Source organism: Pseudovibrio sp. W74, assembly GCF_001623085.1.
GTDB lineage: Bacteria > Pseudomonadota > Alphaproteobacteria > Rhizobiales > Stappiaceae > Pseudovibrio.
The window spans coordinates 155,346-270,688 of record NZ_LMCJ01000060.1 but is presented as its reverse complement, the minus strand read 5'-3'; the positions used below and the strand labels follow the sequence as shown (position 1 = coordinate 270,688).

The 115,343-nt window shown below is 51.6% G+C and carries 103 protein-coding genes (1 of these 103 only partly in view); 51 read left to right on the top strand and 52 right to left on the bottom strand.

Features of this window, described 5'->3' with window-relative positions; all coding sequences use genetic code 11:
- Positions 1–289: 289 nt before the first annotated feature.
- Positions 290–1,558, top strand: a complete 1,269-nt coding sequence (locus tag PsW74_RS26360; RefSeq protein ID WP_063289639.1) for an OmpP1/FadL family transporter — start codon at positions 290–292, stop codon at positions 1,556–1,558.
- 63 nt (positions 1,559–1,621) lie between these two features.
- Here PsW74_RS26360 and PsW74_RS26355 read toward each other — a convergent pair whose 3' ends face one another.
- Positions 1,622–2,401, bottom strand: a complete 780-nt coding sequence (locus tag PsW74_RS26355; protein WP_063289638.1) for an SDR family oxidoreductase — start codon at positions 2,399–2,401, stop codon at positions 1,622–1,624.
- 302 nt (positions 2,402–2,703) lie between these two features.
- Here PsW74_RS26355 and PsW74_RS26350 point away from each other — a divergent pair, with 302 nt between their 5' ends.
- From PsW74_RS26350 to PsW74_RS26340, 3 genes are all read left to right on the top strand, one after another.
- Positions 2,704–3,474: a UDP-2,3-diacylglucosamine diphosphatase gene (locus PsW74_RS26350; RefSeq protein ID WP_208988179.1), complete on the top strand. Its 771-nt coding sequence runs from the start codon at positions 2,704–2,706 to the stop codon at positions 3,472–3,474.
- A complete protein-coding gene (locus PsW74_RS26345; protein WP_063289636.1) occupies positions 3,471–4,550 on the top strand; it encodes a glycosyltransferase family 1 protein in 1,080 nt (359 codons plus the stop codon). The genes PsW74_RS26350 and PsW74_RS26345 overlap by 4 nt, the downstream gene beginning before the upstream one ends.
- Before the next feature lie 91 nt (positions 4,551–4,641).
- A complete protein-coding gene (locus PsW74_RS26340; RefSeq protein WP_063289635.1) occupies positions 4,642–5,661 on the top strand; it encodes a threonine/serine dehydratase in 1,020 nt (339 codons plus the stop codon).
- A 64-nt stretch (positions 5,662–5,725) separates the two neighbouring features.
- Here the strand turns inward: PsW74_RS26340 and PsW74_RS26335 are convergent, their stop codons facing one another.
- Positions 5,726–6,835 carry a protein phosphatase CheZ gene (locus PsW74_RS26335; RefSeq protein WP_208986853.1) on the bottom strand — a complete coding sequence of 370 codons (1,110 nt, stop codon included), beginning with the start codon at positions 6,833–6,835 and terminating at the stop codon, positions 5,726–5,728.
- A 172-nt stretch (positions 6,836–7,007) separates the two neighbouring features.
- Here PsW74_RS26335 and PsW74_RS26325 point away from each other — a divergent pair, with 172 nt between their 5' ends.
- Entirely contained in the window at positions 7,008–8,186 is a 1,179-nt protein-coding gene (locus PsW74_RS26325; RefSeq protein ID WP_342585862.1) for an MFS transporter, read from the top strand.
- A gap of 47 nt (positions 8,187–8,233) precedes the next feature.
- Here PsW74_RS26325 and dgcA read toward each other — a convergent pair whose 3' ends face one another.
- Together dgcA and dgcN are read right to left on the bottom strand one after the other, a co-directional pair.
- Positions 8,234–9,217 carry an N-acetyl-D-Glu racemase DgcA gene (gene dgcA / locus PsW74_RS26320; protein ID WP_063289631.1) on the bottom strand — a complete coding sequence of 328 codons (984 nt, stop codon included), beginning with the start codon at positions 9,215–9,217 and terminating at the stop codon, positions 8,234–8,236.
- The gene (gene dgcN / locus PsW74_RS26315; RefSeq protein ID WP_063289630.1) at positions 9,214–10,227 is read right to left on the bottom strand and encodes an N-acetyltransferase DgcN; all 1,014 of its coding nucleotides are present in this window, start codon (positions 10,225–10,227) and stop codon (positions 9,214–9,216) included. Before dgcN ends, dgcA begins: the two co-directional genes overlap by 4 nt.
- A 108-nt stretch (positions 10,228–10,335) precedes the next feature.
- On the opposite strand from dgcN, the gene PsW74_RS26310 reads away from it, so the two are divergent.
- Genes PsW74_RS26310 through PsW74_RS26295 form a run of 4 tightly spaced genes read left to right on the top strand, consistent with a single transcriptional unit; the run spans position 10,336 to position 15,054 of the window.
- Positions 10,336–11,484, top strand: coding sequence for an ABC transporter permease (locus tag PsW74_RS26310; protein ID WP_057462652.1), 1,149 nt, complete (start codon positions 10,336–10,338; stop codon positions 11,482–11,484).
- A 5-nt stretch (positions 11,485–11,489) separates the two neighbouring features.
- The gene (locus PsW74_RS26305; RefSeq protein ID WP_063289629.1) at positions 11,490–12,305 is read left to right on the top strand and encodes an ABC transporter ATP-binding protein; all 816 of its coding nucleotides are present in this window, start codon (positions 11,490–11,492) and stop codon (positions 12,303–12,305) included.
- A gap of 9 nt (positions 12,306–12,314) precedes the next feature.
- Positions 12,315–14,252, top strand: coding sequence for an MlaD family protein (locus PsW74_RS26300; protein WP_057462650.1), 1,938 nt, complete (start codon positions 12,315–12,317; stop codon positions 14,250–14,252).
- A 10-nt stretch (positions 14,253–14,262) separates the two neighbouring features.
- Complete coding sequence (locus PsW74_RS26295; RefSeq protein ID WP_208981987.1) at positions 14,263–15,054, top strand: ABC-type transport auxiliary lipoprotein family protein; 792 nt, start codon at positions 14,263–14,265, stop codon at positions 15,052–15,054.
- Positions 15,055–15,073: 19 nt separating this feature from the next.
- Here PsW74_RS26295 and PsW74_RS26290 read toward each other — a convergent pair whose 3' ends face one another.
- The 3 genes from PsW74_RS26290 to PsW74_RS26280 all read right to left on the bottom strand — a co-directional run bounded on the left by PsW74_RS26290 (position 15,074) and on the right by PsW74_RS26280 (position 17,492).
- On the bottom strand, positions 15,074–15,382 hold the full coding sequence (locus PsW74_RS26290) for a cupin domain-containing protein (RefSeq protein ID WP_063289627.1): 309 nt from the start codon (positions 15,380–15,382) through the stop codon (positions 15,074–15,076).
- 92 nt (positions 15,383–15,474) lie between these two features.
- Positions 15,475–16,416, bottom strand: a complete 942-nt coding sequence (locus PsW74_RS26285) for a 3-hydroxyacyl-CoA dehydrogenase NAD-binding domain-containing protein (RefSeq protein WP_063289626.1) — start codon at positions 16,414–16,416, stop codon at positions 15,475–15,477.
- 191 nt (positions 16,417–16,607) lie between these two features.
- Positions 16,608–17,492, bottom strand: coding sequence for a LysR family transcriptional regulator ArgP (locus PsW74_RS26280; protein ID WP_063289625.1), 885 nt, complete (start codon positions 17,490–17,492; stop codon positions 16,608–16,610).
- Positions 17,493–17,594: 102 nt separating this feature from the next.
- Between PsW74_RS26280 and PsW74_RS26275 the strand changes: the two genes are divergently transcribed.
- Positions 17,595–18,200 carry a LysE/ArgO family amino acid transporter gene (locus PsW74_RS26275; RefSeq protein ID WP_063289624.1) on the top strand — a complete coding sequence of 202 codons (606 nt, stop codon included), beginning with the start codon at positions 17,595–17,597 and terminating at the stop codon, positions 18,198–18,200.
- Positions 18,201–18,241: 41 nt separating this feature from the next.
- Here PsW74_RS26275 and PsW74_RS26270 read toward each other — a convergent pair whose 3' ends face one another.
- Positions 18,242–19,546 carry a cyclopropane-fatty-acyl-phospholipid synthase family protein gene (locus tag PsW74_RS26270; RefSeq protein ID WP_063289623.1) on the bottom strand — a complete coding sequence of 435 codons (1,305 nt, stop codon included), beginning with the start codon at positions 19,544–19,546 and terminating at the stop codon, positions 18,242–18,244.
- Between the two features lie 240 nt (positions 19,547–19,786).
- The gene (locus PsW74_RS26265; RefSeq protein WP_063289622.1) at positions 19,787–27,055 is read right to left on the bottom strand and encodes a hypothetical protein; all 7,269 of its coding nucleotides are present in this window, start codon (positions 27,053–27,055) and stop codon (positions 19,787–19,789) included.
- A 386-nt stretch (positions 27,056–27,441) separates the two neighbouring features.
- On the opposite strand from PsW74_RS26265, the gene PsW74_RS29505 reads away from it, so the two are divergent.
- The 3 genes from PsW74_RS29505 (at position 27,442) to PsW74_RS26250 (ending at position 28,798) form a co-directional block, all read left to right on the top strand.
- The gene (locus PsW74_RS29505; RefSeq protein ID WP_063289621.1) at positions 27,442–27,738 is read left to right on the top strand and encodes a hypothetical protein; all 297 of its coding nucleotides are present in this window, start codon (positions 27,442–27,444) and stop codon (positions 27,736–27,738) included.
- 333 nt (positions 27,739–28,071) lie between these two features.
- Complete coding sequence (locus PsW74_RS26255; protein ID WP_063289620.1) at positions 28,072–28,356, top strand: Hpt domain-containing protein; 285 nt, start codon at positions 28,072–28,074, stop codon at positions 28,354–28,356.
- 121 nt (positions 28,357–28,477) lie between these two features.
- Complete coding sequence (locus tag PsW74_RS26250; RefSeq protein ID WP_063289619.1) at positions 28,478–28,798, top strand: 2Fe-2S iron-sulfur cluster-binding protein; 321 nt, start codon at positions 28,478–28,480, stop codon at positions 28,796–28,798.
- A gap of 72 nt (positions 28,799–28,870) precedes the next feature.
- Here the strand turns inward: PsW74_RS26250 and PsW74_RS26245 are convergent, their stop codons facing one another.
- Positions 28,871–30,088, bottom strand: coding sequence for an MFS transporter (locus PsW74_RS26245; RefSeq protein WP_063289618.1), 1,218 nt, complete (start codon positions 30,086–30,088; stop codon positions 28,871–28,873).
- A gap of 108 nt (positions 30,089–30,196) precedes the next feature.
- On the opposite strand from PsW74_RS26245, the gene PsW74_RS26240 reads away from it, so the two are divergent.
- Entirely contained in the window at positions 30,197–30,982 is a 786-nt protein-coding gene (locus tag PsW74_RS26240) for a helix-turn-helix transcriptional regulator (RefSeq protein ID WP_063289617.1), read from the top strand.
- Between the two features lie 6 nt (positions 30,983–30,988).
- Here PsW74_RS26240 and PsW74_RS26235 read toward each other — a convergent pair whose 3' ends face one another.
- The 8 genes from PsW74_RS26235 to PsW74_RS26200 form a co-directional block, all read right to left on the bottom strand.
- On the bottom strand, positions 30,989–32,692 hold the full coding sequence (locus PsW74_RS26235) for a DUF3011 domain-containing protein (RefSeq protein ID WP_208988173.1): 1,704 nt from the start codon (positions 32,690–32,692) through the stop codon (positions 30,989–30,991).
- 302 nt (positions 32,693–32,994) lie between these two features.
- Positions 32,995–34,170 carry a VWA domain-containing protein gene (locus PsW74_RS26230; protein ID WP_063289616.1) on the bottom strand — a complete coding sequence of 392 codons (1,176 nt, stop codon included), beginning with the start codon at positions 34,168–34,170 and terminating at the stop codon, positions 32,995–32,997.
- 71 nt (positions 34,171–34,241) lie between these two features.
- Positions 34,242–34,766, bottom strand: a complete 525-nt coding sequence (locus tag PsW74_RS26225; protein ID WP_063289704.1) for a GrpB family protein — start codon at positions 34,764–34,766, stop codon at positions 34,242–34,244.
- Positions 34,767–34,850: 84 nt separating this feature from the next.
- Complete coding sequence (locus tag PsW74_RS26220; protein WP_063289615.1) at positions 34,851–35,912, bottom strand: TIGR01620 family protein; 1,062 nt, start codon at positions 35,910–35,912, stop codon at positions 34,851–34,853.
- Positions 35,909–37,405, bottom strand: coding sequence for a YcjX family protein (locus PsW74_RS26215; protein WP_063289614.1), 1,497 nt, complete (start codon positions 37,403–37,405; stop codon positions 35,909–35,911). Before PsW74_RS26215 ends, PsW74_RS26220 begins: the two co-directional genes overlap by 4 nt.
- A 93-nt stretch (positions 37,406–37,498) precedes the next feature.
- On the bottom strand, positions 37,499–38,029 hold the full coding sequence (locus tag PsW74_RS26210) for a histidine phosphatase family protein (RefSeq protein WP_057462636.1): 531 nt from the start codon (positions 38,027–38,029) through the stop codon (positions 37,499–37,501).
- 402 nt (positions 38,030–38,431) lie between these two features.
- Complete coding sequence (locus tag PsW74_RS26205) at positions 38,432–39,049, bottom strand: hypothetical protein (RefSeq protein WP_208988172.1); 618 nt, start codon at positions 39,047–39,049, stop codon at positions 38,432–38,434.
- Between the two features lie 23 nt (positions 39,050–39,072).
- Positions 39,073–39,909: a MoxR family ATPase gene (locus tag PsW74_RS26200; RefSeq protein ID WP_063289612.1), complete on the bottom strand. Its 837-nt coding sequence runs from the start codon at positions 39,907–39,909 to the stop codon at positions 39,073–39,075.
- Between the two features lie 325 nt (positions 39,910–40,234).
- Here PsW74_RS26200 and PsW74_RS26195 point away from each other — a divergent pair, with 325 nt between their 5' ends.
- Genes PsW74_RS26195 through PsW74_RS26185 form a run of 3 tightly spaced genes read left to right on the top strand, consistent with a single transcriptional unit; the run spans position 40,235 to position 45,393 of the window.
- Positions 40,235–41,908, top strand: a complete 1,674-nt coding sequence (locus PsW74_RS26195; RefSeq protein WP_063289611.1) for a flagellar hook-basal body complex protein — start codon at positions 40,235–40,237, stop codon at positions 41,906–41,908.
- Positions 41,909–41,961: 53 nt separating this feature from the next.
- Positions 41,962–43,806, top strand: a complete 1,845-nt coding sequence (gene flgK / locus PsW74_RS26190; protein ID WP_082830716.1) for a flagellar hook-associated protein FlgK — start codon at positions 41,962–41,964, stop codon at positions 43,804–43,806.
- A 27-nt stretch (positions 43,807–43,833) separates the two neighbouring features.
- Positions 43,834–45,393: a hypothetical protein gene (locus PsW74_RS26185; RefSeq protein ID WP_208988171.1), complete on the top strand. Its 1,560-nt coding sequence runs from the start codon at positions 43,834–43,836 to the stop codon at positions 45,391–45,393.
- Positions 45,394–45,427: 34 nt separating this feature from the next.
- On the opposite strand, the gene PsW74_RS26180 is transcribed toward PsW74_RS26185, so the two are convergent.
- Positions 45,428–45,814 (bottom strand): flagellar biosynthesis regulator FlaF, encoded by a 387-nt coding sequence (locus PsW74_RS26180; RefSeq protein WP_082830715.1) that lies wholly within the window; start codon positions 45,812–45,814, stop codon positions 45,428–45,430.
- Positions 45,735–46,190, bottom strand: a complete 456-nt coding sequence (locus PsW74_RS26175; protein ID WP_063289608.1) for a flagellar biosynthesis repressor FlbT — start codon at positions 46,188–46,190, stop codon at positions 45,735–45,737. Before PsW74_RS26175 ends, PsW74_RS26180 begins: the two co-directional genes overlap by 80 nt.
- 447 nt (positions 46,191–46,637) lie before the next feature.
- Here PsW74_RS26175 and PsW74_RS26170 point away from each other — a divergent pair, with 447 nt between their 5' ends.
- On the top strand, positions 46,638–48,227 hold the full coding sequence (locus PsW74_RS26170; protein WP_063289607.1) for a hypothetical protein: 1,590 nt from the start codon (positions 46,638–46,640) through the stop codon (positions 48,225–48,227).
- 232 nt (positions 48,228–48,459) lie between these two features.
- On the opposite strand, the gene PsW74_RS26165 is transcribed toward PsW74_RS26170, so the two are convergent.
- The 4 genes from PsW74_RS26165 to PsW74_RS26150 all read right to left on the bottom strand — a co-directional run bounded on the left by PsW74_RS26165 (position 48,460) and on the right by PsW74_RS26150 (position 51,061).
- Positions 48,460–48,924: a hypothetical protein gene (locus PsW74_RS26165; protein WP_057462628.1), complete on the bottom strand. Its 465-nt coding sequence runs from the start codon at positions 48,922–48,924 to the stop codon at positions 48,460–48,462.
- A gap of 192 nt (positions 48,925–49,116) precedes the next feature.
- Complete coding sequence (locus PsW74_RS26160) at positions 49,117–49,617, bottom strand: hypothetical protein (protein ID WP_063289606.1); 501 nt, start codon at positions 49,615–49,617, stop codon at positions 49,117–49,119.
- Positions 49,614–49,943, bottom strand: a complete 330-nt coding sequence (locus PsW74_RS26155) for a rod-binding protein (RefSeq protein ID WP_057462626.1) — start codon at positions 49,941–49,943, stop codon at positions 49,614–49,616. Before PsW74_RS26155 ends, PsW74_RS26160 begins: the two co-directional genes overlap by 4 nt.
- Positions 49,943–51,061, bottom strand: coding sequence for a flagellar basal body P-ring protein FlgI (locus PsW74_RS26150; protein WP_063289702.1), 1,119 nt, complete (start codon positions 51,059–51,061; stop codon positions 49,943–49,945). Before PsW74_RS26150 ends, PsW74_RS26155 begins: the two co-directional genes overlap by 1 nt.
- A gap of 249 nt (positions 51,062–51,310) precedes the next feature.
- On the opposite strand from PsW74_RS26150, the gene PsW74_RS26145 reads away from it, so the two are divergent.
- Together PsW74_RS26145 and dksA are read left to right on the top strand one after the other, a co-directional pair.
- Positions 51,311–51,748 carry a flagellar assembly protein FliX gene (locus tag PsW74_RS26145; protein WP_063289605.1) on the top strand — a complete coding sequence of 146 codons (438 nt, stop codon included), beginning with the start codon at positions 51,311–51,313 and terminating at the stop codon, positions 51,746–51,748.
- Between the two features lie 158 nt (positions 51,749–51,906).
- Positions 51,907–52,323 carry an RNA polymerase-binding protein DksA gene (gene dksA / locus PsW74_RS26140; RefSeq protein ID WP_057462624.1) on the top strand — a complete coding sequence of 139 codons (417 nt, stop codon included), beginning with the start codon at positions 51,907–51,909 and terminating at the stop codon, positions 52,321–52,323.
- 359 nt (positions 52,324–52,682) lie between these two features.
- Here the strand turns inward: dksA and flgH are convergent, their stop codons facing one another.
- From flgH to flgF, 4 genes are read right to left on the bottom strand one after another with little or no spacing between them, the layout of a single operon-like run.
- Complete coding sequence (flgH, locus tag PsW74_RS26135) at positions 52,683–53,444, bottom strand: flagellar basal body L-ring protein FlgH (protein WP_057462623.1); 762 nt, start codon at positions 53,442–53,444, stop codon at positions 52,683–52,685.
- Positions 53,444–54,412 carry a flagellar basal body P-ring formation chaperone FlgA gene (flgA, locus tag PsW74_RS26130; RefSeq protein ID WP_063289604.1) on the bottom strand — a complete coding sequence of 323 codons (969 nt, stop codon included), beginning with the start codon at positions 54,410–54,412 and terminating at the stop codon, positions 53,444–53,446. The genes flgH and flgA overlap by 1 nt, the downstream gene beginning before the upstream one ends.
- Before the next feature lie 12 nt (positions 54,413–54,424).
- Positions 54,425–55,207, bottom strand: a complete 783-nt coding sequence (gene flgG / locus PsW74_RS26125) for a flagellar basal-body rod protein FlgG (RefSeq protein ID WP_057462621.1) — start codon at positions 55,205–55,207, stop codon at positions 54,425–54,427.
- 11 nt (positions 55,208–55,218) lie between these two features.
- Entirely contained in the window at positions 55,219–55,959 is a 741-nt protein-coding gene (gene flgF, locus PsW74_RS26120) for a flagellar basal-body rod protein FlgF (RefSeq protein WP_057462620.1), read from the bottom strand.
- A gap of 279 nt (positions 55,960–56,238) precedes the next feature.
- Here flgF and PsW74_RS26115 point away from each other — a divergent pair, with 279 nt between their 5' ends.
- The 5 genes from PsW74_RS26115 (at position 56,239) to PsW74_RS26095 (ending at position 63,343) form a co-directional block, all read left to right on the top strand.
- Entirely contained in the window at positions 56,239–56,736 is a 498-nt protein-coding gene (locus tag PsW74_RS26115) for a flagellar basal body-associated FliL family protein (protein WP_057462619.1), read from the top strand.
- 11 nt (positions 56,737–56,747) lie between these two features.
- Positions 56,748–57,971, top strand: coding sequence for a flagellar motor switch protein FliM (fliM, locus tag PsW74_RS26110; protein ID WP_063289603.1), 1,224 nt, complete (start codon positions 56,748–56,750; stop codon positions 57,969–57,971).
- Positions 57,972–58,538 carry a DUF6468 domain-containing protein gene (locus tag PsW74_RS26105; protein ID WP_063289602.1) on the top strand — a complete coding sequence of 189 codons (567 nt, stop codon included), beginning with the start codon at positions 57,972–57,974 and terminating at the stop codon, positions 58,536–58,538.
- Complete coding sequence (locus PsW74_RS26100; protein WP_063289601.1) at positions 58,535–59,233, top strand: FlaA; 699 nt, start codon at positions 58,535–58,537, stop codon at positions 59,231–59,233. The genes PsW74_RS26105 and PsW74_RS26100 overlap by 4 nt, the downstream gene beginning before the upstream one ends.
- Before the next feature lie 105 nt (positions 59,234–59,338).
- Positions 59,339–63,343: a hypothetical protein gene (locus PsW74_RS26095; RefSeq protein WP_208988170.1), complete on the top strand. Its 4,005-nt coding sequence runs from the start codon at positions 59,339–59,341 to the stop codon at positions 63,341–63,343.
- 83 nt (positions 63,344–63,426) lie between these two features.
- On the opposite strand, the gene fliP is transcribed toward PsW74_RS26095, so the two are convergent.
- Together fliP and PsW74_RS26085 are read right to left on the bottom strand one after the other, a co-directional pair.
- Positions 63,427–64,188, bottom strand: a complete 762-nt coding sequence (gene fliP / locus PsW74_RS26090; protein ID WP_082830714.1) for a flagellar type III secretion system pore protein FliP — start codon at positions 64,186–64,188, stop codon at positions 63,427–63,429.
- Between the two features lie 10 nt (positions 64,189–64,198).
- Positions 64,199–65,665 (bottom strand): flagellar biosynthetic protein FliO, encoded by a 1,467-nt coding sequence (locus tag PsW74_RS26085; protein ID WP_063289600.1) that lies wholly within the window; start codon positions 65,663–65,665, stop codon positions 64,199–64,201.
- Between the two features lie 445 nt (positions 65,666–66,110).
- On the opposite strand from PsW74_RS26085, the gene flgB reads away from it, so the two are divergent.
- The 7 genes from flgB (at position 66,111) to PsW74_RS26050 (ending at position 72,216) form a co-directional block, all read left to right on the top strand.
- Positions 66,111–66,518: a flagellar basal body rod protein FlgB gene (flgB, locus tag PsW74_RS26080; protein ID WP_082830713.1), complete on the top strand. Its 408-nt coding sequence runs from the start codon at positions 66,111–66,113 to the stop codon at positions 66,516–66,518.
- A gap of 54 nt (positions 66,519–66,572) precedes the next feature.
- Positions 66,573–66,983, top strand: a complete 411-nt coding sequence (flgC, locus tag PsW74_RS26075; RefSeq protein ID WP_108818255.1) for a flagellar basal body rod protein FlgC — start codon at positions 66,573–66,575, stop codon at positions 66,981–66,983.
- 35 nt (positions 66,984–67,018) lie between these two features.
- Entirely contained in the window at positions 67,019–67,327 is a 309-nt protein-coding gene (locus PsW74_RS26070; RefSeq protein ID WP_208860463.1) for a flagellar hook-basal body complex protein FliE, read from the top strand.
- A 57-nt stretch (positions 67,328–67,384) separates the two neighbouring features.
- Complete coding sequence (gene fliQ / locus PsW74_RS26065) at positions 67,385–67,651, top strand: flagellar biosynthesis protein FliQ (protein ID WP_057462613.1); 267 nt, start codon at positions 67,385–67,387, stop codon at positions 67,649–67,651.
- Between the two features lie 43 nt (positions 67,652–67,694).
- Complete coding sequence (fliR, locus tag PsW74_RS26060) at positions 67,695–68,468, top strand: flagellar biosynthetic protein FliR (protein WP_063289596.1); 774 nt, start codon at positions 67,695–67,697, stop codon at positions 68,466–68,468.
- An 11-nt stretch (positions 68,469–68,479) separates the two neighbouring features.
- Entirely contained in the window at positions 68,480–69,556 is a 1,077-nt protein-coding gene (flhB, locus tag PsW74_RS26055) for a flagellar biosynthesis protein FlhB (RefSeq protein WP_063289595.1), read from the top strand.
- Positions 69,557–69,651: 95 nt separating this feature from the next.
- Positions 69,652–72,216 carry an ATP-binding protein gene (locus PsW74_RS26050; protein WP_063289594.1) on the top strand — a complete coding sequence of 855 codons (2,565 nt, stop codon included), beginning with the start codon at positions 69,652–69,654 and terminating at the stop codon, positions 72,214–72,216.
- Between the two features lie 176 nt (positions 72,217–72,392).
- Here PsW74_RS26050 and PsW74_RS26045 read toward each other — a convergent pair whose 3' ends face one another.
- The 3 genes from PsW74_RS26045 to PsW74_RS26035 form a co-directional block, all read right to left on the bottom strand.
- Positions 72,393–72,863 carry a hypothetical protein gene (locus PsW74_RS26045; protein ID WP_063289699.1) on the bottom strand — a complete coding sequence of 157 codons (471 nt, stop codon included), beginning with the start codon at positions 72,861–72,863 and terminating at the stop codon, positions 72,393–72,395.
- 393 nt (positions 72,864–73,256) lie between these two features.
- Positions 73,257–74,171, bottom strand: coding sequence for a pseudouridine-5'-phosphate glycosidase (locus PsW74_RS26040; RefSeq protein WP_063289593.1), 915 nt, complete (start codon positions 74,169–74,171; stop codon positions 73,257–73,259).
- Between the two features lie 32 nt (positions 74,172–74,203).
- Entirely contained in the window at positions 74,204–75,127 is a 924-nt protein-coding gene (locus PsW74_RS26035) for a PfkB family carbohydrate kinase (RefSeq protein ID WP_063289592.1), read from the bottom strand.
- Positions 75,128–75,428: 301 nt separating this feature from the next.
- Between PsW74_RS26035 and recA the strand changes: the two genes are divergently transcribed.
- The 3 genes from recA (at position 75,429) to PsW74_RS26020 (ending at position 80,709) form a co-directional block, all read left to right on the top strand.
- Positions 75,429–76,493: a recombinase RecA gene (recA, locus tag PsW74_RS26030; protein ID WP_057462600.1), complete on the top strand. Its 1,065-nt coding sequence runs from the start codon at positions 75,429–75,431 to the stop codon at positions 76,491–76,493.
- A gap of 190 nt (positions 76,494–76,683) precedes the next feature.
- Positions 76,684–79,344, top strand: a complete 2,661-nt coding sequence (gene alaS / locus PsW74_RS26025; protein ID WP_063289591.1) for an alanine--tRNA ligase — start codon at positions 76,684–76,686, stop codon at positions 79,342–79,344.
- A 189-nt stretch (positions 79,345–79,533) separates the two neighbouring features.
- Entirely contained in the window at positions 79,534–80,709 is a 1,176-nt protein-coding gene (locus PsW74_RS26020) for a cyclic nucleotide-gated ion channel (RefSeq protein WP_063289590.1), read from the top strand.
- Here the strand turns inward: PsW74_RS26020 and PsW74_RS26015 are convergent.
- The 3 genes from PsW74_RS26015 to PsW74_RS26005 all read right to left on the bottom strand — a co-directional run bounded on the left by PsW74_RS26015 (position 80,699) and on the right by PsW74_RS26005 (position 84,416).
- Positions 80,699–81,679, bottom strand: coding sequence for a glycerophosphodiester phosphodiesterase family protein (locus PsW74_RS26015; protein ID WP_063289589.1), 981 nt, complete (start codon positions 81,677–81,679; stop codon positions 80,699–80,701). The two genes, PsW74_RS26020 and PsW74_RS26015, sit on opposite strands and share 11 nt — an antisense overlap.
- A gap of 212 nt (positions 81,680–81,891) precedes the next feature.
- Positions 81,892–83,013, bottom strand: coding sequence for a hypothetical protein (locus PsW74_RS26010; protein WP_063289588.1), 1,122 nt, complete (start codon positions 83,011–83,013; stop codon positions 81,892–81,894).
- A gap of 185 nt (positions 83,014–83,198) precedes the next feature.
- On the bottom strand, positions 83,199–84,416 hold the full coding sequence (locus PsW74_RS26005) for an NADP-dependent isocitrate dehydrogenase (RefSeq protein ID WP_063289587.1): 1,218 nt from the start codon (positions 84,414–84,416) through the stop codon (positions 83,199–83,201).
- Between the two features lie 459 nt (positions 84,417–84,875).
- On the opposite strand from PsW74_RS26005, the gene fabF reads away from it, so the two are divergent.
- Both fabF and PsW74_RS25995 read left to right on the top strand, forming a co-directional pair.
- Positions 84,876–86,138, top strand: a complete 1,263-nt coding sequence (gene fabF / locus PsW74_RS26000) for a beta-ketoacyl-ACP synthase II (RefSeq protein WP_057462594.1) — start codon at positions 84,876–84,878, stop codon at positions 86,136–86,138.
- A 226-nt stretch (positions 86,139–86,364) separates the two neighbouring features.
- Positions 86,365–86,955 carry a DUF2585 domain-containing protein gene (locus PsW74_RS25995; protein ID WP_063289586.1) on the top strand — a complete coding sequence of 197 codons (591 nt, stop codon included), beginning with the start codon at positions 86,365–86,367 and terminating at the stop codon, positions 86,953–86,955.
- Positions 86,956–87,043: 88 nt separating this feature from the next.
- On the opposite strand, the gene PsW74_RS25990 is transcribed toward PsW74_RS25995, so the two are convergent.
- The gene (locus PsW74_RS25990) at positions 87,044–87,628 is read right to left on the bottom strand and encodes an HdeD family acid-resistance protein (RefSeq protein WP_063289585.1); all 585 of its coding nucleotides are present in this window, start codon (positions 87,626–87,628) and stop codon (positions 87,044–87,046) included.
- 294 nt (positions 87,629–87,922) lie between these two features.
- On the opposite strand from PsW74_RS25990, the gene PsW74_RS25985 reads away from it, so the two are divergent.
- From PsW74_RS25985 to PsW74_RS25960, 6 genes are all read left to right on the top strand, one after another.
- On the top strand, positions 87,923–88,693 hold the full coding sequence (locus PsW74_RS25985) for an RNA methyltransferase (RefSeq protein WP_063289584.1): 771 nt from the start codon (positions 87,923–87,925) through the stop codon (positions 88,691–88,693).
- The gene (gene murI, locus PsW74_RS25980; RefSeq protein ID WP_063289583.1) at positions 88,693–89,466 is read left to right on the top strand and encodes a glutamate racemase; all 774 of its coding nucleotides are present in this window, start codon (positions 88,693–88,695) and stop codon (positions 89,464–89,466) included. The genes PsW74_RS25985 and murI overlap by 1 nt, the downstream gene beginning before the upstream one ends.
- A gap of 152 nt (positions 89,467–89,618) precedes the next feature.
- Complete coding sequence (locus PsW74_RS25975; RefSeq protein WP_193757778.1) at positions 89,619–91,064, top strand: sodium:alanine symporter family protein; 1,446 nt, start codon at positions 89,619–89,621, stop codon at positions 91,062–91,064.
- Between the two features lie 238 nt (positions 91,065–91,302).
- Positions 91,303–91,920, top strand: coding sequence for a 30S ribosomal protein S4 (gene rpsD, locus PsW74_RS25970; RefSeq protein ID WP_063289582.1), 618 nt, complete (start codon positions 91,303–91,305; stop codon positions 91,918–91,920).
- 132 nt (positions 91,921–92,052) lie between these two features.
- Positions 92,053–93,018 carry a tRNA 2-thiocytidine(32) synthetase TtcA gene (ttcA, locus tag PsW74_RS25965; protein ID WP_063289581.1) on the top strand — a complete coding sequence of 322 codons (966 nt, stop codon included), beginning with the start codon at positions 92,053–92,055 and terminating at the stop codon, positions 93,016–93,018.
- 99 nt (positions 93,019–93,117) lie between these two features.
- Positions 93,118–93,615, top strand: a complete 498-nt coding sequence (locus PsW74_RS25960; protein ID WP_063289580.1) for a hypothetical protein — start codon at positions 93,118–93,120, stop codon at positions 93,613–93,615.
- 553 nt (positions 93,616–94,168) lie between these two features.
- Here PsW74_RS25960 and PsW74_RS25955 read toward each other — a convergent pair.
- The 7 genes from PsW74_RS25955 to PsW74_RS25925 form a co-directional block, all read right to left on the bottom strand.
- Positions 94,169–94,360 carry a hypothetical protein gene (locus PsW74_RS25955; protein ID WP_057462584.1) on the bottom strand — a complete coding sequence of 64 codons (192 nt, stop codon included), beginning with the start codon at positions 94,358–94,360 and terminating at the stop codon, positions 94,169–94,171.
- Between the two features lie 93 nt (positions 94,361–94,453).
- On the bottom strand, positions 94,454–95,116 hold the full coding sequence (locus PsW74_RS25950; protein ID WP_063289579.1) for an HAD family hydrolase: 663 nt from the start codon (positions 95,114–95,116) through the stop codon (positions 94,454–94,456).
- Between the two features lie 41 nt (positions 95,117–95,157).
- Positions 95,158–96,063, bottom strand: coding sequence for an FkbM family methyltransferase (locus tag PsW74_RS25945; RefSeq protein ID WP_063289578.1), 906 nt, complete (start codon positions 96,061–96,063; stop codon positions 95,158–95,160).
- Positions 96,064–96,223: 160 nt separating this feature from the next.
- A complete protein-coding gene (gene grxD / locus PsW74_RS25940; protein WP_063289577.1) occupies positions 96,224–96,559 on the bottom strand; it encodes a Grx4 family monothiol glutaredoxin in 336 nt (111 codons plus the stop codon).
- Positions 96,560–96,689: 130 nt separating this feature from the next.
- Positions 96,690–96,923 (bottom strand): BolA family transcriptional regulator, encoded by a 234-nt coding sequence (locus PsW74_RS25935; protein WP_057462580.1) that lies wholly within the window; start codon positions 96,921–96,923, stop codon positions 96,690–96,692.
- Between the two features lie 114 nt (positions 96,924–97,037).
- Positions 97,038–99,242: a phosphoribosylformylglycinamidine synthase subunit PurL gene (purL, locus tag PsW74_RS25930; RefSeq protein ID WP_063289698.1), complete on the bottom strand. Its 2,205-nt coding sequence runs from the start codon at positions 99,240–99,242 to the stop codon at positions 97,038–97,040.
- A gap of 224 nt (positions 99,243–99,466) precedes the next feature.
- Positions 99,467–99,979, bottom strand: coding sequence for a hypothetical protein (locus PsW74_RS25925; RefSeq protein WP_063289576.1), 513 nt, complete (start codon positions 99,977–99,979; stop codon positions 99,467–99,469).
- Between the two features lie 359 nt (positions 99,980–100,338).
- Here PsW74_RS25925 and PsW74_RS25920 point away from each other — a divergent pair, with 359 nt between their 5' ends.
- Entirely contained in the window at positions 100,339–101,322 is a 984-nt protein-coding gene (locus tag PsW74_RS25920; protein ID WP_193775977.1) for an HlyD family secretion protein, read from the top strand.
- Positions 101,323–101,333: 11 nt separating this feature from the next.
- Positions 101,334–102,383 (top strand): FUSC family protein, encoded by a 1,050-nt coding sequence (locus tag PsW74_RS25915; RefSeq protein WP_063289575.1) that lies wholly within the window; start codon positions 101,334–101,336, stop codon positions 102,381–102,383.
- Between the two features lie 63 nt (positions 102,384–102,446).
- Here the strand turns inward: PsW74_RS25915 and PsW74_RS25910 are convergent, their stop codons facing one another.
- Positions 102,447–102,983 carry a peroxiredoxin-like family protein gene (locus PsW74_RS25910; protein WP_063289574.1) on the bottom strand — a complete coding sequence of 179 codons (537 nt, stop codon included), beginning with the start codon at positions 102,981–102,983 and terminating at the stop codon, positions 102,447–102,449.
- Positions 102,984–103,130: 147 nt separating this feature from the next.
- Between PsW74_RS25910 and PsW74_RS25905 the strand changes: the two genes are divergently transcribed.
- Positions 103,131–103,943, top strand: a complete 813-nt coding sequence (locus tag PsW74_RS25905; protein WP_063289573.1) for an AraC family transcriptional regulator — start codon at positions 103,131–103,133, stop codon at positions 103,941–103,943.
- A 72-nt stretch (positions 103,944–104,015) separates the two neighbouring features.
- A complete protein-coding gene (chrA, locus tag PsW74_RS25900) occupies positions 104,016–105,242 on the top strand; it encodes a chromate efflux transporter (RefSeq protein ID WP_063289572.1) in 1,227 nt (408 codons plus the stop codon).
- Positions 105,243–105,310: 68 nt separating this feature from the next.
- Here chrA and purQ read toward each other — a convergent pair whose 3' ends face one another.
- The 4 genes from purQ to purC form a co-directional block, all read right to left on the bottom strand.
- A complete protein-coding gene (gene purQ / locus PsW74_RS25895; RefSeq protein ID WP_063289571.1) occupies positions 105,311–105,982 on the bottom strand; it encodes a phosphoribosylformylglycinamidine synthase subunit PurQ in 672 nt (223 codons plus the stop codon).
- 45 nt (positions 105,983–106,027) lie between these two features.
- A complete protein-coding gene (locus tag PsW74_RS30055; RefSeq protein WP_193757775.1) occupies positions 106,028–106,135 on the bottom strand; it encodes a phosphoribosylformylglycinamidine synthase-associated small membrane protein in 108 nt (35 codons plus the stop codon).
- Positions 106,136–106,169: 34 nt separating this feature from the next.
- On the bottom strand, positions 106,170–106,409 hold the full coding sequence (purS, locus tag PsW74_RS25890) for a phosphoribosylformylglycinamidine synthase subunit PurS (RefSeq protein WP_057462573.1): 240 nt from the start codon (positions 106,407–106,409) through the stop codon (positions 106,170–106,172).
- A gap of 210 nt (positions 106,410–106,619) precedes the next feature.
- Positions 106,620–107,384: a phosphoribosylaminoimidazolesuccinocarboxamide synthase gene (purC, locus tag PsW74_RS25885; protein ID WP_008548091.1), complete on the bottom strand. Its 765-nt coding sequence runs from the start codon at positions 107,382–107,384 to the stop codon at positions 106,620–106,622.
- 356 nt (positions 107,385–107,740) lie between these two features.
- Between purC and PsW74_RS25880 the strand changes: the two genes are divergently transcribed.
- Positions 107,741–108,064: a DUF1476 domain-containing protein gene (locus tag PsW74_RS25880; RefSeq protein WP_057462572.1), complete on the top strand. Its 324-nt coding sequence runs from the start codon at positions 107,741–107,743 to the stop codon at positions 108,062–108,064.
- A gap of 167 nt (positions 108,065–108,231) precedes the next feature.
- The gene (locus PsW74_RS25875; RefSeq protein WP_063289570.1) at positions 108,232–108,999 is read left to right on the top strand and encodes an aldolase/citrate lyase family protein; all 768 of its coding nucleotides are present in this window, start codon (positions 108,232–108,234) and stop codon (positions 108,997–108,999) included.
- Positions 109,000–109,062: 63 nt separating this feature from the next.
- Here PsW74_RS25875 and rpe read toward each other — a convergent pair whose 3' ends face one another.
- The 3 genes from rpe to PsW74_RS25860 all read right to left on the bottom strand — a co-directional run bounded on the left by rpe (position 109,063) and on the right by PsW74_RS25860 (position 111,435).
- Entirely contained in the window at positions 109,063–109,731 is a 669-nt protein-coding gene (gene rpe / locus PsW74_RS25870; RefSeq protein WP_057462570.1) for a ribulose-phosphate 3-epimerase, read from the bottom strand.
- 98 nt (positions 109,732–109,829) lie between these two features.
- Positions 109,830–110,819 carry a hypothetical protein gene (locus PsW74_RS25865; RefSeq protein WP_063289569.1) on the bottom strand — a complete coding sequence of 330 codons (990 nt, stop codon included), beginning with the start codon at positions 110,817–110,819 and terminating at the stop codon, positions 109,830–109,832.
- Between the two features lie 130 nt (positions 110,820–110,949).
- Positions 110,950–111,435 (bottom strand): Lrp/AsnC family transcriptional regulator, encoded by a 486-nt coding sequence (locus PsW74_RS25860; RefSeq protein WP_063289568.1) that lies wholly within the window; start codon positions 111,433–111,435, stop codon positions 110,950–110,952.
- Positions 111,436–111,590: 155 nt separating this feature from the next.
- Between PsW74_RS25860 and PsW74_RS25855 the strand changes: the two genes are divergently transcribed.
- On the top strand, positions 111,591–115,076 hold the full coding sequence (locus PsW74_RS25855; protein ID WP_063289567.1) for an indolepyruvate ferredoxin oxidoreductase family protein: 3,486 nt from the start codon (positions 111,591–111,593) through the stop codon (positions 115,074–115,076).
- A 253-nt stretch (positions 115,077–115,329) separates the two neighbouring features.
- Positions 115,330–115,343 carry the beginning of a TetR/AcrR family transcriptional regulator gene (locus PsW74_RS25850; protein ID WP_063289566.1) on the top strand. 556 nt of this gene lie beyond the right edge of the window, so 14 of the gene's 570 nt are visible here — the first part of the coding sequence; it begins with the start codon at positions 115,330–115,332; its stop codon lies beyond the right edge, outside the window.

The window sequence follows — 115,343 nt, the reverse complement described above, 5'->3', positions numbered from 1 at the left end:
CAGATCAAATCGCGTTTGAAGGGCCCTCCATTTGGAGGGCCTTTTGTTATGCGGACGTTTTGTCACAGAAAATGTTTCAGTGTACCTGCCTGAAATGCGAATACCCAAGTGATTGTAAGTGAGCTGGGCATTGTTGTTTTATGAAGTCGACGCCTCATACCTTTAAATATGCCAGTGCAATTACTCTTTAATATTTTCAATCATGAGGAAGAGAGCCGAATCAATAAGTAACTCGTAGGTTGATCATGGCACTGCTTGAATGTTTTCTTGAGAACAGAAAGTACCGTGCATGTCCAGATATTTACCCATTACGATCGCTAGCCTTTCTTCCTTGCTGATTGCGTCTGATGCATTTGCCGGTGCTTTTGCTGTTCGTGAGCAATCTGCGTGGTATCAGGGGCTCTCCTTTGCGGGAAATGCAACTGTCTCTAAAAGCCTCTCCAGTATGTACTGGAACCCGGCGACCATGACTGGTCATGATGGGGTGCAGGTGGAAACTTCGCAGACATTTGTGTTCCCACGTGCAACGATTGATCTGGATACGGCGACGATTGATGCACTGGGCATTCCTGTAACCGGCGTGCCATATTCCTCAGGTGACATTGGCGTGGATGCCTGGGTGCCAGCAGGATATGGCACTTGGAAGATTAATGACCGCCTTACTCTTGGCGTCAGTTCCAATGCACCTTATGGCTTTGAAACCAAACCTCAAATTGAATGGGCGGGGCAGGTCTATGCGCGGTCTTCCCGTGTGCTTTCTGTCAATGTTACGCCGATGGCGGCTTATGAAGTCACCGAAAAATTCTCTGTTGGGGTTGGGTGGCAGCTTCAATATTTGCAAGTGAGGCTGAAGTCTGCGACGGGTGTTCCGCCAATTGCTGCGAATTCACCAACTGCGGAACTGCGAGGCGAAGACTACAATCTCGGATTTGGGGCAACCCTTGGAGCTCTTTTTAAGCCGTGGGAAGGCACTCAGCTTGGTATTGGGTATCGCTCGCCCATTGAGCACAACCTTAAGGGGCGGCTTGTGGTCGGTGGTGGCACGCCAACTCCAATTCGTTCCAACATCATTATGCCAGAGACTGTGACAGTTTCCTTCCAGCAGGTGTTGAATGAGCGCTGGCGCGGGATGGGTACGTTTGAATGGACGCATTGGTCACGGTTTAGCACCTTCCCGGTGTTCAATCTGCAGGATCAGGTGGTTTCCGAGTTACCGTTCCAATACAACGACGGCTACTTCATCTCGCTTGGTACGGAGTATGATTTCACTCAGAACATCACTGGTCGGTTTGGGCTGGCTTATGAGTGGTCTCCAATCGACGAAGCGAACCGGACACCACGACTGCCTGATTCAAACCGGTTCTGGCTGAGTGCCGGGGTGAGTTACTTCTACGAGGACTGGCTGGAAGTTGATTTTGGCTACTCGCATATCTTTCCAGAAAGCTCAAACATCAACATCAATCCGGACCACCCGTTCTATGAGGGCATTACCATTCAAGGGCCGGTCAATGACACCAATGTTGACATCATCAGCTTTGGTGCACGTTTGAAGTTCTAAGACGCCGCAAAAGCTAAATTGATTTGCCTCCCTGCAGGGTGACTGCGGGGAGGCTTTTCGATTTTAAAAAGCGCTTGGGTAGAGGCCGCCGTCGAGCAAGAGGTTCTGGCCTGTGATGTATCCAGCATGGGCTGAGCACATGAAGGCGCAGGCTTTGCCGAATTCTTCCGGATTGCCGAGACGCCTTGCTGGGATCTCTTCTGAAGATAGCCGTTTGGCTTCTTCGATGGAGATGCCGGTCTGCTCTGCCTGACGCTCGAAGCCACCTTTCAGGCGGTCGGTGTCGAACTTGCCGGGCAGCACATTGTTGATGGTGACATTGTGCTGGGCGTATTGGCGGCAGACGCCTGCCAGGAATGCAGTAAGACCTGCACGGGCACCACTGGACAGGTCCAGCCCTTCAATTGGCATCTTCACAGACATGGAGGTTATGTTGACGATGCGGCCAAAACGGCGCTCTGCCATGCCATCAATGACTGCCTTGATCAGTTCGATCGGGGTGATCATGTTCTGGATGACGCCATCCTGAATCGCCTGACGGTCCAGCTCTTTGAAGTCTTTGCGTGGTGGACCGCCGTTGTTGTTGACGAGGATGTCCGGGTTTGGGCACGCTTTGAGAACGGCTTGCTGGCCTTCTGGTGAGGAGATATCTGCTGCCACGGGAATGACTGAGATGCTGTGTTGTGCTGCCAGTTCGCTCGCGATTTGGTCGAGTCGTTGCTCGTTGCGTCCGTTGATTACGAGATCACACCCAGCCTCTGCCAGTGCTTTTGCTGTTCCCAAACCCAGCCCACGGCTGGATGCGCAGACAATGGCTTTGCGCCCCTCAATACCCAAGTGCATTTCAACATCCTAATGAATCGGTGAATTGTGAAGGGTAGCCTACATTCTCAGAAAGGTTTGAGCCAGTCAGGATCAAGCTTAGCAAGCAAATAGAATATTCACTTGAATTGCAGGCGCTTGCTTTGCTCCACTCTAATAAACGGGGAGTAATGTTACTTGAGATTCAAGCAAGAAACTGACAGGTTTTAGTATATGTATCCTGTCATATTTGTTTCTTGTGAATCAATTTAAAGGAAAGAAGGTTTTCTTATTCCGGAGGCTTCGTGGTGACCGGGGATTCTACTAGTAAAAAATATAGAAGCTTGTTTTTGTCTGATGTGCATCTGGGCACACGCGGATGTCAAGCTGATCTCTTACTGGACTTTTTGAAGCAAAACGACGCTGACACGGTTTATCTTGTCGGCGACATTATTGATGGCTGGCGGCTGAAGCGGTCCTGGTATTGGCCTCAGCTGCATAATGATGTGGTGCAGAAGCTCTTGCGCAAAGGTCGCAAAGGGGCACGGATCGTTTACATCCCCGGCAATCATGATGAGTTCCTGCGGGACTTCTTCGGCATTCATTTTGGGGGTGTTGAGGTTGTTGATCAGGTCATTCATGAAGGAGCCAATGGCAAGAGGTACCTTGTCATTCACGGTGACCAGTTTGATGTGGTGGTGCGCCATGCAAAGTGGCTGGCCTTCTTTGGCGACTGGGCTTATGTGAGTGCGCTCAATCTCAATACAGTGCTGAATTATTGCCGTCGTAAGCTGGGGCTGACCTACTGGAGCCTTTCTGCATGGGCGAAGCTGAAGGTAAAGAACGCCGTCAATTTCATTGGCAAGTTTGAGGAAACGCTGGTTTCAGAGGCACAGCGTCAGAAGGTGGATGGGGTGATCTGCGGTCATATCCATCATGCGGCTGATCATGAGACCAACGGCATCCATTACATCAATATTGGTGATTGGGTGGAGAGCTGCACTGCCGTTGCTGAGAACTTTGATGGAACGTTTGAGGTTATTCATTGGGGCGATGGCAAACGGGGCGAGAGTGAGACTACGAGCGAGAGTTCTGACGGACGGGTGGCGGCATGAGCTCGATCCTGATTGTCACCGATGCATGGAAGCCTCAGATCAACGGCGTTGTGCGGACGCTGGAGCGACTTTCAGTTGAACTGCGCTCTATGGGTATTCGGGTTGAGTTCCTGACGCCGCAATCGTTCCATAGCATTCCGATGCCATCTTACGGTGAGATCCGGCTGAGCCTGACACTGCCGCATATCGTGCGTGGGTTTATTGAGAAGTACGACTGTGATCATCTGCACATCGCGACCGAGGGGCCGTTAGGACTTATGGCGCGGCAGGTGGCGAAGCGGGATGGGCGTGTCTTCACCACCAGCTATCACACTCGCTTTCCTGAGTATCTACAGGCGCGTTATCCGGTGCCGCTGTCCTTCAGCTATTCCTGGCTGCGCCGTTTTCACAACAGCGGACAAGGGTGCATGGTTGCGACGAGCACTTTGGAAGCGGACTTGCGCATGCGTGGGTTTGACAATCTGCTGCGATGGTCTCGCGGGGTGGATCATCAGCGGTTCCGGCCGATACGAACCAACCTGCTGGATTACCTGCCGGGGCCGCGATTTTTATATGTGGGACGTGTGGCGGTTGAGAAGAATATCGAGGCGTTTTTGCAGCTTTCTTTGCCGGGAACCAAAGTGGTTGTTGGCGGAGGCCCGCAGCTGGAGGAGCTCAAGGTTGCTTATCCGGAGGTGTTGTTTACCGGGCCTGTCGTCGGTGATGAGCTGATTGAGTATTATGCAAACTCGGATGTATTTGTGTTTCCGAGCCAGACCGACACGTTTGGCAATGTGCTGCTGGAAGCGCTTGCTTGCGGGACGCCGGTGGCGGCCTTTCCTGTGATGGGGCCGATTGATGTGATTGGCAACAGTGGGGCAGGTGTGCTGAAGAATGATCTTCAGTCGGCAGCGCTGGAAGCACTGGAGGTTTCGCGGGATCATTGCCGGGATGTTGCCCTGCGATTTACGTGGCGGGCAAGTGCCGAGCAGTTTCTAGCCAATGCTGAACATGCCTATGATCCTGCATTCACTGCAGGATTTCGGCAGGACCTGTATGCGGGCAAAGGCTCTGTTGGAAATCACCTGAATGGTTGAGTGGATCTCCTTGAGCTGTGATCAGAATATCTGAAACCCTCGTAGATTTGCGTGCTATACAGGGCGGCATATTGCTGTTGCCGAGGTTCTTATGGTTTTAGATGTTTCCAGTCCAGTCGAACTCACTTTTTCCGAAATTGAAAAAGCAAGAACAAGGCTGCAAGGCTATGCCAGCCTGACACCGCTTCTGAACTTTCCGGTGTTGGATGAGCAGGTGAATGGCCGTGTCTTTATTAAAGCCGAAAACCTGCAGCGCACCGGGTCTTTCAAGTTTCGAGGCGCGTTCAATCGCCTTTCCCTGATCCCGCAGGAACAGCGGCCCGCTGGTGTGGTTGCGTGTTCTTCCGGAAACCATGCGCAGGGCGTTGCAGCTGCTGCGAAGATCCTTGGTTTTCCGGCATTGATTGTGATGCCTGAGGATGCGCCTCAGCTGAAGATCCAGCGGACGAAAGCGCTGGGGGCGGAGGTTGTGCTTTACGATCGTGAGAGCGAGGACCGCGAGGCGATTGCCCGTGGTCTTTGTGAGGAGCGCGGTGCGACGTTCATCCACCCTTACAATGACAGTGGTGTGATTGTGGGACAGGGTACGACCGGGCTTGAAATTGCAGAGCAATGTGAAGTTCTGGGTGTCACACCTGATGTGTTGATCAGCTGTACAGGTGGCGGTGGTCTGACCAGCGGTATTGCGCTGGCGTTGGAAACCAGCCTGCCTGAGTGTCAGATTTACACGGCAGAGCCTGCTGGTTTTGATGATTATGCGCGCTCACTGGAAGCTGGGACACGTGTTCGCAATGCTGCTCTGGGCGGTTCTGTTTGTGATGCGGTGCTGACTGAAATGCCAGGGGATAAAGGCTTCTCAGTTTTGAGCAGGCGTCAGGCAAAAGGTTTGCGTGTCACAGATGACGAGGCGATGAAAGCGGTTGCCTTTGCTTATTTTGAGCTGAAACTGGTTGTTGAACCGGGCGCGGCTGTTGCTTTGGCTTCTGTGTTGTTTGGCAAGATTGACCTTGCCGGGAAGACGGCAGTGATCACGATCTCCGGCGGCAATGTGGATCCTGCCATCTTTGAGAAGGCATTGAAGCAGTACTCTGCAGAGAAAGCGCCTGCATAAGAAAAAAGCCGTTTGCACTGAAAAGGCGGCAAACGGCTTTCGAATTTCTGGTTTTAGGTCTTAATCACGAGAAGAGTGCGAGGCGCTCTCCTGTTGAGAGGTGATGGAGCGGGTCGGAATTGCTGCCTCTTGGGGAGGTGAGCGGAGGAGACTGCCCCTCGATCTCGATTGGTGCATCGTCCTGCTCTGTCGCGGTGTCCGTTTCGACTGGCGTGTCGTCGTTGGTGACGATGAGGTCGTCGTCCTCGATCAACGCGACCTGAGGCGTTTCAACAGCGTTCAGCTCGTCTTCCACATCATCAAGCTCAAAGATTTCAGCAGGTTCCTCGGCAGGCTCTTCTGCTTTGTCCTCTTCTTGATGGGCTGCTTCTGCTCGTGTCTCAGCAGCAAACTGAACGACGTTTTCGTTCAGTGCTTCTTCGGTCGAGGCAGGTGTTGCATCAAACATGGCGTCAATGTCAGCCTGATCAACGCCTGCACCATCCATTTGCGGGCCGTTGAGCAAGTGGGCGTCCGGGCGCTTGTCTATATGACGATCATCTTCATCACGTGGCTCATCTAAATTGATTTCCGGGCGATCTTCATCAGCCAAGTTTACACCCCAGATGCGGATCATCTTGGAGATGCGGCCTTCAAGGTAATGAAGGGCCTTCACCACTTTGTTGATGCGCTGCCCTGTCAGATCCTGGAAGGAACATGCCATTAGAATTTCCATGGCCATTTCTTCAATGGCATCGCATGGGGCATCTTCTGCGCCGGACGCACGGAGCTTGTCCACCAAATCCTGAATAGCTTCGGAGGACTCCAAAATGACCTGTGTTGCGCTTTCTGTGGATGTGACGATTGCATCTAGCTCGTCAGAAGCGGCTGAAAAGCGATTATTGTCGGCATTTTCCAGCTTGATCTTTGAGATTTCGTCCTTCGTTCGCTCAATTGCCTCATACATTTCATAGGTGTGCAGGCGATATGTTTCCATCTCAGATGGCAGTTCGCGCTCAACCAATGTTTTTTCAAGTCGTCGAACAGCTTCCAGAAGGTCTGCTGTTTCGGCGGATCTGTTTAGTGTGAGGTGATCATGAAGGAAAGCACGGCCTCTATCAGTCTCAGAGAGTGCGCTTTTGATGGCATCAAATTCCTCGGGGCTCAAAAGGACCTTTCGGTTGTTGCCAGCCATAAGTGGCTCCTTCATAACTAACTAAGATAATACTACAAGTTTATATAACAGATTCTACGGCTAATAATTGGTTTACATTGATTTGGATAGTCCCTATTAGCACAAGTGATAGGAGTATCCCTTCCCATCCACTTCCTCGGGTACTCTCCACCCCCATTTGTAGTGTTTTCCAATGACTATGCCCAGAAGAACTTCCTCATTAGGGAAAGCCAGTAACCTATTCTGGATTGCAACAGGCGTGAGTGGTTTGTTTGCAGCGTTTAATTTCGCAAACGCTTTCTTTCTTGCGTACTTTCCGCTTTTTTTGGAGGATATTAGCTTTACACCCGTGCAGATCGCATTGGTGATTGCCTTGCCAAATATCGTCCGCATCTTTGCAACTCCGTTGATGACGAGCATCTCGGATCGTGCGGGGCGCAGGCGTCATTCCATGGCGCTGTTCAGTGTTATCGCGCTGATCTCCTTTTGGATTCTGATCTACTCCAGTGACTATTGGACTGTCATTGGACTGGTTGTTTTCCTCTCCATTTTCTACACGCCTATTCAGCCGCTGCAGGATGCATATGCCTATGAAACTGTGAGCACTCTTGGCCTGAATTACGGGCCGATGCGATCATGGGGATCGATTGCGTTTGTGGTCGCGACGCTGATTGGTGGTTGGTATCTGACATTTGGTGAGCCTGCTGAACTGCTTTTCCTGACTGTGGGCAGTCTGGGTTTGCTGGCGCTGCTTGCTGTGCTGTTGCCGGGTATGCCTTCAGAAAGCCGCAGCTCAAGCAAAGAAAGTGTTTGGGCCGCCGAAGAATTGCGCGATCCGCAGTTCCTGCTTGTGGTTTTGTCTGGTGGTTTGCTGCTGGGTAGCTTCTCAGCGCTTTATGCCTTCGCCAGCATCTTCTGGCTGTCTGTAGGCATCAGCGATGCGATGGTCGGTGGATTGTGGGCGATCGGTACTCTGGCAGAGATTGGAATTTTTGTTTGGGGCTCCTTCTTTATGCGTCACCTGGGAGCCTGGGGGTTGATGGTCACGGGTGGTGTTGCGAGCATCATTCGCTGGATGCTGTTCCCTTATGCAACAGAGACGTGGTCCGCTGTTTTGCTTCAGCTGTTGCACGCAGGTAGCTTTGGGATGGTGTTTTTGGGCATGGTTGCCTACACATCTAAACTGGTATCAAGCAAACGCCTTGGCACGGCTCAGGGGCTGACACAAACAGCCTTTGGTGTGGTGATGGGCGTGAGCGGAATTGCCAGCGGCTGGCTCTATGCGATTGAACAAGCCTATGCCTTCTATCTGATGGCGGGGATCTGCTGTGTCGGTGTGCTGACGCTTATGCTGGTGACCAAACGCGTTTAAAAAACAAGGCGGCCTCGATGTGAGAGCCGCCTTTTTTATGCTTGTGATTAGCCCCAAAGTTGCGGGGACGGCGGGTGCATCAGGCTGCCTTCAAACTGGATTGCGTGCTCGCGATCCTTGGCAAGCAATAGAGGGCCGTCCAAATCAACAAACTCTGCGTTTTGCGCCAGCAGCATGGCAGGGGCCATGGCGAGAGATGTGGCGAGCATGCAGCCGACCATAATGACATAGTCCATCTCTTCTGCTTTGCGCAGCAGCTTCAGCCCTTCAGTGAGACCGCCGGTTTTATCGATCTTGATGTTGATGGCTGAGTAGCGATTGCGCAGGCTTTCCAGATCTGCAGAGGTGTGGAGGCTTTCATCCGCGCAGATCGGGATGAGGTGTTCCACTTCTGCCAGAATGCCATCTTTGCCCGCTGGCAAAGGCTGTTCCACCAGCCCAACACCTGCCTGCTGACAGGCCTTGATGTTGGCTTCCAGATTATCTTCTGACCAACCTTCGTTGGCATCCACAATGAGCTTGCTGTTTGGGGCCGCCTGTCTGACGGCAGCGATGCGTTCAACATCACCATCGCCAGCCAATTTGACTTTGAGGAGAGGGCGGCTGGCCGCTTTTGCAGCGTCTGTCGCCATCTTCTCCGGTGTGCCGACGGAGATGGTGTAGGCGGTTTCCAGAATGCGCTGGGACTTGATGCCCACCAGTTCAGCTACAGTGGCACTCTGGCGTTTGGCCGTCAGGTCCCACAGGGCGCAGTCCACTGCGTTGCGGGCGGCACCTGCGGGCATTAGGCCTTGTAGTTCCTCAATGGAGACATCAGCTTCTATTGCTCCACGCACTGCTTCGATTTGAGCGGTGACGCTCTCAACGCTTTCGCCGTACCGCGGATAAGGAACGCATTCGCCACGGCCTGTGTGGCCGTCCTGTGTGAGTGTGGCGGTGAGGACGTTTACTTCCGTGCGCGAACCGCGGGCAATGGTAAAGCTTCCCGCAATTGGGAATGTTTCAGCTTCAATAGACAGGCGACAGGTCAAACCAGTTTAAACTCCGCGCAAATATGATCAATGATTGGATCGGTCCCAAAGCGGACAGGATCAGTTGCGGGCAGTTTATGCGCTTCCCCCAGCTCTTCAATCAGGTTTTTTGCATGATTTTCAGAAAGCATCATGGTGTTGATGGCTAAACCGACACAGCGGATGTCCGGATTGGTAAGGCGGCCCAGTTGTATTGTCAGGTCAATGACGTCCTGAATGGATGGAATAGGTGCTGACACACCACGCATGGTGGAGCGGGTTGGCTCATGACACACAACAAACGTATCTGGCTGAGAGCCGTGGAGCAGGCCGAGGGAGACACCGGCGAAAGACGGGTGATGCAGGGCTCCTTGACCTTCAATCACATCCCAGTGGTTGTCTTTGGTGGCCGGGCTGATGTGTTCTGCCGCACCTGAGATGAAGTCCGAGACCACAGAGTCGATGGCAACGCCGCGTTCGGCAATAAGGATACCTGTCTGGCCGGTTGCGCAAAAGTCAGAGCTGATGTTGCGGTCAGCCAGCCCTTTTTGCAGAGCAAGAGCGCTGTATTTCTTGCCAACGGAGCAGTCGGTGCCAACGGTCAGCAAGCGCTTTCCGGAGCGCTTTTCGCCTTTGCCAGTTGGGAACGTGAGGTCCGTAAAACGCAGGTCGTGAAGCTTGCGCTTGTTCTTAGCTGCAGCCTTGGCAATGGCTGGGATGCTTGCCAGCTCGATATGCAGGCCTGCTGCGATGTCGAGGCCATGGTTGAGAGCGTCGACAATGGTTGCAATCCAGTGATCTGGCAGGACGCCACCGGCATTTACGCAGCCGATGACCATGGTCTTTGCACCTGCCTCGATGGCATCAGCAAGACTCATTTCTGACAGGGTCGTGTGGGCTTTGCAGCCCGGGAGTGTAATTTGGCCAAGGCACCATTCTGGTCGCCAATCAAGTACGCCATGGGCAGTTTTTGCTGCCAGCTCGTCTTTTACGTCCCCAAGAAATAATAGATATGGCTTAGAAATAGACATAATTTTTTCCGTTGTACTTGTGGCTGAATGAGGATTACTAGACGACACACTACAGAAACCTGTATAGGATCAATAGGATTTTTGGATTATAGGGCGCAGGGTCCCGTGATGAAGCTGACTGATAAAATGGATGCGCCGGACCTGGTAACTGCTGAAGACGGGGCGTTACTTTTGCTTACGGCTTCCGGTGCCTGGGGTATCCGGCAGGGATCTACTTGCGAAAAACTCATCAATCAAGCTGCGTCCAGACTGCGCCATTCCGTAATTTGCGTGGATTTAAAGGCGGTTAGTTTTCTTGATACGGCTGGTGCCTGGTTGCTGCAGCGGTTCCAAATGGAGCAAGCCGAACAGGGGCGAGAGGTCAAGTTCATCTATGAAGATGAGCGTTTTGACATCCTGCTGAAGGAAGTTGACCGGCAAGACGTCGACAATCCCACCGAAGAACACTCTGGTAACTCTTTCGTCAATTATCTGGAAGCCGTGGGCGAGGCGACACGCCAGCTGGGCCGTGATACGCGCGATATTCTGGCCATGCTGGGTGGGTTGACCGCGACGATCACCGCCGCCGCGACGCATCCAAGCCGGTTGAGGCCTATTTCCATCGGCGTTCAGTTTCAGCGCTCGTGCATGGGTGCGGTTCCGATTGTGTGCCTGATGAGCTTTCTGATCGGCGGAATTATTGCGCAGCAGGGCGGGTTTTATCTGAAGCAGTTTGGTGCTGAGATCTTTGTGGTGGATCTCTCCGGCATTCTGGTTCTGCGCGAGATTGGCGTTATTCTGACAGCCATTATGGTGGCTGGACGATCCGGTTCTGCTTACACGGCAGAGCTTGGTTCCATGAAGATGCAGGAAGAGATTGATGCGCTTCAGGTGACCGGCTTGCGGGTGACCGAAGTGCTGATCCTGCCGCGTTTGGTGGCGCTGATGATTGCGCTTCCGATCCTCGTTTTTCTGGCGAACATCGCGGCGTTGTTCGGGGCGGGGCTGACCTGTTGGTGGTATCTGGGCATTGTACCTCATTCTTTCATTGCACAACTTCAGGCGGCTGTTACTGTTGACACATTGATGGTTGGCATTGTGAAAGCGCCGTTTATGGCCCTGATCATCGGGCTTATCGCGTGTATGGAAGGTATGAAAGTTGAGGGCTCTTCAGAGTCGCTTGGGCGTCATACGACTGTTTCTGTTGTGAAAGCTATTTTTATGGTCATCGTGGTGGATGGAGTTTTTGCTGTGTTCTTCGCGTCTATCGGGTTTTAACCAGTATGGGACAAGGACAATCAGGACCGGTGAACGGATTGGGCTCAGGTCATCGTGCGGTTGATGATCGGGAGATTTTGCTTCGGGTGCGCGATGTTACGGTCGGCTTTGGAAGCAAACTGGTTCTTGAGAACCTGAACATGGATGTTTACCGCGGTGAAGTGCTTGGCTTTGTTGGTGCGTCTGGTATGGGCAAATCCGTGCTCATGCGTGCTGTGCTGGGGCTGACGCCGCGACGGTCCGGTTCCATTGAGGTGTTCGGGCAGGATTTTGACGAAGCAACTGATGCCATGCGCCGTGAGATTGAGCAGCGCTGGGGGGTGTTGTTCCAGCAGGGAGCATTGTTCTCCTCTCTCACTGTGAAGCAGAATATTCAGGTGCCGATGCGTGAGCACCTGAAGCTGTCGCCGCGTTTGCGGGATGAACTGGCTTTGCTGAAGATTGAGATGGTCGGGCTGCCTTTGGATGCGGCTGACAAGCTGCCCTCCGAGCTTTCTGGCGGCATGATCAAAAGGGCTGCTCTGGCCCGGTCCTTGTCGCTGGACCCTGACTTATTGTTCCTGGATGAACCCACTTCTGGTCTTGATCCGATCGGGGCGGCTGATTTTGATGATCTTATTGTAAAACTGAAAGAAACTCTGGGGCTTACGGTTTACATGGTGACCCATGATCTGGATAGTCTGCATAGTATTTGTGACCGTATTGCCGTTTTGGGCGAACGCAGGGTTCTGGTTGAAGGAACCATTGAGCAAATGATGCAGGTGGAGCACCCTTGGGTTAAGTCCTATTTCCGCGGGGCACGTGCCCTCAAACGGGTGTGAGGAGGATGCATGGAAACCCGCGCAAATAATATCGCTATTGGTGCATTCGTTCTAACTGTTGTTGGCATCGCCTTCCTGTTTACGTTCTGGCTGTTGAGTGCGGGTGACCGCTCAAGCCGTCGTGATATCAAAATCATTTTCCCCGGTGCTGTGACGGGTCTGCCGATTGGCGGTCAGGTGCTGTTTAACGGCATCAAGATCGGCGATGTGAGTGCGCTGACGTACGATCCTGAAAACCCTAAGCTTGTTGTTGCGATTGTGCGCGTTGATGCCAATGCTCCGCTGCGCCGTGACACTGTTGCGTCTCTTGGGTTTACCGGACTGACAGGCGTGGCTTATGTGGATCTGTCCGGCGGATCATCTGACAGTCCGGCACTGTTCTCCAAAGCAGCTGATACTATTCCGGTCATGTATGCACGCAGGTCCCAGTTTGAGGATTTGCTGGAAGGTGCCAAAGACATCATGCGCAAGGCAGATTCCACGCTGGCGCATATTGATGAGCTGGTGATGACTGCGCGGCCTGAAGTGGAAAAGACCATAAAGAACGTAGAGGTCTTTACCCAAGCGCTGGCAAACAATGCCAAGGGCGTTGATGATTTTCTTGCTGGTGTAACTGAGACAAGTAAAGCGCTGACGGGGCTCTCGGGCCGGATTGGCAAACTGGTTGATCGCGGTGAAGACCTGCTGGCGAATGTCCCCCCGGACAAACTGGGTGAGATCGTCACCAATGTTGAGGCCATGACCAAGAAACTGTCTGCCTCTGCAGACGGTGTTGGTGACATCATTGCCAACGGTAAGCTGGCCTCTGATCAGCTGGTGAACTTTACGACAGAGCTTTCCGATGAACTTGATCAGATTGAAGCTGTGATTGGAGCCGTCAAGCCTGAAGAGGTTGAGCGCATTTTGAAAGGTGCGTCTGATCTTGGTGGTGTGCTGACTGAGCGTCGCGGTGATATCAACACCATGCTTTCCTCTGCTTCTGTTGTTGCTGAAAACGCGCGGCAGCTGACTGTTGAACTGACCAAGAATAAAGACGCCATCGACCGTATCGTGAAGAATGCTGAGACGGCCTCCAACGAGATTGTGCTGACCACGAAGAATGCAAACCGTATCCTGAGTATGGTGAAGTCCGAGCAGGTCGGTAATATCGTGACCTCGGTTGAGACGGTGACCAAAACGCTTTCTGACAAAAATCAGGTGATCGCAAAAGTTATTGATGATGCAGGTGCTGCCACAGCGAACATTCGTGAAGTGAGCAATACCATTGCCGGTCGCAATAAAGAGATCGACAGTGTGATCGTTTCGGCCCGTGAAGTTGGAACGAACCTGAGCGCTGCCTCTGATCAGCTGAGTGAGACCATGGACAATGCGAATTCTTTGATCTCCAACACCAACGGTATTGTGGAAGCCATCGACCCTGCGAAAGTCTCCAATATTGTTGCTTCGGCTGACAAGGTGGCGACCACTCTTGCTGAGAAGACGCCTGACCTTGCTAAAGCAATTGATGAAATCCAGAATGCTGCAAAATCCGTCAATGACATGACCATGGAACTGAAGAAGAAGGTGCCGGACGTCGACAAAGTGATTGACCAGGCGAAGAGCATTGCGACAAACCTGAACGCTGCCTCCGTTCGTGTGAACACGATTTTGGAGAAAGTAGACGGTATGGTTTCAGCTGATGGGCAAGGCTTTATCAAGGAAGCGACTGAGGCTGCGGCCTCCATCCGCAAGGTTGCAGATGCGTTTGCCTTGCGGGCGGAGCCAATCTCTGCTGCCCTGTTGAAACTGAGTCAGCAAGGCGGACAGGACTTTACTGCAGCAATGCAGCAGTTAAACCAGACACTTATTGAAATTCGACGTGCTGTGAACAATTTCGACCGTAACCCAAATCGTGTGATTTTCGGCGGATCGGACACACCTGTCTTTAATGGTGCGCAGCGGCGTTGAGTTTTTTGAAATGTTTGACAAAAATGTAGATAAGCGACTCGAAAACGTGCGAGTGGCTAATGGCAGTAGGCTGGAGCTCGGCGTGTTCGGTTCGACACTTAAAAAAATCGTTGTTGGTGCCGTTCTGCTGGGTGGTCTTGCAGGGTGTGGGGCAAGTGGCCCTGAAGCTTTGTATGGCTTGACTGCGCCGCGCGATGTTCCTGTTAAAGTCCGTGCCTCTGATTATCAAATGCTTGTGGCGACACCTGTTGCTCTTCAGGCATTGGATACGAGCAATATTGCTGTGACACAGGGCGGTGGCCCAATTTACTCCTACTTCCCGAAGGTGGCATGGACAGACACACTGCCGCGCGTCTTTCAGGCGAAGCTCGTTGAGACGCTGGAGAACACCGGCAAGCTGCGTGGGGTTTCGCAACCGGGGCAGGGGTTGTTGATCGACTACCAACTGCAAACCACTCTGCGGGCTTTTGAGCTGCAGGTGGACGGTGGTGACAAAGCTTATGTGGAAGTGGCTGCACGCATCGTGGATGACCGGGATGGCCGCTCCATCGGCATGCGTGTGTTTGCGGCGAGTGTGCCGACAACTGGCGATACGGTCACTGATGCAATTCCGGCACTTAATGCTGCCTCAGACAATGTGCTTGCCCAGATCACCAGCTGGTCTATCAACACTGTCGGTCGCATCCCCCGCGCAAAGGCCGCTGCCAAACGCGCTGCACTGAACAGCCAGCAGGACGCAGGCAAGCGGCAAGTGGCTGCTGCTGCACCGGCTGCGATCGAGGTCGCAGGGACGACGAAGTAGGCGGGTTCAAATCCGGTGTTTATCGACGCGCTTCAAGGAGTTCAATTTCGACGAATGCGCATTCGAAGTTGTTGGCGTTGATGACATCGTGCTCTACGCCAATCTCTTTGAAGTATGGAACTCCGTTTTGCATAGCGGCTTTCACTGTTTCCCCATTGCCTAAATTGATTTCCAGAGTGCCATCGAAGAGCGGGACTACGATGTAGTCGTAGGCATGACGATGCCAGCCCGTGTTATCTCCGCGTTGTTTGAACCGCCATTCGGCGATTTTTACGCGGTCATTCTCGATCAGAATTGTTGGTTTTGCCGAGCCCGTTGATGAGCACATGACACTCTCCTTTGTTGTGCATGTGCTCATGGTAGGGACGGGTTGGAAAAGAACATAGGACCAGCGCTTGGTAGCTTGGATGTCAGCTTCGCTTAGGCTGGGCTTCTCTCTTTCTTGGTTTGCCCCGACAAGACATATTGCAAAACGAGATCATCTCGGTGCTTTGCCAGTTCTTGCATGGATGTGTTTTCCAATGAGGCTTTCACGCCGTCTTCCAGTGTATCCACCACCTCTGGTGTGATCCTTGGAGCGCCCAGATCGTCCCACCAGCTTTGGAAAGGACCGCCGAGGTGATCACAGAACGAACGGATACCGCCTTCACCGCCGCCCAGATGCAAGAGTGTGTTTGGACCCATAGCGGCCCAACGGAGGCCGGGGCCGTAAGCAACGGCCTTGTCTATATCCTCGACGCTGGCGACACCTTCCATCGCCAGGTGAATAGTCTCGCGCCAGATTGCTGCCTGTAGCCGGTTTGCAATGTGCCCGGGAACTTCTTTGTTGAGGCGTACGCAAACTTTGCCAATGCTCTCATAGAAGTCTTTTGCTGATTGGAGTACGCCAGCATCCGTTTTCTCATTGTCCATCAGCTCGACCAATGGGATGAGGTGTGGTGGATTGAACGGGTGAGCCAGAATGAAGCGACTTGGATTGTTAAATCCTGCCTGCATCTCAGAGAGCTTCAAGCCGGAGGTTGAGCTACCAATGATGACTTCTGGTTTCAGGTGTGGTTCGATCTGCTGGTAGAGCCCGTGTTTGATCTCCAGCCTCTCCGGCACGCTTTCCTGAATGAAGTCGGCGTCTGATACTGCTGCCACAGGGTCGTTTGTAAACCGTAATTTTGATGTGTCACCGGCATGTTGCCATCCAAGTGCAGCAAGCGTTTCTGCGGCATTTTTTACCAGAGCGGTCACCCGGTCTTCTGTTTCCGGTGAGGGATCATAAACTGTGACTTGCCGACCCGTGGCTGCAAACAGCGCTGTCCAACTCATGCCAATTGTTCCGGCCCCGAGAATTGCGATGTTTGGGTAGTTCATGTCAGCATTCCTTGCGTTGCCCGATGAGAAGGAGCTGCTCAGCTCAATGCGGAGGTGTGCCCGATACACTGACGCAGGTAAGGAGAACTACTATGATGTTGATTTCTGGGTCAATTTAACAATTTGTACCAAGGCGTATGTATCGTGCTCTGGAAAACAGAGATGCTTGTTCAGGCTACTCACATCTGGCCTTAGTCTGCCAGTGCTGATCTTGCTGCCTGGCGTATGGCTGTTGTGAGGGGAGCTATTGTGTGGGCTGTTGCCCGGCTTGTATGCCAGAAAAGTTTTGTGTCGTATGGCGTGTCCGGGATCAGCTCAATCAGCTTCCCTTGCTCAATGAGTGGATCGACCAGAATGCTCGGGTTCATGCCCCAACCGATGTGATTGACTGTGGCGTCGATAAACGCCTGAGGGCTTGGGAGCCAATGGGTGTTTGGGAAAATGCTCTCTCCAAATACTGCGCGCAACCATTCTGTCTGTAGCGTATCTTTGATGTTGTAGGTGAGCGCAGGTGCGAGCTTCAGTGCATCAAGGGTGACGCCTTTCGGGAACCATTGCTTGACGAAAGCCGGACTTGCTGTCGCCCGGTAACGCAGAGCGCCCAAAGGAAAGCAATCACATCCGCGTATGGGGGTAGGTTCCGCGCTGACAGCGGCCTGAACTTCCCCGCGTCGCAACCAGTTTGCGCTGTGGTCTTGATCGTCAATCTTCAGGTCGAACAGAAAACCATCCACCTGTGCGAGTGCATCAATGAACCACGTGGCAAGGCTGTCTGCGTTGACTGCTATCTGGAGGCTGGTCAGGTTGCTGGCCTCGCTCGAAAAGCCAATTTCCTCTTTGACCTGTTTCTCCAGCAAAGCAACTTCGTTAGCGTGTCGAAGCAGCACTTCTCCCTGAGTGGTGATGACACATGGTGTACCTCGTATTATGAGGACGCAACCAAGCTTCTCTTCAAGGGTCTTCAGGCGCTGAGATACCGCCGATTGTGTGATGCCGAGGTGTTGTGCGGCTCTCTCAAATGTACCAGTGGTCAGGATTGATGCGAAAGCGGTCAGTTGTGCACGGTCAAAATCCATTAGAATCTCTAATGTAGAAGAAGGTATTTGAATTTCACTAATGGTAAAGGGCGAGGTAGTCAAGTTGGCAATGAGTTCCCAATTCCTCTCTTAGGAAACCTAGTGTCAGTCTTATCAGTTGCCTTTTCCGGCTTTTCTCTTGGCCTTAGTTTGATCTTCGCAATTGGCTCACAAAACGCTTTTGTGCTGAGGCAGGGCTTGCGAGGAGAGCATGTTTTCCTGACTTGCATCACATGCGCAGTCAGTGATGCTTTCCTGATTACGATTGGAATATCCAGTCTTGCCGCTATATCTGCAAGAATTCCGGAGTTGGAGCCATTTTTACGGTATGGCGGAGCTGGTTTTCTGACGCTTTACGGTGCTCGCAGTGCTATGTCCGCAATCAGAGGAGGGGCGGCTCTCAGTCCGGATGAGGGCAAAACGGCAGGGATTGTCGGTACACTTGTTGTGGTGTTGTCGCTTACGTTTTTAAACCCGCATGTCTATCTGGATACGGTGCTGCTTGTCGGGTCTGTTGCCAGTCGCCATGAAGGTGCTGAGTACATTTTCGGCATGGGGGCTGTCGTGGCGTCCTTCGTGTTCTTCTTCTCCCTGGGATATGGCGCTCGTTTGCTGCGACCAATATTTGCAAATCCCACCTCCTGGCGGGTTCTTGATGGTGTCATCGCTGTTGTCATGTGGGCTATCGCGTTTGCTCTGGTGAGCTGATTGCCGCAACCGCTTCTGGAGATTCGTTCTGCCTTTGATCGCTAGCAGGTCTCATTCTCTCGTTTGTACAGGGAGGCTCGTGTCAGAGGCATCCCGGAGAAGCTTTTTGTTTTTCGGGTTGCGACCGTCTGGAAGATTTGTGCGGAACCGCGTTCAAATGCCAGTGAGACGCCTGCCAGATACAGTGCCCACATTCTGAAGGTTTCTTCTCCCACCAGAGCGATTGCTTCCTCCTTGCGTGACATAAGCCGTGTTGCCCAGTGGGAGGTGGTGTAAGCGTAATGTTCCCGCCAGCCTTCCACATCGTGCACTTCAAAGCCTGTGGCCTCGAGGTTGCGGAGGCTCATGCCGATGTGGTCGAGCTCTCCACCGGGAAAGATATAGCGGATCAGTGCTTTGTATTCGGCAGGCTTTTTTCTGAACTTCTTTTCTGTGCGCTTACCCGGCCTTGTTATGGCATGGTGTAGGTAAATCCCACGTGGCTCCAGCAGACGTTTGACGGCTTGGAAGTATCCTTCGTGATTGGCAAGGCCGACATGCTCAAACATGCCGATGGACGAGATTTTTGTGAAAGTGCCAGAGAGCTTGGAGAAGTCCTGCAGTTCGATTGAGACACGGTCTTCCAAGCCTCGTTCCGCAATGGTTTTGCGGCCCAGCAGGACTTGCTGCTCAGAGAGTGTCACGCCTTTGGCGGTGACGCCGTAGTGTTCTGCTGCATGGCAAATGAGAGCGCCCCAACCACACCCGATGTCCAACAGACGGTCTCCCGGTTCCAACCGCAATTTCCGGCAGATCATATCCAGCTTGTCGCGCTGTGCCTGATCCAGTGTGTTTTCGGCCTTCGTGAAATAAGCGCAGGTGTAGAGCATTTGTTCATCTAGGAATAACGCGTAGAACTCATTTGAGACATCATAGTGGTGGGCGATGTTGCGTTTGTTTGAGGTCTCGCTGCCGTCGCGGGCACCTTCTCCTTTTATGCCTGAGCTAGCGCGCCGTTTTGAGGGGGCGAACAGAAAGGGCAGGACTGCTTTTGCGAGTAGGCGACGGTTCAGGTTTTTGGCGAGCTTGCTTGCTTTTCCGGGTGGGCGCAATTCTGCCATCTCAAAGAGATTTACCCCTTCGATATCGACCCGCTTTTGTACCCATGCATCAACGAGTGTCTCAATCCTGGGGCGTCGTAAAAGGGCCGAGATTACACCGGGATCATTGATTGCAATAATTGCTTGAGGCGGATTGGCAGGAACATGTGTGCCATCCCACAACCGGAACCCGAACTTCAGCTGCATTGTTGAGTGGATGTGTTCCAGTGCGCTTTTTAAGGAATTTCGCCGCCATGTTGCCTGCATCGCTCTTATCCGCCTTTGCTCTTGTGAAGCACACCCTATCGCTTCCTCTGAGGATCAAACATCCCCGAGTTGTAGGATGCGATTGAGAGAGTTTTAGGGTCGGAGACCATAGGATCTGAGAGGTTTGAGGGGCAGGAGACAAGGGCAGCGAGTACGGAGACCGGTGTTATTGTGTCGGCCCAACAAAAAAGGCTCCTGAAAATCTCAGGAGCCTTTTTTGAGTTTGATTGTTTGTCGCGCTTAGTCGAAGCGGCCACTTGCGTGAGCAAGCATGGTGTAGACCTTGCCGGTATCAGAGGTCAGATAGGTCTGACCAAGCTGATTGTCGCTGTCGCTTCTGGAGACCTGAGACAGGAGTTGCTCGAAGTCCTGAATGTAACGCTCAACTGCGCTGCGGAATTCAGGATCGCGACCGTACTTCTGGCGGATCTCGTCGAAGGTCTGCTGACCTTGCAGGGTGTACAGGCGACGGGTGAAGACATCACGTTCGCCGCGCTTGTAGCGCTCCCATAGATCCACAAAGGTCTCATGATCAACTGCACGAGCAATGTCCATGCTCAGGGAGTTGAGGGATTCAACCATGTGCTGCGGGGTGCGTGCGTTTGCTGTGTCACGCGGATGTCCGCCCATTGTGTCTTCATCGTCTGAAGCGCGGCGGAGCAGGTCGCTGATCCAGCCCTTGGACGTACCGTTTCCCTGTGGTGCAGCCGCTGGTGTTGGCTGAGGACGCTTTGCGCGTGGAGCAGGTGCTTCCATGCGGCGAGGGGACGGGGCCATACGGGCAGGCTTTGCGCCGGTAGCTGCAACTTGCTGCAGTGTTGGTGCTTCAGCTGCTGCATACTGGCTGGTTGCTGCCACGGCTGCAGGAGCAGCGTTGACTGCGCGGGCTGGTTCTGCTGGCGTGGACACATCGAACTGAGAGGACTGGCGGGACACGATTGTGGAGAGTTCCTCCAGTGCCTTCACCTGTTCGCTCACGATACGGCGCAGTGCAGAGGTAGATGCTTCGGCTTCATCCGGCAGAGCCAGAATACCTGCATTCAGTTCAGAGCGGGTTGCTTCCAGCTCATGGTGCACTGAACGGGCAACTTCACGCATGCGAGATGTTGCATCAGTAAAGCGCTCGGATGCTTCAGTGACGGTGGACTTCATGTCATGAAGGATATCATCGTGGGCAGCTTTAACTGCGTCACGTGCCTTCTGACCTTCCATACCAGCGGTCATGCGCATGCTTTCGAACTGCTCAGTCACAGACTTGGTCGCAGCTTCTGCAGCAGCACGGAGCATGCCAGAAACTTCGCGGGCCTTGTCGTCAGCAACTTCAAGCGTATCACCAAGGGTGTTGGTGTAGTTCGCCATGAGCACTTCAACATCAGAGGTTTTCTTGATCAGCGTGTCTGCAACCATTTCGATTGCCATGCGGCGGTCTGTGAAGCGACTGTCAACATGGGTGTTGGTTGCTTCCAGATCTGCAATGGCCTGACCGAGAAGCTGGTTCTGGTCTTCCATGCGGCCCGCGATCTTCGCAGCGTCTGCAAGCACGGTATGTGTTGTGTTGCGGAGCTGGCCGACCTGGTTTTCGATGGTAGCGTTTGCTGCTTCAGTCTCGGTAACTGCACGGTCGATCGCGGTTCTGAACTCACCTGCGCGGTTTGCGAGGTTGGTTTCAACTTCAGACAGGTTCTCGCTTGCGGATGCAAGGATCTGACGAAGGCTTCCGTTGGATGCGTTGAGGCGTGTCAGGATTTCGGAGACATCTGTTTCCAGACGCTCTTTGGTACCTGTCATCACGTTCACAGCCATCCGGGTGCGATCTTCGATGGTGTTGCCGATGCCGTCGATGGTTTGTGTCAGAGCATTGGTTGCGACGGCACCCTGACGGGTGACGGTCTCTGCAACTTCCTGACCCTTCGTGGAGACTGCGTTAAGCAAGACGTTCATGTCGGCCTGCATACGCTCGCGGCTGTCGTCCAGACGGGTTGTTGCGATGTTGCTGCGCTCATCGATTGCAGTCACGATCTTGTCGCCAGCTTCAACGAGATCGCGTGTTGCCTGCAGACCGTTCTGTGCAAAGCGGTCAGAGACTTCACGGCCCTTCACGGCCACTGCATCCAGAATTGCGTTCTGAACTTCGTTGACGCGTGTGGTGAGGTCATGAGCACGGTTTTCGATGGCAGTGATCAACTCGCTGCCGTCCTTGCCGATGATCTCGGAAAGCTCAGCAGAGCGGCTGCCGAAGGCATCGTTGAGGTTCTCGGCTTTAACCAGCAGCTCGTCTGCCACGGACTTGACGCGGGTGGACAGAGTGCCTGCTGCTTCTTCGATGGTGGTGAAGACGCGAGCACGAACTTCGTCGGTTTCGCCAGCCAGAAGCTTGCGGACGTCTTCTGCAGATTCTGCGAGGATCGTCTTGGAGCGCTCGCTTTCTGCGGAGAGGCGGCCAGTTACCAGCTCGATAGTCTGGGACAGATCACCACGGACCTTGTCGCTTTCGCCGGTGAGGGCGCCAGACATTTCAGCCAGGGTTGCGGTGTACATGGCGCGGGCGTTTTCGCTTTCCACGGCCAGAGCGTTAGCTGCCTGAGCCACAGTGCTGAGAACGCGCTGTGCGACTTCGTCGCCTTCCTTGGTGAGCGTACCGCGGACGGTTGCCATGGCATCGGAAACAGCTGCTGCTGCTTTCTCGCCTTCGCCTTCCAGAGAGTTGCGGGCTTCGCCGATGGAGTTGGAAACGATTTCCTGCAGACGCTCGCCTTCTTTGCTCAGTGTGCCGGACAGCTGCTCTACGCTGCTGACAACCTTCTCGGTTGTGAGGTCACGTTCCTGAGCAAGACGATCGGATGCCTGACCAACGACTTCGAGGATAAGGTCGCGAACACGGGTGCTTTCAGAGCCAAGGGAAGAGGTTGCCTCTGCCATTGCGCTTGTAAGCGTGGTTGCTGCCTTCTCGCTCTCGTCTCCCATGGTGGAGGAGATTGCTTCGAGGCGATCGTTGAGGATCGTTTCGAGAGCTTTGGAGCGGGTGTCGAGTGTTTCTGCAACTTCGAACACTTTGGAGCCAAGAGAAACGTTGATCTCTGCGACCTGCTCGGACAGAGCGTCGGTGAGGTTCTTGGACTGCTGAACGATGATGCTGCCAGCTTCTTCCAGACGACTGTCGAGCGCTTCGTTGATCTCGGTCTGACCGTCGTGGAATGCTTTGGCAATCTCGCGGGTGCGGCTGACCAGAGTTTCAGAGATCTGCTTGGCGCGTGCGTCCAGAGCCTGATCGATGCGCTCTGTGCCGGTGGACAGAGAGTCTGCAAGGTGTTCTGCACGGTCAGAGATGACAGTTGCAGCTGCTTCGACCTTGTCGCCGACTGCCTGATCGAAGGTGGACAGGCTTGTAGAGATTGTCTCTTCGATAGCTTCGGAACGCTGAGCGAGGATTTCGCCGATCTTCTCTGCACGATTGGAGAGAGAGACACCAACCTGTTCCACTCGCTCGGAGAGATTGACCGCAATGATGTCGGTACGATCTTCGAGGATCCTGGAGATGGATTGGGTTTTCTCTTCCAGAGTGCTTGCGATGATGCCAGTGCCCTGTTCGACCGCGTCTGCCAGCTTGGTGGTGCGGCTTTCGATGGTCTCAGTGAGGGCTGCTGCGCGTGTATCGAAGCTCTGCTCAAAGGTGTTGGTGCGTTCTTCGAGTTTCGCGTCGAGTGTCTCGATGCGGTTGTCGAAGGATTCGCCGATGTTCTGACTGCGCAAATCGAGAGACTGAACAAGATCGGAACCGCTTTCGGTAACAACCTGTTCCAGTTCTGCCAGTTTGCTGGCTAGACCATCGTTCAAAGCGCGGCCACGGATGTCGAGGGTTTCGGTAATGCGATCGCCGATTTCGGTCAGATCAGCTGTTACGCGCTCACCACGAGAGCCGATGAGGTATGCAAGCTGTGTACCGGTGTCAGCCAGTTTGTCAGCCAGTTCCTCAGTGCGCAGGCCAAGTGCGCCGGTGATGTCAGTTGTTGTGCTTTCAAGAGCGGTCTTGAAGGCGGATGTCTGTTTGCTGATGGTGTCAGCAACTTCTGCACCGCGTTCTGCCAGACGCTGATCCAGCTCAGCACCGTTGATGGTGATGCTCTCATAGATCTGAGTGCTGACGTTGCCAAGACGGTCAGCCAGCTCGCCGCCGCTAACTGTGATTGTGGTGCCGAGTGTGTTTGCCGTGTCATCCAGACGGGTTGCGATGTCACCACCACGCAGAGACAGATCCGCAATGATGCTTTCACCAGCACCGCGCAACACTTCGGAAACCTCAGTGGAGCGGTGGGACAGTGTGTCGATGAAGTCGGTGCACTGAACAGCGATTGCTTCATTGATCTCGCGACCACGGTTTGCAATGCCTTCTGCTGCCTGTTCGCCGGTTGAGCGCAGGGCAGTGTCCAGATTGGTCACACGCTCATCAACGACACCCATCATCTCTTCGGTGCGGCCTGTGATCGTATCGATCAGGCGGCCACTTGTAAGAGACAGGTTGGCGTTGATTTCTTCACCACGGGTAAGGATCTCGTCGGAAAGACGTGTGCTTGCGGAGGTGAAGTGATTGGTGATGCCAGAGATAGAAGTTTCGAGCGTTTCATGCAGCTGCGCGTTTGCACTGCCGAACTGATCGGAAACTGTTGTGACTGTCAGGTTCAGCGTATCTGTCAGCTGAGTATTGGCGGTGTTTACAGTCTCGTTCAAGCTGCCAACACCGGTTTCCATAAGCGTTGAGATTTGTGTGCTTGCGGAATTGACGGTTTCGTTGAGGCTGCCGACGCCTGTATCCAGCGTTTCGGAAATGATCGTGTTTGCAGTTTTGACCGAGTCGGTCAGGCTGCCCACACCGCTGTCCATGATCGTTGAGATCTGGGAGCTTGCTGCATTGACGGTTTCACTGAGGTTGCCGACGCCTGTGTTCAGCGTTTCGGAAATGATTGTGTCTGCAGTTTTGACCGAGTCGGTCAGGCTGCCCACACCGCTGTCCATAATCGTAGAGATCTGGGAACCTGCAGCATTGACGGTTTCGCTGAGTGTGACAACGCCGCCCTCCAAAGCCTCGGAGATATGCTCTTTTGCACCAGAAACAGTGGTGCTGAGACTGGAGACGCCATCTTCCAGAGCTTCTGTGATGTTGGCGGTCGCGCCGGATACAGATGCTGTGAAGTTGGATGCGCTGGTGTCCAGTGTTTCTGTCAGCTGTGCGGATACGCCGTAAACACTCTCGTTGAGATTAGCTACGCCGCTTTCCATTGTCTCTGCCATAACAGAGGTTGTGTTGCTAACCGTTTGAGACAGAAGCTCAACGCCGCTGTCCAGAGACTGGGAGAGTTCGCCGCTGACGCCATCCACTGTACGGGTGATGGTATCGATGCCACCCTTCAGGGTCTCAGTCAGGTTGTCGTTTGCTGTGGTGATCTTCTCAGTGACTTCGCTGGAAGCGGTGAGAAGTGTCGTTGTCAGCTCGGAACCTGCGGTCTCGACACTCTGGTTAATGGAAACAACGCCAAGGTTCATTGTTTCTGTCAGGGTGTCGTTCGCACTGTTGATCTGATCGGTCACAGTGGAGGTTGTTGTTGCCAGAGCTTGCGAGAGTTCGGAGCTTGCGCTTGTGACGCTTGTGCTCAACTCTGTAACGCCGTTTGAAAGAACAGCACTCACCTCAGAGCTTGCGCCTTCAGCAGCAGAGCTGATGGACTGAACAGAAACATTGAGCGTATCGGTCAGAGACGCATTTGCTTCGGTCAACTGCTCGGTGACGGTTGATGTGGTGATCACCAGTGTTTGTGCCAGCTCCGCGCTGGTTTGCGAAACGCTGGATGTAAACTCGGAAAGACCGTTGGTCAGTGTGGAGTTAAGTTCTGTGTTTGCTGCACTGATCTGGCCAACAACATCACCGGATGTGGTTACCAGAGTTTGTGTCAGGTCAGAGCTTGCGCCGACAAACTGTGCGGTTACAGAAGAGACGGTCTCTTCAATAGATGCAGTCAGCTCAGTACCCTGTGCCTGCAGAACGCCTTTCATGGCTTCTGTCTGGTCTGTGATGGTTGCAGACAGTTCTGCGCCAGCAGCACCGAGTGTTGCGTTCAGAGCATCGCCGCGTTCTGCCAAGAGGTCGCTGATTTCATTGCCGCGAGTGGAAAGACCCTCAACAATTTTAGTTCCGGTGGAGGACAAGGAAGCGGTGATTTCATCGCTGCGGCTCGCCAGATTGTCAACGAGTGCTTCTGAGGTTTCAGAAAGACGGGTGTTGAGGTCTGTACCGCGCTCGGTCAGGTTATCAATGAAGGAGTTTGCAGTAGAGGAGAACTCTTCATTGATAGAAGATCCGCGCTCGTGAAGTGTTTCGGAGAGCTTGGAGCCGGTATCGGAGAGTGTTTCAACCAACTCAGAGCCGGTAGAGGTGAGGCGCTCGACATAATCATCGGAGCGAACGGTCAGCGAGGAGACCATTTCGCTACCAGCTTCAGTGAAGCTGTCGGTTGCTTCTGTGACGCGATTTTCGATCTTGCTTGTCATCTGCTCAAGCGTAGCGTCGATCGAACCGGTTAGGCGTTCCCGGGCACGATCAACAGAGGAGGCGAATTCCTCTGATGTGTTCGCGAGCTGTGATGCAAGATTTTCGTGGGAGCCGGAGATGGTTTCACGAACCAGCTCTGCGTTTGCCTGAATGGCTTCACGCTGGCTGACAAGTTCTTCCACCAGACGGCGAATTTTCAGTTCATTGTCATTATAGGAGTTCTCAAGGGACGAGACCTCCTTATGAATGAGCACTTCCAGCTCGCTGGCACGTGCAATCGCGCGTTCAATGCCGTCGCCCATGGCGGCAGCTTCGCGGCGGATTGCCTGACCAACGTTCAGGATGCTTTCTTTTGCAACATCTTCAGGCTCAGCAAGACGAAGAGCAACTTCTGTCATGCCGCGTGCGACGTTGCGCATTTCCTGTGCTCGCCAGAACAGGAGAGCCATAACCCAGACAAATGCGATTGGAACAACAATAAAGACGGAAATGAGAACCAGTGTCGGGTTTTCAAATACGCCTGAGAAGGAGGATGACTTTTCAAGCTGAGCAGCGAATGAGCCCCAGGACATTGCCAAGCCAAGGCTGGCCCAGACAACGGAGACTGCAAATGCGAACCAGAACGGAGCTGCAGACGGCTTGCGCTGCAGAGCAAACATGAGTGAGCCAATGGACTGGCGGTCATCATTGCTTGCTGTGGGCGGGCGGCCACCACGGCCACGTTTGCGAACCTGTCTCGGAGCTTGATTTTCTTCTACAAGCTGAGCCAGTTTTTTATCAGAGGAAGGAGCTGTTGTTACAGACTCCGTTGCAGGGCTAGCAGACATTTGCGGGGGTTCCGCAGTGGTGCTCTCCTGTTCACTGGATAAAATAGACTCTTGTGGAGCGCCAAAATCAGCCTGAAGGGCTTCTTCTACCGCTGACAGAGCCACTTCCGATGGAGCTTTCGCCTTCGGGGTGTTCGCCATATCTCGCCTCGCGTCCGTACTCTCTACTTGCCGGTCGTCAGCACATTTTTCGCCTTTTGTGCCGGCGCCGTCACCACAAGGTGTCCGTCATACGCGAAATACATTCCTCCCAAACAAGAACGCATTTCAGACAACAATAGGTTTGGCCCCATGCAATCCAACAGCTCTGAATTGAGAGCACCGTCGAACTTCTAGGGCCAAAAACAGGGAGTTTTCAGAATCAAAGCGGACCGTTAATGTTAACGGTACCTTAAGATTTAGATTTCCCCACCTTGCAGCTACCCTTAACCTAATGGCACAATCCGGTGGACTGTACAACAGAAGTTGCCGGGATTTTTAGGTGCCCTACGATAAGTCACAGGCAGCAATTTTGGGGGGAACTCACTATGGCTAATCGCGAAAATTCTCCAGTCAGTTCTAAAGGTTCCAATCGTCCGAGTCCCACACAACTCAAATGGTTAAGGCGAGGTCTTAACGAAGCAGGTGGAAAGTTACCGCTGTTCGATGAGAGCGGTCGACAAGTGCCAGCTGCAACTGTGCGGGCGTGTATTGCAGCAGGGTGGGCGGAGCCTTGGTTTTCCAACCCGTTGAAGCCGGATTGGCTCGTTTGTAAGCTGACCGATACGGGACGTGCGATGCTGGAGCGTGATGGTAATTCGAAAAATCTTGTTAACCATCTTTAACAGCGCGTCTTGTCAATTTTAACGTGTAATGGCAGTGAGAGCCGGTGACGGGGTCACGAGTCTAGATTTGAATCTGGGTGGTAGGATCTTGTTAACCATGAAATAAAAACCTGTGTTTTCTTTTGGGGACTAGATTCCGTTGCCTATGGGAAATGAGGGGTAGAGTCACTGCAGAGTCTTGGTGGTGGCAGGGTTTGAGTCACTCAAGCGAATCAACTTTCCGAATATCGCGATAACTTTGAGTCACTTGGCTGTGTTTGGAGGCCTAACGTAAACTTGGCTATGGAACTACATAAAACTACAAGTGCTATATGTAGGGATCACTTCTCTTCTGTGACGTTTGATGACCCGGATTTGCAAGGTCAGATCCTGGAGATGTTTGCTCATCAGATAGAAGAGTTCCGTCGGGGATTGTGCGAGACAATGGGAACAGAAGCCCTTCGTGCTTTGCTACATCGCTTTAAAGGCTCTGCGCGCGGTGTTGGTGCGTTTGCGCTTGGGGAGGCGCTGGAGCAAGCTGAGCAGGAAGCTGCGAGCGGAGTTGTGCCATTGCTGGTGACTGTTGAGACTTGCCTTACGGAGGTGTCTGCGGATCTTTCAAAGCTGCGGAATTTGTAATGCGAGATTGGCTGCGCGGGTTTGACCATAAGGTCTGGTCCAGAAGTTCTTGAATAGCTGGGCGCCTGCATGTATCTGAAGACAACAGAATAAGCCAATCAGGGTCGGGACGACTTTAAATATGCCAAAGATTACTTTCATCACCTCATCAGGTGAAAGCCATGAGGTGGATGCTGCTGCCGGTTCTACCGTTATGGAGAACGCGATTAAGAACATGGTTCCTGGAATCGAAGCGGAATGTGGTGGTGCCTGCGCTTGCGCGACCTGTCACGTGTACGTGGACCCAGCCTGGAATGACAAGACTGGCGATCCAGAGCCTATGGAAGAAGATATGCTCGACTTTGCTCAGGACGTTCGTGACACGTCTCGCTTGTCCTGCCAGATCCGTGTGACGGACGAGATGGATGGTTTGGTGGTTCACATCCCAGAGAGCCAGAGCTAATCAGCTGTAGAGTTTAAATGAAAAAGGCTGGTCCGATTGGGCCAGCCTTTTTTGTTGTGTGATTGGAAGCGTTTACTCAGCGCCAACTGCTTGTGGTTGACGGGTTGGAACCCAAACGGTTTCCATGCCAGGTTCCGGATTGCGCGGGATCATGCGGCTCAGGATCAGGCTGATGGCAGCCATGGATGCGCCTGCAATGAACACCAGTGCAGGGGAGAAGAGCCAGATCGTGCCGAAGACCACCGGAATCACCACAGCTGCGATGTGGTTGATGGTGAAGTCGACAGCGGAGGTTGGTGCGATGTCTGCCGGGTCTGCAATCTTCTGGAAGTAGGTTTTCATTGCGATGGCCATGGCGAAGAAAGCATGATCGATCACGTAAAGAGTGCCAGCCACGTAGACGTTGGTGACGAATGCGTAGGAGAGGAAGACGATGATCAAACCGACATACTCGCAAGTCAATGCAGTCCGCTCACCAACCCGACCGATGAACGCACCGATCTTTGGAGCGAGGAACATGTTGATTGCGCCATTCAGCAGAAACAGCGCTGCAACTTCATGCACTTCGTAGCCAAAGCGTTCGACCATCAGGAAGCCTGCGAAGACTGTAAAGATTTGACGGCGGGCACCACTCATGAAGGTGAGCGCATAGTAGAGCCAATAGCGTTTGCGCAGGATCAGCTTTTTATGCTGTTCCACGTGTGCTTTGTACTTTGGGAAGGCAAAGGTGGCAAAGATGGTCAGGGCCATGCCTGCCATGCCTGCCCACAAGAACACTTGCTCATAGGATAGGTCAAACGTTTTCCAGCCGATCATGATCGAGCCGTAGATGCACAGTGAGACCAGTGATGAGACCGCAATAATTTGTCCGAGCAGTGCTGGGGCATCCTTCTTTGGCAACCACTGTAGGGATAGAGACTGCTTGAGCGTCTCGTAGTAGTGGAAGCCGAAAGACATGATGAGGGTGGTGGCGTAAAAGCCGATCGCGGATGGGAAATATCCGGTGATTGCAATGCCGAAGCCCATCAGGCCCAAAGAGATCAACGTGAACGTTTGTTCTTTGAAGATCAACAGCATGAAAATGACTGTGAATGCCAGCAGGCCAGGGATTTCGCGGATGGACTGCTGAATGCCGATTTCCTGCCCCGTGAAATCGAGCGTGTTAACTGCAAAGTTATTGATGAGGTTCCACCACACAGAAAATGAGAGCTGTGAGGCGACGGTGAGGACCAACAAAAATACAAAGGGTGAGCGCCAGTCGGCTCTGATGTCTTTAATGATATTCAACATGGTGCTTCGTTCTTAGAAATGAGTTTTGCAATTAAGTAAGCGAAAAGTTTGTTTACGTGATAGCACTAGTTTGCCAAAAAATATCTTGAAGTCGCCAAGAGGTGTTTGATGCCCATTCATGCTGATGTTTTTGCAGACCCACATGAGGTGGATCGTCCGCAACCCATTGTTGCTTATGCGGTAGATATGCCCATCGGCGGGCAGGGGGAGCCGCATGCGCATTCACGTGGGCAGCTGGTTCATATCATGCAAGGATCCACGACTGTGTTTACTGAGGAGGGGACATTTGTTGTACCGCCAGAGCGTGCAGTCTGGGTTCCCGGAGGTATGGTGCATCGGACTGTCTATCCGATCAAAACACAGTTTCGGAGCCTGTATCTGCGAGAGGACTGGTCTGAGCGGCTTTCCGATAAGCCTGTTGTGGTGCAAGTGACACCGCTCTTACGCGAGCTGATACAAGAGATTATGGCAGCGCCCCGGGACTATGCGCTTGATGGGGCGACAGCGCGGATTGCGCAGGTGATTGTTGATCAATTGAAGAGTTTACCAGATGCGCCGCTGCAGTTGCCGATGCCAGTCAACCACGTGCTTTTGAAAGAGCTTTGCCAGTCTATCCTGTCATGCCCTGCGCACCTGCCGAGCCTTGCGGATGCTGCGGAGCGGACGCTTATGTCCCAGCGCACGTTTGAGCGGCGATTCTTTGATGAGACGGGCTGGAGTTATCGCAAATGGTGTGGGCAGGCCAAGCTGTTTCGTGCTTTGGAGCTGCTCTCAGCAGGCCGAAGTGTGGGTGATGTGGCTTTCAAACTTGGCTATGAAGGGCCAAGTCCGTTCATTTCTCAGTTCCGCAAAGCCTTTGGCACGACGCCGGGCAAATACTTCAAGACTGCGTAGCCTAGGTTATTTGCTGGCGCTGCATGCGCTGATGAAGTTGCGAACGTGCTTAGCGCTACCTTTGAGGCTTACGTTGTAGATAGCATAGCCGCCCAGATTGATCTTCAACTCGTTGTCTCGCACCATTCGGTTCCAAAGTGAAGAGCCATTGCTCAAAGTGAGGAGTGGCAGGGAAACACCGGCTTCCTGATTCAACGAACTGCCGACGCCAACATAGCTTTCCTTGAACCGTCTTGTGCTTAGCGAAATCAGGATACTATCGCCTTCCTGCAAAGCAGGGACGGTTGACTGAAACATGATCTCGATATCACCGCTTCCAGCCAGGCAACGGGCGTAAAAGTCGGTATCGTCTGTTTCAGGTACGCCATGAACCAAAACTGCGCTCTTGTCGCCTGCACCTGTTGGGAGGCCAGACACCCAGACATAGGGACCGTCAAATCCATTCAATGGAGCTTTTTCCTGAAGGAACTTGTCAGGGTTTGGCAGAAGGTCCTGTGTTATGAGGTCTGTGTTTTGCTCATGGAAAACAAAATGTTGGGCGGCTCTTCCGTTGCTGTTGAGCGCGCAGGAAAAGTTGAAGGGCACGTACATGCCCTGACTTTGGTAGACACCGCGACCAGCGAGTTTGTCCCCTGTTCGTACCAGTACTGGTTTCTGGTTCATTTGTTGATTGGTGAAGGTGCCGAGGCCCAAATAGACAGGCGGCAACTCTGACAGGGAATTCTTGGTTGCGATGATCTTGCTGCCCAGTGTGGAGCAGGCGCGGCGGGCCTGCCAGAGTGGTTCGGCCACATTGATTGCCAGATCATCTTCCGGTGCGATCTGGCTGTTTTCCAATGGCGGCAAGTCTTGTGTCACAACTTGCGTTGGAGGCGCTGCCTGTGGAGATGTGCTATCCCGCTTCAGCTTGTAATAACATGCTTTTCTTGCGGCAGGATCTGGGTCTCCGAAGAAATCGGTCCGGCAATGAACATCACCTTTCGCAGACTTCTCGTAAAATGCGCCGGGCCTGCCGAAGCGAACGGTTGTTGCGTAGGGTAGCTCGCAAACCTGAAATTCGAGAGCGCACTTACGCCATCCGTCCTTCGTAAATTCAGGAAGCTGCGGAATGGGGGTGATCAAACCACCTGAGCTGGCTGACTTGATCTGCTTCTTTAGTGAAGACGAACTGGCACTTACCGTGTTTACGGTTTTGCGAGCGTACGGTTTGTTGCCAACATAAAAGATGCCAGAACAGCCTTTATCCGTCCAAAGATGCGATGGGACGACGCCCCAGCTTTCATTGAGTTTGCAGAGCGCTGAGGAGGTCTGGCGCAGCAACTGGACGTAATTGCGGTTGGCGTTCGAGATCGTGCACTTGGTGTAACCAGCGTTTTCAGAGGCGCAAACAACCACGTTGGTGCCATCCAGACGATCTGGTGAGTTGGCGATATGGTTTGCTGTTGAAGGCCTGTGCGTCGGATCGCTGCTATGTATGTTATCGCCCTCAGGTTGTCTGGTGAGGGTGTTGGTCAGGCAGTCGATGAATTCCGGGCTGTCTAAAGCTGCGTCGGTTTTGTCGAGGCAGCTTTCAATTATGAGCGCTGGAATAAGCGAGTTAATCGGCGGAATAGTTGTTGCGTTGGCATTGGCAGCAAGGAACGGCGCAATGAAGGCGATGGTGCCTGCCGATGTCCTCGTAAACAGTTGCCACAAAATAGATTTGCTCACAGCATAGCCTCTCTTAGCTCTTCTGGTGCACTTGTTGCCTAACGCAATCAGCTTGCGCCCAGCTGAAAGCTTGTTGCAGCTTCTTCCTTGATACAGGTGTGAAGCATGCTTTTTGCCAAGCGTGGTTGCTGTCTAGATCTCAATGCTACTTGCAGTCTAGTTGTAAAATTACAAAAAGGGGAGGTTAAATGCGCTGTGTTGTCAGAACTCGTCGCGTTCATTCGCATTCACGCATCGCGCTCTAACCTCTTTGGTGGAGCGAGTTCTTGTCGTTTGATTGAATTTAATCAAACGGAACACGTCTAGCGTACAAGTTCCTTCATGGCGGAATCCATGCCTTCCAGAGTGAGAGGGTACATGCGCTGATCAAACAACTCTTTCATCATGCCGATGGAATGAGTGTAATCCCAGTGCTTTTCCCGTACCGGATTGAGCCAGACTGCTTTTTGATAAAGGTCTGTCACGCGCTTCAGCCAGACATTGCCTGCCTCTTCGTTCCAATGTTCAACTGAACCACCGGGATAGGTGATCTCATAGGGGCTCATTGAGGCGTCGCCAATGAAGATCACTTTGTAATCGCTTGGATATTTATGGAGCACGTCCATCGTGTTGATGCGCTCTGTGTGGCGGCGATGGTTGTTTTTCCAGACGAACTCATAAAGGCAATTGTGGAAGTAGAAGTATTCCATCACCTTGAATTCGGTTTTGGCAGCAGAGAACAGTTCTTCACAGACGCGGATGTGATCATCCATCGAACCGCCGATGTCGAAGAACAAAAGCACTTTGACCGAGTTGCGCCGTTCGGGACGCATTTGAATATCTAGCAGGCCTTTGTGGGCAGTGGATTTGATGGTGTTGTCCAGGTCCAGCTCATCAGCTGCTCCGGTTCTGGCGAACTTGCGCAGGCGTTTCAAGGCAACCTTGATGTTGCGGGTGCCCAGTTCAACTGTGTCATCCAGATCTTTGAACTCGCGCTTGTCCCAGACTTTGACTGCTCGGCGATGGCGGCTTCCATCCTGTCCGATCCGAATGCCTTCAGGGTTGTAGCCATACGCGCCGAACGGGGATGTGCCACCTGTTCCGATCCACTTGTTGCCGCCCTGATGGCGTTCTTTTTGCTCTTCCAGTCGCTTTTGGAGCGTTTCCATGAGCTTTTCAAAGCCGCCCATGGATTCGATAAGCTTCTTCTCTTCTTCAGAAAGGTGCTTTTCTGTGAGCTTGCGCAGCCACTCTTCTGGAATGTCTGAGGTTGCCACTTCGCTCATCAGGTCCAATCCGTTGAACGTGTGACCAAAGACGCGATCAAACTTGTCCAGATTGGATTCGTCTTTGACCAGCGTTGCTCGGGCGAGGAAGTAAAAATCCTCCACCCGTTTGCTGGCCAGATCAGAGTCCAACGCTTCCATAAGCGTAAGATATTCGCGTACGGATACGGGTAAACCAGCGGATTTTAGCTCTTCGAAAAACTGAATAAACATGGGGTCACATTATGCGATTGGGCGGTGCAGTGTCGAGAGTGCAATTGACACCTTAGGCAAAAGCATAGGGATCAATAAGAGCCTCTGGCCCAGTCAATCGCTTTGGCGAGATGAAGTTCAACAAAATCATTCTTGCCTTCTCGATATCCCTCGACATCTCCGTTGACCTCCTGTGCTGTTTTCTTCTTTAGGTGGGCATATTTCTCACGGATCTCAGGATGAGCTTTTAAGTAATCACGAAAGGCTAGATGCCTATAAACGTGCGGATCTCCTGATTTAAACGCGTGAAGGTGATGGGTGCGGTCGTCTCCACCTTTTTCAAAGTAGCGGCGGCCTGTAATGCCGTATTCACCTTTGGCGACATAGCCAAGATTGATCAGCTTTGCAGATTGAGCATCGAGTGCTGGGATGCTGGAGACTTCCAGCAGGATGTCGATAATTGGTTTGGCGGCGAGAGCTGGTACGGAGGTGCTGCCAATGTGGTGAATGTCTTCGACAATATCTCCGAGTAGCTCACGCAAAATTTCTTGCTCCAGCTGGAACCCCTCGGCCCAGTTGTCTTGTGCATCTACCACTTTGACTTTGCGTGTGATCATAGCTGTGTCTGCCGCCTTTGTTTTATCAGCCCTTTGAACATACCAAGAGATTGGGGGAAACATAGGGCTGGCGTGAGATATTCGTTAATCCTGATCTGCAATCTCATCTGGGGCAGATTTCGTGATCTCGCTCATGAGCTCCGTTAGTGATGGGCCTTTTGTGGCGATGAATGGTGCAGGGCGGCAGGTTTGAATTGCAGCAACGCCAATGCGTGCTGTGAGGAAGCCATTGACCAATCCTTCGCCAAGACGTGCGGAAAGTTTTGCTGCTAAGCCCTGACCAATGAACTGTTCCAGCAGGCTATCTCCTGCGGCCATGCCACCTGTGACGGCCAGGTGAGCCGCTATATCTCGTGAAAGGCGCCAGAAACCGAGTGCGCCGGGGCGGGCTCCGTAAAGACGGGAGATGCGGCGAACAATGCGCAGGTTTTCGTAAAGTACGATCAGGATATCAACGAGTGCACGAGGCGATAGTGCGGTAACTACAGAAACACGTTTTGCGCTTTCCATGACGATCAGGCGCGCACGGGCGTCCATCGGTGCCATCAGCTCGCGTTCTGCCAGTTTGACGAGATCTCGCCCATCGATGATTTCCTGCATATGACCTTTTAGCTGAGCGCGGCCATGAGCTGTTTCCGGACGGTCCGCGTAGAGCGCCATTAGCTTTTGTAGAGCTGCACGGGCTTCTTTATCGCTATCGTTGTCTGCAGCAGTTTGGAGGTCATCGCGTATATGGTCGATTTGCTCCAGTCGAGAAAGTGCCCGCCATTCTTTGAAGAACAAACCGATCAGTCCGAGAAAGCCGAGAGCGGTGAGGCCAACAGCTGTCCAGCCCAACCAGTCATAGCGAGCAAAGAGGTCTCTGATTAGGCTATCGACAGCCAAGCCAACGGCAAGTGAGACGAGGCCGCCACCGCCAATGGCGATGATCTTGCTCCAACGACTCTTCGCTGGTTTTGGCTCTGGGGCAACATTGTTCTGTGGCAGGGCCAACGCGTTTTCATCTTCTTCTGACACAACGGCTTCAGAGGAAAGTGGTTCGTGGGCAAACTCCCCCTCCAGCCGGACGGAGCTGTCATCCAGTTTGAATGCTTTGGGAGCGCGGCGTGCCTGAGGCTTATGTTGCTGTGTTTTCTTGTTGGTCATGCGAGTTTATCTCCCAGCAAGAACTCCATTGCGCTGTCCAAACGGATGTGAGGGAGAGATAAGGTCAGCCCCTCTGCCGTGCGTTCCAGCTTTGGAGGGCGGAAGCGCACATATTTCAATGCGGTCTGATCTTCCGGTGTGCCGTGGCTTTGCTCTGTAGAGAAAAGGTCGCTCAGATCGTCAGGAAGATCGCCGGGGAAAATGGCGGCTTCTTCTTCGCCGTCAAACTTCATGGGGCCAATGGTTTCTTCCGGCATTGGTGTGCCGAGGAGCGCAGGGGTTTCTGCACCATCGTGATGAACGGTTGCCTGCCTGGTGGCTCTGACGGATGCAAGGGCGAGCGTTTCAACTGAAGCGCCAGAGAATTCTGCACGGTTGATTGCCCGTTCAACCAGCTGCTTGAGGAGTAACTCCAAGTGATCGTGATCCTCGCGTCGCAGATGGTCTGCCTTTGTGGCTGCAAACAGAATGCGATCGATCTTGCGAGACACTATTGAAAATAGCCAGCTTGCTTTGCCGGGTCTGAACGCGCCCATAATCTCAGTGAGGGCACCGCTCAAATCATCCAAAGCCTCAGGGCCAGCGTTGATTGCCGTGAGTGCATCCACCAGCACAATCTGTCTGTCCAATTTGGCAAAGTGGTTTTTGAAGAACGGTCTGACCACATGCTTGCGATAGGCTTCGTAGCGGCGCTCCATAATGGCGAGGAGCGTGCCTGCTTTGGGTTTGACCTGCGTATCACCCAGATTGAGCGGGGCGAAGGTGAGGGCTGGTGTGCCCTTCATATCACCGGGCATGAGGAAGCGACCAGGAGGCAACATGGAAAGTGCGTTCTCATCATCCCGGCAGCGGCTCAAATACGTGGTAAAGGTGCTTGCCAGATCCTTTGCGATGTCCTCTGAAAACTCATCGTGCAGCTTATCTTGATAGCGCGCGAGTGTTGACAAAAACTCCTCAGACAAATCTGGCCTTGCTTTAGCGCGTCTCAGGGCTTCCTCTGAGAATTGCCGGAAATCCTGTCGTAGCAAAACAAGGTCTAGGAGCCATTCACCAGGGTAATCCACGATGTCGAGATGCAGTTTGCCGCCGCCTAACTGACGGTTCAGGAATGTGGCTGACTCGTATTCGATGGTCAGGCGAAGTTCGGAGATTTGATGTGTGGACTCCGGCCAAAGGCGATCCTTTGTCAGCGATTCGACATGCTGCTCATAGTTGAACCGTGGAACATTGTCATCGGGCTGAGGCTGAAGATATGCACGCGCGAGCCGTCCTGTGCCCGCGGCATCCAGCAGAGGCAGGCGACCTCCGGCAATGAGATTGTGAACGAGAGCTGAGATAAAGACGGTCTTACCGGAACGTGCCAATCCAGTGACACCCAGACGGACAGTGGGGACTGTTAGGTCAATCGCTGATCCCGTTAGATTGTCCAATGCTGTTTGTGCATCAGTTAGGGCCAGCTTAGCGTTTTTAAATAATGAATTCAGTGGGCTCACAGATCATCCTCCAAGGAACGATGTGGTGCGTTCTTTGGAGGAATGCAATCGCAAATGCGCCAATAAATGTTGAATTGCGCAAAATTTTCCTAGTCAGGAGCCTGAAACAGCTTGCAGGTGCCGAGGCTGGAAGAATGAGACGATCCTTCCTTTCTTGCAGTCAATTTCTGACCAGCGGTGCTCTTCAAAGTCTATTACAGCGAGAGCTCCGGTTGGGTACTTGGATTGCATCTGGTGTATGTACTCAGGGTTGCCTTTGCCAGTGAGTTCAAGAGCTGTGTCCTGAATAGCTGTGTTGTGGCCGACAATGAGGATAGTGTCGAAGCCACCACCGTAGGCGCGGATTGCATCTATGTAGTCACCTTCGCTCGAATTGTAGAGATCCCTGAGCAGTTGAATGCGCGTATCACTGCGCAAGTATGGCATTACTTCCATGAGTGTTTGCCGTGTCCGAAGAGCCGTAGAACATAAGATCAGTTTTGGATGCATATGATGTTGGTGGATGTGGGCTCCAACCCTTGCTGCGGCTTTCCAACCGCTGGTGTTAAGGGAGCGATCATGATCGTGAGCCCCCTCATCACTCCAGTCGGATTTTGCATGGCGTAACAGCATCAGGCGAAGCATATGTTATCCTCCAGATATACTTTATTACTTTATGTTCCTAAGAGGTAGAAACATTCTAAGTTGTATTTTTGCTGCTATGCGATATTGCGATGCAGCATAATTGGATGGACTTGTTTGTTTATTACTTGCTTTGTCTCTGTTTGAAACCTACATGTTTTCGATTGAATTTGGAAGGTGATAGTATTCCCCTAATAGTATGGGGTTTTTATCTCATAATTACTGAAATATTTATAAGTGATGCATGCATTCGTAACTGAGTTCTTTTCAGTCGTGCCCATAAGATATTCAGTTGGCAGAATGGTTTAGGCAACTGTACTGGTCGCTTACGACGCGGTGTGTTGGAATATGAGGGTTGCACTGATGTAGGTGTGCTGGGCGATCCGCCAATTTAGCTGCGCTGCGTTAGTTACGGCGCTGCTCCTGCTCGACGCGAAGGGTGAGCTTTTTGAAAAGCGTGCGGATCTTCTCAAGCTCGCTGACAGGGAGATCATCTGAAATGGATGCCCAGACCGTATAGTCAGCGCTTGGGGCTGTGTAGGCGGTGAAACTCTCGACGCGGCCCATCCGCATTGTTGTTTCGGTTCGGAACGCAACCTCATTTTGCGGTGTCTTCAGATCCAGTGGTTTGAAGTGGCTTTGACGATATCCGCTTTTGAAGTTGTTTATGAGAGTTGTCGCCGTGTCTTTTTTGTGCCGGCGGAAGATGACTTTGATCTCGCCGTTCTCGGTTTCGTAAAAGCATCCGATACCGAGTTCCTTCAGATCGGGAACGAGAGCTGATCGGGAAAGTTTGCTGATATAGTCCGGGCAAAACATGCCGGTGAAGTGCGTTAGTGCGTCCACATCTTTGCGCCAGCCGTTGTGCAGTGTATGCGGCTGGTAGAGGAGGCTTTCCGAGATGGTACTGTTTGCTTGTGCGAGTAAGCTGCCTGTAAGAAGCAGGCAGCTTGCGAGAATTGCTTTTGATGCACTGGAAAGTATGTGCTGGCTCAAAAAACTAGTTTTATTGTTTTGCTTCATTTTCAAGCCAGGCAATGCAGATACTAGCGACGATTCATAAAGGCGAGGCGTTCGAACAGATGAACGTCCTGTTCGTTCTTGAGGAGTGCGCCGTGCAATGGCGGGATAACTTTCCGGCTTTCGGTTTCGCGGAGTGTTTCCGGGTCGATGTCTTCGTTCAGAAGCAGTTTAATCCAATCCAGAAGCTCAGAGGTTGATGGCTTTTTCTTCAAGCCCGGCAGATCTCTGAGGTTATAGAATGCGTTGAGTGCTTCCTTAAGCAAGCGGTCTTTGATTTCGCCGAAATGCACATTTACGATCTCTGTCATTGTTTCTGCATCTGGGAACTTGATGAAATGGAAGAAGCAGCGGCGTAAGAATGCGTCTGGAAGATCTTTCTCATTGTTTGAGGTGATGATCACAATTGGGCGTTGTTTTGCTTTGATCGTTTCACCAGTCTCATAAACAAAGAACTCCATACGATCCAGCTCTTGAAGCAGATCGTTCGGAAACTCAATGTCAGCCTTATCAATCTCATCAATCAGAAGAACCGGGCGTTCATTCATTTCAAAAGCAGTCCAAAGTTTGCCTTTGCGAATGTAATTGCGAATGTCTTTTACGCGCTCATCGCCAAGCTGGCTGTCGCGGAGACGGGAAACCGCGTCATATTCGTAAAGGCCTTGCTGAGCCTTTGTGGTTGATTTGACGTTCCACTCAAGGAAGGGGACGCCCAAGCTTTGGGCGATTTCCTGAGCTAGGACGGTTTTGCCGGTTCCAGGTTCGCCTTTTACAAGCAGGGGACGCTCAAGGGTAATAGCTGCGTTGACTGCGATCCGGAGATCTTCTGTGGCAACGTATTGGGAGGTCCCTTGAAATTTCATCGCTAAATCCTGCTTGAGTATCGTGATTTGGCGAAAACAGTAATCTCTCGTTAGACAATGGGCAATCCCTGCAGGGTTGCGCCATTGGGCTTATCTAGTGGTTTCGATCTTTGCTCGGTTTCTTTTTCCTCTCTGGGAATTATGTGCCGAGTAGGGCGAGCTATTTGCCGGGTTTAGGCAGGAATTCTTATGTTTAACAATAGGTTAAAATTTTAAATTATTGAAATGACTGAATAAATTGAATTTTTTAGTTTGGCACGTAAGTTGCATTCAGTGTTCAAAGATCTGCGTAAGCATGAGCGAATTTGAATTCTAGGTGGGCTCGATGAGTATTTATGGTGCTATCAACGCTGCAACGACCGGTTTGGACGCTCAGTCCAAGGCGTTGGAGAATATTTCCGGTAACGTGGCGAACTCTTCGACCACTGGCTATAAACGCCTTGATACAAGCTTCTCCGATCTTGTCTCCAGCACAGGTAGTCGGCAGGCTGAACAGGTTTCCGGTACTGTAATTGCGACTTCTCGTGCCACTAACTACTTGTCTGGCGATGTTACATCCGCTGACCGGAACACCTACATGGCGATTAACGGGCCAGGGTATTTTCTGGTTACCAATAGGGATGGCCTTACCCAGCAAGCACCAGAAAGCTATTATACGCGTGCTGGTGATTTTGAGCTGGATACAGAGCGTAATCTGGTTAACTCTGCTGGCTATTTCTTGCAAGGATACCCGATCAATCCGGCCACAGGTGCTGTTAGTGATCGCCCTGAACCGATTCAGGTTTCTGATGCGCCGATGCCTGCAAAGCCATCTACCCAGATCGACTATCAGGCAAACTTGCCATCTACGCCGACCACCGACAACTACGACACGACTGATGGTGCTCCAAACTCTCAATACGTAGATTTGAGTGTGTTCTCTAAACCGGATACCCAAAGCACACCGGCGTTGGTAGACGCTACACCGACAGCGTTGACTGAGACCAGTAAGCTTACTGATTCCACGCAGTTTGATCCAGGCGACACTCTCACGCTGACTGTGGGCGGTCATGCATCTGAAGTCTTCACTGTTGGGGCTGATACAACGGTGCAAAATTTGCTTGATAAGCTAAACGGTATGCACGGTGTCACCGCTGAAATTCTACCTTCTGGTGAAGTCAGTATTTCTTCATTCGAAGATATGACGGTTGTAGAAACCGGTGGTCCAACTCCAATTAATATGACACTAACGGCTCAACCTCTTGCTACGGGTGGTACTGTTGATCGCTCTGTTGTTACTGGTGATAAAGCTGATGATTTCATCAAATCATCAATCGCTGGTGGGCAAGAAACTGTCTACGATGAAAATGGTACGCCGGTTAATGTTGAGCTGCGTTGGGCTCTTAATGCAGAGAACAAATGGTCGCTCTATTACAATACAAATACCAAAGCGACAGGCGATGAAGTAGCTTGGAAGAAAGTAAGTGATATGTCGTTTGATGCGGCAGGTCGTTTAACTTCTCCAGCCTCTGGTATTGTTGATATTAATGATCTGGAAGTAAATGGTGTTGGCCTAGGTGATATTTCTTTCAAGTTCGGCCAAGACAATCTAACTCAGTATGAAGACACGATTGGCAATGCGACTAGTATCGATTTGTCTCAAGACGGCTTCCCTTCAGGTACACTGCAGGATGTTTCCATTGATGCAGAAGGCAATGTGATTGGGAAGTATTCCAACGATAAGTCCCAGAAACTCTTTAAAATTCCGATTGCGACTTTTGCTGCTGAGCAAGAGCTTCAGCGTGTTGACGGTGCTGCTTTTTCTGAGACCTCTACTTCTGGTGAGCCAGATTTCAGGAACGGAGGTACGATCCGAGCGAAAGCGCTAGAGAGCTCGAATGCTGACATTGCCAAGGAGTTCTCGAAGTTGATCATCACTCAACAGGCCTATTCGGCGAACTCGAAAGTTTTGTCGACAGCAAACCAAATGCTGGATTCAGTTCTTAATATCGTTCGATAAACTGGTGTTGGGGTAGGCTATTGCCTACCTCGTTGCCTTAGGGAGTATAGGGTATGGGTCTCGGAGCAGCTTTGAATGCGGCTATGTCGGGATTGTCGCTTACGAAGGCGCAGCTTGCGGTTACATCGAGGAATGTCGCCAATGCGAACGTTGACGGTTATACGCTTAAGACAATCGTGGGCACAGAAGTTCACAATACGTCGACGTCTTCTTCATCCGTTCTGACCAATCAAGTTCAACGGCAAGTTAATACCCAACTCCAGTCTGCTTATTGGGAAAGCCTGAGTGATACGGCTTATGCTACTCAATACAACGAATACATCACGCAGCTTGATCAGATGTTTGGGAAGGTTGGAGACCCAAGCTCTATTCCGAGTTTGATGAACAATTTCACAAATGCGCTGACGTCTTTAGCAACAGATCCCAGTTCTCAAAGTGCGCAGGAAGTGGCTGTAAATGCTGCTGAAGAGCTTTCCAGAAGCATCAATAACTCAGCCAAGCAAGTGCAGGAAATGCGCCGCGATGCCGATGCTGGAATTGCTGATGAAGTAACGCAGGTCAATTCCATTCTCAAAGAAATTGAGAGTCTGGAAGACACCATTGTTGTTGAGCGTTCTGCTGGCCGGGAAACGGCTCATTTGCACGATCAGATGGACCGGCAACTGGAAGCTTTGACTGAGAAGATGGATGTTGAAATCAAGCAGGACAACGATGGCTTGCTACGGATATCAACTAAATCTGGAACCACGTTATACAATGATCGCGCATCAGAGTTACAGTTTACTCCGCGCCCTACGCTTGGTGTCGGTGTTGAAGGTAATCCAATTGAAGTAAAGTCGCAGTCTGGCGCTGTTATGGAGCTTTCATCATTTGACCTGAAGAGCGGTAGCATGGGTGCGCTCGTGGAGTTGCGAGATAATACCCTTCCAGAGACGCAGGCGCGCCTGGATGAGCTTGCAAGTCAGATGGCGTTGTCTTTATCGCAGCAGACGTCTGAAGGAGTTGCTGCTGATGATGGTGGTCTACCAGCCGCAGCAACTGGGTTGAGTGTAGATACATCCCAACTGCAGTCATCTGGCGATACGATCGAGCTTGAGTTCGATGTTAATGGCGAAAGTCGCAAAGTTACATTTTTTGCTGTGACCGACCCAAGTTTACTGCCGCTTTCTTCGGATGTAACTGCAGACTCCAATGATATTGTGCATGGTATTGTAATTCCAGCGACTTCGACCTCGCTAGAAAGTCAGATTTCCAGTGCACTGGGTTCTGGGTTTGATGTTTCCGTTGATGCTGCTGGTGAGTTGAAAGTTCTGTCTCCGATCAGCCCGGGTACTATTGAGATTACTGGTCTTACAGCGAAAAATACGCGGACTGTTACCGCTGCTGATGGTGCCGAGATCCCGCTCTTTGTAGACACTAAGGGGGACGGCGGACCTTATACTGGGGCGCTGGAAGATGGTGGCCAGAAGACCGGCTTTGCGCAACGGATGACTGTCAATAAAGCTATTGTTGATGATCCAAGTCTTTTAGCAGGTGAGCCAGATAAGCAGAGCTCCGAGCGTGCAAACCTCCTGAAAAGCCGCCTGACTGAGACTGAATATACGTATGCGCCAAGCTCGGGGATCGGAGCAAAGAATGCACCATATGTCGGGACGATTTCTGATTTTGGCATTGAGACTGTGGTCAAGCAAAGTCAGATTGCTAGCGCGGCGACATCTGCTGCGAGCAACTCAAAAGCTGTTACCAGTATTGCAAAGAATGCCTATGAAAACAGTTATAAGGTCGATGTAGACGAAGAGCTGGTGAAGCTGACTGAATTACAGAATGCTTATGCTGCGAATGCTCGTGTCTTATCGGCTATCGACGAAATGTATGATACACTTTTTAGAATCGCATGATGCTGCTTTAGGAATTGAGTTATTCAAATGAATACAATCGGCTATTCTAAATCTCATAGCTATATGCTTGATCTCCTTATGCAGCAAAAGACACAGCTGGAGAACAAGTCTATTCAGCTGACTTCCGGGCTGAAGTCTCAAACCTATGGTGGCATCAGTTCAGATTCTCGCATGGCATTGGAGTTGCGCCGCGAGATCTCAAATATTGAGGTTTATGAAGACTCTAACGCGATTGCCAGCATTCAGCTTGACCTTATGGGCAAGTCTCTTGAGCATATGGAGAAAATGCGCTCTGAGAGTGTGAGTGCGATTGATGAGAACAACTATACGCTGACCACAGATGGCCAGACGACCAGTCAACAAGCGACTGAGATTATGCTGCATGAGACGATCTCGCAGCTGAACTCTGAAGTGAACGGGTATTATCTGTTCGGTGGTAAGGATGCGACTGAGCCACCCGTTGCCTCGCTTGATGCCATAATGGATGGGCAAGGTGGAAAGCTTGGGCTCAAGGAGCTCATGAAGCGTTATGAGAATGCTCATGTTGGTGCCTTTGAAAATGGTCGCATCGAATCCAGTGTGACAAATCCGCTTGGTGTTCCTACTCTGACACTTCAACAGGACAATGTTGAGGGATTTGGCTTTGAGATCACTTCCGTTTCAGCGTCCTCTGCTGATGTTGCAACAACGGTTACTCCTGAAGATCTGACAGATCCGCTTAATCCTGAAGGCAAAAAGGGAACCTTTGCTTTCAATGACACTCCGAGTGTTGGTGATACGATTGAAGTTGAGCTGGAACTTCCTGACGGGAGCAAATCAGTTGTTAAGCTTACAGCAACCGATGATCCTGATGCAGGGGAGGGAACCTTCCTGATTGGAACGGGTGCTAATCCTGCTCTGGAGAGCGCTGAGAATGCTCAGGCGGCTTTTGATAAGGCAATAGGCGATATTGCAAAAACTGAGCTTCGTGCGGTTGCTGATGTGCAGGCTGGTGAAGAGTTTTTTGGTAATCACGGGCGGACTGATCCAGCGCCGAAGGTACCAAAAGCGGACGGCTCTGGTTATGAGACTGCACCTGACCTGCTGGTTGACTGGTATACCGGTACAGAGAACTCTGATGATCCGCGCTCAGACAAGGTTGTTCAGATTGATGACAATGTGCGCGTGGAATATGGCGCGCGCGCGAATGAGTCAGCGTTTTCCGAGCAGTTGCAGAACCTTGCTGTGTTTGTGGCGGCAGACTTTACAGCAGAAACTCCAGATGATGCTGAGAGTGAAGCGGTCGCAAAATCCTACTATGCTTCGTTGGCAGATAAGAGCGATGACGCACTCTCTTTCGCGGGAGACCGGAATTCTGGCATCCAAAGCGTAGCCTCAGAGATGTCTGTGGTGAACACAACTGTGAAACGTACTGCTGAGAGGCAAAAGCAAGCGTCTCTGACCTATCACAACACGTTGACCGGTCTCGAGAACGTTGACAAGACTGAAGTTGGAACTGAGATAGCCGTGCTAAAGACGGATTTAGACGCCTCGTTTCAAGCAACGTCTATACTGTTAAATCTAACAATTACTGACTTCTTGAGATAACAAAAAGCCTCCGTAGTACGGAGGCTTTTTGTTATTATACGTTTGCCTTTTGGCCTCTTAATCCAGATGCCAGAGACTTGTTGATGTTGATCATTGTCTCTAATGCTTCTGGTTCCGCACCGCCCATCATTTCCATGGTTCTGTTGAACATAAACAGGGCCAGATTTGCGATGTTATTTTGAAGCTCCAGAGGCAGATCGCTATACTCTGCAGTGGCCTCAGTTACAAAAATTGTCCAGAGCGTGCGATTGAATATGAGCGTTTCATTCCGTTCTTCGCGTGAAACTGTATCCCACTCACGTTGCAGCACAGAAAGGCGCGCTGCAGCTTTCATCAGAGCTTCAGCTTCCAGAGCCCTCGGATCCGCTGAGGCCGAGGTGTTTGCGGACTGCTGATATGCCTGAGTTGCTTGTTGATACATGACTTATCAAAGTCCTTTCATATTCAATCAATTTTTTGGCGAGCTTCAGGGCGCGATAGAGCTCTTCTCGCAAAATTGCGGTGCTAATCTCGCTGATAAGGTCGCGTGTGCTTGGTGCGGCCTGCAGGATCTTTCCGATCACATCGAAATACTCTTTCTGAGTAACCGTGATATCCTGCTTTAAATACATGACCTGCACTGCAAGGTAGACCTGCTGTGCCATGGTGCTGGCGTCTTCCGGAAGAAGGATATCCTTCTCTCGGAGAATAGGTGCATCTCCCTGAATGAAAAATCGTGCACGTTGCTTATCGTTAGTGATAAGTGTCTCACCAACAATCAATTTTTCTCCGGGTTTTAATTCGACCTTCAGTGCCATGCAGCCTCCTTCAAAGCACTCTTAACTATGATGGCAACCAAAAGGTTAATCTAGTTAAATCTTACGAGTTATTCAGCGATTTATTTCTAATTTTGCTTAAGTTTAGAGCTCTTCCGAATTGAATATGTAGAGTCGCCAGTTAATGCATGGCAGCTTAAGCCATTGGGTGGGCTGTGAAAGTACAGATAGGCGGAAATATGCACAGACAATATTGCGCAACCGTCTAACTGCCGCTGTTGAGTAAGTTTTTGACTTAATTATGTAAAATTAGATTTATCCTTGAGCTGATGAGTGTGGTTGCTGCAATCCCTGATTTATTAAGTGCTTGTTAACACGTTCCCCCTTTACTCGCAGGACGGGTAATTGTACCCAATTAAAACTCAGTAATTATTTGCTGCGTTTGTGACCCAGGAAGGGTCATTCATTATCCTAGAAGGGACATTTAAAATGGCTGATATTACACTCACCGCTGCGGTTCGCTCAAACCTGAGCACGCTCCAGAGCACGGCTAACCTGATTAGCGATACTCAAGAGCGCCTCGCAACTGGTAAGAAAGTTAACTCTGCCCTCGACAATCCGAATTCCTTTTTCACAGCATCTTCTCTGAACTCTCGCGCATCTGACCTGAGCAACCTTCAGGACGATATCGGGCAGTCTGTTTCTACTCTGGAAGCCTCCGATAAAGGTATTCAGGGTATTGATAAACTGCTTGATGCAGCAAAGGGTAAGGCTAACCAGGCGCTGCAATCTAAAGATGCTGATACTCGTGCAAAGTATGCTGCTGAGTTCAACGAGCTGCGCACTCAGATCGAAGACATTGCGAAAGACTCTGGCTACAAGGGCAAGAATTTGCTCGGTGGTGACGGCAACGACTTGCTCGTTAAGTTCAACGAAGATGGTTCTTCCAAACTGAACATCGGCGCTGTGGACTATACAGACCTCGATTCTGAAAACTCTTCAATCACGCTCGGTAAAATTGGCACGACTGTAGGCGAAGTTGACGAGTCAGACGGTAAGCGTGCGTTCAACCTATCCATCTCTGCAGATGATATTCTTAGTGCTGCTGATGGTACGGGAACAGGTAATTCTTCACCTGCGCTGACTGATGGTACTGATGCACCTACTGGAACTGAGGAGATCAATTCTGCAACTGCATTTGCAAATGGTGGTACAATCACAGTTGGTGGTGAAGATGCAGTTACTATTGCTGCTGGTCTGACTACAGATCAAGCTGCTGCAGCGATTCAGGAAGAAGTTCGTAAGCAAGCTGGTAATGAAGCAGCTGAAGTTACCTATTCCGCTGGTGAGTTCCAATTCGCCAAGGTTGGTGCTGATGTCGAGCTGGACTATACTGCTGCGGGTGTCGAGACCGGCTTTGGAGTTGGTGGTAATACTATCGCTGGTGTAGGCAACACTGATGCGGGCGAAGTACTTCTGTCAGAAGTTCCTGGCTTTGGCGTTGATGATACTATTTCCATTAAAGAGAAAGACGGTGCAACCGTTGAGCTGCAAATCGGAACTGGCACTAAGTTGTCAGACCTTACAGCGCTAATTGATGGTGTTGATGGCTTAACCAGTTCATTTGACGCGGCATCTGGTAAGCTGACCATCGACAACACTACAAAAGGTGACAACGCGAAGGAATTTAGCGTTGATTATGCTGGTAGTGAAAATGGTGGTGATTTTGGCGACACATCCAAGCAAACGATTGAAGCGGATGTAGATGCAATTGCCGGACGTGGTTGGGGCTCTGATGAGTTGATCGAAGATTCCTTGGATCAGGTTCGTCAGGCTCAGCTTGATCTGCGTGCGCAGGCTTCTACCTTTGGTACGAACCTGTCTATCGTCACCAACCGTCAGGACTTCACTGCTGATCTGATCAGCACTCTGGAAGTTGGTGCTGGTAAGTTGACGCTGGCTGATTCCAACCTAGAAGGTGCGAACCTTGCGGCTCTGAACACTCAGAACTCTATTGCTACTTCTACTCTGTCTCTAGCAACTCAGGCTGGTCAGTCTGTGCTGCAGCTTATTCGATAAGCTTTGTTTCAGATTTAGAATTTGGAGAACGCACTCTTTGGGGCGCGTTTTTCTTTGTCTTTTTGGTTGTATCGTCGGTTGCGTTGATATGTGCGTTGCTTTGCGTTTTTGTGGTGGTGGGCGCGTTGTTATGTGGTGGTCACTGGACAGACAAAAAAAGAGCCATGCTGCGGGGGCGGCATAGCTCAAGATGGATAAGTCTGGTTTGCAGGGAGGATAAAGCCTGTGTGGCTTAGGCCTGCTTTGCTTGCGTTGGCTCGACCTGCTTTGCTTCGTAGATCGCAGGATCAATCTCTTTTGCCTCACCGCCCAGGCTGCGCTTTTCTTGTGCCTGAAGGACTTCATCCAGGAATGCACGAATGCGGCGAGCTGTCTTGGAGGGCAGTTCGTAGATGACGTCGCCTTCTGGCTCTTGCGTCATCGAATAGATGAGCTCATCTGACTCTTCATCATAATTGTAACCGCGCTCAATGCGGCTCTGGTCGTCCTTAGGTTTGCTAGGGATGACGCCGAGACGGGAGTCTGAGAGGTAGGACTTTTCGGTGGCGGTTGAGTTATCCTCTGACTCAGAGGATGCAGTGACGGCCCGAGCGCCGGAGAGTTCGGTTTTGACCTGTTCGGTCTCCGATTTTACCGGTGCTGCCTGTGTTGTCAGTGCCTGATGTAAGAGCGTTGGTCTTTGTGTGACTATTTCCATAATGTCCCCCACGTGTTCAATCTCGGACAACTTTATGGGGAATGTTCTTAAATAAGATTAATCTTAACGCTCGGAATTTACTAAATATTTAGAGAAATGCGACTGAAAACCGCCAAATACCCCTATTTCTCAGGGAGGCTCCGGGCGGTCTTCAGGCTATTTCGTTAATATGCACGCTTAATATCGTGCCGTTCAGAGGGTTTGGTTAACAGCGATGCCCTGAGCGGATCTCTGGGGTGAACTCATCATGCCGTTTGCGCCGTAACCTCTTGTCTTCATTTGAGAACCAACGGCTTTGGCAACGGTCTCGATGACGTTGTCTGTAACGGAACGTGCCGTAGAGACCACTTGCAGGTTGGTTTGAAGAATTGGCCGTAGATTACCGTGACGTTCGCGCATACGTTGAATGGACAGCGGAGCGAGGTTGCCAAGCGCGATGGCGTTTGCACTCGCCACACGGATGCCGGAGAGATATGACTCGATGGCTGCATGTTTTTTGGGGGCAACGGTTGGCAGCTCAGAAATCTGCCCTTCGCGTAGCAGCTCTGTTTCGGCCTCGATGATATCTACGAGGTTGTCCATTGCCGTTTCAAAATTTTCGCAGAAGACCTCGGCTTGCATCCGTGTCTGGATAGGTTCTTCTTCAAACGATACTGTACTTGGAACAGTTTCAGCGTCGTACTGGTTGGTCATACTGCGTTCTCTTGAAGTTGTAATAATTGCGAGTGAACTGAAGCTGCAATACCAATGCCGCCAGATTGAGACATTGTGTTGGCGTACTCGTTGATCAGCATGGATTTCCACGCTTCTGAGCCTTCGCCGTTGCCGTAGGTGCCGCCTTCATCAAGGCCGGTGAACATGTTTTGCAACATCTCATTGAGGAATACGGTTTCAAATTCCTTGGCCTTTTCCATCAGCGGATCTTTGGCAGCTGGTGGTTTGCCTGCCTGATTGGCGCCTGCGATCAGGTCTGCAGAGCTTGTCAGGGCAGGAGAGGGCAGTTGTGCTTGTTGGAGCATTAGAGGACCTCAATTTCTGCCTGAAGGGCACCTGCGGCTTTGATGGCCTGTAAGATGGAGATCAGGTCTCTTGGGCCGATGCCCAGAGCGTTTAATCCATCAACAAGCTGCTGCAGTGTGATTGTTTCGTTGACGAGTGCCAGCTGGCTATTGTCTTCAGTCACCTGCACGTCTGTACGAGGCACTGCAGCCGTTTGGCCCTGTGCGAATGGCAGCGGCTGAACCACCTCTGGTGATTCTGCGATGGTGACTGTGAGATTGCCCTGGGCGACTGCGACGGTGGAGACTTTTACCTGCTGACCCATGACGATGATGCCGGAGCTTTCGTCAATCACGATCTTGGCCGGTAAATCGGGCTCTACGATCAGCTGTTCGATATCGGTGATCAAATCGACAATGTTGCCATCGAACTGTTTTGGAAGTGTGAGGCGAACGGTGGATGGGTCGAGTGGTTCAGCTGTCGGTAGGCCAATCAGCTCGTTAATTGCAACAGCGATACGACGGGATGTGGTCAGGTCCGGATTGCGCAGGGCCAGACGAATGGTGCTGAGAGAAGAGAGTTTGAACTCAACCTCCCGCTCCACAAGAGCACCGTTTGGAATGCGGCCAGATGTTGGAACGCCGCGCACAACGGAAGCGGCGTCGCCTTGTGCTGCAAAGCCAGCGATTGCCACTGGACCTTGCGCAATGGCGTAGGCTTCTCCGTCTGCACCCATCAATGGTGTTACCAGCAGTGTTCCGCCCTGAAGATTCTTTGCGTCGCCTAGTGCGCTTACGGTGACGTCGATGCGGGTGCCTTGTGTTGAGAACGCTGGCAGGTTGGCGGTTACCATTACGGCGGCGGTGTTCTTTGTGTTCAGGTCTGCTTCGTTGGTGTTGACGCCAAGGCGTTCCAGCATTGCCTGCAAAGATTGCCGGGTGAATGGTGAGGCATTGAGAGAGTCACCAGTGCCCTGAAGGCCGACGACGAGACCGTAGCCAATGAGCTGGTTGTCCCGGATGCCTTCAAAGTCAGTGATGTCTTTGATCCTTGAGGCTGCGTTTCCCTGAAGGGTCGCGCCCATAAGGACGATCAGTGCCGCTGCGGCGATTCTAAGTAAGTTTGCGAAAGAGCGCATTGGTACCCGGCTGTTCAGTTCACACATGCCGGAAATATGCGAATCTTGTGCCAGTTTCAGTGCTGCGTTTGCTAATTTTTAACCTGCTGAATTTATTGGATATTTTTAGTAGAGGGTGGATAAAAGTTAAAGCACTGCAAATTTTAATGCGGCAATTGTTGCCTGCTTGGTAAAGTTTTACGTGATCAGCTCGGCAAATGCGTTCGGGTTTAAGCTTTTGTCCAATTCCATAGCTCTGAGGGTAAGGTCTTGCTTGTACGCAGCACTCCAGTTTCTGGTTTGAACTCCACGAGTAAAGTGGGCACGAAACGTCGCAAAGGTTCCGAAGGCGAGCAGGCGGGTGCGTTTGCCGTTGAGGAGGAGACCACCAGCGTTGTGCAGTCGCAGGCTGGTGTTCCAACACCGTCGCTGCAGGGAGTGGATTCTTTGCTGGCCCTTCAGCAGATGGAAGTTCAGGTCGATGACAAGCAGCGCGCTGTGCAGCATGGAAATAAACTTCTGGATCAACTAGATGCGCTGCGGATCGATTTGCTGCAAGGCAAAGTGCAGCCAGAGCGGCTTGAGCGGCTTGTTGGTAACCTGTCCATGCAGGTCAAAAGTGGTAACCCTGGTCTCGACAGAGTGGTCGAAGATATTGAATTGCGTGCAAGAATCGAGCTCGCAAAGCTGGGTCACTACGTAGAATAGCCTATCCATTTACGATAGTATCAAAGGTTTCCAACCGTATAAGTTGCTGAATACACTGAATAATTGTGTTCTTAGACAATTTCATCTTTTTAGTAGATTGTTGTTTCAGGTTCCTCTCGCTATATTCCAGCCGCCCATATAAATAGGCGGAGTTTCAGATGGCAGTTGATGTCGCAATTGATTATCGTCCAACACAGGATGAACCATTCATGAACGACCAACAGCGCGAGTACTTTCGTAGAAAGCTTCTTGCGTGGAAGGAAGATATTCTGAAAGAGAGCAAGGAGACCCTTGCTGCGCTTCAAGAAGAAAGCACTAATCACCCAGATCTGGCTGACCGTGCTTCTTCTGAAACCGATCGGTCGATTGAATTACGTGCGCGTGACCGGCAGAGAAAGTTGATTTCTAAAATTGACGCTGCTCTTGCTCGCATTGAAGACAAATCCTACGGCTACTGCGAAGAGACTGGCGAGCCAATCTCTGTTCGTCGTTTGGATGCACGACCTATCGCAACGCTTTCTATTGAAGCCCAAGAGGCTCATGAGCGGCGCGAGAAAATCTATCGGGATGACTGATCCTCAGGGAGACAGGATATCGCCTTTCAAGCTGTGGTCCTAAGTTTTTAGGCTCTAGTACTTGAAGTATGACTTTACGAGGGAAGCACGGCTTAGCTGTGCTTCCCTTGTTTTGTTTTGGCCGGACGTCGGTGTGCGGTGTTCTGGTGCACGAAAGAAAACGAGCCCGGCATGCTGGGGAGCATGTTGCCGAGCTCGCTTTATGTACCGCTCAAGCTGGGGAGCTTATTAAGCGGTTTTGGGTTCTTTGATTTCTTTTTGAGCACGCAGCGTTCATTTACAGTCACGCATCGCGCTCTAACATCTTTGTTGGAGCGAATTCTTGCTGTTTGATTGAAACCAATCAAACGGAACACGCTCTAAAACGGAAGCACGATGTCCAGCACCTGACTGCCGTATTTAGGTTGTTGGGCAACGGAGATCTGGCCGCGACCGCCGTAGCCGATGCGTGCCTCTGCGATCTTGGTGCTTTCAACAGTGTTGTCGGATGCGATGTCCTGCGGGCGAACGACGCCTGCTACGATCAACTCGCGAACTTCGTGGTTCACGCGCACTTCCTGACGGCCCTCGATGACGAGGTTGGAGTTGGGCAGTACCTGTGTCACGACAGCTGCAACGGTGGTCTTCAGGCTTTCTGTGCGGTCGATAGAGCCGGTGCCTTGAAAGTTGTCGGAGCTGTTGATTGATGCCAGAGCGTCAGCTGAAGCGCTGGCAGGAAGTGCCAGTGTGTTGATTGCGCCGCCGAGTGCCCCACCAGCTCCGGAATTCTTCGCATCACTGCGTGAGCTTTTCGAGGTGTTCTCAAAAGCTGCTTTGTCGGAAATGGTGACGTTTACCGTTACGATGTCGCCAACACGTTTTGCGCGCTGGTCCTGAAAGAAAGCTCTGTTGCCGGTGCGCCAAAGAGAGTTCGCGTTGTAGCGCTCTACTTCCTTAATTGGCATTGGCATTTGTACCGGGCGATAGCCTGGCTGCGTGCGTGGGTCTTGAATCGCGGTCAGAACTGGTTCTTGGCCAACTTTGGAAAGTTTGTCGGCTGTCTCGCAGCCGACGAGTGCAAACAGGCCAATCGTGAGCGCAGCATATTGCTTGATTTTGGTTGCTGAAGATATTCTCGGCATCAGCGGTTCTCCAATACAGCTGCGACCTGCGTTTTTGCGGTGGTCACGATGGCGATGTCTCTGCCGATGACTTCAGCAAGGATCGTTTTCTTTGAAATTGGGTTCACGATCTCAATCAGGTCATTTTTGCCGCCTTCAGACTTGGCTTTGCCCTGAGTTGTAATGTTCATGCCGGGGATCTTGTAGATCACAGTCACTTTAGCGCCGCGCTTGACGAGGATCGGTGCGCTTACATCCCTTGGCGTGATGGTTGAGCCAGAGCGCATGTTGCGGCGCACTTCCATTCCAACAAGATCAGCAGCTGCAAGAAACTCACGTCCGGCATAGCGAGAGGCTGGCTTGCGCTCCTCGCGAATGTCCTTGGCTGTGATGACTGTGCCGCGTTCCAGATTGCGAGCCAGAGTGGTGATGGACACCATTTGAGAGGCGTTGCCAATGACAGAGATTGGTTTGCTCTGACCTTCCTGTACCACATTGAGGATGGCTTTGAAGCGTGCGGTGCGCGGTGACCAGTTGATGTGCCCGATGGTTAGCGGAGAAATGGAGTTGGCGTCTGCCTGCATGTTCACCGGAAGTGGTGAGTGGTAGGAGATTTCAATCTCGTCCGGTTGCACGCTTGCGCGCTCCGCAAATGCATTGCGCAGGATGTCTGAGATGAGTGTTTCATCTACCGGGATGGAAAGGCGGTGCACACTCACAGTTGTCAGGCCGTTGGTGTCGGCCTGAATAAAGCCAGCGGCCTGTGCCTGTTGTGCGATGATCAATGCAGACACGTTGCCAGTGGTGCCAAGGTCCGGGCTGCGAAAGATTGGTGTTTGGGCCAGCTCTCCCGCTTCGGTGTAGAAGTCACCAATGGTGACAACTGGTCCGGTTACATTGACCGTTGGGCGCAGGGTTGAGGCCGCAAATGCGCTGCTGCCTGTCAGGGCCAGTAGTCCTGCAATGAGTGTGGTTGCCAACTTTCTCATCAACTCAACTCCTTAGCGAAGATTCGTTGTGGTGGAGTACATCTCATCGGCTGCTTTGATGATCTTGGAGTTCATCTCGTAAGCACGCTGAGCTGAAATCAGATTGGAAAGCTCGGTCACAGCATCGACGTTAGATGATTCAAGATGGCGCTGAAGGATGTTGCCAAAGCCTGCGTTGCCCGGGTTGTCGGTCTGTGGCGGGCCGCTTGCCGGTGTTTCCAGGAAGAGGTTGTCGCCGATTGCCTCTAGGCCAGCTTTGTTTGTGAAGCGGGCGATTTCGAGCTGTCCGAGGTTCAGGACCTGATCGTTGTCGTCCATGGCCTGCACGAGGCCTTGTACGTTGATTGTCAGATCGCGGGCGTTGTCCGGAATTGTGATTCCAGGCTGAACTGTATAGCCGTCTTTGGTGACAAGCTGACCGGTCTGGGAGCGGGCGAAAGAGCCGTCACGGGTGAAACCGGTTGTGCCGTCCGGACGCTGGATCTGGAAGAAGCCTTCGCCGCGAATTGTTATGTCGTACTCGTTGCCCGTTTGGGTCACAGAGCCCGGTGACATGATGCGTGTGGTTGCTGCTGTGCGTACACCGGAGCCGATTTGCACGCCGTTTGGAACGATTGTGCCTGCATCGGATGTTTCGGTGCCCATGCGGCGCTGGTTTTCGTAGAGCAGATCCTGAAAGTCTGCGCGCTGGCGCTTGTAGCCAGTGGTGCGCATGTTGGCCACGTTGTTCGAAATAACTTCGACGTTCAGTTCCTGAGCTTTCATGCCGGTTGCGGCGATGTGAAGGGCTTTCATTGGGCTGTTCCTTAAGCTTCAACCGATCCAAGTTCGCGGATGGAGCGCTGACGAAGTTCGTTGCGCTGCGACATCATCTTGGACACGCTTTTGTATTGACGGGTGATTTCAATCATGCGGGAGATTTCCTGAATGCCTTCCACGTTGGAGCCTTCAAGGGCGCCCTGGACGACAGTCGGGTTATTTGCTGGGATTGGGTTCAAGCCGGAAAACAGGTTTGTGCCAACGTGCAAAAGCTCTTGGCGGTTGTCGAAGGTATAAACATCCAATCGGCCAAGTTGAGCCTGTGGGGTGGAGATCACGCCTTCTTTGGTGATGGTGATTTCACCATCTTCTGGATTGATTTGGATTGGAGCGCCGTCAGCGAGAACTGGCAGGCCTGCATCTGTTACGAGCGTGCCCTCAGGATCAATGGCAAGGCTGCCTGCGCGGGTGTAAAGCTGCTCACCGCCTGCGCCAGTCACAGCCAGATAGCCGTCACCTTCGATCGCGACGTCCAGCGGATTACCTGTCAGTTGGATCGAGCCCTGTGTCAGAACTGTTGCTGTCCCTACATCCTGCGTAAAGGACAAAGGGCGATCCGGGCGCTGAAATTCAGTCGCCTGTGCGGTTGGCATCAAGAACTCTTCAAAGATAAGCCTTTGAGCCTTGTAGCCAGTCGTATTGATGTTAGCCAGATTGTTGGCCACCACATCCAAGTTCCGACGAAGGGCACTTTGGCGTGATAAGCCGATCAGCTGTGCGTTTTCCATTTTATGCTCCCCAGCATTGCAACAGGTCTCCCCAGACCCGCAGCGCCAAGGTTCTTGCAGGAGTTGTGCCAGTTTGAAACTTTGGCTGAATTCTGCTGTTTTGACGGAGGGAAGCGCAAATTATCTGTTAAGTATTTGATAAAATATGCCTACTTTAATTTCCTAGTGGGCAAAAATTGCTTAGTAATGACGGTATTAACCATTCGGTAATCAGTGTTAACCAACTAGGTTGCATTAATAGTTACTAAACTTTTAATTGCGATTCACCGGGACGCAAAAATGGCAGATGCGGAACTGCAAAATACTGAGGATGACGGTAAGTCCGGCAAACGCAAGATCGTTATCGGAGCGATTGCTGGCGTCTTGCTGTTAACCCTTGGTGTGGGCGGTGCATATGTAATGGACTGGATCAATCTGGGCGACACAGCCACTGTCAAGCGGGCGGATGGTACTGTTGAGCAGATCCAAACCAAGCCTGTCGTTTTTTACGATCTGCCAGAAATGACGGTGAACCTTTCTACCCAAGGCCGCACGACCTACCTGAAAGTCCGCATCGCTCTTGAAGTTGAGAGCGACAGCATGGTTTCTCAGGTGGAGCCTTATCTTCCGCGCATTCTTGATGCTTTCCAGATTTATCTGCGTGAGTTGCGCCCTGCTGATCTGGAAGGATCTGCCGGACTGTTCCGCTTGAAGGAGCAACTTCTGCGCCGCATCAACTCTGCAATCTATCCAGCCAAGGTTGAAGGGGTTCTCTTTAAAGAGATCCTGATCCAGTAGGGGAGCGGCATATGTCAGATACCGATACTCTCCCTGAAAATATGGATGATGCCTGGGACACTGCTCTTTCTGAAGCTGAGGGCGGTGACAGCGATGAGGATCTTGCCGCGGCGTGGGGCGCTGCGCTTCAGGAGCAAGGCGTAGAAGGCGGTGAAGAGGCCGCAGCTCAATGGGCTGCGATGATCGACGACAGCGAACCAGATGTAGAGAGCGCGTCTCGTGGCGCTGACCGTATTCTGAATCAGGAAGAGATCGATAACCTGCTGGGCTTTACGCTGGATGGGTCTCTGGCTGGTGATGAAGGCGGTATTCGTGCGCTGATCAATTCGGCAATGGTGTCTTACGAGCGCCTGCCGATGCTGGAGATCGTGTTTGACCGTCTCGTACGTCTCACAACGACATCTCTGCGTAATTTCACATCGGACAATGTTGAAGTCTCCTTGGACTCCATGACCAATGTGCGTTTTGGTGATTATCTCAACTCCATTCCTCTGCCCGCGATCCTTGGCGTGTTCAAGGCCAAGGAATGGGATGGCTTTGGGCTTGTTACCGTTGAGAGCTCTCTGATCTATTCCATCATTGATGTGTTGCTTGGTGGTGGCCGTGGGTCTTCACCTACACGCGTTGAAGGGCGGCCATACACCACGATTGAGAGCAATCTGGTGCGCCGGATGATTGAGATTATCCTGCTGGATGCGGAACAGGCTTTTGGACCGTTGTCCCCTGTGAGCTTCCCGCTTGAGCGTTTGGAAACGAATCCACGCTTTGCTGCGATCTCCCGTCCTGCGAATGCTGCCATTATGGTTGAGCTGCGCATCGATATGGAAGATCGTGGCGGTAAAGTTGAGATTGTGCTGCCTTACGCGACCCTTGAACCAATCCGTGAACTGCTTCTGCAGATGTTCATGGGTGAGAAGTTCGGGCGTGATCCTATTTGGGAAGAGCACCTTGCCACTGAGGTTTATTCCTCAGAAGTGCAGGTTGATGCTGTCCTTTATGAAAACACCATCCCGCTCCAGCGGGTGTTGAATCTGGAAGTTGGTCAAACCTTGCTGTTTGATACCGGCCCGCGTGATCCTGTTCAGGTGAAATGCGGGGGAGTGGCTTTGACAGAGGGCCTTATGGGCCATGTTGATGACCGAATTTCCATCGAAATTTCAAAGAAGCTGAAGCAACCGAAAATGACGCTCGCCGCTTTTGAAAAGTCCCTGCAAAGCGAACTGGAGACAAACTAGATGTCCCTAGGTCTTATTATTGAATGCATCGTTGCGGTTCTTCTTGTGATTACCATTGGGTATTGCTGGACACTTAACCGTCGCCTAAGTCGTCTCCGCTCCGACGAAGAGTCCTTGCGCGCAACCATTTCTGAGCTGATTACAGCGACTGAAATTGCAGAGCGTGCGATCATGGGTCTCAAGTCCACCTGCGGAAATGCAGACCGTACTCTTGGTGTGCGTCTGGGTGAAGCTGAGGCGGTTTCCCGCAAACTGACTAATCAGTTGGGAGCCGGTGAAGATGTGCTGGACCGCATTGGCGGTGTTGCAGATCGTGCACTTGCTGATCGTGATACCCGTGTGGCCGCGCCAGCAGCTCCAATGTCCCGCACTTATGAAACCGCAGCGGAGGGACTTGCTGCCGGGATCATTGCGGAACAGGAAACGATGCATCCGGTTGAAACACGTAGCGCTCCAGCCCCTAAAGCTGCGACCCGCTCTGTGACCCGGGACATTCGTGAAGCTGCAAATGAATCAGCTGCGCGCCTTGAGCGCTTCCGTAGACAAGCGCAGGACCGCGTAGCATGAAACTAAGGCTCCTTCCGATTGTCGTATTTGCTGGTAGCGCCCTGCTGGTTTTGAAACTGCTTGGTTTGTTTCTAGGTGATACTTATCCAATTGGTGCTGTTCGGGTTGCTGATGCGCAGCAGTCGGAAGTGGCGAAGGCTGAGGAAGAAGCACCTGCTACTCCAAACGTTCTTCCCAATCCATCTGGCGCACGGAAGATCCAGGTCGCTCAAAATACAAGTGGTGTGAAAGAAAGTGGTGTTCCAACGAACTCCGTTTCAGAACTTGCCGTTCTCAATAGTCTTGGCAATCGCCGCGATGTGCTGAACCAGCGTGAAAGTGATCTGGAGCTTCGCGAGCAGGTTCTTGCAGCTGCTGAGGCACGTTTTAATAAGCGTTTTCAGGAACTTAAGGCGCTTGAAGCGAAGATTGATTCTGAAGTTGAGCGCAAGGAAAAGCAGGCTGCGGAAGAGATTCTGGATTTGGTGAAGATCTATGAAAGCATGAAGGCCAAGAATGCAGCACGAATCTTCAACCGTCTGGACCTGGACATCATGCTGAAGGTGGTGAAGGAGATGCAGCCGCGGAAGATGGCGGATGTGCTTTCTGAGATGGATCCGGAAATGGCAGAGCAGCTGACAATTGCACTGGCAGCAGGCGAGAGCCGCAATGTGAAGACGACTTCCACAATTCTTCCGAAGATTCAGGGGAATTAACTGAGCAAATTGGCGGTTTTTCGCTCTTGGCTCAGGGGTCTGTAAGCTTGCGTTAATAGCCAATTGTTACAGATACCTAATTAATTTTAGGAGTAAGAATCGGGCATGGGCGATTTTGGGGGCGACCTTAAAGATAAGCAGAAGCGTTCCGTTCTGCGCGCCACTTTACCTTTTGTGCCGCGCCGTGCATTGCATGGAGCACGCATTGTGAGGGTAAAGGGCAAGGCTTGGCTTGTCTCCTTCATGCTCGCCACAACTGCCTTAGGGGGCAATGTTTTAAGTGCCTGGGCCGAGCCAGCTTCTGCTGTTCTTGAGGTTGAAGACACCGGCAACTTTGCCCGCATGGTAATCACGTTCCCGGATCGCTCGTTGTTGCCACCCTATGAAGCTTCCATTTCCACCAGTGTCCTGCGCATCTCCTTTCCGGATGGCATTGCAGCGGATGTTGATGATGTGCCGGAAGCATTGATGGACTACATCTCCATTGCCCGTGCTGATCCTGATGGTGCTGCACTGCGTTTTGCATTGCGGCAGCCGGTTAACATCAACAGTATGGAAGCTGGTGAGAAGCTCTTTATCGATCTGCTTCCTGCCAATTACGAGGGCCGGCCTCCGTCCTTGCCTCAGGATGTGGTTGATGAGCTTGCCCGACGGGCTGCGGAGGCGCTTGAACGTATTCGTGTGCTGGAAGAAGCGAACGCGCTTGAAGATCAGGAGATCAAGGTCAAGCTGCGGATTGGGACGCATCCAACATTCACGCGCCTGATCTTCGATTGGAATGTGAAGGTTGGCAGTGCGTTTGAGCGCAACGGAAACAATATTCGTGTCAAGTTTGATCAGGCTGCTGATCTGGATCTGTCTCAGTTTAAAGCAAGTCTACCGGGTACTGTGCTGGATGTTGGCTCGCAAACCCGTGACAATGATCTGATCTTCAACATGATTGTTGATCCGAGTGTTGATGTGCGATCTTTTCAGGAGGGGAAGCAGCTTATTGTTGATGTCACGCCTGAAGACATCGGCCAGTTGGATCCTCGGGTTTCTGAAGTTCGCGATGAGCTTTTTGGCGATGGAGATGTGCCGCAAGGCGCTTCGAATGTCATAAACACGCTTGGTAATAAAGATGTGGCACCCGCTGCAATTGCACCTGCCGTGTCTGCTGCTGTTGATCAGGCTCGGGTTGCTGCTCCGGGCAGTCTGTTTCCGACGCCTCAACCTGTTCAGACCGCTCAAACCAGCGTGAATGATGGCCTTGATTTTCCGCAGATGCCGTTGCCAGTTGCGAAGCCGGAGTTGGAACGCATTGGTGATCCGGTTGACAGGCCTGCTCCAGCTGACATCCCTCTATCAAAGCCTTCGGAAGAAGACTTGCAGGCTGAGGTTGGCAAAGAGCCAGAGCCCGTTGAAGCTGTTGTTGTAAAGGCGCAACCTGTTCGCCGTGTGAAACCTGAGCCAGCGCCTGAAACTGATGTGGCACCTGTTGCTGAGGTCATTCCGGAAACCGATCTCATTGCCGAGGTTGTGAATGCAGGTGGGCAGACCTCGATACCAGTGACGCTTGCACCTGAGCAAGGTGCGGGCGCTGATGCTGTTCCGGCTGCTGCAGCTGTTGTTGCTGATGCAGACGAGGAGTTGCCGATTGCGCGTCGTGCTTCTGCTGAAACAATTATTCAGGAAGAGAACGACGCTGCAGCGCGTGTTGTTGGCGTTGAGACGTATCGCATTGGTGATACTGTTCGTCTGGTGTTTCCGTTTGAGAACGAGGTTGGTGCTGCTGTTTTCCGCCGTGATGAAAAAGTCTGGGCGGTGTTCGACAGTGAGGAGCATCTGGATGGGCGCGGTATTCCAGCCGTTTTGAGTGATCTTGCGCGCAAGGTGGAACTTGATGAAGTTGATGGCGCGCAGGTGCTGCGGTTTGACCTGAAGCGGACCACATTGATCTCTATCGAGTATCAGGATGACGCCTGGGCGATTACTTTGGGGCCGTCGATCTCGACAAAGACCGATCCGGTTGATGTTGAACGGAATGTACAGGGTGATGGCTCGAATGTTCTGCGTTTGCCGTTTGGTGCAAGTGGGCGGTTGCATGTGCTAACTGACAAAAGCGTCGGCGACCGGATTTATGTGGTCAGTGGTCCTGCGCCTGTTCGTGGTATTTTAAAATCGCACCGGTTCCCTCAGGTACAGATTCTGCGCAGTTCTCAGGGACTTGCGGTTGTTCCGAGTGCTGATGGTATTGATGTTGAGTTGTCGGGTGAAGATCTTGTGATCTCCAGACCTGACGGATTGAAGATTTCGAATCGTGGTCTTTCCAAAGGCACGACGATTGGCGCTCATGTTAAGGACCCGACACAACCGGGCCTGATTGAATTTGCGCAGCTGGACCAGCAAAAGCCTGAGGATTACATGCAAGGCCTTCGGGCGCATGAGGATGCGATTGCGAAGGCTGATCCGGAGCAGTTGAGCGGTCCACGTCTGGATATGGCGCGGTTTTTCCTCTCCAGTGGATTTGCGCAGGAAGCTATTGGCACCTTGCGCATCATGGAAGAGGACGATCCTCTCATCGAGAAAGATGCCACCTTCAACGTGATGATGGGCGCTGCGCAGATGTTGGCGTCGCGACCAGGTGAAGCGCTTGAGTATCTTGCAGCTCCTGAACTTGCCAGCAGTCCTGATGCTGCGGTGTGGCGGACCTTTGCGCATTCCTCTTTAGGGGACTGGCAGGGCGCTCATGCAAATCTTGGGCGTGGGTTGGCTGTTATGGCCAATTATCCGGTGATGTTGCAGGTGTATTTCAACCTTGCGGCTGCAAAAACGCATCTGGCTCTTGGGAACTATGGCCGGGCGCTGGGGGCTTTGTCGCAGATTGAGCCTTCTGATGTGAATGAAGAGCAGGCCATTCAGTATGACTTGTTGCGCGGGCGGATTGCCGATGCTTCTGGTCGCTCACAGGAAGCACTGGATGTGTATGATCTGGTGGTACGCTCCAGTGATGGGCCGGAGGCTGCAGAAGCCAAGTTCCTGAGTGTGAAGCTGCGGTATCGGGATGGTTTGATTGACGCGGATGAAGCTCTTTCCGAACTGGAGGGGCTTGCTGCGTCGTGGCGTGGTGATGAAACTGAGCTGAAGACACTGCGGCTGATGGCTCAGCTGCATGCGCAGGAAGGTAATTACCGCCGGGCCTTTGAGGCGATGTCTCAGGCTGTACAATCTGATGCAGGCGCGGAAATCACTTCGAACATTCAGCAGGAAATGGGATCTGTCTTTGCAACCCTGTTCCTTGAAGGCAGGGCACAAGCTCTGGAGCCTGTGAAGGCGCTTGCGCTGTTTTATGATTTCCGGGAGTTGGTGCCAGCTGGACGTCAAGGTGATGAAATGGCGCGGATGCTGGCCAGCCGTCTGATTGATATGGACCTGTTGGATCAGGCTGCTTCTGTTTTGCGGCATCAGATCGACAAGCGTCTGAAAGGTGCTGCGCGTGCACAGATCGCTGCTGATCTGGCTGTTGTTTATCTGCTGAACCGGAAGCCGGAAGAAGCGCTGCGGGTGCTTTCGCAAACGCGTCAGGGGCAATTGCCGGCTGCTTTGCAGCGCCAGCGAAACATTGTTGAGGCGCGTGCTTTGAGTGAGAGCGGGCGTCCTGATCTTGCTCTGGAGCTGGTGCGTAACATGTCTGGCTCTGACGTGGATCGTTTGCGGGCTGATACGCTTTGGTCGGCACGATCCTGGCGGAAGGCTGGTGAGCAGCTGGAACAGATGAACGGCAGTCGCTGGTCTGATGAAGTGCCGCTTGCTGACCATGAGCGTGTTGATGTCATCCGCGCGGCGATTGCCTATACACTGGCTGAGGATAGCTTAGGTCTTGAGCGGCTGCGGCAGAAATACTCGCAGAAAATGAGCGAGTCACCGCAGGCTGAAACATTTGAGATTGTGACGCGGCCTATTGATGACCGCGGCGTTGAGTTCCTGAATGTTGCCAAGTCGATTGGTGGCGGGGATAGTCTTGTATCCTTCCTTGAGGAGTACAGACGTCAATATCTCTCAGCAACGCCGATCATTCCGACTGAGGAAGCTTTCCTCTATCCCGAAGATACCAAAGAGGGAGCTGCTTAAGCAGCCTCTTCGTGAAGCAGTTTTAACACCGCATGACCTTTCATGCGGTGTTTTGTTTGATGTCTGACTGAACGGGGAAGAGGCTAACCGCCGAAACTTCGGACCAGGCTGCCTGCGATCAGTTGCCAGCCGTCTACGAGCACAAAGAAGATGAGCTTGAATGGTAGCGAGATCACGATTGGTGGCAGCATCATCATACCCATGGACATCAGGACTGATGCAATCACGAGGTCGATGATGAGGAACGGCAGGTAGAGCAGGAAGCCGATTTCAAAGGCGCGGCGCAACTCGCTGATCATGAAGGCTGGTACGAGAACGCGCAGGCTCAGCTCTTCAGGAGTTTCCGGGGCAGGGGCCTTTGCGAGTTCCTGGAAGAGCAGGAGATCAGTTTCGCGTACTTGTTGACGCATGAACTCGTGAAAGGGTTCGGATGCCCGATTGAATGCTTCTTGCGGGTCGATGGTGCCTTCAATCATGGGCTTTGCGCCCAGATCCCATGCAGTTTCAAAGGCTGGGGCCATGACGAAGGCTGTCAGGAACATGGCAAGGGATAGCATGACCGCGTTTGGTGGTGCAGTCTGAAGCCCGATTGCAGAGCGGAGCAGTGAAAGAACCACAACGATACGTGTGAAGCTTGTCACCATAATCAGGATGCTCGGCGCCAGTGAGAGCACTGTGAGCAGCATAACCAGCTGAACAGCGCGCTCTGTAACCGAGTTGCCTTCTCCGCCTCCAAAATCAATTGAAATGCTTTGAGCAGCAGCAGGGCCGAACCAGAAAAGCAAGAGAGCGAAACCCAAAAGCCCCAATCGGCCTTTGTTTTCGCTCAGCTTTGCTTTCACCATTCCTGCTAAATTATTTTGTGTTGGCCTCAATGTCATCTAGCAGGTCTGCCATTTCCTTTGCGATGCCATCTACAGCTTCGCTGGGATCATCTTTAGGTGATGTTTTCTCTGCTTTTTTAGGAGCAGTTTCGGAAGCTACCGGCTTTTCTGCCTTCTCTTCCTGCTTTACTGGTTTCTCAGCTTCAGGTGCCTTTTCCGGCTTAGCTGGCTTCTTGGCTTTTGCTTTGCTGGCGGCTTTTTCCTTTGCCTTGGCTGGCTCAGGCTTCTGCTCTGCAGCAGGGCTTGGCGCGGCCTCTGCTTTTTCAGCTGGAATAGCTGCTGGTGCTGCGTCAGCTTTTGTCTCTTCTTGCTTCAGCACAGGCTTTTCAGCGGCAGCTTCAGCTTTTGCGACAGGCTTTTCGGCAGCAGCCTCAGGTTTTGGCGTGTCTTTCTTTTCGCCCTGCACTTTGGCCGGTGTCTCAGTTACCCGAGGGCGCATGAAAGCACTTGCTGCGTTTGCTGCCGGACCGTTCAAAGGCGGTTTCATTGCCGCTTTTGGAATAGGCTTGGATGCTGCCGGTGCTTCTGGCTGTGGCGCTTCCGGTTTAGGTGCAGGCTTTTCTGCAGTTTTCTCTGGTACTGGCGCAATCGGCTCCGCCTGCTTCACGGCTGGGCTTGGCTGAGAGGGGCTGAGTGAGCGTGGTGAGGCCGGACGCGCTGGAGACGGGCGTGCTGTTATTGGGCGTGCCGCTACTTTTTGAACGCCGCGTGCGCCGCCGATGGTTGGCGTCTGCAAAGCGGCTGGTCTACCTGCTGGCGTCGCTGCTGATGCTGGTGCTGATGCTGGGGCAGCTGGTCTTACCGGGCGCGCAGATGCTATGTGCCCTGCTGCTGCAGCTTGTGGGATTGGCGCTGCCTGAGGCATAGTAGCAACTTTTTCTTTGATTGCTGCTGGCGCCGGGGCAGGTGCTGTTGCGAGAGGTTGTGCAGGTGCCTTTACTTCAGGCTGCTGCTTTGGAGCTGGGCGACTTGCAGGTGCAGGTTTTACCTCTGCCGTTACAGGCGCGGTGTCTTCACCCCAGTTCAGGCGTGCTGTTGGTTCTTCTGAAGAGGGCGTTTGTTCTGGTGTTGCCGGTGTGGTGCCGACTTGCCCATTGCCTGTAAACATCTGTCCGCGAGGCGGGGCCGAGACCGGCATGCCACGAATGATGCCTTGCTCAACAACAACGTCGTTGGCGCCCCCAATCATGATGAGGTGCTCAACATTGTCTCGGCGGACAAGCAGTAATCTGCGCCGCGCATCGATATCGGTCGCATCCATGATTGCAAGACGAGGTTGGCGACTTCGCGACCCCTTGTAACTGGTTCTTGCTAAGCGCTTCAAAAGCGGAATGCAGACCGCGATGAGAACCGCGATAATCAACATCGCCAGTACGACAGCAAGAAGCTGTGCGCTTCCCTGCGACATACCAGTGGTTTGGGCCAGCCAGTCAGGCATGAATGTTCCTCAACTCGTATTCAGCATTCAGCGGACTGCTCTTTTGATAAAACAGCCCGGAATTGGGGTACGAATCCCCGCATTAACTCATGCGCGCATTTGTAACCTATAGTTTATGTAGAATGAACAGTTCACAGGGATGAAGTTGGTGGCGTTACCCGAGTTTTTACGCGAAAATCACGAAATTGCACTTTTGGACGGGTGAATTTTGCTGGCTCGGCAAAATATTCCACTTCTCAGGCCACAATTCTTAATAGGTGCTAAAGCCCATGATTCTTTTCAGTGCTCTGATGCGCTCGGAATTTCGGTAGTGCTCTGCTTTTTAAGGATTCTTCGGTGCGTAAATATTAATAGAACCTTAATGTTAACTTTTTGTTAACCATTGCCTAGGCACTTTCTACCTAGTTTAATTTACCAAATCTGTTCTCATAGGTTGTGCTGTCAGATGGCCTTAACTGATCTTCCGATGTTTCAGGCGTTGCGCCAAAAGATGCAATGGCACCAACAACGTCAGGGTGTACTGGCTGAAAATGTTGCCAATGCAGATACGCCTGGTTACCGCAGCAAGGACCTGAAGGATCTGAGCTTTGGTGACATGGTCAAGGCCGAGGCTGGATCCAGTGCGTTGCGTCCTGTAGCGACAAATGCCGGGCACATTACAAGTGGCGGGATCAGCGCTGGTGTCGGGACGAAAGTAAGCAAGGCTTCCAGCTTTGAAAGAACTCCAGACGGCAACAGTGTGGTTCTTGAAGAGCAGATGATGAAGATCGCCGAGAACCAGATCGACTATCAGACAGCAACAAGCCTCTATACGCGCAGCCTTGGCATGTTCAAGACCGCGCTGAGACGATGAGTGAGAGCAGTTGCCTTGGTGTGATGAGCACTGAGGTTAATGTGGGAGAAACCCATGGATTTTATTAAGTCGATGTTTATTGCGGCGTCCGGGCTGAAGGCTCAGACAGGTCGCATGCGGGTGATCGCAGAGAACATTGCCAACGCTGATTCCACCGGCCAGACACCGGGTGAGGATCCGTATCGCCGCAAGGTTCCCACATTCACAAACAGTTTTGACAGTAAGGTGGAAGCTGAGCTGGTGAAGCTTGGCAAGGTGCGTGAAGACCAGAGCGAGTTCAAGCTTCGGTATGAACCGGACCACCCGGCTGCGAATGACAAAGGCTACGTGAAGATGCCGAATGTGAGCACGCTGGTTGAGATGGCGGATATGCAGGAAGCGACCCGCTCTTATGAAGCGAACCTGAATGTAGTGAAGTCTTCACGTTCCATGATGCAGAAAACACTCGATATTCTTAGAGGTTGATGACCGGTTGGTTGACACCGGAAGGAGATACAATCATGTCTAATGCTTCTATTGCTGCAAGTGCTTATGCAAACACAGCAAAACTGAGCAATCCACTTGAAGCTGCCAGTGAGAGCGGTGACAAAAGCGGTGCTTTTGGCAATATGGTGCAGTCTGCGATCAGCGAGATCAACGAGGGCGGTCAGGTTGCTGACGTGCAGTCCCTTAACCTGTTGCAGGGCAAAGCCAATGTGGTGGATGTGGTGACAGCGGTTGCCGAGACTGAGCTTGCTCTGGAGACCGTTGTTTCGGTTCGTGACCGCGTTATTTCTGCGTATGAAGAAATTATGCGGATGCCAATCTAACAGCCTGGCTATATGTGTCAGTGCCAAGGTGATGAGTGAGAGGGTGGTTAAAGCAGGATGAGCGGAGCAGAAGTGCTGGATATTGCCAGCGAGGGCATATGGACGCTTATTCTGGTGTCGTCTCCTGTGATGCTTATCGGGCTTCTGGTTGGTGTGATTGTAGCGCTGTTTCAGGCGCTGACACAAATTCAGGAACAGACGCTGGTGTTTGTTCCTAAGATCCTGAGTATCTTTATTGCGTTGCTCGTGACACTTCCTTTCATGGGGGAGTTGATGAATTCTTTTACAAACCGCATTGCCGGGTTGATTATCTCCGGATATTGAACGACATACAGCGCAGGGCGGCGCGCATTCTGGGGGCAAATTTGTGACGGTCAATCTGGATTTTCTACCGGTGATCGTTATGGGTTTCCTGCTGATGTTTGCGCGCATCGGCACAATGTTTATGCTCGTGCCTGCCTTTGGCGAATCCTTCATTCCAGTCCGTGTCCGCCTGACCATCGCGCTTTTGATGACCTACGTGCTGGCGCCCATCAATGCTGATCTTTATCCGCCAGATGCCATGAGCAGTCTGCCGCGCCTGCTGGGTTTGCTGGGTGGGGAGCTTTTGGTTGGATTCTTCATCGGTCTGTCGATGAAGCTGATTTCCTACGCCCTTTCTACTGCTGGTACGATCATGGCCAACCAATCCGGCCTTGCCTTTGCGATGGGCGGCGATGCGACGAACTCTGGTCAACAGGGCGCGTTGATGGGCAACTTCCTGAACGTGCTTGGCATCTGCATGGTGTTTGTGACCAACCTGCATTACGTGATGATTGCGGCCATGCAGGACAGTTTCACGCTGTTTCCTCCCGGTAATCCGTTGCCGGTTGGGGACCTCTCAGCGCAGGCAATCGCGACGGTGTCGCACATGTTCTCTGTCGCACTTCGCATGGGTGCGCCGTTCATTGTTGTCGGGATCGTGTTTTACTTCAGTCTGGGCCTGCTGAATAAGCTGATGCCACAGATGCAAATCTTCTTCATCGCCATGCCGGTCAATATTCTGATCGGGTTTGGTATCTTCCTATTGCTGCTTTCAACGCTGATGGGTTTTTACCTGACGGAGTTCCGAAATGCGCTTCAGCCGTTCCTGCTGAATTAACGAGGGATGTGATGGCTGAAGATACCGACGATTCGGAGAAAACCGAGGACCCCACCCAAAAACGGCTCGATGATGCATTCGAGAAAGGGGACATACCGAAATCGCAGGAAGTGAGTGCCTGGTTCTCGTTGTTGGGGACCGCTTTGGTGATTTCTTTCCTCGCGCCTGCGATGGTTGGGGGCATTTCTACCATTTTAAAGGGCTTTTTTGCCCACGCAGACACGATTGCTGTTGATCCGGGTGCTCTTGTTTTCCTTTTAGAAATAACTGGGCCTGAAATACTTGGTGTGGTGGCACTGCCGTTGCTCACACTTCTGGTGCTCGCCGTTGTTGGCAATGTGGTTCAACACAAACCACTTTGGACAGCTGAACGGTTGAAGCCGAAGTTGAACAAGATCTCGCCGCTTTCAGGAATGAAGAGGTTGTTCTCTAAAGACAGCCTTGCGAACTTTCTGAAAGGGCTCGTGAAGATCATTGCGGTTGCTGTGGTTGTCTTTCTGGTGCTGTGGCCGGAAAGAGACCGTCTGGATACAGTGGTGTTCAGAGAAACGGGCCTTGTGCTGGAGGAGGTCCGCGAACTTGCTATTATGGTGATTGGAGCAATTCTTGCGCTTATGACTGTTGTTGCCGGAGCCGACTTGGTGTGGCAACGGAAAAAATGGTTCGAAAAGCAAAAGATGACCCAGCAGGAAGTGAAAGAGGAATACAAGCAATCTGAGGGTGATCCCAAGATTAAAGCCAAAATTCGAGAGTTGCGCCTTCAGCGTTCACGCAACAGAATGATGGCAAGTGTGCCGGATGCGACGGTTGTTATTACAAACCCGACCCACTACGCGGTTGCCCTGAGTTATGAAGAGGGCATGGGAGCACCGCAATGTGTTGCGCTTGGGATGGATGAACTGGCGCTCCGCATACGAGAGGTTGCGAAGGAATCTGATGTGCCGATCGTGGAGAACCCACCGCTGGCACGTGCGTTGTATGCAACGATAGAATTGAATGATTATGTGCCTGAGGAGCACTACGCCGCGGTTGCGAAGGTGATTGGTTATGTCATGCAGCTGCGTAAAAAGAAGAGCTGGCGGTCTTAACGGCACATGCGTGCCGGAGTGTCGGCTTTGGAGCGGACTATTCTCATGGCGCGATGGAGTCAAATCGTCTGCGGGGCAGCCGTAGAGAGGGTAAGATGACGAAGACCGAAGCGCGGCGACCTGAGCCGGTGATAGACAGGACAGACAAGGGAGGCAGCCTTGGGGCCTTGATGCTGCTTGCATTAGGCCTTGTTGCAGCGACAGCCGCCTTCGCGTTGATGCGCAAGGAACAGGCGGAGCCCTATATTTTGGGGCTCCTGGGTGTTCTGGCCGTTGTCGGGGTGTTCTCTCTCTTCGCCATGGCCATTGGCCTTTTACGGTTCATCTCCAAAACCCATCGCAATCCGCTTGCTGAATCCTTCATGAACTCGCTTGATGATGGTGTTCTGCTGGCTGATCATAATGGCCGTATCATCTACGCCAACCAGTCCTATGCTGAGTTGACGGGGGCGCGTGGACCTGCGGATGTGCGCACGGTGGAGCGGGTGTTTTCGTCAGACCCGGATGCTGCTGATGCCATATTCCGGCTGTCGCAAGCGGTGCGGAGCGGACGATATGCAACAGAAGAAGTGCGCCTGCCGAATGCGGTTGGTGAGGTTGCCAGCGGCGCGCGTTGGTATCGTATCAGCGTTCGACCGCTGGATCAGGATGCAGCGGTTGGTGTTGAAAGCGGCATTACCATCTGGCAGGTCTCTGATATCACCCGTGACCGTACCGAACAGGAAAACTCCTTCCAGGAGCTGCAGAGAGTTATCAACTTCCTTGACCATGCGCCCTGCGGGTTCTTCTCCTCTGACAGCACCGGCAAGCTGGTCTACCTGAATGCGACACTTGCTGATTGGCTTGGCTATGATCTGACCCAATTCATCTCCGGCGAACTGTCTTTGAAAGACATCGTGCGCGGAGAAGGGGCAGCTCTTGTTGAGGCGCTGCAAGGTTCTGAAGGGGAAGTCAAAACCGAGAGTTTCGATATTGATCTGGTGACCCGCAGTGGCACCGGGCTGCCTGTGCGCCTTGTACACCGTGTGCCGTTTGGAGCTGATGGGCTTGCTGGCGACAGCCGTACGCTTGTGATCAATCGCTCTGCGGGCAATGATGATGAAGAGGCGCTGCGGGCTGCAGAAGTGCGCTTCTCACGCTTCTTCAACAACACACCTGTCGCGATTGCCTCTATCGACAAGAACGGTCTTGTGGAACGCACCAATGGCCCGTTCATGCGCTTGTTCGAGCAAGGTGAAGGCCTTGGCAAGGATGTGAAACTCACCGAGTTTGTCGTTGAAACTGACCGCGTTGCTCTGCAAAGCGCGCTGGAGGAAGCTGCGCTGGGCAAGAGCGAGATTGCACCGCTTGACGTCTCACTCAAAGGCAATGGCGATCCACGCTCCGCAACCTTCTACGTTTCTGCAGTGCAGGACAGTCAGGCCGGTGAAGATGCTGCGGTGATCTATGTTCTGGAAACCACACAGCAGCGCGCTCTTGAAGCGCAGTTTGCGCAGAGCCAGAAGATGCAGGCGATCGGTCAGCTGGCGGGTGGTGTTGCTCATGATTTCAATAACGTTCTGACCGCGATTATCGGGTTCTCTGATCTGTTGCTGGCAAGTCACCGGCCTACAGATCCGGCATTCCAGGACATCATGAACATCAAGCAGAATGCGAACAGGGCAGCAGGTCTAGTGCGTCAGCTGCTCGCGTTCTCCCGCCGTCAGACCTTGCGTCCGCAAGAGCTGGCACTTGCGGATGTGCTTGCTGATGTTTCCATTTTGCTGGACCGTCTGCTTGGTGAGAAGATTGAGCTGAAGTTGGTACATGGCCGGGAGCTGTGGCCAGTGATGGCGGATGTGAACCAGCTTGAGCAGGTGATTGTCAACCTTGCTGTGAACGCCCGTGATGCGATGGAAGGTGGAGGCGAAGTCTCCATCCGCACGCTTAATGTGGAAGAGGCTGTTTCCAAAACCTATGAGAACACGCGCGGTATGCCACCAGGTGAGTATGTTCTGATCGAGGTTGCTGATAATGGCCATGGTATGTCTCAGGACGTGATGGACAAGATCTTTGAGCCGTTCTTCTCGACCAAAGATGTTGGTAAAGGAACGGGTCTTGGGCTTTCCACTGTTTATGGCATTGTGAAGCAGACTGGTGGCTATGTGTTCTGCACCAGTGAAGTTAGTGTGGGTACCACGTTCCGCATCTTCCTGCCGCGTCACATCTCCACTGAGAAGGAAGAGGTGGTTGAGGTTAAGCCGGAACAGGAAGTAACAGAGGCTGACCTGACTGGTTCTGCAACCATTCTTCTTGTTGAGGACGAAGAGGCTGTACGGGCCTTCGCCGCACGTGCATTAGGTGGCCGCGGCTATGAGGTTTATGAAGCAGGTTCCGGCACTGAAGCATTGGAAGTGATGGAAGAAACAGGCGGGGCGATTGACCTTGTGGTTTCTGACGTGGTGATGCCAGAAATGGATGGGCCAAGCCTGCTTATTGAGCTGCGCAAGACGCGTCCTGACCTGAAGATCATCTTTATCTCTGGCTATGCTGAGGATGCGTTTGAGAAGAACTTGCCTGCTGAGGAAAGTTTCACCTTCTTGCCGAAGCCGTTCACACTCAAGCAGCTTGCAACAACCGTGAAAGAAACTCTGGAAGCCAAGACGCAAGAACGCGCCTAAAGCAGTTCGCATTTAAGTTGAAACACCTGAACTGCTTTAGCCTTTGTTTTTGCGTATCTTTATCCGAAAGCCGGTTTCCACTTTTCGGAGATACGCTGTAGTTTCTTACTCTTTAATGCAAAAGGCCGGAGAGCTGTGAAGCTTTCCGGCCTTTTGATATCTGATTTTGCTGCTCGTCAGACGCAGCCGGAAGAGTTTTCCGCGTTGGATTTCAAGCGCTGCAAATTTTGCATAGAGGCAGAGTTTGCGGGAACTTGGAAAGCGCGTTCTTCTGGCGTGTAGATGTTGTTGACTAAAGCAATGTCCTGAACAACATTTGTAGAACACTGTGCGCCAGAGAAGCGAACACGAATGCGATAGGCACGTTCACCAGCATCAGATGGGCCGAACTCGTTATCGAACACAGGACTGTCACCGCGCAGGTAGCTCTCCATAACCACCATGTTTGGTTCATTCTGCTGCACGATGGTGCCGCGTGCGCTTGCGCTATCGACCAGTGTTTTGCGAACAGTTTCAGGAGACGCGTTGATCTGAATGGTTTGAGAATCTGCGTCCGCGCGAATAGTTGGCTGACCACTGCGATTGGATGGGCCGCTTTGGCAAGCCGCGAGAGCTGCAGTTAATCCGATAAAAATGAGTTTCTTCATAGCGTAAATCCTGCGGGTGACAAAAACAGAAGCAGCTGCCGCCAACCGCGCAATTCTGTTTGGCGTGATTTCAATGGAGCCACCCATTAAATGGGATCGGCCTTTCTCGCATATGCCCGCCTGATGGCGTTTTGATGAGCACTATATGACCACAAGATGCAGATGCGCCAATAGAAACACAGAGATGTAAAATTCTATAGCTTTAGAACACCTAAAATAATCGGGACCGAAAAACAACGGAATCTTTCGATCAAAGAGATGTGAAAGTCTCTGCATGATTTGAGTTGACTACACGTGTCGGGGTGCTTTTGAAAAATGGTGCTGATCGTACATAAAAAATCCGGATTGGAAGGGCCAACCCGGATTTACATTATTTCTTGGGTTAAAAGTTGCTTACGCAGTCAAACCACAAGCGATTTTAGTAGCAAGCTTTGCGTTGTTTTTAACAAGCGCAATGTTGGTTGCGAGGCTGCGGCCCTTAGTGCGCTCGAAAATGTCTTGCAGCACGAATGGGGTGACTTCCTTGCCGGTGATGTTTTGCTCTTCTGCTGCCTGAATGGAGGCATCGATGAACACCTGCATTTCGTCAGATGGGATTTCATCTTCAACAGGTACCGGGTTGGTGACGAGCATGCCGCCGTGGTCGCCAAATGTTTCGCGGAACTTGATGAGCTTGGAGATCTCTGAAGCATCGTCCAGGCTGTAAGGCGCTTTGATCTTTGAATCGCGGGACCAGAAAGCAGGCACGTTTTTACAGTTGAAACCAATGACCGGAACGCCGCGTGTTTCCAGAACTTCCAGTGTCTTTGGAATGTCGAGCAGCGCTTTTGCACCTGCGGAAACAACACAGACTGGAGTGCGGGACAACTCATCCAGGTCAGCTGAGATATCGAAGCTGGTTTCTGCGCCTTTATGGACACCGCCGATGCCGCCGGTTGCGAACACGCGGATGCCAGCTGCGTGTGCTGCCATCATGGTTGCGGCTACGGTTGTGGAGCCGTTTTTACCCAGCGCCATAGCGAAGGAAAGGTCTGCGCGGGAGCACTTCATGACGTCTTTAGCGTTTGCCAGTTCTTCCAGAGTGCTGTCTTCCAGACCCACATGCAGCTCGCCGTTCAACACAGCGATTGTCGCAGGGACTGCGCCACCGTCACGGATGATCTGTTCTACTTCGCGGGCAGTTTCAACGTTTTGCGGGTACGGCATGCCATGGGTAATGATGGTGGACTCCAGCGCAACAATAGGGGCGCCACTGCTCAGAGCATCTGCAACTTCTTTTGAATGATGGATTTTAATTGAACTTCCCATGGTTTTCCCAGTCTTTCGTATGTTGTTGGTGCTTAGGCATGTTCTAATAAACGAGCTTTAAGCGATTGGGGTGAAAGCGTTTCTGGCGCAGCGCCGGTCGCTTCCACTGTAATTGATGCAGAGGCAAGACCGCTTTTTACTGCTGAAACCGGGGCTTCATTGAGGCAACTTGCATAAAGAAAGCCTGCAATGAAGGCATCACCGGCACCGGTGACATCTACGGGAACAACAGAAAATGGAGTGTGCGAGCTTGTGCTGCCTGCACAGTGAAGAGCCAGTGGCTTGTTGGAATTGCTGACCAGAACAATTGGAATGCCCGCAGTTGCCAGCTTTCGAGCTAGTTCTTCTGCTGAGAATTCTCCTGGTTTGCACTCCAAAAAAGCTGTGGCTTCATCTGTGTTGGTAAAAAGAATGTCGATTTTTGAGAGGAGGGGACGCAGTTTTGGCGCTTTCGCAATTGAGACGGTGTCTGCTGCGAGAAGGCGATGCTCCTTGGCATTGGCAAGTGAGAGAAGCGTTGCTTCTTCCAGATTGGTTTCACAGAGCCAGATATCGCAGTCCAGCAGAGCCTGCGGGATTGGATTTGCGTCTGAGAAACTTACCTTTGCTGTGATCTCACTGTCCGAAATAGCGGAGAACAATGTGCCATCCGGATTGTGAAGCGCCAGATAGGATCCTGTTCGACCGTCTGCGACAGTGGTGATACTGGAGGTATCAATCCCGCAGTCTGTCAGACTTTTTGCGAGGAATGCTCCGTCTGCATCGTCCCCCAGACATCCATGCATTGTTGGTTGCATGCCCAGCCGGGCCATTGCGCGTGCAATGTTTGCTCCAACACCTCCAGCACGGGACATAATTTTCCCGGGTGTTGAGGTGTCCGGCTTGAATGGTCGATCTGCATGGGCAATCCTGTCCAGATGGATTGCTCCGATTACTCCGACCTTTTTAGTGGACATAACCAATTCTCCTCCCGACATCGAAAGACAGTTGATATGCAATGTGGTTGGCCAAAGCAAGCTACGAGCAAATACAGACTGTGGGTGATGTATCAAAAGTGCATTTTGCTGTTTGATTCCAGATACGTTCCCCCAAACAGGTGTCGGGAAAAGTTATCTACATGTTGAACAATAGGAGAACGCATTGAAATTAATCCATTTTTATTAGTTAGTTATCAGGTATTGCGAAGTTGGAACAAAGTGAGTACAAATAACTGACTTTGAAACTACGCGTCCATCGTGGAATAAGGGATGAGAACGTATGGCACAAACTTCACTTCGCCTTGTTGAGGGCAATCAGATGGACAAGAATAAAGCACTGGATGCAGCGCTTTCCCAAATTGAACGAGCCTTTGGTAAAGGCTCCATTATGCGCATGGGCCAGGGGCAGGCCGTAGAAATCCAGAGCGTCTCGACTGGTTCTCTCAGTCTTGATATCGGCCTTGGAATCGGCGGACTGCCAAAAGGGCGTATCGTTGAGATCTATGGACCTGAAAGCTCCGGTAAAACCACGCTGGCTTTGCACACAGTTGCCTGTGCGCAGCAAGGAGGCGGAATTTGCGCCTTTATTGATGCTGAACATGCGCTGGACCCGATTTATGCACGCAAGCTCGGTGTGAATATTGATGACCTGCTCATCTCTCAGCCGGATGCTGGTGAACAGGCACTTGAGATCGCCGATACGCTGGTTCGCTCTGGTGCGATTGATGTGCTGGTGATCGATTCTGTTGCTGCGCTGACGCCAAAAGCCGAACTTGAAGGTGAGATGGGCGATTCGCTCCCTGGCCTGCAGGCTCGTTTGATGAGCCAGGCGCTGCGCAAGCTGACCGCTTCCATTTCCAAATCCAACACCATGGTGATCTTCATTAACCAGATCCGCATGAAGATCGGTGTGATGTTTGGTTCGCCTGAGACGACAACCGGTGGTAACGCGCTCAAGTTCTATGCTTCTGTGCGTTTGGATATCCGCCGTATCGGTGCGATTAAAGATCGTGACGAAATTGTTGGTAACCAGACCCGCGTGAAAGTGGTGAAAAATAAGCTGGCGCCTCCATTCAAACAGGTTGAGTTTGACATCATCTACGGTGAAGGCATCTCCAAAATGGGAGAATTGCTGGATCTTGGTGTGAAAGGCGGCATTGTTGAGAAGTCAGGTGCGTGGTTCTCCTACAACAGCCAGCGGCTGGGGCAGGGGCGAGAGAACTCGAAAACCTTCCTGAAAGAGAATCCTGAACTGGCGGACGAGATTGAACTTGCTATCCGACAGAATGCAGGTTTGATCGCTGAAGCGATTGATGATCCGGAAAAAGCTGCGGAAAACCAATAGAGTTTAGAGGGGCTGGATTTATCCAGCCTCTTTTTTTGTAGGGTTTTATGGACAGATTTGCTGCATATGGCTAAAACGCGGCAGATACTAATTTTTTGTTGCATCGTTTTTGATGCGCATACCCTGCAATTTGGCGGCTGTGATTGTTGAAGTAGCTGCCCACTAGAAAACGAGACGGACATCAATACCTATGAGTGGCGTCAACGAAATTCGGTCGGCTTTTCTCGACTACTTTGCAAAGAACGGACACGAAGTTGTTCCTTCCAGTCCACTGGTGCCACGCAATGATCCGACATTGATGTTTACAAATGCGGGTATGGTGCCATTCAAGAACGTATTCACCGGTTTGGAAAAACGGGATTACGTGCGTGCAACATCTTCGCAAAAGTGTGTCCGCGCTGGCGGTAAGCACAACGATCTGGACAATGTTGGCTACACTGCGCGCCATCACACCTTCTTTGAAATGCTGGGCAACTTTTCCTTTGGAGATTACTTCAAGGAAAACGCTATTGAGCTGGCGTGGAATCTGATCACCAAAGAATACGGGCTGCCGGCTGACAAGCTGTTGATCACCGTTTATTCCGAGGATGAAGAAGCATTCAAGATCTGGAAAAAACTGACCGGTTTTGCTGATGAGAAAATCATCCGCATCCCAACCTCAGATAACTTCTGGGCCATGGGTGATACAGGTCCTTGTGGCCCATGCTCCGAGATCTTCTACGATCACGGCGAACATATCTGGGGTGGCCCTCCAGGATCTCCTGAGGAAGATGGTGATCGCTTTATCGAGATCTGGAACCTCGTGTTCATGCAGTACGAGCAGCTGCCAGAAAAGCGTATCGATCTGCCGCGTCCATCCATCGATACTGGCATGGGTCTTGAGCGTTTTGCTGCGATTATGCAGGGCGTGCATAACAACTATGAGATCGACCTCTTCAAGGCGTTGATTGCGAGCTCTGAGCATCTCACTGGTGTTGAAGCTGTTGGCAAAGCGCAGGCGAGCCACCGGGTGATTGCAGATCACTTGCGGTCCATGGCCTTCCTGATTGCTGATGGTGTTCTGCCGTCCAATGAAGGCCGTGGTTACGTTTTGCGCCGCATCATGCGCCGCGCGATGCGCCATGCAAACCTTTTGGGTGCACAAGAGCCGGTCATCTTCAAGATGCTGCCTACTCTGGTTCGTGAAATGGGTCAGGCGTTCCCTGAGCTTCCGCGTGCTGAAAAGCTTATTGAAGAGACTGTTCAGCTGGAAGAAAAGCGTTTCATCAAAACTCTTGAGCGCGGCCTTGGCTTGCTGGAAGATGCAACCAGTTCTCTGGGTTCTGGTGATCAGCTTGATGGTGAAACAGCGTTTAAGCTGTATGACACCTTTGGCTTCCCACTCGATCTGACACAGGATGCATTGCGTAGCCGTGAGATTGCGGTTGATACCGATGGGTTCAATACTGCTATGGAGCGCCAGCGTGCTGAAGCGCGTGCGGCGTGGTCAGGTTCCGGTGATGCTGCAACAGACGCCATCTGGTTCTCCATCAAAGAAAAAGCAGGCGCGACTGAGTTCCTCGGTTATGAGACTGAGAAGGCAGAAGGCGTTGTTCTGAACCTTGTGAAGGATGGTGAAGAAGTTACTTCTCTGAAGCAGGGTGAAGAGGGGTCTCTGATCCTTAACCAGACACCGTTCTACGGCGAATCCGGTGGTCAGGTTGGCGACTGTGGTACCATGGTTGCAGATGGTGTTTCCCTTGCTGTCACCAACACGCAGAAAAAAGCTGACGGTCTGTTCGTCCATTTTGTTCGTGTTGAGAGCGGTGAAGTTAAGGTGGACGATGCGCTTGAGTTGGTTGTTGACCATTCTCGCCGCAGTGCAATTCGGTCCAATCACTCTGCGACGCACCTGGTTCACGAAGCGCTGCGTGAAGTGCTGGGTACTCACGTTGCTCAGAAGGGTTCTTTGGTTACGCCAGAGCGTCTGCGTTTTGACTTTTCGCATCCAAAGCCTGTCAGTGCTGAAGAAACAGTACGGGTTGAGGCTCTGGCCAATGAGATTGTGCTGCAGAATGGCGCTGTTGAGACTTCTTTGATGGAAGTTGATGAAGCGATTGAAGCTGGCGCGATGGCTCTGTTCGGTGAGAAGTATGGCGATGAAGTCCGTGTGGTTTCCATGGGTACGGCAACCACTGGCGAGAAAGCCGGAAAGTCTTACTCCGTGGAACTTTGCGGCGGTACGCATGTGAAGCGCACTGGTGACATTGGTCTTGTGACCGTTGTTTCTGAAGGTGCTGTTGCTGCTGGTGTTCGCCGTATTGAAGCACTCACTGGTGATGAAGCACGCAAGTATCTGGCGGAGCAGGATGCGCTGATGCGTGAGAGTGCTGGTCTGCTTAAGGTTGCTGCGGCAGACGTTCCTGCTCGCATTGCGAGCTTGCTGGATGAGCGTAAGAAGCTTGAGCGTGAACTGACGGACGCGAAGAAGAAACTTGCGATGGGCGGTGGCAGCTCCGATGGGGATGCCGGTGTTACTGAAGCGGGTAAGTTTAAGCTTATGGCTCGTGTTCTTGAAGGCATCAATCCGAAGGATCTCAAGTCTGTTGCCGATGAAGGCAAGACTGCGATTGGTTCCGGTGTTGTTGTGCTGATCAGCAAAGCGGAAGACGGAAAAGCTGCGATCGTTGTTGGCTCGACCAAGGATGTGAGTGAGACAGCCAGTGCGGTTGAGCTTGTTCGTATTGGTTCTGCTGCTCTTGGTGGTCGTGGGGGCGGTGGCCGTCCGGACATGGCGCAGGCTGGAGGCCCGGATGCAAGCAAGGCTGATGAGGCGATTGCTGCGATCAAGGCTCACCTTGAAACGCTTTAATACCGAACCAAAGATCTAAGAGTTGCAAAGGGGGGATTTAATCTCCCCTTTATTTTTTGCCAGTTACTTTCGCCGGGTGCCTCTTTTTACGGTTTGCGTGGGCCTGTAAAATGGTGAAGGGAGGTTTATTGCTGTTGGGATTGCTTTATCTGTTTCTTCAAGTGCCCGGGAATTTTATTGGGGGCGTTGGTGGCACACTCCATCAAGTTGAAAGTTTATAATCTGCTGGAGCGCAGCAGTGCCGGTAACCGGCTTGCCAAGCAGATCGATGCGATTCTCATCATCTTTATTGTTGTGAATGTGGGACTTGCTGTCCTTGAGACGGAGCCAAGCATCGGAGAAGTGTATGTCTGGCAGATCTTTCTGCTGGATTTCATTGCTGGCTCAATCTTTGCCGTTGAATATTTATTGCGGCTTTGGGTTTCAGACCTGCATCCTCCTTTGAGGAAATATGGTCCGCTCAAAGCGCGTGCTGTTTATGCGATGCAGCCGCTCTCGCTGGTTGATTTTGTAGCTGTTTTGCCCTTCTGGCTTTCGCTGTTCTTCGCTAGTATCAGTTGGAAATCGCTTGTTATTTTGCGTCTGTTACGATTCTTGAAGATCGCGCGATACTCGCCTGCTGTTCGCTCTCTTATTTCTGCAGTGGTTGCTGAGCAGAGGGCGATTGTTGGCAGTCTGGTGCTGATTTTTGGCGTTGCTCTCGTGTCTGCGACGCTGCTTTACAGCGTTGAACATACCGCGCAGCCGGAGCATTTTGGTACTATTCCGAGTGCGTTGTGGTGGGCGTTTTCAACTCTCACTACGGTTGGTTATGGTGATGTTGTGCCTGTCACAGCAATGGGTAAAACCATTGCCAGTCTGGTGATGTTGATGGGGTACTGCCTGTTTGCGCTGCCCGTTGGAATTGTTGGCACTGCGTTTGCGCGTGAGATCCATAGCAGGGATTTTGTGATCACCTGGGGTATGGTGGCCACCATACCGCTGTTTGAGCGCCTGTCTGCGATTGAGATCGCTGCAGTGACGGAGCTTTTACATTCGCACAGTGTGCCTGCCGGACAGACCATTTGTGAGAAGGGCGAGGATGGTGACAGCCTTTACCTGATTGCATCTGGTGAAGTGGAAGAAGTGTTTGCTGACCACAGTATTTTACATGGTGAGGGTGAGCATTTTGGCGAAGCATCGTTGTTTGCTCACCGCAAGCGAACGGCCAGCGCTGTTGCGCGAACACCCGTTCAGCTCATGGTCCTCAAGATGGAAGACCTGCGCCGCTTCATGGAACGCAAACCGGCTATAGCAAAGAAGATCATTGATGAAGCCATTGATGAACGGAAGGGCCATCACACGGATGTGGAGTTTACTTCGTAGACTGGCCTTGGATGTACGGTGCAAGAACTTCGATCTTGTCGGTCCAGATGTATCCATCGAAGTTATCAGGCACCGCAGCAAGTTGGTCCTGTGTGTCTATGCCGCCACCGACACCCTGTAATGTGAATGGGCCGGATGCGATGACCTCGCTGCCATATTCTTTGAGCCTTTGTTGGAACTTATGTGGCCAGCCCCATACAGCCCATGTGTAATTTGAGGGAACGCCGATAACGGTGCCTCTACACTCTTGCGGGACGTAACCACTCCAGCCGAGAGCAATGTATGCTTTTAAGCAGGCTTTGGTTTGGCGTTTGTCGAAGCCTACGATTTTCTCCGCGTTGTCTGCAATACTCCAGGTGGGGGCGGATGCTCCATAGACGCCCCAGACTTGCGCTTTCCATTCAGGGTGCTTGTCAAGCTTCTCCTGCAGAAGTTCTGCCGAGAGCAGTTCTTTCTCTTTGAAGTTGATCAGGAATTTCTTGCCGGGAAGAGCACGGAAAACCTCTTCAAGTTCTGGCATTGCACCTATGCCGGTTCCTCTTAGAGGGTAGGTTTCTCCGCCATCTGCGGTGTAGCCATAGGCGATGTCCAGTGCTTTGAGTTTTGCAAGTGAATGAGATCCGGTGATGCCCAGTCCATTGGTGCGGCAATCCAGTGTCCAATCATGAAAGACGGCAAGTTTGTTATCTGCGGTTGGATGTACATCCAGCTCGACAATGTCTGCGCCAGCTTCAAATGCAGCTCGCATGGAGGCGATCGTGTTTTCCAAAAAGGAATGGGTAGGCGTGTTAATGCGCTCTGCTGTGCAAGTTTGGTTGGTCAACTCGTTGCGATGATAGGTCTGGTGGACGCCGCGATGAGCAATGAATCTGGGTTTGCCGGATGGAGTTTGGCCTGAAAGCCATGAAGCGTTGTAGAGATAGACCCCAGCAAAAGCGAGGAGGAGCAGCAGAACAATCTTTTTAAACATAAGAGGCGCCGGATTGGAAACAGTGACCGTCCGTTTAGGTTGAAAGCGTAATGTGTTCTCACTTAGGCGTTGTTTTGGCGTACTCAAGATTTCGGCATCAAGGTGCTGATGAACTCATGGAGAGTTTGCGGTAGTCAGGCAGATGCATGTTGAGATCTGGTCGATCTGTTCATCAGGGAGCGTCAGAGCGGCTGTTCCGCTCCCTGTGAGCCTTATTGGTCTGAAGCGCAGCTTAGGGTCACTTGCTTATCTGCGGGGGAGTAGAAGTAGTTGCAGTGTTCGAAAAACAGCTGACCGCTGTTAAATAGCATCGGACTAACATCCTGATGCCCTAAGGACCATCTGGCTGAGTGGCCGAGAGCCTGATTGCTCCCATAGCTTAGTGTCACCAGCGGTTCTTTGCTTTGCTTATTTACGTAAAGCTGCATCTCATAGTCTGACGTTTCAATCTGTCCGCTGTTAGGGCTGGTAGTGCAACACGGAGGCGTGGTCTTAGCTACTGAGACTATTCCATATGAAATACCAGTATCGGGGAGAACGCGGGCTGGTTGGGGACCGGTTGGCGGATAAACGACCTTGCCGTTGGATTTGCTTGTGATTGCAAAGGGGAGGACAGGTGCGACCAAAGCCGTTGGATTTGTTGGTGATGCCGATAATGGAAGCGTAAGCGTTTTGCCCAGATTGGGGAGCGGGTTTTGAGTGGATGTCAGATAGACATCTATGCTGCTGCTGTTTGAGTGCGTGCTTGTGAGGGCGTAATTCTGTTTCTCGAAAGGGACGCCGTTGTCGTCTACCAGATTAAGGAATGGATTTGTGGGATTGGCTTGATCTGCATCCACCTGGGAAATGCCATGGGGACTGTCAAAACCAACACCCATCATGAAAACCTTAGGGTTGTGGTTACAGGTGGGGGCAGGTGTCTTTGAGCAAGTGGGCTTGTTCTTACTGTTTGGGCAATGCTGTACGGCGGCAAAGACCGGAAAGTTTTTGAGGTGTTTTGTAGGAGCCTTACCGGGCGTTCCAAACGAGAGATCGCGATTGATTATGTATCCAGCATAGGTATTCCCTGAACTGGAGTAGGACAGGGTGGAGCAGGTGGAGCTGGCCTGCTCTTCAGCTGTGGGAATAAAAAAGCCAGCGGAGCCAACGATGCCGGTTGATCCTGTATCCATCACAAAGATCGAGTTCTTTTCTTCACCTGACGGGGTTGTAGTTTGTATTTCCAGCTGGAAGTACGGCCCAATTTTCTTGGCAGTTATGGCGTCATTATCTTGAGCTTGAGCAAAGTTCGCCAATCCCGTGCCGAGCAGTAGCAGTAAGAGTTGTGGTTTCATCGACTGGATCCTTTTTGATTACGGTAGGGCCGTATTCGTGAAGGATGCATTGTTCGGTACTCCCTTGATTTAAAGGGAATAGCAGACTTTCAATCGGTTTGCCCGACTGGCCTACGCAATTGTTTCGCACACAAAAAAAGGGTGCCCGGAGGCACCCTTTTCGTAAATCAGCGATTTGGCAGTACTTATGCAGCAGCCATAGCTTTCTGGAGGTTTTCGTCGACTTTGTCGAGGAAGCCAGTGGTGGTGAGCCACTTCTGTTCTGGACCTACGAGAAGAGCCAGATCTTTGGTCATGTGACCGCTTTCAACTGTATCGATACATACCTGCTCAAGAGTTTCAGCAAACTTCTTCAGCTCGGCGTTGTCGTCGAGTTTCGCGCGGTGCGCCAAGCCACGGGTCCATGCAAAGATAGATGCGATGGAGTTTGTGGAAGTGTCTTCACCTTTTTCATGCTGACGGTAGTGACGGGTCACTGTGCCGTGTGCAGCTTCTGCTTCAACGGTTTTGCCGTCTGGTGACATGAGAACGGAAGTCATCAGGCCAAGGGAACCGAAGCCCTGTGCAACGGTGTCGGACTGAACGTCGCCGTCGTAGTTCTTACAAGCCCAAACGTAACCACCGGACCACTTCATGGATGCAGCAACCATGTCATCGATGAGACGGTGCTCGTACCAGATTTTTTCTGCTTCGTACTTCTCTTTGAACTCAGCGTCATAGATTTCCTGGAAGATATCTTTGAAGCGACCATCGTATACTTTGAGGATGGTGTTCTTGGTGGACAGGTAACAAGGTACCTTACGGCCAAGAGCATAGTTCATGGAAGCACGGGCGAAGTCGCGGATAGAATCATCCAGGTTGTACATCGCCATTGCGATACCCGCTGAAGGAGCATCGAATACTTCGTGTTCAATCTCAGCGCCGTCGTCACCAACGAATTTGATGGACAGCTTGCCTTTGCCAGGGAATTTGAAGTCAGTCGCGCGGTACTGATCACCAAATGCGTGACGGCCAACGATGATTGGCTGTGTCCAGCCTGGAACCAGACGTGGAACGTTGGACATGATGATTGGCTCGCGGAAGATAACGCCACCCAGGATGTTACGGATGGTGCCGTTTGGAGAGCGGTACATACGCTTCAGGTCGAATTCTTCAACGCGTGCTTCATCTGGAGTGATGGTTGCACACTTAACGCCAACGCCGTGTTCTTTGATTGCGTTTGCAGCATCAACGGTGATCTGATCGTCTGTTGCGTCGCGGGACTCAATGCCGAGGTCGTAGTACTTCAGATCGATGTCCAGGTAAGGATGGATCAGCTTGTCCTTGATGAACTGCCAAATGATGCGAGTCATCTCATCGCCGTCGAGCTCGACGACTGGATTTGCTACCTTGATCTTCGCCATATTAGTAGACCTCGTGTTTTTAGGTACATGAAAATGGAGCCTGAAGCGGCTCGAATTGCCATGTGTATACACATGTGCGCAATTTAATGCCAGTGGAAATGCTAGCTCGGTTGGCTTGTAATACCAAATTCGTATGTTGCACAGAAGTGGTGTTTGCTAACAAACTGCAATTTCAACTGTATTTGCTCTCATGCATGGTGTGAGATGCTGTCTATAATCTTGCTGTACCTTTCTCCTTTCCGAGTGGATTGTCGATCATTCTGCTTAGGGCGCAAAAACTGATTACTCCGCAATCCCAAGATGTTATCCACTATGAGTTGCAATTGTGCAGTTTGTTCTTAACTCTCAAAACATATCCAATTACTCTGGCGACCTGATGGCGTCATAATTGGGACGCGAGCATTTTGTAGAGCGCGCAGGAGTCGGTTGCTGCGTTCTTTGACTTAGGAGTAAGGGAAGATGCGGATTGTTGTAACCGGTATGGGGGTTGTTTCGCCCCTAGGTGTTGGGATCAACCCGTTTTGGAAGAGACTGGTAGCTTCTGAAAGTGGTATTCGCGCTCTTACCAGATTTGATGGAAGCGAGCATGCTTGTCAGGTGGCAGGACAGGTTCCAACCATCGACGAAGATGAATTTGGCTTTGATGCCAGTGTTGCTATTCCTTTTAAAGACCAGAAGAAGATGGATTTGTTTATCCATTATGCTCTGGTTGCAGCCAAAGAAGCCGTTGAACAGGCTGGCTGGCGTCCTGAAACGGACGAAGAGAAGGAGAGCACCGCGACGATCATTGCATCCGGAGTTGGTGGCTTTCCAGCGATGACCGGAGCTACACGCACCGTTGAGACCAAAGGTCCGCGGCGTCTGTCACCGTTTATTGTGCCAAGCTTTCTGGCAAACCTTGCAGCAGGTCAGGTTTCGATTGCCAATGGGTTTAAGGGGCCGTTGGGAACGCCTGTGACCGCATGTGCTGCCAGTGTGCAGGCCATTGGTGATGCGGTGCGCATGATCAAGAGCGGTGAGGCAAGTGTCGCCCTTGCGGGTGGTGCTGAGGCCTGCATTGATGCTGTTTCGTTCGCTGGTTTTTCTGCTGCCCGTGCGCTGTCGAGTGGGTTTAATGATGAGCCTAGCAAAGCCTCTCGTCCTTTTGATAAAAACCGTGATGGATTTGTCATGGGTGAGGGGGCTGCGATGTTGGTGATTGAGACGCTTGAACATGCCCTGGCTCGTGGAGCGACACCGCTTGCTGAGATCCTGGGGTATGGTACATCAGCTGATGCCCACCACGTGACGGCCTCTCCTCCGGATGGCGCAGGTGGGCAAGCCGCGATGCGTAAGGCATTGAAGCAGGCAGGGATTAATCCTGACGATATTGATTACATCAATGCCCACAGTACATCGACACCAGTTGGGGACGCTGCAGAGATTGCAGGCATTCAGGCTGTGTTTGGAGATCGTGGGAAGGATCTGGCTGTTTCTTCAACCAAATCGGCGACGGGGCACCTTTTGGGAGCTGCCGGTGCTCTTGAGGCAATCGCTTCTATTATGGCACTGCGGGAAGGCGTGCTTCCTCCGACACTGAACCTGGAAGAGCCTGATGATGAGGCTTCCCAGTTTGATCTGGTGGCGAATGCGTCCAAAGAGAAAGACCTGAAATATGTCATGTCCAATGGCTTTGGTTTTGGCGGGGTGAATGCCTCTGTGATCTTTGGAAAGCCGAGCTGACAGTTGGCGACAACATAGTTTTGGAAAAGGCTCAGGGGTTCTCTGAGCCTTTTCTTTTTGCCACATTGTTCTTTTAGCTGCACCTTACTGACTTAATTCAACTCATGTTTCTTGTAGTTTTCGTTGATTGATTTAGGTGTTGCTTATATACGCAGGCTTGTTTGAAGGTCCTGTTCATCCTTCACGGATAAGATTTTAGTTCCTGCTCATGTTGAAAGTTTGATTGATGCTTAACCGTTTGAACAACAAGCACTATGCTTTGATCACTGTTTTGTTGCTGATCGCGACTGCCGCTATCCTTCTTGCTATGGGGCGGGAACCAATCTGCAAATGTGGGGTGATCAAACTTTGGTCGGGCAATGCCAACAGTGCTGATAGCAGCCAGCATATATCTGATTGGTACACGCCGTCACACATCATCCACGGCATGCTGTTTTATGCTTTGTTCTGGTGGATGGGCCGTCTCTTTACGGGTGGAGCAGGCTGGCCAATGGGCTTCCGGCTGGTTCTGTCGGTTATTGTTGAGGCGACATGGGAGCTTGTCGAGAACTCCAGCTACATTATCAATCGTTACCGCGAAGCGACTATCGCCCTCGATTACTTTGGCGACAGTGTTCTGAATTCCGTTTTTGATATTATCTGGATGATGTTCGGGTTCTGGCTTGCTGCACGGTTGCCGGTTTGGCTGACTGTTGTGCTTATTCTTGCTATGGAACTGATCGTTGGGGCGATCATCAGGGACAACCTCACGCTTAATGTGATCATGCTGGTTTATCCGTTGGATGCCATCAAAGAATGGCAGATGCAGGCCTATTAATTACAAAATTGTGCCGCGCTCATTTTAGATTGCGCGGCACGCTGTTTTTTGAATTCACTCTTCCGATCAAGTTCTCATTTGAAGCGCATTATGCTTTTTTATGCGCGGCCAGTGCTATGGCCACATAACTCCAACCGTTGAACATGATGGAAATGCCGGCCACAAGGCCCAGAGCCCAACCGGTTGAAGCAGGGAAGTCGAGCAGGATCATCAAGCCAGCTGCGATTGCTATGACGCCCGAGGCCAGAATCCAGCCCCAACTGGTGTGAGGTCGCAAACGGAATGAGAACAGCGCCTGTGCAATGCCTTGCGCTATGAAGACAGCGGAGAGCACGAGTGTCAGCGCTTCTGTGCCGGCGACAGGGTTGTAATAGATTGCTACCCCACCAACCAGTGCGATGATGCCGACTAGTGATTGCCCGAGGAAGCCTCCCCATTCTTTTACCTGCATGGCGTGCCAGAGTTGAAGAGCCCCGACGACTATCAGAACCAATCCAATTACCAGTGCTACTGCGATGGAGGACGCGTATGGTATGACCAACACAATCGTACCACCAATCACCATCAGTACTCCGAGCACCAGAAACTTCAACCAGTTGTCACGCACTAACTGCGTGAGGTCCGGGACATTTGGAGGCGGGGTGCCACCTGCGTTGGGTTCTTGTCCAGACATTGTCGTCGGGGTCTCCTTCGTAGAGGGTCATGCCATTCAGAGGCTGCATTGAAATGGCTAACACTCTAGGTAACAGCAAAACACAGCTTTACTCTTGATTGAATTCGCCGAATTTTACCCTCTTTACGTGATTGGTCAGAGTTCCTACGCCATATCATGTGACTGAGGTGCAGGTGGTGACTTGTCGCCGAGGGAAAACAGCAGGCTTATTTTGATAGGAATATGCGTTTGCTGAGACGGCTGGGAGGCAAAACGGCTCTGGTAATTTCCGGTGTGATCGGCTAGAGGATCCGCATGTCTGAAAGCACTCCTGAAACAAACAATGCCATTCCTCCTGTTGTCGTTCTTTGTGAACCTCAACTTGGCGAAAACATCGGTATGGTTGCTCGTGCTATGGCCAATTTTGGTCTGCACGACCTGCGCCTGATCAACCCACGCGACGGTTGGCCGAGTGAAAAAGCACGCTCAGCTTCCAGCCGGGCACATCATGTTATTGATGCAGCACGGGTTTTCGACAGTGTTCAAGAAGCTGTTGCCGATCTGAAACTCGTTCTTGCAACGACTGCACGTAGCCGTGACATTCCAAAATCTGTTGTTGGACCTGATGAGGCCGCGACTGAGAGTGTTGCCCAGGGCGTACGCGGGATTCCGTCCGGTTATATGTTTGGCCGCGAACGCTGGGGCCTGAACAATGACGAGGTGGCGCTTGCAAATAAGATTGTGACCCTTCCGGTTGATCCAACCTACGCGTCCTTGAATATTGCCCAAGCTGTTCTGGTATGTGCCTATGAATGGCGCCGTGTGGCGACTGCTGGTGCACTGCCTTTCTCCTTGGACGATTATGATGGAGAGCTTGCAACACAAGAGTCCATTCAACGGATGTTTGAGCATCTGGAAGCAGGGCTGGATTCTCGCGGGTTCTTCCGTCCTATTGAAAAGAAGCCAGTAACAATTCGTAGGCTGCGCAACATCTTTCAGAAAGCAGATCTCACCGAAAATGAAGTGCGTATCATGCGTGGTGTGATTTCCTGCTTTGAGAAGTATGGCGTGAAGGACAAAGATTGATGCTGACCGGCTCCCCAGTCGTTCCATTTCAGCAAATGCATATGCGGGCGGATACGTCTGGTCGTGTGTTGGTGTTGGATAGTGGTGTCGGGGGGCTGTCGGTGCAGCGTGAGATCAAGCGAATGCTTCCTGATGCTGCATTGTTGTATCTGGCGGATCGTGCTGCTTTCCCTTATGGCGACTGGGATGCGGCGGCACTGCGTGAGCACATCTGCGCATTGGTGCAGACTGTCAGTGAGGCGTGGCAACCGAGCGCGGTTGTGGTGGCTTGCAATACGGCCTCGACGCTTGTGCTCAAGAGCTTACGAGAGATGTTGAGCGTTCCTGTGGTTGGGACTGTTCCTGCTATTAAGCCTGCTGCAAAACAAACACAAAGCGGCGTTTTTGCAGTGCTTGCCACACCTGGGACTGTGAAGCGCGACTACACGCAGGACCTGATCATCGAGTTCGCGCCTGAGCACCATATTGCACTTGTTGGGGCGACTGGTCTTGCTGCACTTGCAGAAGACAAGCTGGCAGGCCGCGCAGTTGACCTTGATCGCTTGCGGCAAGAAATTGCACCTTGCTTTGTCGAGAAAGACGGTCAGCGCACCGACTGCGTTGTGCTTGGATGCACGCACTATCCTTTTTTGCAGGAAGAGATGGAGCTGGTGGCTCCCTGGCCGGTAACGTGGATTGACCCTGCACCTGCGATCGCCAGACGGCTGGTTCAGGTCGTAGAGCCGAGATCTGTGGCGACTGGGTGCGAGGATCTGTTTTTCCTGACCAACTGAGGTTCTCTCTTGTAAGCGTATAGGTTGCTGGAGTGTTGCTTGCCTTGGCTCAAATCCTCTCTTATTTAATTGGTTGTTCTAGGCGGATCTTGAATTTGTTTTGATACCCAGTCGGCACCTGCGGATTTGCTGGAGTCGAAGCCTTGGATATCATCAATACTGTTGTCGATTACACCAATACCATCCTCTGGAATTATGTTCTGCTTTATGGCTTGCTTGCCGTTGGTGTGTTTTTCACGTTTCGATTAGGCTTTATCCAGTTTCGTTATTTTGGGCAGTGTTTCAGCGTTCTTCTCAAATCGAGGCATGAAGATCGCAACGGGATCAGCCCGTTTCAGGCTTTGTGTACCAGTCTGGCGTCCCGTGTTGGCACCGGCAACATCGCAGGGGTTGCAGTTGCGCTGACGCTGGGCGGGCCGGGGGCGATCTTCTGGATGTGGATGGTTGCTTTGGTTGGTATGGCGACAGCTTATGCAGAAAGCGCGTTGGCTCAGCTGTATAAGGTTGAAGATGACGACGGCCAGTTTCGCGGTGGTCCGGCGGTTTACATGGCAGCTGGTCTTAAAAGCAAGTTGCTGGGTCATATCTTTGCAATCGCTTTGATTTTTGCTTTTGGCATCGTGTTTTCCGCCGTGCAGTCCAACTCCATTGCAGATGCTATGAATAGTGCATTTGATATGCCGGAAATCGTCACTGGTGTTGTGCTCGTTTTAGCCGCTGGGCTGGTCATCTTTGGTGGCCTGCGCAAGATCGCGCACTTTGCTGAGGTCGTCGTTCCGTTTATGGCGATTGCTTATGTGGTGATCGCGTTTGGTATTCTGGCTGCGAATTACGAAGAAGTGCCAGGCGTTCTGTGGAGTATTGTCGCGCATGCCTTTGGCCTTGAAGAAGCGGTTGGCGGGATATCTGGTGGTGTGATGGCAGCGTTGCTGAACGGTGTCCGCCGTGGTCTATACTCCAACGAAGCTGGCATGGGGTCTGCGCCAAACATTGCTGCGTCAGCTGTTCCTGATCCGCATCATCCTGCCTCTCAGGGCTTTGTGCAGGCGCTGGGTGTTTTCATTGATACGATCGTGATCTGTACTGCGACCGCATTGATTATCCTGCTCTCCGGTATCTACGATCCAACAACTGGTGTGACGGGTATATCGCTGACACAATCTGCGGCGGAGGCGCATGTGGGTGACTTTGGTGTCTACTTCATCGCTGTTGCGATCCTGTTCTTTGCATTCACCTCGATTGTGGCGAATTATTCTTATGCGGAAAATGCCATGATTTATCTGGAGCATGGCTGGAAGCCGGGGCTCACAATCCTTCGTGTTCTTTCGCTGGCAATGGTGTTTTGGGGTACTTTGCAGACAGTCGATACTGTATTCAACGCAGCGGATGCCGCTATGGCTGTGATGGCGACAATCAACCTGATTGCGATTGTGCTTCTGGCGCCAAAGGTGTCCTTGATTACCAAGGATTACATTAAGCAGCTTAAGGAAGGGAAGGAGCCTATGTTTGATATTGCCGAACATCCTGAACTTGCAGATGGTGTTGATGCTACGATCTGGAGCAAAGAGCGCGGTGAAGAAGCGCAAAGGCGCTATTGATAGTGCTCTTATTTCTCAGGTGCTTGCTGTCATATTCCGTTGACTCTTGCGTGTAATTTCAATAGGAATGCGCTGTTCATGGCGGTTCCTATGGAGCCGCTTTGATTTTACGCACCCGTGTGGTTCGGCATGCGCTATTTGCCAGGACCGCTGTCAATCTTTATGAGCCTTTGGGTTTGTGAAGGAAAAGGAGGGCGCGTTTCCTTTAAAATTACAGATAAACGCTAAGGAAACTGCGATGTCTAAGCGCCAGAGCGCCAAGTATAAACTAGACCGTCGGATGGGTGAAAACATCTGGGGTCGTCCTAAAAGCCCTGCGAACCGTCGTGAATATGGCCCAGGCCAGCACGGTCAGCGTCGTAAGGGTAAGCTTTCTGACTTTGGTGTGCAGCTGCGCGCTAAGCAGAAGCTGAAAGGCTACTACGGCAACATCTCTGAGAAACAGTTCCGTAAGACTTATGATGAAGCTTCCCGTCAGCGCGGTGATACTTCTGAAAACCTTATCGGTCTTCTCGAGTGCCGTCTTGACGCAGTTGTTTACCGCGCAAAATTCGTTCTCACTGTGTTTGCTGCTCGTCAGTTCATCAACCACGGTCATGTGAACGTAAACGGTCGCCGCGTAAACATCGGTTCTTACATGTGTAAGCCTGGTGACGTTATTGAAGTTCGTGAAAAGTCCAAGCAGCTGGCAATCGTACTGGAAGCAGTACAGTCCGCTGAGCGCGACGTTCCTGACTACCTTGACGTTGACTCCAACAAGCTGACCGCGACATTTGCTCGTGTTCCAGCTTTTGGCGACGTGCCTTACCCAGTTCAGATGGAACCAAACCTGGTTGTGGAATTCTATTCCCGCTAATAGGTTTGATCCTGAAGAATTTGATTTGGGCTGCCCTTTGGGTGGCCCTTTTCTTTTGGTGGTGTTATTCCTCCCGCAGCATATTGCATTCGCCATTGTATGATTGAGAACGAGTGAAGATAAGATAACGCCATGAGCCAGTTAAGCGCAGAACACGCCACTGATACAGCCGCTGAGGACAAGAGTTTCGATTCAGAGTGTCATCCACTTTTCCGTGAGGTGCCAAGTTCGGTTGAGTTCAAAAAACTGCGTAAACGGTTGCTGCGTGAAACTCGTCAGGCAATTTCTGACTATAAGATGGTTCCGGATGGGGCGAGCCCGGAGAAAACCAAATGGCTCATCTGCCTTTCTGGCGGTAAAGACAGCTACACTTTGCTTGCTGTGTTGATGGATCTGAAGTGGCGCGGTCTTCTTCCTGTTGACCTGATCGCCTGCAATCTTGACCAGTCCCAGCCGGATTTTCCTCAACACATCCTGCCCGAGTTCTTTGAGCGCTACCAGATCCCGAACAAGATTGTGCGCGAGAACACCTACGGTATTGTGACCGACAAGCTGCCTGAAACGTCTACTTATTGCTCCCTGTGCTCTCGCCTGCGCCGCGGTATTTTATATCGCACTGCGCGTGAGTTGGGTTGTGAGGCAATTGTGCTGGGGCATCACCGGGACGATGCTTTGGAAACCTTTATGATGAACATGTTCTTTGGTGGCCGCATGGCGTCGATGCCGCCAAAGCTGGTGAATGATGAAGGCGACCTGATGGTGCTGCGTCCGCTGATGAACTCCTCTGAAGCGGATATCGAGAAGTTCTCCAAGGCAATGGATTTCCCAATCATTCCTTGTAACCTGTGTGGCTCACAGGATGGCTTGCAGCGTGTTCAGGTGAAGAAGATGTTGCAACAGTGGGAGAAGGAGACACCGGGCCGGCTGGGCATTATGGCTCGTGCTCTGGCGCATGTGCGTCCATCTCATTTGCATGATGCACAGGCGTTTGACTTTGTTGGCCTGCGTCCTAATACGGGTGAGCAGGGAGAGAGTGATCCGGAGTCTTGCGCCGCTGCTGATGCGATGACTGAAAAGCTGTTTGGCAATGAGTTTTAGTCATTTGGCTTAACTGCTGTAATTCTAAACCGCTGCATCCTTTGATGGAGCGGTTTTTGCTTTCTTCCAATAGATTGATCGACTGCACTGGATAGAGACATGACACCACTTCGATTTCGGGCACGCAACACGGCTTTGGTTTTGCAAAACGTCTTTACTGCGCTGATGTTTGTGGTGTTCTCACAGTTGCGAGGATTTGCAGATCTCTCTCCGTTGCTTGAAGAGGTGTTTGGTATAAGCATCACCACGTTCTTTCTGATTGGCATTACCATTGCACTTGGCACTGCTTGCATCTTTCACCTTCCTTCGCTCAATTATGCCGAGATTGGAAAAGACGGAATTGTTTATCACCGTGCTCTCATCAAGCGTAGATTGGCCTGGAATGAAATTGAGAGTGTGGATGTAAAGCAACTCAGCTTTATGGGGTTTAAGCTGGCCAAACGCGTTGTGCTGGATTTGAAGGGGAAGCGGAAGTTTCCCTATGCTCAAGCCGTGCGTGGATTGGGCGTTGATGGGGTGTTGCCAGGCACCTACAAGCAATCTCCAGAAGAAATGGCTGAGCAAATCAACCAGTTTCGCCGTCTCAATGGTGTTTGATTTTCAGTGTTGCCGGAGATTCCCTGCGGTATTTTAAATTCTTGTTAGGTAATAAAAATACGTAAACTGCGAGAAATAATTGCAGAAACTACGCGATTTTACCTATTCAATAAAGATTGTATCCAGACCCTGTAACTAAAGTTGAGTTAAGACAGAATTTCAGCGATCAAGCCGCGGTTTAACGTGGCGATATTTTTTTGGTTTCTCGATGTGAATTTTCCACGAAAGGCATTGGAGGTAACTATGAATATGGTCATTGATGGCTTGAACGGTATTGGATGGAAAAAGCAGAGAGATACTGCTGATCAATCCTGTCAGTGCGGTTCCTGGAAGTTGCACTGGATCAGGCATTCAAAACGTGACTGGCCATCTACCTGCAGCAATGCAGAATGTCATAAAAAACCCACCCAAGGATCACACCTGAGATGGCTGAGCGGAAGTCGGGCTCAGATCGTTCCGCTGTGTGATAGCTGTAGCAAGCTGACTGAGCGCTTTAACTTACGAGACGGTGTTATCACCGTGGTGAAACAGCAGTATGAGTGCAGCTGAGTTCTCACTTCATCCCCCCATAGTACTTACAGGCGTCAGGGCCGTTTAGTAGAGACGGCTTTTGGAACACGGTTATGTGGTTGCACTCGTAACGGGCGAGGCCTTCCTTCGTGGTTGGCGTAATAGCCGCGGCGACTGCACCCATCGTGGTGCCTGTGATTACGCCTAGGAGCAAAACTCTCAGATAAACTTGCATCTTTCATCCCCCGATGAACTGTTGATGAGACTGTTTTAGCAAGGGGAATGTGAGAGAGCTCTGAGAGGTGTGTTCATTCAGCGTTCAGGAAGGTTAAGCGGTCGGGCTACTCCAGTTAACCTCTAAGCACTCTGCCTGCGCTATTGCTTCTGTGAAGTTTTTGAGGGGTAGGGCATCTGCTTTTTGATCGTGGGGAGCAACATGGAGGGCACTCCAACCTGCTTCGCGGGCGGGCTTGATGTCTTTTTCCAGATTATCGCCAATGAACAGAGCTGTTTCCGCGATAAAGTCGTGTTTGTTCTCAAGCTTGCGAAGAAGGGATACGCTTGGTTTGCATTTCGCCGGGAATGTATCACCACTGGCGTACGCAAAGTCGACGTGATCCAGAATTCCAAGTTTGCTCATGACAGCCCATTGGAAATTTGAAGGGCCATTGGTCATGACACCAATCTGGCAGTCAAAGTTTGCCTTCAAAAGTGCGATTGCTTCAAAAATGCCAGAGAAAGGAGTTTGTGCCTCCGCCCACCTCTGGGTGAACGTTGCCAGTGCATGCTCCTGTTCGTCAGCCCGCATGTCTGGGAAACAGGACTGCACAGCCTCCAATCCGGTGTGCTCGCCATTGTGCAGCATGTGGCGTAGCCAAGTGTCGCTGTGCTTGTTGAACTGCTCACCAAAAATTTCAAAGAACATTTTGGAGTAGGACGCTTTGTGGTGGCAAATAGTACCATCCAAATCGAAAACAATGGTCTTAAACATATGCTGCCTGCTTTTTTGAGCTAATTGGCAGCCACACTATCTCAGCTCTGAAATAGTTTGAAGGGAAGCCATCTATTACTTTTTCTCTTATCTAATTTTGCAAAAGCAAGGCGTCCATCCGGCTTCCACAATTGTTCGTCTGGGGGCAGAACTTGAATGTTTTCCTCCGTAATCTCATAGTTTTTCCAGGGATGATGTGTGTTGCCAGCGAGGAATAGGTGACCATCGTAAGCCATTAAAATCTTTGTTTCTTTGCCTTCAAGAAAATGCATAGCAGTTGGAGTATTGTCTGGAATATTGAACTTTGCATAGTTGTGGTGTTCTACAAAAAAGGCGTTGGTCTTCGTTGTCGCGACTAACTCATATCCCATTTTCTGAGCTTCGGTGTAAATTGCAAGCAGTGAACTTCCATGGTTCACAGTGAGATCTTTAGCCTGCATAAAGTAGACATCGAGAGGAATGCGGGGATTAAATTCGATGCAGACAAGGCGTGGGCGGTAGCGCTGTACGTCTTGCCAAATGTGAAAGTCACAGCCGTCTATGTCAATGGAAAGAAAATCGAAATTTTGTGGGATACTGCCCAAATTATCGAGGTGAGTATCCAGTCTAGTACTTTTATGGAGGCCGACATATGTGCACAAAGTCACTGCATCATCATCATCTGCATACAGTTCTTTTAGCAGCCTGAAACGCAGTTTTGTTGGCTCAAAGAGTACTCCGCGCCACGATTTGTTTGCAAGTAGATGGTAGGAATTGCTATCGAGCTTTCCATTAGCTGCGCCAACATCGCACAGAACTTTATTTTCTGTTCCGATGACCTCAAAAATTTTTCCAATGATGCCATCTTCACCATGTTTAGTTGCTTTATTTTTCCGGTAGTTTTGCAACCAAATTGAGGTTTCATTCCGCAAATCATTTGGTGAAAATTTAATGATAGGTCCGGCCATTGATTGCCTCGATTTGATACTTAATCAGGGCTAACATGTTCGGTAACTTTAAGGAAACCTTGCTAAATGGTAGTGGGCAATGGTTAATCTAGGATGCTTAGATAGAAAAACGGGCCCTCAATGGAAGGCCCGTTTTATGAATTTTATGGTCAGCAGAGATTTATGCAGCTGGTGCGATCTCGATGCCTTTTTCTGACAGAAGTGCCTGAAGTTCCTGAGACTGGAACATCTCACGAATAATATCACAGCCACCAACGAACTCGCCTTTGACGTAGAGCTGTGGGATTGTTGGCCACTGGCTGTAATCTTTGATGCCCTGACGGAGGCTATCGTCTTCCAGAACGTTATGACCGACGTATTTTACGCCGATGTAGTCCAAAATCTGCACAGACTGGCCGGAGAAGCCACATTGTGGGAAGTTTGGAGTGCCTTTCATAAAGAGCACTACATCGTTGTTTTCTACTTCGTGTTTGATCCAGCTTTGGATATCGCTCATGTCGTCGAGTTCCTTTCGCTCGACCGGGGTCAAAGCCCGGTGACCGTGATTGTATATTGTTCGTAGTGCGGCACTCATATGGGAACTTGCAGGGATAATGCAAGAGAAAGGTCGCACTGCCTTAGTTTTGTTATTCCGGAGCAGAGGTCTGCAACGCTAATGCGTGCAAATCGTCGCCCATTTTACCCTTAAGAGCCTGATACACCAACTGGTGCTGCTGTACGCGGGATTTACCGCGGAAACTCTCCGAGATAACGACAGCCGCGTAATGATCGCCGTCACCTGCCAGATCTCTGATTTCCACGTGTGCGTCTGGCAAAGCCTCTTTGATAAGGTTTTGTAGTTCGCCTGCGTCCATGGCCATGGGTATGCCTCCTTGCCCGACTGGGTTACTTCTGTTTGGCTGCTTCCCTCACCATAAATGAAGAGGGAAGCGAATCTTATTTAGAACTCAGTTTAGCAGTTCGGTGGACGAGTATCAGCTCGCCTGCATAAAATGCGGGAACCATCCCTCGAAAGCATTGTTCAGCTCTTCAACTGACGCACTGATTTTATCACCAAGAACAAGAGTATCACCCCCTGTCTTACCGATTTCTTCCGTGCTGATACCAGCGTCGATCGCATCTTCCAAGAAGGCAGCGAGCTTTTCCTCTGCCACAGTCACAACATAGCGACTTTGATCTTCACCAAACAGAATGGCATGAGGATGTTCACCAGTGATCTTTACAGTAGCGCCGAGCTTGCCTTTGATGGCCATTTCCGCAAGAGCAACAGCCAGACCGCCAGACGAGATGTCGTGAGCTGCTGTGATGCGGCCCGCGGTGATGGCTTCACGTACGAACGTTCCGGTGAGCTTTTCAACTTCCAGATCCACTGAAGGAGGAGCGCCTTCATCGCTGCCCAGAACTTCCTGCAGGTACTGAGATGAACCGAGGTGTTTGCCTTTGCCACCCAGCACGATGATGGTTTCACCAATGCTGACGAATGCACTGCCAACGCGCTTGGTCACGTCTTTGAGCAGGCCAACGCCGCCGATTGCAGGTGTTGGCAGAATGCCCTCGCCGTAGGTTTCGTTGTACAAAGACACGTTACCGGAGACGATCGGAGTTTCCAGCACTTCACATGCTTCGCCGATGCCTTTCAAGCAGCCAACGAACTGGCCCATGATCTCAGGCTTTTCGGGATTGCCGAAGTTCAGGTTGTCGGTGATCGCCAGCGGAAGGGACCCAACTGCGGACAGGTTGCGGTAGGTTTCTGCAACTGCCTGCTTGCCGCCTTCATATGGGTTTGCGTAGCAATAGCGCGGGTTGACATCTACGGAGAATGCCAGACCCTTGTCTGTTCCGTCCACGCGGATGACGCCAGCATCACCGCCCGGAGTTGCTGCGGAGTTGCCCTGAATGAGGGTGTCGTATTGCTCATAGACCCAGCGGCGGGAAGACCCGTTAGCGCCACCGATAAGCTTCAGCAGAGCTTCTTTGTAGTCTGCTGGCTCTTCAACATTGGCTGCTGCAATTTCTTCTGGCTCAGGCCACTGTGTCCATGGGCGATCATACTCAGGCGCTTCATCGCCGAGTTCCTTGATTGGTAGATCGGCCATGACTTCACCGTGCTGCTTCACAACAAAGCGCAGGGTATCTGTGGTCACGCCGCAGATTGCGAAGTCCAGTCCCCACTTGGTGAAGATGGCTTCGGCTTCTTTTTCCTTGGATGGCTCTAGAACCATGAGCATGCGCTCCTGGCTTTCAGAGAGCATCATCTCATAGGCACTCATGTTCTCTTCGCGGGCTGGGACTTTGTCGAGATCCAGATCGATGCCGAGGTTACCTTTTGCACCCATTTCAACTGCTGAACAGGTGAGGCCAGCTGCGCCCATGTCCTGAATGGCGATGACTGCGCCGGTCTTCATCAGTTCAAGGCAGGCTTCCATCAGGCACTTTTCAGTGAATGGGTCACCAACCTGAACAGTTGGACGTTTCTCTTCAATGGAATCGTCGAACTCAGCAGAAGCCATTGTGGCGCCGCCCACGCCGTCGCGACCTGTTTTGGCGCCAAGGTAGACTACAGGAAGGCCAACCCCTTTTGCTTCAGACAGGAAGATCTTGTCAGAATCTGCAAGGCCCGCTGCAAATGCGTTGACCAGGCAGTTTCCGTTGTAGGATTTGTGGAACTCAACTTCGCCGCCCACTGTCGGGACACCGAAGGAGTTGCCGTATCCACCTACGCCGGAGACAACGCCGGATACAAGGTGGCGGGTGCGTGGATGATCTGGCTCACCGAAGCGCAGAGCGTTCATGGCTGCGACCGGACGTGCACCCATGGTGAACACGTCGCGCAGAATGCCACCAACGCCAGTTGCTGCGCCCTGATATGGCTCAATGTAAGACGGATGGTTGTGGCTTTCCATCTTAAAGACGACTGCCTGCCCGTCATCGATGTCGACAACGCCTGCGTTCTCGCCCGGTCCCTGAATAACACGAGGTCCGGTAGTTGGGAGTGTCTTCAACCATTTCTTGGAGGATTTGTAAGAGCAATGCTCGTTCCACATTGCGGAGAAAATTCCGAGCTCGGTGAAGGTTGGCTCTCTGCCAATCAGCTCCAGGATGCGAGCATATTCATCTTCCTTAAGACCGTGGGCCTCAATGAGTTCGGGGGTGATCTTGACGCTATTTTGGATCATCACACTCAGAAAATTTGGGCGCAGTGCGCCGGGGCCAAATGTCACGGGCTGCTTAACAGGATTCATAGGAAAATGGAAACTGTCGACACCGTTTTTTTGGTTTTTTTGCTGCCTAGGCATGGTTTTTTGCAGCTTGACGTCAAGTCGCTTTGTTGGAAAGTAAGCAGGTTGTAATTTCTTGAATTGACTGAAAAAATTTTCACCTCTGATTGGCGATTTTTGGGTTGTCAGAAGGTTATTTCGCCCTGAATTGTGGTGACGGACATGGACTTATTGGGAAGAGCCATTCTGCTCCATGTGCCGCTGCCTTTGGCTGTGTCCCATTTTTGATCACCACCAAGGATTGCCCAGTTGCCGGAGTAGGTTCCACTCTTAACTGTCGTGATTTCATAACTGAGAGCGAAGGGCGTCCCATTCTTATCTTTCAAACTGCAGACGCCACCGCCTTGGACCTGCATGTTTTTGACGACAGCACCTCCGAAGCAACTGCCTGATACAAAGTCAAAAGGGTCCTCTGGGTTATCGCTTAAGAAGATATAATCAGCGTTGATGCGCTTAAGATTGAGCTGATCCGTCACGATTGCGTTGTTGTAGAGGCCAAAGGTGGCCAACTGGCCTGTGTGGGAGAAGCTTGCGGCTCGAGCATTAACCTGTGCTGCATTGACGTTGAGCGTTGTCGCTGCAAATGTGGTGGCGAAAACGGTTCCGAGGACGGCAATTCTTTTCGCGAGGGGGGGCATCACAGATAGTCCTTTGCAGGTTTGCCTGACAACTGGGCCAAGCCTATGCGTTTTCGCGATGCAACCACACCTGCTGATCTCGTTTCAACGACGACCTTTTGAACTGGTTAGGTTTTTGTTTCGCGTTCTGCAACGAGCACGTGTAAAAACTTCACATTTCAGAAATCTTCGTTAACTTACTGTATTTACTACCTACTTTGAATTTAGAGGGATGGTTTTCACGATTTTAAAACCCTCATTTGCGATGCTTTCTCGTGCCTCCAAATAGGCGCCTTTTGCCAGTTTTTGACGCTGGTTTGTCTAACAAGAATTCGCCGATACTTATGTTTTGCGTAGTGTCAGGTGAGCGGAGATAAAGGGTGCCTGGAGGCATTTATCATATAAGTGGTCCGATCAAGGTGATCTTAGGCGCATGCGCCTTGATCGGCGCTTATGTGGTACAGGATTATTACATCACTTACACTGCTGATGCTTATGTTTCCGCTGATGTTGTGCGCGTTGCTCCAGAAATTTCCGGGTTTGTTACAGAAGTTCCCGTTGACCGAAACCAGAAAGTCGGTGCGGGGGAGCTTCTTATGCAGATTGATCTTGAACCGTTTGCTTTGGCCGTTCAGGAAGCCCGTGCAGAAGAGGCGATGTCTCTAGCAAATCTGCGTCGGTCTGAGGCGGAGGTGCAGGTTGCCGAGGCTGCTGTGACAGCGGCTGTTGCCAAGGTTGCCAATCTGTCTGCACAGCAGCAGCGTTTTGAAGAGCTTACGGACAATGGTTTTGTCACCCAGCAGCGTTTGGATAACATAACACTCTCGTTGGAAGAAGCTAACGCGGAAACTGACTCTACACGTGATGCTTTGAGAGCGGCAACGCACTTGGTTGAGGTGATGCGCTCTACTTATGAAGCGGCTCAAGCTGCTACTGCTCTGGCGCAATATAACCTTCGCAAGTCCTCGCTTCTATCGCCTGTTGATGGTGTGGTTAGTGAGTATTCGGTTAATCCGGGTAATTATGTACTGGAGGGGGTTCCTCAACTGGCGCTCATCACCAATAGCAACTGGAGGATCATTGCCAACCTAGTTGAGCGTCACGCAGCTCGTCTCATTCCGGGGCAAACGGTGTGGTTTCAAGTTTCCAGTGATCCTTATCGCATTCATAAAGGCACAGTGAGATCAATCGGGCGCGGTGTATCGAGAATGGATGCAGATTCGAGGGTGTTGCCTTATATCCCGTTGACAACTGCGTGGATCCGGCTCTCTCAACGCTTTCCTGTCGAGATTGATATGGGCGAATACCTTAAAAATCATCAGCCGATGCATGGCGGTGACGCTCGCATCTTCCTTGTGCATTAGGGGAGAAGCAGATGAAGCTGGATTATCATAATGGTTTTCGAACTGCTTTGATGGTGACACTTGCTTCTGTTGTTGCGCTTGTTGTGGATGCGGATGATCCCTGGTGGGCGGCGATGTCTGCCATGACTGTTGCTAATGCCGATTGGACCAATGTGTGGCGCAAAGGAGCTCAGCGGCTTTTTGGTACGCTTGCTGGCGCTGCATTTGGCTACATGCTTGCTATTATGTTCAGAAACATTCCGATCTTCCAAGTGATTTCAATTGGAGGACTTGCTGCGCTCGCGGTTTATAAACGGATGGCAAGTCCAGATTACAGCTACGCCTGGTTGCTTGGGATCATTACAGCGATGCTTGCAATTTATATCTCAGTGGTTGAGATAGATGCGCTCTTTTCTAAGATGGTAGACCGGAGCGTTACTGTTTTGATTGGGGTTGGGGTTGCTACGATTGTTATGTATTGGTTGACCAAGGGTAGCTCAATCAAGGTTGGTTTTGGCCCCATTGGTATTAGCAGGCTTGAGGAAGTTGACCATAGCTGGGTTACAGCTCTTTGCATTACAGGTGCAGTGGTCGCGGTAGCCGCACCAATCATTTATGTGAAGCATGATCTGGTTGCTATGGTGCAGATCACGATTACGTCTCTTGTGGTCTTATATGGGCCAGTTCAAGATGTGAAGAAAGTTGCCTTAAACAGGTCTGTTGGGTGCCTTATCGGTGGCTTGCTGGGTTTACTGTTAGTTGTGCTGGGTCTGCAGTCATTCTTCTGGTGGGTGATCGCAGTTTTTTGCGGGCTGTTTTTTCTCTGTTCACTCCATCATAGCACAAGTTATTGGGCTTATGCTGGGACACAAGGCGGTTATGCCTTTGTTATTGCTGCGCTTGCGTCTTCCGGGCCGATTGACAATATCGAAGGGGTGCTTGACCGTTTGGTTGGCGTGCTTTTGGGGGCGGTCCTGGGAATTATAGTGCTGTATGCTGTCAGAATTTGGCAAGGGGCTGAACTCAAGAGTATTGAGTATATTGCCGATGAAAAATCTTCGCAAAAAGTAGATGACCAATAAAAAGAGAGGCTGTGAAATCACAGCCTCTCTGTGCATCAAGAAAAGTGTTTGTGGTACAATTGATTAAAGAGCCCCGGTGTATTCACCGCGAGCGGGATAATCATTCTTGATGCAGAAGTCGAGAGCACCGAGCATTGGTTTAAAGTCAGGACGTGCAAACGGCATAGTCTGCACATTCCCGAAGTAGAGAGTGCCGTCAGGCTTTACAAAGAACAGGCCTGGTTCAGCAAAGAGACCTGGCTCTTCGATACCGATAGACGTTTTTCCGCGGCCTGCTGAAATGAACAGACCCCATTCACGTGCTTTTGTCAGAGTAACGCCATAACCAACGCGCAGTTTATCTGCTTTAATCGCATTGGAAAATGTTTGGGCACGGTCCTCTGTATCGGTTGAGAGGGCGATGGTTTTCACACCACGTTCCTCAAACTCTGGTGTCAGGCGTTCCAGTTCTTTCAGGTAGGTTGCACAAATGGGACAGTGCAGACCACGGTAAAAAACGACCAGAGTGGCAAAGTCAGAAGCATCGGCTGACAGATCGAATGTACCACCACCAAGAAGGTTCACAGATAAGCTTGGGACTGGCTTGCGAGGGATAAGCATTATTATTCTCCTGAGCTAAATTTTCTTTTTGTAGCTTTGCTCAATTCGATTTTTTGAAAGGGCAATTAGCAGTGGTCGATTTCTATTTGATATGATATTGAACGTTTAATTGCTTTTTGTTCGAAATAACTGACTGAGAGTTCGGATATGGCCACTGCACTTGCTGAGGTGAAACCGAGAGAGCTGCGATACGATCGCCTTTCTTCGCTTATTGAACGCTTTAAAGTGGAGGCACATATTCTTAAAAACACTGAGGATGAGGTGCTTCAGGGCAACTTTTTTATTCTTCGGTGTATGCAAGGTTTCCGGAAGCTTGTGTTTCTCCCTGCCAGTCCCAATAATCCTACTGAAGTTAAGCGTATCTGCGAGGATACTGTTGTTCTTGCCGGAGCTCGGGTTGAGTTTGGTGGGCCGGGATCACAGCTGAGCACTGCTTTGCCTGATTACGTGGAGATTTACCTCAAGGATGCACCGGAGCTGGAGAGTCTTGCTGCATTGGTCGTGGAAGAAGTGCTTTCACCTCGATGTGGAAGTGCTGCCGTGATCAATCGCTTGTGTGAAGTGGTCGTGATCCGGCTGCTGCGTCATGCGGTGCGGTCCGGTGTTGCTTGCAGTGGTTTGATTGCCGGTTTGGCTCATCCTAATCTGGCGCAAGCACTTATTGCCATCCATGAAGACCCTTCCAAGCAGTGGCGACTGGAAAGTCTTGCAGAAGTTGCTGGCATGTCGCGCACGCAGTTTGCTGTGCACTTCAAGGAGGTCATGGGGGAGACGCCAGGGTCGTATTTGAGCAACTGGCGACTGGCATTGGCTAAATTGGACCTAGAGGCTGGGCGCCCTTTGAAAAGCGTTGCAGCACGGGTTGGATTTGCTTCACCGACGGCGTTGTCACGGGCCTATCAGCGGCGCTACAATGAGCTTCCTCGCAATGTTGCAACGAAAACAGTTGTGGCTGCTTAGTGTACATGCACTCTGCGTGTTTGTCCTAATGTCACACCTCTGCTTTCTTTTGAGAATACAAATGAGCTGTCCATGAGTTTTACAGAACGCCCAATTAATCTGACGGATGAACCTGTCAAAGGTCATGTATCGGAAGTCTTTTTTGCCTTCCTGAAGCTGGGCTTAACCTCGTTTGGTGGGCCGATCGCTCATCTGGGTTATTTTCGCGAGGAGATCGTAAAGCGCCGGAAGTGGCTTTCTGAAGAAGCCTATGGTGATTTGGTTGCGTTGTGTCAGTTCCTACCGGGACCAGCCAGCAGTCAGGTTGGGTTTGGGCTTGGACTTATGCGGGCGGGGCCGCTGGGAGCTTTGGCTGCCTTCTTCGCCTTTACAGCTCCGTCAGCCTTGCTGCTCTTTGGATTTGCCTATTGGGCGAGCGCTTTTGAAGGCCCCGTCGGTGTGGGGCTGATTCATGGCCTCAAGCTGGTGGCGGTTGCTGTTGTTGCTCAGGCTGTCTGGGGAATGGCTCGCAACTTTTGTGCGGATCAACTCAGAGCCGGGCTTGCTGTACTGGCCGTGGTTCTTGTTGTTGCCTTCGGTGGTGCCGGAGGGCAGATCGCGGCGATTGTGGCTGGTGGTCTGGGAGGCTTTTTGTTTTGCCGCTCAGAGCCCAAAGCCGACGTGCATGAGGTTCTTTTTGCCCCAAGGCGGAGGATTGGTCTTCTTTCTGCCATTCTATTTGCTGTGCTGCTTTTTGGTCTGCCCGTTCTGAGTGATGTTATTGTTGATCCGTTGCTGGGGGTGTTTGCCAGCTTCTACCATTCCGGTTCACTTGTGTTTGGTGGAGGGCATGTGGTGTTACCACTGCTGGAAGCTGAGGTGGTTGGCAAAGGACTGGTAAGTGAGAGCTCTTTCCTTGCCGGATATGGCGCAACGCAAGCAGTGCCGGGGCCTTTGTTTACATTTGCCGGATATCTGGGCGCTGAAATGCAGACAGGCTATGCGGCGTGGATTGGGGCGAGCATCGCGTTGCTGGGTATCTTCCTGCCCGGGGCGTTGTTATTAATTGCCGGTCTGCCTTACTGGGCCGTGCTGCGTCAGACACCTTCTGCACGTGGCATCATGGCTGGTGCAAATGCGGCTGTTGTTGGTGTTCTTGGAGCGGCCTTATATGCGCCTGTCTGGACCAGTGCGATTTTAGAGGCGAAAGATTTTGCAGCTGCGCTTTGCGGATTTGTTCTGCTGGTTTCTTTCAAATCGCCGCCATGGGTGGTCGTGGTACTTCTTGGCCTGACCGGGATCGGCTTTGCGTTCATTTAAAACCTTCAGACAATAAAAAACCCGGAGTGCTGCGCATCCCGGGTCTTAGAACTTGTTGTCTTTGCTGATTAAGCAGCGAGGCTTTGCATCACGCTTTCAAACAAAGCACGGCCTTCGAGGCCACCATGAAGATCTTCGATGAGATTTTCAGGGTGAGGCATCATGCCGAGAACGTTGCCTTTGGCACTGGTGATGCCCGCAATGTCGTTGAGAGAACCGTTTGGGTTAGTCCCGTCAGCATAGCGGAATGCGACGCGGCCTTCGCCTTCGAGTTCTTTCAGGGTTTCTGCATCAGTAAAGTAGTTACCGTCATGGTGTGCCACCGGACAGCGCCAGACTTTGCCTTTTTCCATATGCGATGTGAAAGCGCTGTTGGTGCTGGTGGTCTCCAGCACAACTTCCTTACACACGAAGTGGAGGGATGCATTGCGCATCAACGCACCTGGCAACAGGCCTGCCTCAGTTAGCATCTGGAAACCGTTACATACGCCGAGAACGTGACGTCCCTGATCTGCTGCAGCTTTGAGGGCTGGCATGATGTGGGAGCGTGCTGCAATCGCACCTGAGCGAAGGTAATCGCCGTAGGAGAAGCCGCCTGGCAGAACGTAAAGGTCTGCGTCCGGCAACTCAGTTTCAGTATGCCATACCGTGGCAACAGGCTGGCCGGAGATCTGCTCCAGCGCTTTGATCATATCGCGATCCCGGTTGGAACCGGGGAATAGGATCACTGCGGATTTCATGAATGTTTCCTCTTGGATGGAGGGCCGCTTGTTACAGACGAGATTTTACAGAAGTAAAAACACCGCAAGAACAGAGAGGGCAGCGGGCAAGCCAATAAAGATGATCGCTTTGATAACCATGAACCGGATGATCCGGCCTGTATCGTCTTGCACGTTTATGCCCTCGCAGATTCTGCTATCGGTTACTTCAGAGAAGCTCTATCGAGTAATTTTCGATGACGGTGTTTGCCAGTAGCTGTTCGCACATGGCTTCAATGTCAGCTTTTGCCTGAGCATCGGTGCGATCCGCCAATTCAAGGTCAAACACTTTACCCTGGCGGATGCCTTCAACGCCTTCAAAACCAAGAGAACCAAGGGAGCCTTCGATTGCTTTGCCCTGGGGATCGAGAACACCGTTCTTAAGAGTGACGGTCACACGTGCCTTCATGGTTCTAACTGGTCCTTCCTTACCAAAATGAGAGATTCAAGCGGTTTGCATTGCGCCTGCCGCGAAAATCCGTTCTTTGCGCGCGTTCATAACGCGGGAATCTGTACTGGGGAAGTGAAAATGAGTGCAGGTAGTGAGATAGTTCAATACCCGTGCGGTGGTTTGCTTGCCCCAAAAATGCAAAACGGGCCGCAGGGGCCCGTTCATTGATTATTTGACTAGTACTGGTCCAGAATGTCCCGGGCGGTCGTTGTCGATCAGGATACCAAGCCTGCGGGCTACTTCCTGATAGGCTTCAACCATACCGCCCATGTTCTGGCGGAACCGGTCCTTATCCATCTTGTCGTTTGTGGAAGTGTCCCACAAGCGACAGCTGTCTGGAGAGATCTCGTCCGCAAGGACGATACGCATCATGTCGCCTTCGATCTGTCGTCCAAGTTCGATCTTGAAGTCAACGAGGCGAATACCGACGCTCATGAACAGACCGGACAGGAAATCGTTGATGCGGATGGCGAGTGCCATGATGTCATCAAGCTCCTGAGGAGCGGCCCAACCAAAAGCGGTGATGTGTTCTTCAGAAACCAGCGGATCTCCAAGTTCGTCGTTCTTGTAGTAGAACTCGATAATGGAGCGTGGAAGCTGAGTACCTTCTTCCAATCCCAGGCGTTTGCACAGAGAACCTGCTGCAACGTTGCGGATAACGACCTCGATCGGGATGATTTCCACCTGACGGATCAGCTGTTCGCGCATGTTCAACCGACGAATAAAATGGGTTGGAATGCCCATGTTATTCAGATTGTTGAAAATGTACTCAGAGATCCGGTTGTTCAGGACACCCTTTCCATCAACGACTTCATGCTTTTCGTTGTTGAAGGCTGTAGCATCATCTTTGAAGTGCTGAATCAGCGTTCCCGGCTCAGGACCCTCATAGAGAATCTTAGCCTTGCCTTCGTAAATTCGCCGACGGCGGTTCATAGGCACTTACCATTGCGTTTGTAGAACAAGTCGTACGGGTGACGTTGAGGCTTAAACCACTTGCCTTGCAAAACATTCGAGCAAAAATGCTGCGAATGACCCTCCAGCACTGGTTTTCGCATCTTTCGTCATTGCGAAAATCGCGATCCCGCTATGCGGCGCGGAACTTAACCGACTTTTTGATAAAGCACAAATGGGTAATTTGAATGGCGTCAACGCTCTCTGAATTGCTGCTGACTACAACTAATGGCTTTTGACCTGCAAATAGAAGTTGCGTACAATGAATTACGTAAGTTATAGCGTGGCTTGTAAGAGGGGAGGGACCTTTTTACATTGTCTGAGCTAGGAGGGAATAGATGAGCACGTTTGACAAACGAGCTGATGCGTTTGAAGGCAGTTTCGCAATGGGTTCTGAGCTTGCTTTCAAGGCTACTGCACGGCGCGATAAGCTGCTGGGCCAGTGGGCTGCTGAGAAGCTTGGTTTGGCCGGAGACATCGCAGAAGATTACGCCAACAAGATCGTCCAAACTGATCTTAAAGAGCCAGGCGACGAAGACATTTTTGCTCGTATTTCCAAAGATTTTGCAGATGCAAGTGTTGAGCAGTCTGAACACCAGATTCGCCGCACTATGGAAGAGCTGATGGCTGTTGCGAAAAAGGAAGTTGCTGAGGAAGCATAAGCTGCACTCCTTAAGCAGGCTCACCAAGAGAGCCCTTAAACTAGAGAATTTGCCGTCTTCCCTTGATTATTTTCAGGGAGACGGCTTTTTTGTTTGAATGATAGTTTTGTTTTAGAGCTGGTGCTGCGTGGTTGATGGTGCCTGTGCTTAATCAGATGAGGCATTGAATGACTGAGAATAAGTGTCTGGCAGAGAAGTTGAGAGCAGGGCAAACCATTGTGAGCGCGTGGGCAAGCCTGCCTTCTCCAATATTTTCTGATCTGTTTTTAAGAGGCGGCTACCAAGCAATCACGCTGGATTTGCAACATGGTCTGCTAACCACGGCTGAAGCACGTGATTCTATCAAAGAGATCATTAATGGTGGTGGGCATGCTGTTGCACGAATCTGTGTTGATGACTTTAAGAATGCCAGCTGGTTGTTGGATGTGGGCGCTGAAGTGATTATCGCGCCGATGATCAACTCAGTGGATGATGCAAAGAAGCTGGTGGAGTTCTGCAAGTACCCGCCGTTGGGCGCGCGTAGCTATGGTGCTGTTGGCGCAACCATGGCAACCGGTGTTTCCATGGATGACTACTTCGCTTCGGCTGATGAAAAGACGCTCGCAATTGCTATGATTGAGACGCCAGAGGCCTATGAAGCGCTTGAAGACATTCTGGCTGTTGATGGTTTAGATGGCATTTTTGTCGGGCCTGCTGACCTGTCATTGACTGTTTCTGGCGGCAAACGTGTGGAACCTGTTTCTGACGCTTCTCTGGAGATGCAGAAAGACATTGCGGAGAAAACCCGTGCGGCTGGTAAGATTGCCGGGATCTATTGTGTTTCCAAGGGGCATCTTCAGCACTCAAAGGCTGCTGGTTATCAGTTTATGACGTTTGGGACGGATTCGAATTTGTTTATCAATGCAGCTGCGGAAGCTGCGAGTTCATTGGATTAAAGCCACTACGTCTACAAAAAAAGGCCGCCTCAGGGGCGGCCTTTTGCATTTCAGGACCAGATATCAGACCTGAGTAGCTGCGCGGATTGCTGCGATGTTTTCGCGGTAGCTCTCTACAGTGCCGCCCTTGAAGACTGCTGAGCCTGCGACCAGTGTGTCAGCACCAGCCTTGGTGACCAATGGGGCTGTCTCAGGGGTGACCCCGCCATCAATCTGGATGCGGATTGGGCGATCGCCGATCATGCTTTTGATGCGGGCAACCTTCTCGATTTGAGAGTGGATAAATTTTTGCCCACCGAAGCCAGGGTTCACGGTCATGACAAGGATCAGGTCGACGCTATCCAAGACGTATTCAAGGCAGCTTTCGTGTGTGCCAGGGTTTAGAGAAACACCTGCTTTTTTACCCAGATTGCGGATTGCCTGCAAAGAGCGGTGCAGGTGGGTGGTCGCTTCTGCGTGAACTGTGATGTAGTCCGAGCCAGCTTTTGCGAAGGCTTCAAGGTACGGATCACATGGCTCGATCATGAGGTGCGCGTCAAAGACCTTGTCAGTGTGAGGGCGGAGTTTTGCAATGACGTCCGGGCCAAAGGTGATGTTTGGAACGAAGTGGCCATCCATGACATCCAGATGGATCCAGTCGGCTCCAGCTTCAACAACATCACGAACTTCTTGCCCCAGCTTAGAAAAGTCTGATGCAAGGACGGAAGGGGCGATAACGAGCGGCTGTGCCATAGCAGGGATTCTCCTAGATGTGCCCAATTTGCTGTGCGGCTAACATGGACACACATGAGAAGCAAGTGGTGCGAACAGCGCAGCTTCCCGCACGGCGCTCAGGGGATTGTTGCTTCTGCTTCACGGATATGTATCGCAGCAGGCTTAAGGATCCATGGAAGTAAGTAGATTGGGAATTGGGCAAAGGCAAAGAACAGCCATGCGAGCTCTGGAATTGTGCCTCCCAATGCAGCAACCATCAGGCCCAGATTGCGGCTTCCGGTGCCGTAGGCGGCTATGAAGGCAGTTTGCCGTCCTGCAGGGTAAAAGATCAGAAAGGTTACAAGCAACTGAAGGGCTGCAATTGCAAAGACACCTACAAACAAGGCTGTGGCTTTGAACGGTGCGGTTATTGCAAAACCAGTCACACCATCCATCGCTGCGACGGCAAAGATAAACAGCACAATACAGTTTAGGCCGTTGATGTGGTCTGTGGCCTGGTTGATCCGTTTTGCGCCAAGCAAATAATAAAGCAGTCGTCCCAATCCCGCGGAGCCTATCAGGAACATGGCCAGATTGGTCGCCAGAGACAAAGGGGAGACCTGAAGGGTTTCTGGTAGCAACAGATAGGCGAACAAAGCCGTGCTGAGAGGTGCGATGATCAATGACAGAGTGGAAATGGTGAGGGCAAGCGCTCCGTTCAGACCAAACATCCAGATAAAGATTGGTGTGGACATAACGGGCGGTGCGGCAGACACCATGAACAAGGCTGTCAGTACTCCCAAGTCGATCTGATCCAGCCCGATGATGAGGCAGGTCACTGTTGCGAGCAGAGGGAGAATGAGCATTTGCCAGAGCATCGCCGCAAACGCTGGCAATGGACGTCTGAGCTGATTGGCAATGGCTGCGTTGTCTACGCGAATGAAGCTCAATGTCAGCAGAATAAAGATTGCGGGTGTTAAAAGAATGCGCAGCGCTTCAGCAATGCCGGGCAGCAAAAGGCCGAGAAAGACAGAGATCGCGACTGCATTGGTGCCATTTCGCCCCAAAAAACGCAGGAGTGTATTGATCGGCTTCAGGCCGCTTAAAACGAATTTAGGGGAGAGCAATGTTTAGTCCACGCGAAAACTTAAGTGCAAGAGATCGCGCGACTAAACCATATCAGTCGAGTTTGAGCAAACATTTCAGTATTTCAGCGACTACGCGTAAACTAACTGCGATTAGGCTGGTCTGGAAACGTTAGCTGGCAAACTCTTTAAGAGGTAACGCAACTGTTTCCTTAATTGTCGAAACTACAATGCGTGACTGAACATCTGAGACAAGAGCGTTGTCCAGAAGTTTCAAACGAAGGAAATCGTCATAAGACTTTATATCTGTGGCAACTACTTTGATGAGATAGTCCACTGCGCCAGTGATGCGTTCGCATGTAACAACTTCGGGCCATACTCCAATTAGCCTGTCGAATGTTTCCATGTTCTCGCGGCTGGGTACAGTGAGCTTAACAAAGGCATATGCGAGAAAGCCAAGCCCGACGGCTTCGCGATCAACCAGCGCAGCTGTCTGTTTGATGACACCAGACTCCTTGAGTTTCTTAATTCGCCTCCAGCACGGAGTTTGGCTCATACCGGCTTCTTTGGCGATATCTGCGATGGATTGGGATGCATCTTTTTGCAGAATCCGCAGAACTCGGATGTCGGATGGGTCCAATAAGGAATTTTCGCTCATGTGCCCTCTTAGGAATAATTTTTCGACTGAGTACGTATTTGTCGGTAGGATAGCACAGAAAGCACGCAAAAAAAGGATCACTATGGGCTAGGACGAAAGAATTGGTTTTGGCGGGGGGGACCGTCCACAGCCATGATGGGAGAGGAGCTCATTGAATGAACGTAAGTGTGCCACCGATCAGCTTGCACGACAAATACACAGCTGAAACAGGCAATGTTTACCTAAATGGTATTCAGGCACTGGTACGACTGGCGTTGGATCGCGGTCGATTAGATCGTGCTAAGGGATTGAAAACAGGCGGTTTTATCTCAGGATACCGTGGTTCTCCAATTGCTGGTTACGACACGGAGCTTCAAAGATCACGTCAATATCTCGATCCGCTGGATATTCAGTTTCAGCCGGGAGTGAATGAAGAACTGGGCGCCACAGCAGTGTGGGGATCGCAAAAAGTCAGACAGCACGGCAAGGGCTCAGCCTTTGATGGCGTCTACGGTATCTGGTACGGGAAGGCGCCAGGTGTTGATAGAGCAGGTGATGTGCTGCATCAGGCAAGTGCTTCTGGAACCGACCCAAATGGCGGAGTTGTGGCACTTGCGGGCGATGACCATCTGGCAAAATCTTCCATTTTGCCCGCTCAAAGCGAGTTTTTTTTCCAGCATGCAGAAATTCCGGTTCTCAACCCGGCTGACATTCAGGAAGTTCTGGATTTCGGCTTACATGGGTTTGAGATGTCCCGTTACACCGGTCTGTGGAGCGCATTGATTTGCCTTGCAGATACGATGGATGCATCTGGTGTTGTTTCTGTTGATCCAAGGCGTATGTCATTCTCACGCCCTGCTGCGTTTGATCCGCGCAAGAATGCTGAGCTGAATCGTGTGCTCTTGCTCGGTAATCGGTTGGAGACAGAACGTCTACTGCGTGACATCCGCATGCCGGCGGTTCTGGCGTATGCAAAGGCGAATCGTCTCGACCATGTTGCCTATGGTGCGCAAAAGCCGCGTATCGGTATGATTGCGACAGGCAAAGCATTCCGTGATTTGTGTCAGGCTCTTCGTCTGATGGGAATCACAGATCAACGGGCCAAGGAGATCGGGCTGGCGGTGTATAAGGTTGGTATGCCTTATCCGCTTGAGCCAACAGCATTTTCAAGCTTTGCGCGCGGTGTCGAAAAGATTCTGGTTGTTGAGCACAAGCGTGCGTTCATCGAGCCACAAATCAAAGAAATTGCTTACAACTGGCCGAGTGATCAGCAGCCGAAGATTCTGGGTAAGAAAGATGCGCAGGGAGAGCCTCTGCTCTCTGATGTTCTGGAGCTTTCCATCGATGAGATGATCCGTGTGATCATGAATTTCCTGCCTCAGGAATACGTCAATGACGAGATGCGTTCTGTTGCTGATTCCATGATGCGTCAGCAGATGTGGGCTCAGGGAAACGGCGAACTTGCAGCGCGTTCCCCTTACTTCTGCTCTGGTTGTCCGCACAATACGTCGACCGTGGTGCCTGAAGGGTCTCGCTCGATGCCGGGTATTGGCTGTCATGCCATGACCGAGATTAATGGCCGGACCACTGATGGCCAGATTGCCATGGGTGGTGAAGGCTCTTTATGGGTCGGACAGGCGAACTTTGCGCGTGATGAGCATGTGTTTGCCAATATGGGAGATGGAACTTATTTCCACTCCGGTATTCTGTCGATCCGCCAAGCTGTTGCTGCTCGTGTGCCGATCACCTTCAAGATCCTTTACAATGACGCTGTTGCGATGACGGGTGGTCAGGAGATTGATGGATCTTTGACTGTGCCACAGCTCCTCAACCAGCTTCATGCTGAGGGGGTTGAGAAGGTTGTTCTGCTCAGCGAGACCCCGGAGGACTACTCTGGCCGTCAAGATCTTGCCGTTACCGAGCCTGTTCATCACCGAGATGATCTGATGACCGTGCAGAACCAACTTAAAGAGTTCAAAGGTGTTTCTGCAATCGTATTTGATCAGACCTGTGCTGCTGAAAAACGCCGTCGCCGGAAGAGGGGGTTATACCCTGATCCGGATCTGCGTTTGTTCATCAATGACCGTGTCTGTGAAGGTTGCGGTGATTGTTCTGTCCAGTCCAACTGTCTTTCTGTTGAGCCTGTTGAGACGGTGTTTGGTGAAAAGCGTCGGATCAATCAGTCTTCCTGCAACAAGGACTTCTCTTGCGTGAAGGGGTTCTGCCCATCCTTTGTTTATGTGAAGGGTTCGAAACTGCGTCAGGCGAAGCCTGCTGATTTTGCTCTTGATGAGTTTGTAAAGCAGCTGCCAGACGTTCAATTGCCTTCTTTAGAGAATACTCGCAACCTGCTGGTGGCTGGTATTGGCGGTATGGGCGTTACGACCATTTCTGCGATTATCGCGATGGCAGCGCATATTGACGGGATCAAAGCATCTACGCTCGACATGACTGGCCTTGCTCAAAAGGGCGGACCTGTGACCTCCCACGTGCGCTTTGCTGCGGCGAGTGACACAATTGAAGGGCCACGTGTGCCGCCTGCACAGCTGGATGTGCTGATTGCAAGTGATATGCTGGTTGCAAGTAAGGCTGAGCAGCTTTCTCTCTATCATAAGAGCAGAACGCATGGCTTTGTGAATACAAACGTCACGCCGACTTCTGAGTTTGTGATGAAGCAGCAGCTTTCCTTTGATGAACATAAGATGAAGCGGACGCTGGAGCAGGGGACGCTTGATCTGAGAGCTCATGATCTGGCGAACATTGCTGAGAAGCTGTTGGGTGATGCGATTTACACCAACATGATGCTCATCGGATTGTCTTATCAGGCTGGTACTCTGCCGATCTCAGCACAAGCCATTGAGAATGCGATCTCATTGAATGGCGCAGCGGTTGAGAAGAACATCAATGCATTCCATGCAGGGCGTGTTCTTTACTCCAATCCTGATGCAATTTTTGCAGCTCTTCCACGTCAGGAAGCTGTGAAGGTGATGACGCTGGATGAGAAGATCGCCTTCTTCGCGAAAGAGCTTACCACTTACCAGAATAAGTCCTACGCCAATAAATATCTCGACAAGATCTCCGAGATCAGGGCGCGGGATGAAGAGTTTGGTCCGGGCTCTCTTGAGGTGACGCACACCGCAGTTGAGATGCTTTACAAGGTGATGGCTTATAAAGACGAGTACGAAGTTGCGCGCCTTTATAGTGAGCCAGAGTTCCGCAAGAATCTTGAGGCTCAGTTTGCAGACCCAGGTGAGTTGCAGTTGATGCTGGCTCCTCCATTCCTGCCCGGTAAGCCGGATCCAAAGACGGGTCGTCCGCAAAAGCGGGCCTTTGGTCCTTGGATCTTCAAGGCTTTTGAGATGCTTGTGTCTCTTCGTGGTTTGCGAGGCACTGCACTCGATCCGTTTGGATATGCGCGGGAGCGTAAAGAAGAGCGGGCTTTGGTGAAGCAGTACCGGGATGATCTCTCATTGGTTGGCGGAAAACTCGGTACAGCGAACTATGGATTGCTTCGCGAGTTTCTCAACTTGCCTGATTCTATTCGCGGGTATGGCCCTATCAAGGACGAGAATCTGAAGCTTGCACAACTCAGACGTGAGGAGCTGCTTGGCAGACTTGAGGAAGACCCGACAACGGTCACCTTTAAAGAAGCTGCTGAATAAGCCTTCGTTATTGGCGGAAAACAAAGGATGCCGGCCCTGACAAGGGTCGGCATTTTGTGTTTCAAATCACAGTTACGTGATTTCATTCTTGATATGCGTTCTCCTACGGGCAGCTATCTCAATTTTCTCAAAATTCGAACTTGTCTTTTTTTAGGTCTTCCTCTAAAACCGACCGGACGGTACAAAAACCGACTGGACGGTACAGAAACCGACCAGACGGTACAGGCTCCGATTAGAGGAGAGGGATACCAGCGTGGAAACAACAGC

Coding starts and splice junctions, on each gene's coding strand:
- PsW74_RS26305 (WP_063289629.1), top strand. CDS start 11,490: ATGGGACAAGGACAATCAGGACCGGTGAACGGATTGGGCTCAGGTCAT.
- PsW74_RS26355 (WP_063289638.1), bottom strand. CDS start 2,401: ATGCACTTGGGTATTGAGGGGCGCAAAGCCATTGTCTGCGCATCCAGC.
- PsW74_RS26095 (WP_208988170.1), top strand. CDS start 59,339: ATGGGCGATTTTGGGGGCGACCTTAAAGATAAGCAGAAGCGTTCCGTT.
- PsW74_RS25875 (WP_063289570.1), top strand. CDS start 108,232: ATGACTGAGAATAAGTGTCTGGCAGAGAAGTTGAGAGCAGGGCAAACC.
- PsW74_RS25985 (WP_063289584.1), top strand. CDS start 87,923: ATGTCTGAAAGCACTCCTGAAACAAACAATGCCATTCCTCCTGTTGTC.
- PsW74_RS26115 (WP_057462619.1), top strand. CDS start 56,239: ATGGCAGATGCGGAACTGCAAAATACTGAGGATGACGGTAAGTCCGGC.
- PsW74_RS26335 (WP_208986853.1), bottom strand. CDS start 6,835: ATGGCTGGCAACAACCGAAAGGTCCTTTTGAGCCCCGAGGAATTTGAT.
- recA (WP_057462600.1), top strand. CDS start 75,429: ATGGCACAAACTTCACTTCGCCTTGTTGAGGGCAATCAGATGGACAAG.
- rpe (WP_057462570.1), bottom strand. CDS start 109,731: ATGGCACAGCCGCTCGTTATCGCCCCTTCCGTCCTTGCATCAGACTTT.
- PsW74_RS26105 (WP_063289602.1), top strand. CDS start 57,972: ATGTCCCTAGGTCTTATTATTGAATGCATCGTTGCGGTTCTTCTTGTG.
- PsW74_RS26180 (WP_082830715.1), bottom strand. CDS start 45,814: ATGTATCAACAAGCAACTCAGGCATATCAGCAGTCCGCAAACACCTCG.
- grxD (WP_063289577.1), bottom strand. CDS start 96,559: ATGAGCGATATCCAAAGCTGGATCAAACACGAAGTAGAAAACAACGAT.
- PsW74_RS26185 (WP_208988171.1), top strand. CDS start 43,834: ATGAATACAATCGGCTATTCTAAATCTCATAGCTATATGCTTGATCTC.
- PsW74_RS26040 (WP_063289593.1), bottom strand. CDS start 74,171: ATGGGAAGTTCAATTAAAATCCATCATTCAAAAGAAGTTGCAGATGCT.
- dgcN (WP_063289630.1), bottom strand. CDS start 10,227: ATGTCTATTTCTAAGCCATATCTATTATTTCTTGGGGACGTAAAAGAC.
- PsW74_RS26300 (WP_057462650.1), top strand. CDS start 12,315: ATGGAAACCCGCGCAAATAATATCGCTATTGGTGCATTCGTTCTAACT.
- PsW74_RS26010 (WP_063289588.1), bottom strand. CDS start 83,013: ATGAAACCACAACTCTTACTGCTACTGCTCGGCACGGGATTGGCGAAC.
- flgH (WP_057462623.1), bottom strand. CDS start 53,444: ATGCCGAGAATATCTTCAGCAACCAAAATCAAGCAATATGCTGCGCTC.
- ttcA (WP_063289581.1), top strand. CDS start 92,053: ATGAGCCAGTTAAGCGCAGAACACGCCACTGATACAGCCGCTGAGGAC.
- fliM (WP_063289603.1), top strand. CDS start 56,748: ATGTCAGATACCGATACTCTCCCTGAAAATATGGATGATGCCTGGGAC.
- alaS (WP_063289591.1), top strand. CDS start 76,684: ATGAGTGGCGTCAACGAAATTCGGTCGGCTTTTCTCGACTACTTTGCA.
- murI (WP_063289583.1), top strand. CDS start 88,693: ATGCTGACCGGCTCCCCAGTCGTTCCATTTCAGCAAATGCATATGCGG.
- PsW74_RS26005 (WP_063289587.1), bottom strand. CDS start 84,416: ATGGCGAAGATCAAGGTAGCAAATCCAGTCGTCGAGCTCGACGGCGAT.
- purS (WP_057462573.1), bottom strand. CDS start 106,409: ATGAAGGCACGTGTGACCGTCACTCTTAAGAACGGTGTTCTCGATCCC.
- rpsD (WP_063289582.1), top strand. CDS start 91,303: ATGTCTAAGCGCCAGAGCGCCAAGTATAAACTAGACCGTCGGATGGGT.
- PsW74_RS25995 (WP_063289586.1), top strand. CDS start 86,365: ATGCTTAACCGTTTGAACAACAAGCACTATGCTTTGATCACTGTTTTG.
- purQ (WP_063289571.1), bottom strand. CDS start 105,982: ATGAAATCCGCAGTGATCCTATTCCCCGGTTCCAACCGGGATCGCGAT.
- PsW74_RS25880 (WP_057462572.1), top strand. CDS start 107,741: ATGAGCACGTTTGACAAACGAGCTGATGCGTTTGAAGGCAGTTTCGCA.
- PsW74_RS25945 (WP_063289578.1), bottom strand. CDS start 96,063: ATGGCCGGACCTATCATTAAATTTTCACCAAATGATTTGCGGAATGAA.
- PsW74_RS26175 (WP_063289608.1), bottom strand. CDS start 46,190: ATGGCACTGAAGGTCGAATTAAAACCCGGAGAAAAATTGATTGTTGGT.
- purC (WP_008548091.1), bottom strand. CDS start 107,384: ATGAACCGCCGTCGGCGAATTTACGAAGGCAAGGCTAAGATTCTCTAT.
- PsW74_RS26165 (WP_057462628.1), bottom strand. CDS start 48,924: ATGGAAATAGTCACACAAAGACCAACGCTCTTACATCAGGCACTGACA.
- PsW74_RS25950 (WP_063289579.1), bottom strand. CDS start 95,116: ATGTTTAAGACCATTGTTTTCGATTTGGATGGTACTATTTGCCACCAC.
- flgK (WP_082830716.1), top strand. CDS start 41,962: ATGGGTCTCGGAGCAGCTTTGAATGCGGCTATGTCGGGATTGTCGCTT.
- PsW74_RS26270 (WP_063289623.1), bottom strand. CDS start 19,546: ATGCAGGCAACATGGCGGCGAAATTCCTTAAAAAGCGCACTGGAACAC.
- PsW74_RS26150 (WP_063289702.1), bottom strand. CDS start 51,061: ATGCGCTCTTTCGCAAACTTACTTAGAATCGCCGCAGCGGCACTGATC.
- PsW74_RS26285 (WP_063289626.1), bottom strand. CDS start 16,416: ATGAACTACCCAAACATCGCAATTCTCGGGGCCGGAACAATTGGCATG.
- PsW74_RS26200 (WP_063289612.1), bottom strand. CDS start 39,909: ATGAAATTTCAAGGGACCTCCCAATACGTTGCCACAGAAGATCTCCGG.
- flhB (WP_063289595.1), top strand. CDS start 68,480: ATGGCTGAAGATACCGACGATTCGGAGAAAACCGAGGACCCCACCCAA.
- PsW74_RS26160 (WP_063289606.1), bottom strand. CDS start 49,617: ATGACCAACCAGTACGACGCTGAAACTGTTCCAAGTACAGTATCGTTT.
- PsW74_RS26280 (WP_063289625.1), bottom strand. CDS start 17,492: ATGGATTTTGACCGTGCACAACTGACCGCTTTCGCATCAATCCTGACC.
- dksA (WP_057462624.1), top strand. CDS start 51,907: ATGGCAGTTGATGTCGCAATTGATTATCGTCCAACACAGGATGAACCA.
- fabF (WP_057462594.1), top strand. CDS start 84,876: ATGCGGATTGTTGTAACCGGTATGGGGGTTGTTTCGCCCCTAGGTGTT.
- PsW74_RS26070 (WP_208860463.1), top strand. CDS start 67,019: ATGTCTAATGCTTCTATTGCTGCAAGTGCTTATGCAAACACAGCAAAA.
- fliQ (WP_057462613.1), top strand. CDS start 67,385: ATGAGCGGAGCAGAAGTGCTGGATATTGCCAGCGAGGGCATATGGACG.
- PsW74_RS26015 (WP_063289589.1), bottom strand. CDS start 81,679: ATGTTTAAAAAGATTGTTCTGCTGCTCCTCCTCGCTTTTGCTGGGGTC.
- PsW74_RS26155 (WP_057462626.1), bottom strand. CDS start 49,943: ATGCTCCAACAAGCACAACTGCCCTCTCCTGCCCTGACAAGCTCTGCA.
- PsW74_RS26325 (WP_342585862.1), top strand. CDS start 7,008: ATGACTATGCCCAGAAGAACTTCCTCATTAGGGAAAGCCAGTAACCTA.
- PsW74_RS26245 (WP_063289618.1), bottom strand. CDS start 30,088: ATGTTGAATATCATTAAAGACATCAGAGCCGACTGGCGCTCACCCTTT.
- PsW74_RS25960 (WP_063289580.1), top strand. CDS start 93,118: ATGACACCACTTCGATTTCGGGCACGCAACACGGCTTTGGTTTTGCAA.
- PsW74_RS25935 (WP_057462580.1), bottom strand. CDS start 96,923: ATGGCCATGGACGCAGGCGAACTACAAAACCTTATCAAAGAGGCTTTG.
- PsW74_RS26100 (WP_063289601.1), top strand. CDS start 58,535: ATGAAACTAAGGCTCCTTCCGATTGTCGTATTTGCTGGTAGCGCCCTG.
- PsW74_RS26290 (WP_063289627.1), bottom strand. CDS start 15,382: ATGTGCTCATCAACGGGCTCGGCAAAACCAACAATTCTGATCGAGAAT.
- PsW74_RS26265 (WP_063289622.1), bottom strand. CDS start 27,055: ATGGCGAACACCCCGAAGGCGAAAGCTCCATCGGAAGTGGCTCTGTCA.
- PsW74_RS26195 (WP_063289611.1), top strand. CDS start 40,235: ATGAGTATTTATGGTGCTATCAACGCTGCAACGACCGGTTTGGACGCT.
- PsW74_RS26220 (WP_063289615.1), bottom strand. CDS start 35,912: ATGACCAACAAGAAAACACAGCAACATAAGCCTCAGGCACGCCGCGCT.
- PsW74_RS26310 (WP_057462652.1), top strand. CDS start 10,336: ATGAAGCTGACTGATAAAATGGATGCGCCGGACCTGGTAACTGCTGAA.
- PsW74_RS25925 (WP_063289576.1), bottom strand. CDS start 99,979: ATGCCCCCCCTCGCGAAAAGAATTGCCGTCCTCGGAACCGTTTTCGCC.
- PsW74_RS26360 (WP_063289639.1), top strand. CDS start 290: ATGTCCAGATATTTACCCATTACGATCGCTAGCCTTTCTTCCTTGCTG.
- PsW74_RS29505 (WP_063289621.1), top strand. CDS start 27,442: ATGGCTAATCGCGAAAATTCTCCAGTCAGTTCTAAAGGTTCCAATCGT.
- PsW74_RS26250 (WP_063289619.1), top strand. CDS start 28,478: ATGCCAAAGATTACTTTCATCACCTCATCAGGTGAAAGCCATGAGGTG.
- PsW74_RS26035 (WP_063289592.1), bottom strand. CDS start 75,127: ATGTCCACTAAAAAGGTCGGAGTAATCGGAGCAATCCATCTGGACAGG.
- PsW74_RS26210 (WP_057462636.1), bottom strand. CDS start 38,029: ATGCTTCGCCTGATGCTGTTACGCCATGCAAAATCCGACTGGAGTGAT.
- PsW74_RS26045 (WP_063289699.1), bottom strand. CDS start 72,863: ATGAAGAAACTCATTTTTATCGGATTAACTGCAGCTCTCGCGGCTTGC.
- PsW74_RS25855 (WP_063289567.1), top strand. CDS start 111,591: ATGAACGTAAGTGTGCCACCGATCAGCTTGCACGACAAATACACAGCT.
- PsW74_RS26170 (WP_063289607.1), top strand. CDS start 46,638: ATGGCTGATATTACACTCACCGCTGCGGTTCGCTCAAACCTGAGCACG.
- PsW74_RS26205 (WP_208988172.1), bottom strand. CDS start 39,049: ATGAAGCAAAACAATAAAACTAGTTTTTTGAGCCAGCACATACTTTCC.
- PsW74_RS26050 (WP_063289594.1), top strand. CDS start 69,652: ATGACGAAGACCGAAGCGCGGCGACCTGAGCCGGTGATAGACAGGACA.
- PsW74_RS25860 (WP_063289568.1), bottom strand. CDS start 111,435: ATGAGCGAAAATTCCTTATTGGACCCATCCGACATCCGAGTTCTGCGG.
- flgA (WP_063289604.1), bottom strand. CDS start 54,412: ATGAGAAAGTTGGCAACCACACTCATTGCAGGACTACTGGCCCTGACA.
- PsW74_RS25955 (WP_057462584.1), bottom strand. CDS start 94,360: ATGCAAGTTTATCTGAGAGTTTTGCTCCTAGGCGTAATCACAGGCACC.
- flgG (WP_057462621.1), bottom strand. CDS start 55,207: ATGAAAGCCCTTCACATCGCCGCAACCGGCATGAAAGCTCAGGAACTG.
- PsW74_RS25915 (WP_063289575.1), top strand. CDS start 101,334: ATGAAGCTGGATTATCATAATGGTTTTCGAACTGCTTTGATGGTGACA.
- PsW74_RS26085 (WP_063289600.1), bottom strand. CDS start 65,665: ATGCCTGACTGGCTGGCCCAAACCACTGGTATGTCGCAGGGAAGCGCA.
- flgB (WP_082830713.1), top strand. CDS start 66,111: ATGGCCTTAACTGATCTTCCGATGTTTCAGGCGTTGCGCCAAAAGATG.
- flgF (WP_057462620.1), bottom strand. CDS start 55,959: ATGGAAAACGCACAGCTGATCGGCTTATCACGCCAAAGTGCCCTTCGT.
- PsW74_RS25905 (WP_063289573.1), top strand. CDS start 103,131: ATGGCCACTGCACTTGCTGAGGTGAAACCGAGAGAGCTGCGATACGAT.
- PsW74_RS25990 (WP_063289585.1), bottom strand. CDS start 87,628: ATGTCTGGACAAGAACCCAACGCAGGTGGCACCCCGCCTCCAAATGTC.
- PsW74_RS26295 (WP_208981987.1), top strand. CDS start 14,263: ATGTTTGACAAAAATGTAGATAAGCGACTCGAAAACGTGCGAGTGGCT.
- chrA (WP_063289572.1), top strand. CDS start 104,016: ATGAGTTTTACAGAACGCCCAATTAATCTGACGGATGAACCTGTCAAA.
- PsW74_RS26225 (WP_063289704.1), bottom strand. CDS start 34,766: ATGATCACACGCAAAGTCAAAGTGGTAGATGCACAAGACAACTGGGCC.
- fliP (WP_082830714.1), bottom strand. CDS start 64,188: ATGGTGAAAGCAAAGCTGAGCGAAAACAAAGGCCGATTGGGGCTTTTG.
- PsW74_RS26240 (WP_063289617.1), top strand. CDS start 30,197: ATGCCCATTCATGCTGATGTTTTTGCAGACCCACATGAGGTGGATCGT.
- PsW74_RS26340 (WP_063289635.1), top strand. CDS start 4,642: ATGGTTTTAGATGTTTCCAGTCCAGTCGAACTCACTTTTTCCGAAATT.
- PsW74_RS25910 (WP_063289574.1), bottom strand. CDS start 102,983: ATGCTTATCCCTCGCAAGCCAGTCCCAAGCTTATCTGTGAACCTTCTT.
- PsW74_RS26230 (WP_063289616.1), bottom strand. CDS start 34,170: ATGTTTATTCAGTTTTTCGAAGAGCTAAAATCCGCTGGTTTACCCGTA.
- PsW74_RS26345 (WP_063289636.1), top strand. CDS start 3,471: ATGAGCTCGATCCTGATTGTCACCGATGCATGGAAGCCTCAGATCAAC.
- flgC (WP_108818255.1), top strand. CDS start 66,573: ATGGATTTTATTAAGTCGATGTTTATTGCGGCGTCCGGGCTGAAGGCT.